The 115,343-nt window shown below is 50.2% G+C and carries 104 protein-coding genes, 1 tRNA gene, 4 pseudogenes and 2 riboswitches (2 of these 111 running past the window's edge); of the genes and pseudogenes, 67 read left to right on the top strand and 42 right to left on the bottom strand.

Going from position 1 to position 115,343, the window contains the following annotated elements:
• On the top strand, positions 1 to 652 hold the end of the coding sequence (locus FN037_RS02585; protein WP_138360216.1) for an MFS transporter. It extends 722 nt beyond the left edge of the window; the window shows 652 of its 1,374 coding nt (coding positions 723–1,374); the start codon falls outside the window, past its left edge; the stop codon is at positions 650 to 652.
• 649 nt (positions 653 to 1,301) lie between these two features.
• Here the strand turns inward: FN037_RS02585 and htpX are convergent.
• The 4 genes from htpX to FN037_RS02605 form a co-directional block, all read right to left on the bottom strand.
• Entirely contained in the window at positions 1,302 to 2,183 is an 882-nt protein-coding gene (gene htpX / locus FN037_RS02590) for a protease HtpX (protein WP_138361461.1), read from the bottom strand.
• Positions 2,184 to 2,596: 413 nt separating this feature from the next.
• Complete coding sequence (gene prc, locus FN037_RS02595; RefSeq protein ID WP_138361462.1) at positions 2,597 to 4,630, bottom strand: carboxy terminal-processing peptidase; 2,034 nt, start codon at positions 4,628 to 4,630, stop codon at positions 2,597 to 2,599.
• Between the two features lie 19 nt (positions 4,631 to 4,649).
• Positions 4,650 to 5,327: an RNA chaperone ProQ gene (proQ, locus tag FN037_RS02600; protein ID WP_142501482.1), complete on the bottom strand. Its 678-nt coding sequence runs from the start codon at positions 5,325 to 5,327 to the stop codon at positions 4,650 to 4,652.
• Between the two features lie 97 nt (positions 5,328 to 5,424).
• Positions 5,425 to 5,922 carry a GAF domain-containing protein gene (locus tag FN037_RS02605; RefSeq protein WP_142501483.1) on the bottom strand — a complete coding sequence of 166 codons (498 nt, stop codon included), beginning with the start codon at positions 5,920 to 5,922 and terminating at the stop codon, positions 5,425 to 5,427.
• A gap of 132 nt (positions 5,923 to 6,054) precedes the next feature.
• On the opposite strand from FN037_RS02605, the gene yebS reads away from it, so the two are divergent.
• The 5 genes from yebS (at position 6,055) to FN037_RS02630 (ending at position 12,094) form a co-directional block, all read left to right on the top strand.
• Positions 6,055 to 7,338, top strand: coding sequence for a membrane integrity lipid transport subunit YebS (gene yebS / locus FN037_RS02610; RefSeq protein ID WP_138361465.1), 1,284 nt, complete (start codon positions 6,055 to 6,057; stop codon positions 7,336 to 7,338).
• Complete coding sequence (locus FN037_RS02615) at positions 7,307 to 9,940, top strand: PqiB family protein (protein ID WP_142501484.1); 2,634 nt, start codon at positions 7,307 to 7,309, stop codon at positions 9,938 to 9,940. Before yebS ends, FN037_RS02615 begins: the two co-directional genes overlap by 32 nt.
• Positions 9,941 to 10,017: 77 nt before the next feature.
• Positions 10,018 to 11,451 (top strand): 16S rRNA (cytosine(1407)-C(5))-methyltransferase RsmF, encoded by a 1,434-nt coding sequence (gene rsmF / locus FN037_RS02620; RefSeq protein ID WP_138361467.1) that lies wholly within the window; start codon positions 10,018 to 10,020, stop codon positions 11,449 to 11,451.
• Between the two features lie 116 nt (positions 11,452 to 11,567).
• Complete coding sequence (locus FN037_RS02625; protein WP_138361468.1) at positions 11,568 to 11,807, top strand: YebV family protein; 240 nt, start codon at positions 11,568 to 11,570, stop codon at positions 11,805 to 11,807.
• A gap of 95 nt (positions 11,808 to 11,902) precedes the next feature.
• Positions 11,903 to 12,094 (top strand): YebW family protein, encoded by a 192-nt coding sequence (locus FN037_RS02630; RefSeq protein ID WP_142501485.1) that lies wholly within the window; start codon positions 11,903 to 11,905, stop codon positions 12,092 to 12,094.
• Here FN037_RS02630 and pphA read toward each other — a convergent pair.
• A complete protein-coding gene (gene pphA / locus FN037_RS02635; protein WP_142501486.1) occupies positions 12,091 to 12,744 on the bottom strand; it encodes a protein-serine/threonine phosphatase in 654 nt (217 codons plus the stop codon). The genes FN037_RS02630 and pphA overlap by 4 nt on opposite strands.
• A gap of 164 nt (positions 12,745 to 12,908) precedes the next feature.
• On the opposite strand from pphA, the gene FN037_RS02640 reads away from it, so the two are divergent.
• Positions 12,909 to 13,853: a VirK/YbjX family protein gene (locus FN037_RS02640; RefSeq protein WP_142501487.1), complete on the top strand. Its 945-nt coding sequence runs from the start codon at positions 12,909 to 12,911 to the stop codon at positions 13,851 to 13,853.
• Positions 13,854 to 14,000: 147 nt separating this feature from the next.
• The gene (locus FN037_RS02645; protein WP_142501488.1) at positions 14,001 to 14,144 is read left to right on the top strand and encodes an Ecr family regulatory small membrane protein; all 144 of its coding nucleotides are present in this window, start codon (positions 14,001 to 14,003) and stop codon (positions 14,142 to 14,144) included.
• 791 nt (positions 14,145 to 14,935) lie between these two features.
• On the opposite strand, the gene FN037_RS02650 is transcribed toward FN037_RS02645, so the two are convergent.
• The 3 genes from FN037_RS02650 to yobA are packed head-to-tail and all read right to left on the bottom strand — an operon-like array spanning position 14,936 to position 16,539.
• A complete protein-coding gene (locus FN037_RS02650) occupies positions 14,936 to 15,274 on the bottom strand; it encodes a YebY family protein (RefSeq protein WP_171034889.1) in 339 nt (112 codons plus the stop codon).
• Between the two features lie 16 nt (positions 15,275 to 15,290).
• A complete protein-coding gene (gene copD / locus FN037_RS02655; protein ID WP_142501489.1) occupies positions 15,291 to 16,160 on the bottom strand; it encodes a copper homeostasis membrane protein CopD in 870 nt (289 codons plus the stop codon).
• A 4-nt stretch (positions 16,161 to 16,164) separates the two neighbouring features.
• Positions 16,165 to 16,539 carry a CopC domain-containing protein YobA gene (gene yobA / locus FN037_RS02660; RefSeq protein ID WP_138361474.1) on the bottom strand — a complete coding sequence of 125 codons (375 nt, stop codon included), beginning with the start codon at positions 16,537 to 16,539 and terminating at the stop codon, positions 16,165 to 16,167.
• A gap of 135 nt (positions 16,540 to 16,674) precedes the next feature.
• Between yobA and FN037_RS02665 the strand changes: the two genes are divergently transcribed.
• Both FN037_RS02665 and exoX read left to right on the top strand, forming a co-directional pair.
• Positions 16,675 to 16,905 (top strand): DNA polymerase III subunit theta, encoded by a 231-nt coding sequence (locus tag FN037_RS02665; RefSeq protein WP_138361475.1) that lies wholly within the window; start codon positions 16,675 to 16,677, stop codon positions 16,903 to 16,905.
• A gap of 78 nt (positions 16,906 to 16,983) precedes the next feature.
• Positions 16,984 to 17,643 (top strand): exodeoxyribonuclease X, encoded by a 660-nt coding sequence (gene exoX / locus FN037_RS02670; RefSeq protein WP_138361476.1) that lies wholly within the window; start codon positions 16,984 to 16,986, stop codon positions 17,641 to 17,643.
• A 6-nt stretch (positions 17,644 to 17,649) separates the two neighbouring features.
• Here the strand turns inward: exoX and ptrB are convergent, their stop codons facing one another.
• From ptrB to FN037_RS02685, 3 genes are all read right to left on the bottom strand, one after another.
• Complete coding sequence (ptrB, locus tag FN037_RS02675; protein ID WP_138361477.1) at positions 17,650 to 19,710, bottom strand: oligopeptidase B; 2,061 nt, start codon at positions 19,708 to 19,710, stop codon at positions 17,650 to 17,652.
• Between the two features lie 117 nt (positions 19,711 to 19,827).
• Positions 19,828 to 20,514, bottom strand: a complete 687-nt coding sequence (locus FN037_RS02680) for a tellurite resistance TerB family protein (RefSeq protein ID WP_138361478.1) — start codon at positions 20,512 to 20,514, stop codon at positions 19,828 to 19,830.
• 146 nt (positions 20,515 to 20,660) lie between these two features.
• A complete protein-coding gene (locus FN037_RS02685; RefSeq protein WP_138361479.1) occupies positions 20,661 to 21,008 on the bottom strand; it encodes a YebG family protein in 348 nt (115 codons plus the stop codon).
• Positions 21,009 to 21,144: 136 nt separating this feature from the next.
• Between FN037_RS02685 and purT the strand changes: the two genes are divergently transcribed.
• On the top strand, positions 21,145 to 22,323 hold the full coding sequence (purT, locus tag FN037_RS02690) for a formate-dependent phosphoribosylglycinamide formyltransferase (RefSeq protein WP_138361480.1): 1,179 nt from the start codon (positions 21,145 to 21,147) through the stop codon (positions 22,321 to 22,323).
• A gap of 120 nt (positions 22,324 to 22,443) precedes the next feature.
• Here the strand turns inward: purT and FN037_RS02695 are convergent, their stop codons facing one another.
• The 3 genes from FN037_RS02695 to zwf all read right to left on the bottom strand — a co-directional run bounded on the left by FN037_RS02695 (position 22,444) and on the right by zwf (position 26,631).
• Complete coding sequence (locus tag FN037_RS02695; RefSeq protein WP_138361481.1) at positions 22,444 to 23,085, bottom strand: bifunctional 4-hydroxy-2-oxoglutarate aldolase/2-dehydro-3-deoxy-phosphogluconate aldolase; 642 nt, start codon at positions 23,083 to 23,085, stop codon at positions 22,444 to 22,446.
• A 37-nt stretch (positions 23,086 to 23,122) separates the two neighbouring features.
• Complete coding sequence (gene edd / locus FN037_RS02700; RefSeq protein ID WP_142501490.1) at positions 23,123 to 24,934, bottom strand: phosphogluconate dehydratase; 1,812 nt, start codon at positions 24,932 to 24,934, stop codon at positions 23,123 to 23,125.
• 221 nt (positions 24,935 to 25,155) lie between these two features.
• Positions 25,156 to 26,631, bottom strand: coding sequence for a glucose-6-phosphate dehydrogenase (gene zwf / locus FN037_RS02705; RefSeq protein WP_138361483.1), 1,476 nt, complete (start codon positions 26,629 to 26,631; stop codon positions 25,156 to 25,158).
• A 319-nt stretch (positions 26,632 to 26,950) separates the two neighbouring features.
• Between zwf and FN037_RS02710 the strand changes: the two genes are divergently transcribed.
• Positions 26,951 to 27,856, top strand: a complete 906-nt coding sequence (locus FN037_RS02710) for a MurR/RpiR family transcriptional regulator (protein WP_171034890.1) — start codon at positions 26,951 to 26,953, stop codon at positions 27,854 to 27,856.
• A 125-nt stretch (positions 27,857 to 27,981) separates the two neighbouring features.
• Entirely contained in the window at positions 27,982 to 29,424 is a 1,443-nt protein-coding gene (pyk, locus tag FN037_RS02715; RefSeq protein ID WP_138361484.1) for a pyruvate kinase, read from the top strand.
• 73 nt (positions 29,425 to 29,497) lie between these two features.
• On the opposite strand, the gene FN037_RS02720 is transcribed toward pyk, so the two are convergent.
• Positions 29,498 to 30,832 carry a 2-hydroxycarboxylate transporter family protein gene (locus tag FN037_RS02720; RefSeq protein ID WP_138361485.1) on the bottom strand — a complete coding sequence of 445 codons (1,335 nt, stop codon included), beginning with the start codon at positions 30,830 to 30,832 and terminating at the stop codon, positions 29,498 to 29,500.
• Positions 30,833 to 31,256: 424 nt separating this feature from the next.
• On the opposite strand from FN037_RS02720, the gene FN037_RS02725 reads away from it, so the two are divergent.
• The 3 genes from FN037_RS02725 (at position 31,257) to dcuR (ending at position 34,734) form a co-directional block, all read left to right on the top strand.
• The gene (locus tag FN037_RS02725) at positions 31,257 to 32,204 is read left to right on the top strand and encodes an AEC family transporter (protein ID WP_142501491.1); all 948 of its coding nucleotides are present in this window, start codon (positions 31,257 to 31,259) and stop codon (positions 32,202 to 32,204) included.
• A 66-nt stretch (positions 32,205 to 32,270) separates the two neighbouring features.
• A complete protein-coding gene (locus tag FN037_RS02730) occupies positions 32,271 to 33,956 on the top strand; it encodes an NAD-dependent malic enzyme (protein ID WP_138361487.1) in 1,686 nt (561 codons plus the stop codon).
• Between the two features lie 61 nt (positions 33,957 to 34,017).
• Positions 34,018 to 34,734, top strand: coding sequence for a two-component system response regulator DcuR (gene dcuR / locus FN037_RS02735; RefSeq protein WP_138361488.1), 717 nt, complete (start codon positions 34,018 to 34,020; stop codon positions 34,732 to 34,734).
• Positions 34,735 to 34,783: 49 nt separating this feature from the next.
• On the opposite strand, the gene lpxM is transcribed toward dcuR, so the two are convergent.
• The 3 genes from lpxM to znuA all read right to left on the bottom strand — a co-directional run bounded on the left by lpxM (position 34,784) and on the right by znuA (position 38,159).
• On the bottom strand, positions 34,784 to 35,758 hold the full coding sequence (gene lpxM, locus FN037_RS02740; protein ID WP_142501492.1) for a lauroyl-Kdo(2)-lipid IV(A) myristoyltransferase: 975 nt from the start codon (positions 35,756 to 35,758) through the stop codon (positions 34,784 to 34,786).
• Between the two features lie 118 nt (positions 35,759 to 35,876).
• Complete coding sequence (gene mepM / locus FN037_RS02745) at positions 35,877 to 37,199, bottom strand: murein DD-endopeptidase MepM (protein ID WP_142501493.1); 1,323 nt, start codon at positions 37,197 to 37,199, stop codon at positions 35,877 to 35,879.
• 15 nt (positions 37,200 to 37,214) lie between these two features.
• On the bottom strand, positions 37,215 to 38,159 hold the full coding sequence (znuA, locus tag FN037_RS02750; protein WP_142501494.1) for a zinc ABC transporter substrate-binding protein ZnuA: 945 nt from the start codon (positions 38,157 to 38,159) through the stop codon (positions 37,215 to 37,217).
• Positions 38,160 to 38,237: 78 nt separating this feature from the next.
• Here znuA and znuC point away from each other — a divergent pair, with 78 nt between their 5' ends.
• Both znuC and znuB read left to right on the top strand, forming a co-directional pair.
• Positions 38,238 to 38,990: a zinc ABC transporter ATP-binding protein ZnuC gene (gene znuC, locus FN037_RS02755; protein WP_138361492.1), complete on the top strand. Its 753-nt coding sequence runs from the start codon at positions 38,238 to 38,240 to the stop codon at positions 38,988 to 38,990.
• A complete protein-coding gene (gene znuB / locus FN037_RS02760; protein ID WP_142501495.1) occupies positions 38,990 to 39,775 on the top strand; it encodes a zinc ABC transporter permease subunit ZnuB in 786 nt (261 codons plus the stop codon). The genes znuC and znuB overlap by 1 nt, the downstream gene beginning before the upstream one ends.
• A 47-nt stretch (positions 39,776 to 39,822) precedes the next feature.
• Here znuB and ruvB read toward each other — a convergent pair whose 3' ends face one another.
• From ruvB to aspS, 6 genes are all read right to left on the bottom strand, one after another.
• Complete coding sequence (gene ruvB / locus FN037_RS02765; protein WP_138361494.1) at positions 39,823 to 40,833, bottom strand: Holliday junction branch migration DNA helicase RuvB; 1,011 nt, start codon at positions 40,831 to 40,833, stop codon at positions 39,823 to 39,825.
• A gap of 8 nt (positions 40,834 to 40,841) precedes the next feature.
• A complete protein-coding gene (gene ruvA / locus FN037_RS02770) occupies positions 40,842 to 41,453 on the bottom strand; it encodes a Holliday junction branch migration protein RuvA (protein ID WP_142501496.1) in 612 nt (203 codons plus the stop codon).
• Positions 41,454 to 41,534: 81 nt separating this feature from the next.
• Positions 41,535 to 42,056 carry a crossover junction endodeoxyribonuclease RuvC gene (gene ruvC, locus FN037_RS02775; RefSeq protein ID WP_138361496.1) on the bottom strand — a complete coding sequence of 174 codons (522 nt, stop codon included), beginning with the start codon at positions 42,054 to 42,056 and terminating at the stop codon, positions 41,535 to 41,537.
• A gap of 154 nt (positions 42,057 to 42,210) precedes the next feature.
• Complete coding sequence (locus tag FN037_RS02780; RefSeq protein ID WP_138361497.1) at positions 42,211 to 42,951, bottom strand: YebC/PmpR family DNA-binding transcriptional regulator; 741 nt, start codon at positions 42,949 to 42,951, stop codon at positions 42,211 to 42,213.
• Between the two features lie 28 nt (positions 42,952 to 42,979).
• On the bottom strand, positions 42,980 to 43,423 hold the full coding sequence (gene nudB, locus FN037_RS02785; RefSeq protein WP_138361498.1) for a dihydroneopterin triphosphate diphosphatase: 444 nt from the start codon (positions 43,421 to 43,423) through the stop codon (positions 42,980 to 42,982).
• 1 nt (position 43,424) lies between these two features.
• Entirely contained in the window at positions 43,425 to 45,212 is a 1,788-nt protein-coding gene (aspS, locus tag FN037_RS02790) for an aspartate--tRNA ligase (protein WP_138361499.1), read from the bottom strand.
• A 267-nt stretch (positions 45,213 to 45,479) separates the two neighbouring features.
• Here aspS and FN037_RS02795 point away from each other — a divergent pair, with 267 nt between their 5' ends.
• The 9 genes from FN037_RS02795 to crcB all read left to right on the top strand — a co-directional run bounded on the left by FN037_RS02795 (position 45,480) and on the right by crcB (position 54,658).
• Positions 45,480 to 46,046 (top strand): hydrolase, encoded by a 567-nt coding sequence (locus FN037_RS02795; RefSeq protein ID WP_138361500.1) that lies wholly within the window; start codon positions 45,480 to 45,482, stop codon positions 46,044 to 46,046.
• Positions 46,047 to 46,504: 458 nt separating this feature from the next.
• Complete coding sequence (locus tag FN037_RS02800; protein WP_142501497.1) at positions 46,505 to 47,665, top strand: MalY/PatB family protein; 1,161 nt, start codon at positions 46,505 to 46,507, stop codon at positions 47,663 to 47,665.
• A gap of 11 nt (positions 47,666 to 47,676) precedes the next feature.
• A complete protein-coding gene (locus FN037_RS02805) occupies positions 47,677 to 48,864 on the top strand; it encodes a M20 family metallopeptidase (protein ID WP_138361502.1) in 1,188 nt (395 codons plus the stop codon).
• A 13-nt stretch (positions 48,865 to 48,877) separates the two neighbouring features.
• Positions 48,878 to 50,236: an MFS transporter gene (locus FN037_RS02810; RefSeq protein ID WP_138361503.1), complete on the top strand. Its 1,359-nt coding sequence runs from the start codon at positions 48,878 to 48,880 to the stop codon at positions 50,234 to 50,236.
• Positions 50,237 to 50,444: 208 nt separating this feature from the next.
• Positions 50,445 to 50,519: riboswitch (Fluoride riboswitch) on the top strand.
• Positions 50,520 to 50,561: 42 nt separating this feature from the next.
• On the top strand, positions 50,562 to 51,524 hold the full coding sequence (locus tag FN037_RS02815; protein WP_142501498.1) for a manganese-dependent inorganic pyrophosphatase: 963 nt from the start codon (positions 50,562 to 50,564) through the stop codon (positions 51,522 to 51,524).
• Positions 51,525 to 51,527: 3 nt separating this feature from the next.
• Positions 51,528 to 51,956: a universal stress protein gene (locus FN037_RS02820; protein ID WP_138361505.1), complete on the top strand. Its 429-nt coding sequence runs from the start codon at positions 51,528 to 51,530 to the stop codon at positions 51,954 to 51,956.
• A 15-nt stretch (positions 51,957 to 51,971) separates the two neighbouring features.
• Positions 51,972 to 53,258 carry a phosphopyruvate hydratase gene (eno, locus tag FN037_RS02825; RefSeq protein WP_142501499.1) on the top strand — a complete coding sequence of 429 codons (1,287 nt, stop codon included), beginning with the start codon at positions 51,972 to 51,974 and terminating at the stop codon, positions 53,256 to 53,258.
• A 314-nt stretch (positions 53,259 to 53,572) separates the two neighbouring features.
• Positions 53,573 to 54,259, top strand: coding sequence for a 2,3-bisphosphoglycerate-dependent phosphoglycerate mutase (locus tag FN037_RS02830; protein ID WP_138361507.1), 687 nt, complete (start codon positions 53,573 to 53,575; stop codon positions 54,257 to 54,259).
• A 24-nt stretch (positions 54,260 to 54,283) separates the two neighbouring features.
• Positions 54,284 to 54,658, top strand: coding sequence for a fluoride efflux transporter CrcB (gene crcB, locus FN037_RS02835; protein ID WP_142501500.1), 375 nt, complete (start codon positions 54,284 to 54,286; stop codon positions 54,656 to 54,658).
• Positions 54,659 to 54,706: 48 nt separating this feature from the next.
• Here crcB and FN037_RS02840 read toward each other — a convergent pair whose 3' ends face one another.
• The 6 genes from FN037_RS02840 to nac all read right to left on the bottom strand — a co-directional run bounded on the left by FN037_RS02840 (position 54,707) and on the right by nac (position 61,781).
• Complete coding sequence (locus FN037_RS02840; RefSeq protein WP_142501501.1) at positions 54,707 to 56,221, bottom strand: MutS-related protein; 1,515 nt, start codon at positions 56,219 to 56,221, stop codon at positions 54,707 to 54,709.
• On the bottom strand, positions 56,218 to 57,756 hold the full coding sequence (locus tag FN037_RS02845; protein ID WP_142501502.1) for a MutS-related protein: 1,539 nt from the start codon (positions 57,754 to 57,756) through the stop codon (positions 56,218 to 56,220). The genes FN037_RS02840 and FN037_RS02845 overlap by 4 nt, the downstream gene beginning before the upstream one ends.
• A gap of 262 nt (positions 57,757 to 58,018) precedes the next feature.
• The gene (locus FN037_RS02850) at positions 58,019 to 58,438 is read right to left on the bottom strand and encodes a universal stress protein (protein WP_138361511.1); all 420 of its coding nucleotides are present in this window, start codon (positions 58,436 to 58,438) and stop codon (positions 58,019 to 58,021) included.
• Positions 58,439 to 58,512: 74 nt separating this feature from the next.
• Positions 58,513 to 58,947, bottom strand: coding sequence for a hypothetical protein (locus FN037_RS02855; protein WP_138361512.1), 435 nt, complete (start codon positions 58,945 to 58,947; stop codon positions 58,513 to 58,515).
• Between the two features lie 122 nt (positions 58,948 to 59,069).
• A riboswitch (Fluoride riboswitch) is annotated at positions 59,070 to 59,132 on the bottom strand.
• A 235-nt stretch (positions 59,133 to 59,367) separates the two neighbouring features.
• Complete coding sequence (ldtA, locus tag FN037_RS02860) at positions 59,368 to 60,309, bottom strand: L,D-transpeptidase (RefSeq protein ID WP_138361513.1); 942 nt, start codon at positions 60,307 to 60,309, stop codon at positions 59,368 to 59,370.
• Between the two features lie 554 nt (positions 60,310 to 60,863).
• Positions 60,864 to 61,781: a nitrogen assimilation transcriptional regulator NAC gene (gene nac / locus FN037_RS02865; protein ID WP_138361514.1), complete on the bottom strand. Its 918-nt coding sequence runs from the start codon at positions 61,779 to 61,781 to the stop codon at positions 60,864 to 60,866.
• 330 nt (positions 61,782 to 62,111) lie between these two features.
• Here nac and FN037_RS02870 point away from each other — a divergent pair.
• The 4 genes from FN037_RS02870 (at position 62,112) to FN037_RS02885 (ending at position 68,592) form a co-directional block, all read left to right on the top strand.
• Positions 62,112 to 62,187: transfer RNA gene (locus FN037_RS02870), tRNA-Asn, on the top strand.
• Between the two features lie 161 nt (positions 62,188 to 62,348).
• Entirely contained in the window at positions 62,349 to 63,599 is a 1,251-nt protein-coding gene (locus FN037_RS02875; protein ID WP_022065172.1) for a tyrosine-type recombinase/integrase, read from the top strand.
• A 635-nt stretch (positions 63,600 to 64,234) separates the two neighbouring features.
• Positions 64,235 to 65,404, top strand: coding sequence for an efflux RND transporter periplasmic adaptor subunit (locus FN037_RS02880; RefSeq protein ID WP_058679874.1), 1,170 nt, complete (start codon positions 64,235 to 64,237; stop codon positions 65,402 to 65,404).
• Positions 65,401 to 68,592, top strand: coding sequence for an efflux RND transporter permease subunit (locus FN037_RS02885; protein ID WP_142501503.1), 3,192 nt, complete (start codon positions 65,401 to 65,403; stop codon positions 68,590 to 68,592). Before FN037_RS02880 ends, FN037_RS02885 begins: the two co-directional genes overlap by 4 nt.
• Before the next feature lie 54 nt (positions 68,593 to 68,646).
• Here FN037_RS02885 and FN037_RS02890 read toward each other — a convergent pair whose 3' ends face one another.
• Positions 68,647 to 69,066, bottom strand: a complete 420-nt coding sequence (locus tag FN037_RS02890; RefSeq protein WP_142501504.1) for an Rrf2 family transcriptional regulator — start codon at positions 69,064 to 69,066, stop codon at positions 68,647 to 68,649.
• Positions 69,067 to 69,177: 111 nt separating this feature from the next.
• Here FN037_RS02890 and FN037_RS02895 point away from each other — a divergent pair, with 111 nt between their 5' ends.
• Positions 69,178 to 69,552, top strand: coding sequence for a hypothetical protein (locus FN037_RS02895; protein WP_044173415.1), 375 nt, complete (start codon positions 69,178 to 69,180; stop codon positions 69,550 to 69,552).
• A gap of 325 nt (positions 69,553 to 69,877) precedes the next feature.
• Here the strand turns inward: FN037_RS02895 and FN037_RS02900 are convergent, their stop codons facing one another.
• Positions 69,878 to 70,783, bottom strand: coding sequence for an AraC family transcriptional regulator (locus FN037_RS02900; RefSeq protein WP_038807512.1), 906 nt, complete (start codon positions 70,781 to 70,783; stop codon positions 69,878 to 69,880).
• A 236-nt stretch (positions 70,784 to 71,019) separates the two neighbouring features.
• Here FN037_RS02900 and FN037_RS02905 point away from each other — a divergent pair, with 236 nt between their 5' ends.
• The 4 genes from FN037_RS02905 to FN037_RS02920 all read left to right on the top strand — a co-directional run bounded on the left by FN037_RS02905 (position 71,020) and on the right by FN037_RS02920 (position 74,079).
• On the top strand, positions 71,020 to 71,763 hold the full coding sequence (locus tag FN037_RS02905; RefSeq protein WP_064184566.1) for an SDR family oxidoreductase: 744 nt from the start codon (positions 71,020 to 71,022) through the stop codon (positions 71,761 to 71,763).
• Positions 71,764 to 71,797: 34 nt separating this feature from the next.
• The gene (locus FN037_RS02910) at positions 71,798 to 72,565 is read left to right on the top strand and encodes an SDR family NAD(P)-dependent oxidoreductase (RefSeq protein WP_054176400.1); all 768 of its coding nucleotides are present in this window, start codon (positions 71,798 to 71,800) and stop codon (positions 72,563 to 72,565) included.
• Positions 72,566 to 72,600: 35 nt separating this feature from the next.
• Complete coding sequence (locus FN037_RS02915; protein ID WP_075324494.1) at positions 72,601 to 73,458, top strand: SDR family oxidoreductase; 858 nt, start codon at positions 72,601 to 72,603, stop codon at positions 73,456 to 73,458.
• 63 nt (positions 73,459 to 73,521) lie between these two features.
• Positions 73,522 to 74,079 carry a flavin reductase family protein gene (locus FN037_RS02920; protein ID WP_075324493.1) on the top strand — a complete coding sequence of 186 codons (558 nt, stop codon included), beginning with the start codon at positions 73,522 to 73,524 and terminating at the stop codon, positions 74,077 to 74,079.
• 154 nt (positions 74,080 to 74,233) lie between these two features.
• On the opposite strand, the gene FN037_RS02925 is transcribed toward FN037_RS02920, so the two are convergent.
• The gene (locus tag FN037_RS02925) at positions 74,234 to 75,139 is read right to left on the bottom strand and encodes a LysR family transcriptional regulator (protein WP_075324492.1); all 906 of its coding nucleotides are present in this window, start codon (positions 75,137 to 75,139) and stop codon (positions 74,234 to 74,236) included.
• Between the two features lie 143 nt (positions 75,140 to 75,282).
• Between FN037_RS02925 and FN037_RS02930 the strand changes: the two genes are divergently transcribed.
• A complete protein-coding gene (locus FN037_RS02930; protein WP_075324491.1) occupies positions 75,283 to 76,212 on the top strand; it encodes an aromatic alcohol reductase in 930 nt (309 codons plus the stop codon).
• A 21-nt stretch (positions 76,213 to 76,233) separates the two neighbouring features.
• Positions 76,234 to 76,432, top strand: a pseudogene (locus FN037_RS24500) (DUF1471 domain-containing protein).
• Positions 76,433 to 77,011: 579 nt separating this feature from the next.
• Here the strand turns inward: FN037_RS24500 and FN037_RS02940 are convergent.
• Positions 77,012 to 77,341: a YciI family protein gene (locus FN037_RS02940; protein WP_075324490.1), complete on the bottom strand. Its 330-nt coding sequence runs from the start codon at positions 77,339 to 77,341 to the stop codon at positions 77,012 to 77,014.
• A 102-nt stretch (positions 77,342 to 77,443) separates the two neighbouring features.
• Between FN037_RS02940 and FN037_RS02945 the strand changes: the two genes are divergently transcribed.
• From FN037_RS02945 to mobC, 21 genes and pseudogenes are all read left to right on the top strand, one after another.
• Positions 77,444 to 78,337, top strand: coding sequence for a LysR family transcriptional regulator (locus tag FN037_RS02945; protein ID WP_022065310.1), 894 nt, complete (start codon positions 77,444 to 77,446; stop codon positions 78,335 to 78,337).
• 569 nt (positions 78,338 to 78,906) lie between these two features.
• Complete coding sequence (locus FN037_RS02950) at positions 78,907 to 79,350, top strand: hypothetical protein (RefSeq protein ID WP_135681391.1); 444 nt, start codon at positions 78,907 to 78,909, stop codon at positions 79,348 to 79,350.
• 485 nt (positions 79,351 to 79,835) lie between these two features.
• Positions 79,836 to 80,755 (top strand): annotated as a pseudogene (locus FN037_RS02955) (hypothetical protein).
• 141 nt (positions 80,756 to 80,896) lie between these two features.
• The gene (locus FN037_RS02960; protein WP_020078417.1) at positions 80,897 to 81,091 is read left to right on the top strand and encodes an AlpA family transcriptional regulator; all 195 of its coding nucleotides are present in this window, start codon (positions 80,897 to 80,899) and stop codon (positions 81,089 to 81,091) included.
• A gap of 52 nt (positions 81,092 to 81,143) precedes the next feature.
• A complete protein-coding gene (locus FN037_RS02965) occupies positions 81,144 to 81,731 on the top strand; it encodes a DUF2857 domain-containing protein (protein ID WP_038807495.1) in 588 nt (195 codons plus the stop codon).
• Positions 81,721 to 81,930 carry a TraR/DksA family transcriptional regulator gene (locus FN037_RS02970; RefSeq protein ID WP_142501505.1) on the top strand — a complete coding sequence of 70 codons (210 nt, stop codon included), beginning with the start codon at positions 81,721 to 81,723 and terminating at the stop codon, positions 81,928 to 81,930. The genes FN037_RS02965 and FN037_RS02970 overlap by 11 nt, the downstream gene beginning before the upstream one ends.
• Before the next feature lie 393 nt (positions 81,931 to 82,323).
• A complete protein-coding gene (locus tag FN037_RS02975; protein WP_142501506.1) occupies positions 82,324 to 82,545 on the top strand; it encodes a hypothetical protein in 222 nt (73 codons plus the stop codon).
• Positions 82,546 to 82,617: 72 nt separating this feature from the next.
• Positions 82,618 to 83,271, top strand: a complete 654-nt coding sequence (locus FN037_RS02980; RefSeq protein WP_142501507.1) for a lytic transglycosylase domain-containing protein — start codon at positions 82,618 to 82,620, stop codon at positions 83,269 to 83,271.
• Positions 83,268 to 83,546: a TrbC/VirB2 family protein gene (locus FN037_RS02985; RefSeq protein ID WP_075324485.1), complete on the top strand. Its 279-nt coding sequence runs from the start codon at positions 83,268 to 83,270 to the stop codon at positions 83,544 to 83,546. Before FN037_RS02980 ends, FN037_RS02985 begins: the two co-directional genes overlap by 4 nt.
• Positions 83,547 to 83,557: 11 nt before the next feature.
• On the top strand, positions 83,558 to 86,305 hold the full coding sequence (locus FN037_RS02990) for a VirB3 family type IV secretion system protein (protein WP_142501508.1): 2,748 nt from the start codon (positions 83,558 to 83,560) through the stop codon (positions 86,303 to 86,305).
• Between the two features lie 22 nt (positions 86,306 to 86,327).
• Complete coding sequence (locus FN037_RS02995; protein ID WP_025760055.1) at positions 86,328 to 87,056, top strand: type IV secretion system protein; 729 nt, start codon at positions 86,328 to 86,330, stop codon at positions 87,054 to 87,056.
• 11 nt (positions 87,057 to 87,067) lie between these two features.
• Positions 87,068 to 87,343: an EexN family lipoprotein gene (locus FN037_RS03000; protein ID WP_142501509.1), complete on the top strand. Its 276-nt coding sequence runs from the start codon at positions 87,068 to 87,070 to the stop codon at positions 87,341 to 87,343.
• Between the two features lie 71 nt (positions 87,344 to 87,414).
• Positions 87,415 to 88,446: a type IV secretion system protein gene (locus tag FN037_RS03005; RefSeq protein ID WP_142501510.1), complete on the top strand. Its 1,032-nt coding sequence runs from the start codon at positions 87,415 to 87,417 to the stop codon at positions 88,444 to 88,446.
• A gap of 89 nt (positions 88,447 to 88,535) precedes the next feature.
• The gene (locus FN037_RS24325) at positions 88,536 to 88,676 is read left to right on the top strand and encodes a hypothetical protein (RefSeq protein ID WP_025760051.1); all 141 of its coding nucleotides are present in this window, start codon (positions 88,536 to 88,538) and stop codon (positions 88,674 to 88,676) included.
• Positions 88,669 to 89,352: a virB8 family protein gene (locus FN037_RS03010; protein ID WP_085661451.1), complete on the top strand. Its 684-nt coding sequence runs from the start codon at positions 88,669 to 88,671 to the stop codon at positions 89,350 to 89,352. Before FN037_RS24325 ends, FN037_RS03010 begins: the two co-directional genes overlap by 8 nt.
• Entirely contained in the window at positions 89,352 to 90,239 is an 888-nt protein-coding gene (gene virB9, locus FN037_RS03015; RefSeq protein ID WP_142501867.1) for a P-type conjugative transfer protein VirB9, read from the top strand. Before FN037_RS03010 ends, virB9 begins: the two co-directional genes overlap by 1 nt.
• Positions 90,236 to 91,552, top strand: a complete 1,317-nt coding sequence (gene virB10, locus FN037_RS03020) for a VirB10/TraB/TrbI family type IV secretion system protein (RefSeq protein ID WP_126125811.1) — start codon at positions 90,236 to 90,238, stop codon at positions 91,550 to 91,552. The genes virB9 and virB10 overlap by 4 nt, the downstream gene beginning before the upstream one ends.
• Positions 91,542 to 92,561, top strand: coding sequence for a P-type DNA transfer ATPase VirB11 (gene virB11, locus FN037_RS03025; RefSeq protein WP_126125810.1), 1,020 nt, complete (start codon positions 91,542 to 91,544; stop codon positions 92,559 to 92,561). Before virB10 ends, virB11 begins: the two co-directional genes overlap by 11 nt.
• Positions 92,562 to 92,621: 60 nt before the next feature.
• Positions 92,622 to 92,924, top strand: coding sequence for a TrbM/KikA/MpfK family conjugal transfer protein (locus FN037_RS03030; RefSeq protein WP_142501511.1), 303 nt, complete (start codon positions 92,622 to 92,624; stop codon positions 92,922 to 92,924).
• Positions 92,925 to 93,622: 698 nt separating this feature from the next.
• Entirely contained in the window at positions 93,623 to 95,482 is a 1,860-nt protein-coding gene (locus tag FN037_RS03040) for a type IV secretory system conjugative DNA transfer family protein (protein WP_142501513.1), read from the top strand.
• Positions 95,483 to 95,491: 9 nt separating this feature from the next.
• Positions 95,492 to 96,238 (top strand): MobC family replication-relaxation protein, encoded by a 747-nt coding sequence (gene mobC / locus FN037_RS03045; protein WP_142501514.1) that lies wholly within the window; start codon positions 95,492 to 95,494, stop codon positions 96,236 to 96,238.
• A 194-nt stretch (positions 96,239 to 96,432) separates the two neighbouring features.
• Here mobC and FN037_RS03050 read toward each other — a convergent pair whose 3' ends face one another.
• Positions 96,433 to 97,380, bottom strand: coding sequence for an ArdC family protein (locus FN037_RS03050; protein WP_015875004.1), 948 nt, complete (start codon positions 97,378 to 97,380; stop codon positions 96,433 to 96,435).
• Positions 97,381 to 97,761: 381 nt separating this feature from the next.
• On the opposite strand from FN037_RS03050, the gene FN037_RS03055 reads away from it, so the two are divergent.
• From FN037_RS03055 to FN037_RS03065, 4 genes are read left to right on the top strand one after another with little or no spacing between them, the layout of a single operon-like run.
• Complete coding sequence (locus FN037_RS03055; RefSeq protein ID WP_221887616.1) at positions 97,762 to 98,703, top strand: hypothetical protein; 942 nt, start codon at positions 97,762 to 97,764, stop codon at positions 98,701 to 98,703.
• Complete coding sequence (locus FN037_RS24425; RefSeq protein WP_221887617.1) at positions 98,684 to 98,890, top strand: hypothetical protein; 207 nt, start codon at positions 98,684 to 98,686, stop codon at positions 98,888 to 98,890. The genes FN037_RS03055 and FN037_RS24425 overlap by 20 nt, the downstream gene beginning before the upstream one ends.
• Positions 98,887 to 99,351, top strand: coding sequence for a three component ABC system middle component (locus tag FN037_RS03060; RefSeq protein WP_142501515.1), 465 nt, complete (start codon positions 98,887 to 98,889; stop codon positions 99,349 to 99,351). The genes FN037_RS24425 and FN037_RS03060 overlap by 4 nt, the downstream gene beginning before the upstream one ends.
• Entirely contained in the window at positions 99,348 to 101,381 is a 2,034-nt protein-coding gene (locus FN037_RS03065; RefSeq protein ID WP_142501516.1) for a DUF3732 domain-containing protein, read from the top strand. The genes FN037_RS03060 and FN037_RS03065 overlap by 4 nt, the downstream gene beginning before the upstream one ends.
• 94 nt (positions 101,382 to 101,475) lie before the next feature.
• Here the strand turns inward: FN037_RS03065 and FN037_RS03070 are convergent.
• Positions 101,476 to 101,619, bottom strand: a pseudogene (locus FN037_RS03070) (IS3 family transposase); the annotation flags it as partial.
• 120 nt (positions 101,620 to 101,739) lie between these two features.
• Here FN037_RS03070 and FN037_RS03075 point away from each other — a divergent pair.
• The 4 genes from FN037_RS03075 to FN037_RS03090 all read left to right on the top strand — a co-directional run bounded on the left by FN037_RS03075 (position 101,740) and on the right by FN037_RS03090 (position 106,452).
• The gene (locus tag FN037_RS03075; protein ID WP_409513726.1) at positions 101,740 to 101,829 is read left to right on the top strand and encodes a DinI-like family protein; all 90 of its coding nucleotides are present in this window, start codon (positions 101,740 to 101,742) and stop codon (positions 101,827 to 101,829) included.
• Between the two features lie 60 nt (positions 101,830 to 101,889).
• Positions 101,890 to 102,666, top strand: a complete 777-nt coding sequence (locus FN037_RS03080) for a Hachiman antiphage defense system protein HamA (protein WP_142501517.1) — start codon at positions 101,890 to 101,892, stop codon at positions 102,664 to 102,666.
• Positions 102,653 to 106,153 carry a DEAD/DEAH box helicase gene (locus FN037_RS03085; protein WP_142501518.1) on the top strand — a complete coding sequence of 1,167 codons (3,501 nt, stop codon included), beginning with the start codon at positions 102,653 to 102,655 and terminating at the stop codon, positions 106,151 to 106,153. Before FN037_RS03080 ends, FN037_RS03085 begins: the two co-directional genes overlap by 14 nt.
• A gap of 71 nt (positions 106,154 to 106,224) precedes the next feature.
• Positions 106,225 to 106,452: a helix-turn-helix transcriptional regulator gene (locus FN037_RS03090; protein WP_260607793.1), complete on the top strand. Its 228-nt coding sequence runs from the start codon at positions 106,225 to 106,227 to the stop codon at positions 106,450 to 106,452.
• Here FN037_RS03090 and FN037_RS03095 read toward each other — a convergent pair.
• From FN037_RS03095 to FN037_RS24330, 6 genes and pseudogenes are all read right to left on the bottom strand, one after another.
• Complete coding sequence (locus tag FN037_RS03095) at positions 106,449 to 109,688, bottom strand: tetratricopeptide repeat protein (protein ID WP_142501519.1); 3,240 nt, start codon at positions 109,686 to 109,688, stop codon at positions 106,449 to 106,451. The genes FN037_RS03090 and FN037_RS03095 overlap by 4 nt on opposite strands.
• Before the next feature lie 100 nt (positions 109,689 to 109,788).
• Entirely contained in the window at positions 109,789 to 110,103 is a 315-nt protein-coding gene (locus FN037_RS03100) for a DNA-binding protein (RefSeq protein WP_142501520.1), read from the bottom strand.
• Positions 110,058 to 111,211 (bottom strand): annotated as a pseudogene (locus FN037_RS03105) (IS3 family transposase). The gene FN037_RS03100 and the pseudogene FN037_RS03105 overlap by 46 nt, the downstream one beginning before the upstream one ends.
• 585 nt (positions 111,212 to 111,796) lie before the next feature.
• Positions 111,797 to 113,839 (bottom strand): antiviral reverse transcriptase Drt3b, encoded by a 2,043-nt coding sequence (gene drt3b, locus FN037_RS03110; RefSeq protein WP_142501521.1) that lies wholly within the window; start codon positions 113,837 to 113,839, stop codon positions 111,797 to 111,799.
• Positions 113,832 to 115,181: an antiviral reverse transcriptase Drt3a gene (drt3a, locus tag FN037_RS03115; protein ID WP_142501522.1), complete on the bottom strand. Its 1,350-nt coding sequence runs from the start codon at positions 115,179 to 115,181 to the stop codon at positions 113,832 to 113,834. The genes drt3b and drt3a overlap by 8 nt, the downstream gene beginning before the upstream one ends.
• 51 nt (positions 115,182 to 115,232) lie before the next feature.
• On the bottom strand, positions 115,233 to 115,343 hold the 3' portion of the coding sequence (locus FN037_RS24330; RefSeq protein ID WP_185929216.1) for a hypothetical protein. It continues 309 nt past the right edge of the window; only the last 111 of its 420 coding nucleotides appear in the window; its start codon lies beyond the right edge, outside the window; its stop codon occupies positions 115,233 to 115,235.

Consider the following 115,343-nt stretch of genomic DNA (forward strand, 5'->3'; position numbering starts at 1 on the left):
GCTGGTCGTTGGCGTCTTTTTTGTCCGCCGTCAGCTACAGATGCCGGTTCCTCTGTTGCCCGTGGATCTGCTGCGGATCCCGCTATTCTCTCTCTCGATTTGTACCTCAATCTGCTCTTTCTGCGCGCAGATGCTGGCACTGGTTTCGCTGCCGTTCTTCTTACAATCAACGATGGGCCGCAGCGAAGTGGAGACGGGCCTGCTCCTGACACCGTGGCCACTGGCTACCATGGTCATGGCGCCGCTGGCGGGATATTTGATTGAAAAAGTTCATGCGGGTCTGCTGGGCGCGATCGGACTCCTCGTGATGTCCGGAGGTCTGTTCGGTCTTGCGTTACTGCCCTCTGCGCCTGCCGATCTGGATATCATCTGGCGAATGGCGCTCTGCGGCGCTGGCTTTGGTCTGTTTCAATCTCCCAATAATCACACCATCGTCTCATCAGCGCCCGCGCATCGTAGCGGTGGCGCAAGCGGCATGCTGGGTACCGCGCGTCTGCTTGGGCAAAGCATCGGCGCGGCGCTGGTGGCGCTTCTGTTTAATCTGCTGGACACAGACGGAACCCACACCGCGCTTGTGCTGGCTGGTTCACTTGCGGTTGTTGCCGCCGCCGTCAGCGGACTTCGCGTCACGCAGCCACGCACCGGACTGTAGAAAAGGGATAGCCCGAAGGTTGTAATGCTGGTCAGTTAAGGGCTGTCAGTTGCGTTTATGGCTGGCTGAGCGGTTCTGTCAATCGGTGGTTATGGCGAGCATGATGCATTTTTCATTTTCACCCATTCAGATTCCGTGGTCTGTTCCGTTCACGATAAATACGCGGATAGTCGTTATATCCACAGCGTGTGAACGGGCAGGGGGACGTTTCGCCCGTCCCCCTGCACCCCCGGCATGGCGCTGAAAACCTGCCGCTGCGCGGTCCGCTCCACTCCGGCTTCATCTGGCGGACCGGACGGGACTCGACGTCCCTGTCTCGACCCGCCCTCTGGCCGCCGTCCTGGCGGCCAGTCCTGGATGCGCGCCTGCGTTCTCGCCAGGTTTCCTTGATGCGCCCAACCCCCATGCGGTGAGTCCGTTATTCGTCAGTGGCTTTTCAGAGGCTGAAAGTCATAAAAAATTATATCCTTTATATTTCAGCCCGTATCAGCTCAGTTAGTGAATCAACCGAATCAGATTTTCGTTTAAACCACCGATAATGCGTTTGCCACAGGCAAATAAAACAAAAGATAACACCGATGATTTGCTTAAGTGAACGGCATTAGGCCCGAAAGTTGCGGATTTTAGTGCCTGTTCCCGACGCGAAGCGTTATTTCAGATATTCTCCGCTACGCAGCGCTTCGATACGTTTATCCAGCGGCGGGTGCGTCATAAACAGCTCGCTCATAGATTTCGCTTTACCATTGATGCAAAACGCCATCATACTGCTGGCTTCCTGCGGCTCGTAGCTGGTTTTCAGTCGCTGCAACGCGGCGATCATCTTCTCACGCCCCACCAGTTTTGCTGAACCGGCATCCGCGTGGAACTCACGGTAGCGGGAGAACCACATAGTGATAATGCTGGCCAGAATACCAAATACCAGCTCCAGTACCGTGGCAACCGCGAAGTAGATCAGCGGGTTACCGTTGCTGCTTTCCCCTTCATCACGGTTGCCGCCGAGGAAACCGGCCGCAATCTGCGCGATAACACGCGAGATAAAGATAACGAAGGTGTTTACGATCCCCTGAATCAACGTCATGGTGACCATATCACCATTTGCTACGTGGCTGATTTCGTGGGCAATAACCGCTTCTGCTTCATCACGACTCATATTCTGCAACAGCCCGGTGCTCACGGCGACCAGAGACGCATCGCGACGTGCGCCAGTTGCAAAAGCGTTAATATCTGGCGCATGGTAGATAGCCACCTGCGGCATAGCGATTCCCACCTGCTGTGCCTGCTGTGCGACAGTATTCATTAACCAGCGTTCGGTTTCGTTACGCGGTTGCTCAATAACTTCTCCACCCACCGATTTTAGCGCCATCCATTTCGACATCAGCAGCGAAACAACAGAACCGCCAAAACCAAACAACAGCGCCATGATCAGCAGCCCGGTCATGCTGCTTGACTGAATTCCCGTCAGACTTAGCACCAGCCCGAATACCACCATCACTGCCAGGTTGGTCAGCAGGAAAAGCGCGATTCGCATCATAATTTTCTTTTAACCTCAATTTAACAAAACGCACTATGCGATTACCCACATGGTATGGGTAGAACACCAATTTTCAACTATCAGGGGCGGCTAAGTCACCAGAAAGACACAACTTTACATTTTGTAGCATCTTGCTGACGCCCGGAAGAGAGGTTGACATTTTGTTGAGATTAAGCAAAAAACATCCGGATCATGGTGCGAGCGAAACGCGCGATGCCGTTCACAGGCCACAGATCTACATGGGGAAAAATGCGCTATTTCGCCAAAGCACGGCAAGAAAAAGGATAATTACCCAGGCGAATAAACCGGCGTAAAATCCCGGAGAGCGACTGAACTGACCGACATTGTGCCCACAGGACGCGCAGCAGTGAGTGAAATGAAAACGGGCACAATCACTTGTGCCCGTTGTATGCTTATTTACCGGCTGGCGGTTCCTTTTCCAGATGAGCCAGGTCAAGCGCAATATCAACCGTTTCATCGAGATACGGATCCGGCTCCTGGTAATCCTTCGGTAAATCTTCCAGTTTCTTCAGTAACGGTTTGCCTTCCCGTTTCAAGCGATCGTTAATGCGCGCCAGACGAATCGCATCATCTTCCTCATTCTCCTTTTCACGCTTCGCGTAGTTCAGAGAAACGATGTTGCGGTTGTCTTTCATCGCGTTATAGCGCGCAATATCCTTGATGATGTACTGGAACTCTGGATCTTTCGCGATACGCTGATCGTGGAGCCTCCGCAGTTCCGGCTCAAACGGCGTCAGATCGCCATATTTCACATAGCTTGCGGCGTTGACGCTATCCCACGGCAGCGCGTTATCTTCATACTTCTCGCCGGTTTCGCGTTCTTCGGTACCGGTCGGCATCATAATATCCGGCGTGACGCCCTTACGCTGCGTACTGCCGCCATTGATACGATAGAATTTCTGAATGGTGTACTGTACAGAGCCCAGAGCCGGCCAGTCCGGACGCAGCATCTGATCGTAAATTCGGTTCAGAGAACGATACTGCTGGACGGTCCCCTTGCCGAAGGTCGGCTCACCGACGATCAGCGCGCGACCGTAGTCCTGCATCGCTGCGGCGAAAATTTCAGACGCCGAGGCGCTGAAGCGGTCAACCAGCACAACCAGCGGACCTTTGTAATACACCACACCGTCTGTATCGCTGTCTTCGCGTACCTTACCGTTGTTATCGCGTACCTGAACAATCGGACCGGATGGAATAAACAGGCCGGAAAGCGAAACCGCTTCGGTCAGCGCGCCACCGCCGTTACTGCGCAGGTCGATAACAATGCTGCTGACGTTCTGTTTCTCCAGCTTCTGCAGTTGCACCTTCACGTCATCCGTCAGGCCGACATAGAACCCCGGGATATCCAGCACGCCAACTTTTTCCTTGCCGACGGTTTTGACTGACATTTTCACCGCACGGTCTTCAAGGCGAATACGTTCGCGCGTCAAAGTGATAATACGCGTTTTCGCGCCTTTACCGGCAGGCAGAATTTCCAGACGGACCTTGCTTCCCTTCGGCCCCTTAATCAACGCGACGACATCATCAAGACGCCAGCCAATCACGTCAACGATGCTTTTACCCGGCTGTCCAACGCCAACAATGCGGTCCCCCACACTGAGCGCTTTGCTTTTCGCCGCAGGACCTCCAGCAACCAGAGAGTTGATCACCGTGTAGTCATCATCCATCTGCAACACTGCGCCGATACCTTCCAGAGACAGGCTCATTTCCGTGTTGAACTGCTCGGTATTACGCGGTGAAAGGTAGTTAGTGTGCGGATCGATCTCGCGGGCAAAAGCGGTCATTGCCAGCGAAAAAACGTCTTCGCTGTTGGTTTGCGCCAGACGACGAATGGCAAATTTGTAGCGACGGGTTAAGGTTTCACGAATCTCTTTATCGTTTTTGCCCGCCAGCTTCAGGCTAAGCTGGTCAAACTTCACTTTCGCATCCCACAGCGCGTTCAACTCAGCCTCGTTTTTCGGCCAGGGCGCCTTGCTGCGATCAAGATTGAAGGTGTCATTGCCGGTGAAGTCCATCGGACGCTCCAGCACCTTCAGCGCATACTGATAGCGCTCGAAACGCCGCTTCTGCGCCAGGTTATACAGATCGTAAAAGACATCCAGCTTGCCGCTGCGCAGTTCATCACCGATTTGGTCCTTCCTGGTGGCGAACTGCGCGACATCGCTGGCTAACAGCACATTGTGACTGTAATCAAGCAGATTCAGATAACGATCGAAAATTTTCGCCGAAAAGGCATTATCGAGATCAAACTGGCGGTAGTGAGAACGGGTAAAGCGCGATGTCACGCGCTCGCTCACCGTCGCATGCTGCGGCTCTTCTTTCAGCAAGGGGATTTGATCAATCCGGGTGATATCATCTATGGCGAACGCATGGCCTGCTATAACCAGCAGGCCCGCCAACGCGGTGAGCTTAAAGAATTTGTTCATGCCTGCCCCGGCCTCCGTTTCAGAACACCAGGTGTTCTGCGCGTACAATCATTGACATACCAGAAGTCAGCTGTACACGAACGCCATCTTTGGTGATTTCCAGGACGGTGGCGTCCATTGCATTATTACCGGCTTTCACCTTCAGCGCCTGACCTACGGTCAATACTGACACATCTGATACAGGGGTATGACGCTCTTCACGGGGTGCCCTGGCCACCGCCGGGCGCGGTTTACGCGATTGTTCAGCGCCTTCTTTGCGACGCATCTGAGGACGCGGTTTGCGTTGACGGCGAGCGCCCTCTTCCGACTGACCTGCGGCGGCGGCGGCTTCACGTTTTTTCGCCTGCTGGGCCTCACGCTGCGCCTGAACGCGGGCTTTTGCTTCTTCCAGTTGCTGGCGGGCATGAGCGACATGCTGCTCTTCCAGTTCGCCGCAAGGATTGCCGTCGAGATCGACGCGGACAGCGCCGGGTTTAACGCCGTAGAGATAACGCCAGCTCGAAGTATAGAGACGCAAAGCAGCGCGAAGTTGGGTTTTACTGAGATTCATCTCTCCGCCAACACGTTCGACGAGATCCTGAAAAATACCGACTTTCAGGGGGCGCGCTTCCCCTTCAGCGCTAAAACACTGAGGAAAACGTTCGGCCAGAAACGCAATGACTTCTTTACTGCTATTCAACTTAGGTTGATTTTCCATGAAATTTCCTGATTACAACGGACGTCGCCAACAAGCCGCAGGCATGAACAGGCGTCATTATAATGACGCCATCGCTAAATGCTACGTTATCCGTTGATTATCCTGCGGCGTGGGTAAATATTTTTTGATAATCAGTCGCAGAAATGCATTTTTCAAGCTGCGCAACCAGTTCGGTAAGCCCCTGTTCATCTTCAGCGGTGAAACGAGAGTAGTCCGTACTATCAATGTCCAGGACGCCGATCACCTGATTATGCACCCGCAGCGGAAAGACGATCTCAGAATTACTGGCGGCATCACAGGCAATGTGTCCGTCAAACGCGTGCACGTCCGCTACGCGCTGCACGCGATTCTGTGCAACCGCAGTACCGCAGACACCGCGGCCAACCGGAATACGCACGCAGGCCAGCTTGCCCTGGAACGGGCCAAGAACCAGCGTATTGCCTTCCAGCAGATAGAAACCCGCCCAGTTCACATTAGCCAGCCGCTCAAACAGCAGCGCGCTGGTATTGGCCATCATCGCCAAAAAACTGCTTTCACCTGCCATTAACGCCTGAAAATCGCGGTTCAGATCCGCGTAAAATTCTGATTTGTTCATTATTTATTCGCTTAGTTGCCTTACTACCTGACACGTACACTCTAATAAAATAAGCTTTAAATGCGTTCATGCTCAAGATGAATTCATTCCTGGGTTAAGATAGAGAGATACACTCATTCACGCACGTTATAAATGCCACTAAAAATATCCCGGATTACGCCAGCGAAAAAGATCGTCGTCCACGCGGTAAGCGAGCCCATTCTGCACGCCCATTACCAGCGCTGCGCGCAGTGCGATCTGCTCTTCCACTTACCGGTCCTTAAAAGGAATCAAAGCGCATGGTGCCCTCGCTGCAACGCTAAAATCCGTGATGGTCGTGACTGGTCGCTCTCTCGGCTGGGTAGCATGGCTATCACCATGCTACTGCTAATGCCTTTTGCCTGGACCGAGCCGCTTCTCCATTTGCACCTGCTTGGTGTCCGTATTGACGCTAACGTACTTCAGGGGATCTGGCAAATGACCAGCCAGGGCGATCCGCTGACGGCGGCGATGGTGCTGTTTTGCGCTATCGTCGCGCCGGTTCTGCTGGTCGTCTCCATCGCTTATCTGTGGCTAGGTAACGTGCTGGGAATGAATCTGCGCCCGGTTTTGCTGATGCTGGAGCGGCTCAAAGAGTGGGTCATGTTAGACATTTATCTGGTCGGCATCGGCGTCGCCGCCATCAAGGTGCAGGATTATGCGTTCCTGCAACCGGGAATCGGGCTTATCGCGTTTATCTCCCTGACGTTGCTCAGTATCCTGACGCTCATTCATCTGAATGTCGAGGAGCTATGGACGCGTTTTTACCCCACTCGCCCGGCGCAGCAGCCGGATAGTCGCTTACAAGTTTGCCCTGGCTGCCATTATACCGGCCATCGCGATAACCGTGGCCGCTGCCGCCGCTGCCATACGCCTCTGCACCACAGGAAACCACAGAGCCTGCAAAAGAGTTGGGCGGCGCTGCTTGCCTCGATGGTTTTTTTGATTCCGGCGAACCTGCTGCCGATATCGATTATCTACATCAACGGTACCCGCCAGGATGACACTATCATTTCCGGCATTATGTCGCTGGCGAACAACAACATCGCCATCGCTGGCGTGGTTTTTATTGCCAGTATTCTGGTGCCGTTCACTAAAGTTATTGTGTTATTTACGCTACTGCTCAGCATACAATTTAAATGCGAACAGGGGCTACGTACCCGCATCCGGCTATTGCGGCTGATTACCTGGATTGGTCGCTGGTCAATGCTGGATCTTTTTGTCATTGCATTAACCATGTCGCTAATCAATCGCGATCAGCTCCTCGCGTTTACGATGGGGCCCGCCGCGGTCTATTTTGGCGCCGCAGTGATATTAACTATCCTCGCTGTAGAATGGCTGGACAGCCGCTTACTTTGGGACGCACATGAGTCAGGAAACGCCCGCTTCGACGACTGAAGCCAAAATCAAAACTAAACGCCGCATCTCGCCATTCTGGTTACTGCCGGTCATTGCGCTCCTGATTGCCGGTTGGCTCATCTGGACCAGCTACCAAAATCACGGCACGACGATCACCATCGACTTCCAGTCAGCTAATGGTATCGTGCCGGGGCGCACGCCCATCCGCTACCAGGGGGTGGAAGTCGGCACGGTAGAGAATATCTCTCTGAGCAGAGATCTGAGCAAGATCGAAGTTTCAGCCAGCATCAAAGGGGATATGAAAGATGCATTGCGCAAGGATACACAATTCTGGCTGGTGACGCCGAAAGCCTCTCTTGCCGGCGTCTCAGGCCTTGATGCGCTGGTCGGCGGGAACTATATCGGCATGATGCCCGGCCAGGGCGATCCGGAAGATCACTTTGTCGCCCTCGATACTCAGCCGCAATACCACATTAATAACGGCGAGCTGATGATTCACCTCAAGTCGGCGGATTTAGGCGCGTTAACCAGCGGCTCACTGGTCTATTTCCGCAAGATTCCCGTCGGCCGGGTTTATGACTTCGCCATTAATCCCAACAATCAGGGCGTGACGATTGATGTTCTGATTGAACGTCGGTTCACCAATCTGGTGAAAAAAGACAGCCGTTTCTGGAACGTTTCCGGGGTTAAGGCAGACATCAGCTTAAGCGGCGCGAAAGTCCAGTTGGAAAGTCTTTCCGCGCTGGTTAACGGCGCTATTGCCTTTGATTCACCGAATAATTCGCCACAGGCCCAACAAAATAGCGACTACCGGCTATATGACGATCTGGCCCACAGCCAGCGCGGCGTCGTAATTAAACTGGAACTTACCGATGGCGCGGGACTCAAAGCGGGCTCCACGCCGCTGATGTATCAGGGCCTGGAGGTTGGTCTGCTTAGCAAGCTGAATCTGAATGCCGACGGGAAAGTGACCGGTGAAATGACTGTCGACCCGAGCGTCGTCGGACTGCTGCGTGAGAAGACATTGATTCAGATGAAAAAACCGAAAATTTCTCTGGAGAATCCTGATATCAGCGCGCTGTTGACCGGAGCGACCTTCGAACTGATTCCCGGTGAAGGCGAGCCGCGCGACCACTTTGTGGTTCTGCCGGCCGATAAATCGCTGCTCGAAGAGCCGAATGTCGCGACGGTGACGCTGAACGCGTCGGAAAGCTATGGTATCAATGTCGGACAGCCGTTGATCCTGCACGGCGTGCAAATCGGTCAGGTGCTGGAACGCGAACTGCACGCCGATGGCGTAACCTTCCAGGTGGCCGTGATGCCGGAATATCGTTCTCTGATTCATGGCGACAGCAAATTCGTGGTCAACAGCCGTATTGATGTCAAAGTTGGCCTCGACGGCGTACAGCTCCTTGGCGCCAGCGCCAGCGAGTGGCTCAACGGCGGCATTCGCATTATTCCGGGCAGTAAAGGGGAGATGCAACGCCACTATCCGCTGTACGCTAATCAGGAAAAAGCGCAGGAAAACAGCCTGAGCGACGTGCCCACCACCACCCTCAGCCTCTCCGCAGAGACGCTGCCGGACATACAGGCAGGCTCCGTGGTGCTGTATCGTAAATTTGCGGTAGGCGAAATCATCAGCGTCCGTCCACGGAAAAACGCCTTTGAGATCGATATCCATATCCAGCCGGAATACCGTCATTTGCTGACCAGCAACAGCGTATTCTGGGCCGAAGGCGGCGCCAAAGTTCAGCTTAACGGCAGCGGTCTGACGGTCCAGGCCTCCCCGCTTTCCCGCGCGCTGAAAGGGGCAATCAGTTTTGATAACCTCAGCGGCGCCAGTTCCGGCGCGCGTATCGATAATAAACGCATTCTGTATGCATCGGAAACCGCCGCCCGTGCGGTCGGCGGACAAATCACCCTGCATGCGTTCGACGCCGGAAAAATGAAGGAAGGTATGCCGATTCGCTATCTGGGGATTGATATCGGCCAGATCCAATCATTGAATTTAATTACCGCCAAAAACGAAGTACAGGCGAAGGCCGTTCTGTACCCGGAATACGTTAATACGTTTGCCCGCGCAGGGACCCGTTTCTCCGTGATTACGCCGCAAATTTCCGCAGCCGGTGTCGAGAATCTCGATACCCTGTTCCAGGCCTATATCAACGTCGAACCCGGCCGTGGCGCACCGAGTCGTGATTTCGAAATTCAGGAAACCACGATTAGCGATTCACGTTATATCGACGGTCTGAGCATTATCGTGGAAGCCCCGGAAGCGGGTTCACTGGGTATCGGTACGCCGGTGCTATTCCGTGGGCTTGAAGTCGGGACGGTGACCGGTCTGACGCTTGGCTCAATGTCGGATCGGGTGATGGTGAAACTGCGCATCAGTAAACGTTATCAGTATCTGGTACGCAACAACTCCGTATTCTGGCTGGCTTCCGGCTATAGCCTCGATTTTGGCCTGATTGGCGGAGTGGTAAAAACCGGAACCTTTAATCAGTTTATTCGCGGCGGTATCGCTTTTGCGACGCCGCCGGGTACGCCGCTGGCGCCGAAAGCACAGGATGGCAAACATTTCCTGCTGCTGGAGAGTGAACCAAAAGAGTGGCGCGAATGGGGTACCGCTCTGCCACGTTAACACCAAAGGCTCCGGTGTCCGATGCCGGAGCCTTTATGGTAAACTGCGTCCCCTTATTTTGTTGTGGTGCGCACCTCGTGGCTCAAAACCCTGTCTATCTCCCTGAAGAATTCCTCGCTCAAATGCGTGCGGCGATGCCAGCGCATCTCTCTTTCGCTGACTTTATCGACGCCTGCCAGCGTCCGCTGCGCCGAAGCATTCGTGTCAATACGCTGAAAATCACCGTCGCTGACTTTTTGCAACGGGTTGCCCCCTACGGCTGGCAACTGACGCCAGTGCCCTGGTGCGAAGAAGGTTTCTGGATCGAACGCGAAGACACTGACGCCGTGCCGCTTGGCAGTACGGCGGAACATCTCAGCGGGCTGTTTTATATTCAGGAAGCCAGCTCCATGCTGCCGGTCGCCGCGCTGTTTGCGGACAATGAAATGCCGCAGCGAGTAATGGACGTCGCCGCCGCGCCGGGGTCCAAAACGACGCAAATTGCCGCACGGATGAACAATGAAGGCGGGATTCTGGCGAATGAATATTCCGCCAGTCGGGTCAAAGTGCTGCATGCCAATATCAGCCGCTGCGGTATCGGCAACGTGGCGCTAACGCATTTTGATGGCCGGGTATTCGGCGCCGCGCTGCCGGAGTGTTTTGACGCTATTCTGCTCGATGCGCCCTGCTCCGGCGAAGGCGTGGTGCGTAAAGATCCCGATGCGCTGAAAAACTGGTCGCCGGAAAGCAACGAGGAAATCGCGCGGACCCAGCGTGAGCTGATCGATAGCGCATTCCACGCGCTTCGCCCGGGCGGCACGCTGGTCTACTCCACCTGTACCCTGAACCGGCAGGAAAACGAAGATGTGGTCAACGGACTATTAGCCCGCTTCCCGCAGGCCGCGGAAGTGTTGCCGCTCGGTTCGCTGTTCCCGCAGGCTAACGAGGCGCTGACCGAAGAGGGATTCCTGCACGTCTTCCCGCAGATTTTTGACTGCGAAGGCTTCTTTGTCGCCCGACTGCGTAAAACCGCCGCCATCGAACCACTCCCCACGCCCGGCTATAAGGTTGGCAAATTTCCGTTCACCCCGCTGAAAAATCGTGAATCTGCCGCCGTTACCGCCGCTGCCGCCGCTATTGGCCTGCGGTGGGACGCCAGCCATACACTCTGGCAGCGTGATAAAGAAATCTGGCTGTTTCCCCGGGCGCTCGACGCATTATTTGGTAAAGTTCGTTTCTCCCGTATCGGGATTCGTCTTGCCGAAACGCACAATAAAGGCTACCGCTGGCAACATGAAGCGATTATTGCCTTTGCCGCGCCAGCTGCGCCTTTTGAACTGACCCAGGCCGAGGCGGAAGAGTGGTATCGCGGTCGCGACATCTACCCTGAAACGCTCCCGCTGCAGGACGATGTCATTGTCACTTTTCAGGGCGCGCCGCTGGGACTGGCGAAAAAAGTGGGATCGCGTTTAAAAAATAGCTATCCCCGCGAACTGGTCCGCGACGGGAAGCTGTTTAGCGGCAAGTCGTGATGCGGCGCATAAAAACCGCATTTTTTCACTGGCGGTTTTCGCACGTTTGTCTACGCTGAAAAGTGTCGGCCCTTGACTGGTCGTACCACAATTCAGCAGATAAACGGGGTTAATTTATGACTAAAACCAGCGTACGTATCGGCGCGTTTGAAATCGATGACGCCGAACTGCATGGCGAACAGCAGGGAGAGCGAACGTTAAGCATTCCCTGTAAATCCGATCCGGATTTATGCATGCAGCTTGATGCATGGGACGCAGACACCAGCATACCCGCCATACTTGATGGCGAACATTCCGTCCTCTACCGTAAGCACTATGACCGCCAGTCCGACGCCTGGGTCATGCGCCTTGCCTGACCCAATGAACCCGTCGCTTCAGACGGGTTATTTGTTCCCCCTTAACCTGACATCTCCTACACTTATTCATATGTTTTCTCAGAGATGAGGGCAGAATGTTTGCCTTAGTGCTGTTTATTTGCTACCTGGATGGCGGCTGCGAAGACATCGTCGTGGATGTTTACGATAACGAACGGCAGTGTATCAACGCGATGAACGATCAGCGGATACGCCACGGCGGCTGCTTTCCTGTAGAAGATTTTATTGATCGTTTCTGGCTTCCCGCCCGCGAATACAGCGACTTTTAACCTGCCTGCTGTAGCGCCACCAGGGTTAGCGCCCCGCCAAACACCACCCCGGTGTCAATATAGTGCTGGTTATCATAGTCATAGCGCCGTTTAAGCGGCGTATGACCGAACCAGAAATGGTCCGCGCCGGTCATCGCGTGGTGACGCCCGGCCAGATGGTTGTTAAGGCGTTGCCGATTCCACAATACCTGCAGCTCATCCACCGGCTGCTGCCAGCAATACACCGCTGCCGGATAATCAGCATGGGCAATCACATGCACCTGCTCGCCGCTGTGAAGTTCAATAATCAGCGGCAGACGGCGGCAACGGCCAATCATCTCCGCGAGCCGCCGCCGCTGGTTCGGCGAACTTTGCCTGTACCAGTTTCCGCCGTTCATCTCCCAGAGCATCATGTCGCTGCTCGCCAGCGCCTCCAGCGCCATCTGCTCATGGTTTCCGCGCACCGCGTAAAACCAGCGGCAGCCCAGTAAATTCAGACACTGCGCACTTTGCGGCCCGCGATCGATCAGATCGCCTACCGAGAGAAGCAGATCCTGGTAAGGGTTAAACTTTCGCTCACGCAGCGCAGCAACAAGCGGCGTAAAGCAGCCATGCAGATCGCCGACCAGCCAGATATTACGCCACGCGGAACCGTCAATGCGCTGATACATATTTCATCCTCCTGGCATAATGACGGGGAAATTACTCCACTTCCCGCCGATAATCTTTACACCTCAATCAATTTTAAACGAAAACAAAATATAGTTCGCCAGGACATTAAGCTCATCACGCTATATCCATAGAATACAGGCCAGATAACAACGAGGTATTCACCGTGACGGATAACAGCCTGCATTCAGCTAATGTCGTTGAACGACATCAAAATCTTATTGCCGACCTGGTAATGGGCCGACTGACTCCCGCGCCGATCTGGCTCAAACGTCATTACCGGCTTAAGTTTTTGCTGCGCACGGCTTTATTTTATGCGCCAACGCGCGATATGCTGGATAATTTGTCAGCGCGCGCGGACTTCAACCAGCTCCTCTCCGCCCAGGGAACCTTGCCGGGAAAAGTCCATCGCCAGTATTTGATTCGCGGATTCAGCGCTCGCCAGCGTGCGCAGGCAATTATTAGCCACTATCAGTTTATCGATTCACTCCCCGGTTCACGTCTTGCCTGCGCGATGACCGCGGCAAAAGAGATGCCGCTGCTTATACTCACAGGCAAAGATGATCACCGGTTTACCCTCTCCGCCTCCTCGGCGGGAAAAGCGGAGCGCGAGGGAGAGACGACCCTGTGGCTGCACGATAGCGATCAAACCCTGCTCGCCAGCGCCACCTTCAGCGTTATCCGCCAGCAGGCGCAATGGCAATTGATCATCGGCGGTCTACAGGGCCCGCGCAGTCATATCCCCCATGAGGTCATTAAACGGGCGACTCGCGCCTGCTATGGTCTGTTTCCGAAACGTTTACTGCTGGAATTCATCTGGCTGCTGGCCGCGCATTGCAACATTCAGCGCATTTACGGGGTGAGCGATAACGGTCACGTTTTCCGTGCGCTACGCTACAGGCTGAGCAAAGGACGCCACTTTCACGCCAGCTACGATGAGTTCTGGCAATCTATTGAGGGTATTGCGGATGGGGATCTGTGCTGGCGTTTACCGCTCCGGCTGGAAAGAAAGAAACTGGAAAATATTGCCAGTAAAAAACGCGCCGAATATCGCCGTCGCTTCCAGTTGCTGGACGATATGGCTTCCCGGATGACGAGGCTCATGGATTAACATGACACGCCAGCGCGCCCCCGCCATCCTTAACAGTGCCTGTTCCACAGGATAAATGCCGTTTGGTGTCGCGGCGTTTGCATCCGTTACGAGGTTTTCGTTACTATCATGACTTCATTGCACGCTTCCCGAGCACCTATTGCCGTTATGAGCAAAACAGAAATCCTCCTTCTGGCTATCCTGTTGACTATTTTAGCCTCTGCGCTCTGGTTTATTCTTAGCAATGAAATCTGGATCCTGGTGAGTTATCTCGAAAGCTGGCTATATCCGACTTTTGTGGTGCCAGAATAAAGGCCCTGTGGCAATTTGTATGCCCGCCGTATCCTGCCGTACCGTTCGGGTAATAAACACCCTGATGAAATAACCGCATGAAGTGTTAACGCATTTTCCTGTCCGCTGTTTTATTTGTCATACAAATGTGTATACTGAGCGACTTCCGATGTTGGCCCATAAACTTCACCTGCACTATGGGCCTGATTACGTGCAGGTGTTTTCTTTTCTTCTTAACTCTTTTTAGTCAGTTTTTTGTTGCAATGCTGTCCAGGGTCCACTTACAAATTCTCACCTTGCCTCTCCCCGCCGGTAAAACAAAAACCAACATGAGAAATCACGCCTTTTCGCAGCAAAACTGCGCGTTAATCCGCCAAATCGAAGACCATTAACAAACCACCGAAGGATGGTCTGCTCTCAAGAATTCCCCATGCTCACAGAATATCCGCACTCTCACGGCGCGGAGCAGAGTATGGTCAGACCGAATACGGATATTCGGGTAATATTGCTCAGTTCCAGAAAAGCATTAAAAACATACAGATAAAAAGAGACCGAACACGATTCCTGTATTCGGTCCAGGGAAATGGCTCTTGGGAGAGAGCCGTGCGCTAAAAGTTGGCATTAATGCAGGCTAAGTCGCCTTGCCTTATAAGCGTAGTTTACCGCGTCAGGTTTTCCAGTCCGCGACAAAAGTGGACGAATAATTCCTGACATATGCGCCAGGAGCAACAAAAAAACCGCCCCTCCCGAACAGGGATAATGGCGGTTTTTTGACTGCGAAGACTGCGAATATAGCCAGATGCAAATATCGATCAACAGAGTTTCTGCGCACGCGCAATAAATGGCGTGAGAGGCATTTTGTGTCCTGGTCGCTGCGGATCGTCAATCTGGATCACCGAAATCGGCTGCGCGTTGATCGTGCCCGCTTTCATCTGCTGCTCGGCCACTTCATTCAGCGGATACTGCACCAAAGTGCTGGGGTTAATCGCGAATAGCGCATTGCCCGGACGGCAGGTCAGCATCACCTCTTCCCGATTAAACGCCCAGTTCTCCTTACCCACTTCAAAGCGGCTCACGGTAATCACCTGCGGCGCGGCCAGCGCGGCGCCAGAACTTGCCAGTAACAACATTGTCAGAACGATTTTTTTCATGATTTAACCCGTTAATTCAGTAAGGCTCCCAGGTGGCAAACAGGCTGACGGCAAACAGCGCCAGCGCGCCCAGCGCGATTTCTATCTGCGTTGTACGCACAATGAGCCGCTGCGCCCGCGTTCCGTTTACCGACAAGCGGGGCACCAGAACATACCGGTTCACCAGCGCAATTGCCACCATTGCCGCCACCAGAACACATTTGAACAACAGCATTCGTCCCCAGGGCGACGCGCTGATAAGCCCGCCCTGAATAAACAACGCATTCACCATCCCGCTGACGATGGTACCGGCGACCGCCAGATGCCCATAGCGAGAAAAGCGCATCATGGTCGAAATGGCTAACTGCCGCCAGCGGCCATGTGCCAGGCGCAGACAGTAGAGAAACGGCAGTAAACCGCCAAACCAACTGGCGACAAAAAACAGATGCGCCGCGTGGTTTGTCCGCTGGGCGACTCCCCGGAGCCCCTCATTCATCGCCGCATGGCCGACAGCCGCCAACAACAGCAATTGCGCAGCAAGAAGTATCAGCAGCAAACGGGCCGGACGCCGGGGCTTCAGCCACACCACAACCAGCGCCACGAAAGCCAGCAAAATTTGCCACACCCACACGCCGCCGAACTGCGTCCCGGCAACCGCCTGCCAGATAGCAGGCTGCCAGACATCCTGCCAGCCATTGCCCATCAAACCGCCCTGCGCCATCAACATCAGCAACGCCGACAGAGCGTTGATCAGTAACAGATGGCGCATCAGCGGATAGAAACGCCGCATCAGCAAACGGCGAAGTGCCGAAGGCGCCCACCACGCACCATAAAGCACACAGCCAAAAGTGACCATCAGCGAGAGGAAATGGATAAAGCGCAGGCAGACATAAATGCCGCTAAGCATGAGGCTATTTCACGCGAAAGGTATAGTGTCCTTTCGTTTTGTGGCCATCCACGGAGACCACGTGCCACTCAACGGTATACTCGCCCGAGGTTAATGTCTGTTCGACAGGCACCGTCAGTTGGGCTTTATTACTGTCGCTGCGGCGCAGTTTGCCAAGGGCGATGGACTTATGCTGCGGCCCGCTAAGGGTAACTCCGCTAAACTGTGTTTCGATCCCTTCTGAAAAGTTCAGCGTCAGCGCCTGCGGTGACGCCTCCACAACGGCCCCGGCCGCCGGAAGCGGTTGTTGCAGATGGGCATGAGCCAGTGCGCCAGCAGCGGTCAGGCCGCCGGCGAGAAATACGGACAGACGCAGCATGCGTCCAGCGATGGTTGGCATAGTCAACATTCCTTTTTGTTATGTATGTAGCACAGAGAATAACCCTGTATAATGATGCAGTCGAGCTAAGCGTATGAGACTTGCCTTTTTGCCGCGTGCTGAGTACTTTTTGCGGCATTATCAGAGGAGAAACCAATGGAAAAGAATCTGGCGAAGATTTCCCAGCATGAGATGGACAAAGTCAATGTCGATCTCGCCGCGGCAGGCGTCGCGTTTAAAGAACGCTACAATATGCCGGTGGTCGCCGATCTCGTCGAAAGAGAGCAGCCCGAAAATCTGCGCGACTGGTTTCGCGAACGTCTGACCGCTCATCGTCTGGCTTCGGTTTCGCTCTCTCGCCTGCCCTATGAACCGAAACAGAAATAATTCCCGTCACTTGCTGGTATCCCGGTTGGCAAGCCCCGCACATTCCATTACGCTGGTTCCTTTGGCCTGGAGCGAGCCATGCTACGCGTAATTGATACAGAAACCTGCGGATTGCAGGGAGGCATCGTTGAAATCGCCTCGGTAGATATTGTCGACGGGCAAATCACCAACCCCATGAGCCACCTGGTTCGCCCCGACCGCCCCATCACCCCGCAGGCAATGGCAATCCATCGTATAACTGAAGAGATGGTCGCGGATAAGCCGTGGATCGAAGAGATTGTGCCGTTATACAGGGGGAGTCAGTGGTATGTCGCGCATAACGCCAGCTTTGACCGCCGGGTATTACCGGAAATGCAGGGCGAGTGGATTTGCACGATGAAGCTGGCCCGCCGCCTGTGGCCAGGAATTAAGTACAGCAACATGGGGTTGTATAAATCGCGCAAGCTCAGCGTCGCCACCCCGCCAGGTCTGCACCACCACCGGGCGCTGTATGACTGCTATATTACCGCCGCTCTGCTGCTTGATATTATCAAAACGTCCGGCTGGTCACCGGACGAGATGGCGGCCATAACCGGCCGCCCGACGCTGCTCTCTACCTTTACCTTCGGTAAGTATCGCGGTAAGCCTGTCTCAGAAGTGGCGGAAAACGATCCCGGCTATTTACGCTGGTTATTCAATAACCTGGATCGAATGAGCCCCGAACTGCGCCTGACGCTTAAGCACTACCTCGGTGAGTAACCCGCCTTATACTTCCGCCATGCCTGGCAGTGTTCCCTGCGCCAGGCCAATGAGAAACGCAAACTCCAGCGCCACGCCTTCGTAACTTTTGAAACGCCCGGATTTACCGCCGTGTCCGGAATCCATATCCGTACACAGCAGCAGCAGATTGTCATCGGTTTTCAGCTCGCGCAATTTTGCCACCCATTTTGCCGGCTCCCAGTATTGAACCTGCGAGTCATGCAAGCCCGTGGTAACCAGCAGATGCGGATACGCCTGCGCCAGGATGCCGTCATAAGGGCTGTAGCTTTTTATATAGCGGTAATACACTTGATCCTGCGGATTACCCCACTCTTCAAACTCACCGGTCGTCAGTGGGATCGACTCATCAAGCATCGTTGTCAACACATCCACAAAGGGAACCTGAGCTACCACGCCATGAAACAGTTCCGGTCGCTGGTTAATCGCCACGCCCATCAACATGCCCCCCGCGCTGCCTCCCATCCCATAGCACAGACGCGGGTCGCCGTAGCCCTGCGCCAGCAGCGCATCGCAGACATCAAGGTAATCGTTGAAGGTATTTTTCTTACACAGAAATTTGCCGTCTTCATACCACTGCTGGCCCAGTTCGCCGCCGCCGCGAATATGGGCGATAGCAAACACAAAACCGCGATCGAGCAAACTTAGCCGACTGGTGCTGAAATCCGCATCCATACTGGCGCCGTAGGAACCATAGCCGTACACCAGCAGCGGACTGCCGCCTTTTCGGAAATGATCATGGCGATAAACCAACGATACCGGAACTTCAACGCCATCGCGGGCAGTGATCCACAGATGCTCGCTGCGATAATGGCTGGCCTCAAACCCTTTCACTTCCTGTTGTTTCAGCACTCGCCGCTCGCCGGTGTTCATATCCAGTTCAAACAGCGTATCCGGCGTCGTCATCGAAGAATATCCGTAGCGCAAACGGGAGGTTTCCGGCTCAGGGTTATAGGCAAGCCAGGTCACATAGGCCGGATCATCAAAAGCAATGCCCTGAGACGCGCTCGTTTTGCGGTTAATCTGTCGCAAGCTGGTAAGTCCACGCTGGCGCTCCTCAACGACCAGCCAGTCGGTAAACAGGGTAAAACCTTCAAGCATCACCTCAGGACGGGGAGGAATTAACGTCTCCCACTGTTGTTCATCGCGCAGCGTACTACGATAAAGGCCGAAGTTTTTACCTTCGCGATTCGATCGCAGATAAAAGGTATGCTGATAGTGATCGAGACTATATTCATGATCTTTACGTCGCGGCAGAAAGCAGATCGGCTCGGCGTCGGCCATTTCAGCATTCAGCAGCAGCACTTCGCTGGTCGTCGCGCTGGCCAGATAAATCACCACAAACTGCTGAGAGGTGGTTTTGTGAACGCTGACATAAAACGTATCGTCCTGTTCTTCATATACCAGAACATCTGAACTGGCAGCCGTTCCGAGGCGATGACGCCAGACCTGATACGGCAGCAGCGTGGTCGGGTGTTTGCGCACATACCACAACGTTTGCGAATCATTACTCCACGCAAAATCAGGGGAGACGTTTTCCAGCACCTCCTGATATTCATCACCGTTGTATAAAGGGTAAAAACGCAGACTATATTGCCGCCGGGAGAGATAATCTTCCGCCACGGCCATGATATTATTGTCGGGTGAAACCCCCAGACCACCCAGTGTGTAAAATTCGCTGCCCGCCGCACGCTGATTGCCGTCCAGCAACACATCCCATTGATCCCACTCTTCTTTCAGCACCGACTGGCGTTGATAAATCGCATACTCGCATCCTGGTTCATACACCTGACGGTAACGATAGCCATTTTTGCTGTAGGGCGCCGACACTTCGCGCTGCGGTATTCGGTCAATAATCTCCTTAAGTACCCTGTTCTGCAGGCTACTTTGCGAGGACATCACTTTTTTACCGTATTCATTTTCCTGCTTCAGATAATCAAGCACATCCGGCTGCGAGCGTTGATCATCACGCAGCCAGTAATAATTATCGATTCGGGTATCGCCATGTAAGGTCATGGCATGGGGGATCCGTTTGGCTTTTGGCGGCATCTACTTAGTCTTCTGCGGCTTATATTAGTTGCCCTTCAGCACGCAGCAAAACACGCTGAAGGATGACAGGTATAAGAGTGGCAAATGTCACCCGCGATGCAAGCAAAACCTGAGGATTTAGTCCTCTATAGCCTGTTTTTGCGCCTGAATGTCCTGCTCAATATCCTTACGGACATCCAGTGGCAGTTTAAGGGCTTCGCCGAGAGCATTCAGATAGCTGCGCTCCATAAAATGGTCAATATCAATGACCGCACAGCTGATGTAGTAAACCTCCAGCGCCTCTTGCTCGCTGTTAATGCTCTCTGCCAGCCGCCGGGGATCAAGTGGCTGAGCCAGCGCCTGGTCGATTAACACCCGTCCCTGAACATCAATATTTGCCGCGCGCAATTGCTCTTCGATACTTGCCCGCTCACGCTCGTCAATGTGTCCATCGCTTTTGGCCGCAAAGATCAGCGCCATAATCAGCCGTTCACTGCGGGCATCGAGTTCAACGGAGTCTGCTGAGTGCGTCAGCCCGGCGGGCAAAGCGGAATCATCAGGTTCCTGCGGCGAACTGGCGCGCATTTTCTGTTGGTACTTGTTCCACAGCACGGTTCCCGCTACTGCGCCACCGCCAACCAGCAGTGCGCCGGTGCCATATTTCGCCAACAGCTTGCGCGATGATTTACTGGCGACCAGCAAGCCTGCCAGCCCGCCAAGCGCCCCCGGCAGCAGCACATTTTTTCCGCTTGATTGCTCGTCAGATAAAGAAGATCGTCCCTGCTGCCCCAGCAGAGACTGCAGTTGATTTAGCCAGTTCGACATATTTTTCCTCGTTGCGCGATAAGCGATACCATCAGCCTAAACGAGGAGGTGTCAGGAAATGTATGACCAGCTAAAGATGCGCAAATCTGATACTGAAAAGCGCATAATCCTCATTATACCGCCAGAACTCCCTGTGCAAAGGGAACTCAGGCGGCTTTCACTTTACGCGGCTTCACCGGAGCTTCAGATTCAGCGACGGCTTCGCTGTTGTCGCCCTCTTCCGGTCCGGCGTGTTGCCGATCGCTGTGGTCATGGACCTCAGGCAATTTCCCCGAACGCAGAATATGATTCAGAGTCTCTTTACGCTCGGCCAGCCACATCGCCATGCTATCGCGCTGCTCTTCATCAAGGGTAAGCGGACACGCGACCAGCCAGTCGTTAAGGACTTCCGCCAGATCGAGCATTTTGTCATAAGCATCGGCCTCTTTTTTGCTGGCAAAAGACATTTTTTCCTCACCTTCGCGAATTACCACATATTTAATTTCAACCGCCATAATGCAGCCCCTTGTACACTGTATTTTTATACAGTGTAACAAATTTTGCCCCTAATCTCAATCGACGCGCATAAAGACACGCGCAAACGTTTTCGTTTATAATGCGGCGCATGTTTTTTCACTGTGGAAGAGAGTTATGACTGTATTAGGCACGGCGCTGCGCCCTGCGGCAACAAAAGTCATGTTGTTAGGTTCCGGCGAACTGGGTAAAGAAGTGGCCATCGAGTGTCAGCGTCTGGGAATTGAGACCATCGCCGTCGATCGTTACCCTGATGCCCCGGCAATGCAGGTCGCACACCGTTCACATGTCATCAATATGCTGCATGGCGAAACGTTACAGGCGCTGATCGAACAGGAAAAACCCGATTTCATCGTGCCGGAAATCGAGGCCATCGCCACCGATACGCTGGTCATCCTGGAGCAAGCAGGGCAAAAAGTCGTTCCTACCGCGCGCGCGGCGAAACTCACCATGAACCGTGAAGGGATCCGTCGCCTGGCTGCCGAAGAACTCAAGCTGCCCACTTCCGCCTACCGTTTTGCCGACAGTGAGACCGCATTTCGGGAAGCCGTTGCCGGGATCGGTTTGCCGTGCATCGTTAAGCCTGTGATGAGTTCATCAGGCAAAGGCCAAAGCTTTATTCGTTCCGAAGAGCAGTTAACCGAAGCATGGCACTACGCGCAGCAAGGTGGTCGCGCCGGCGCCGGGCGCGTGATTGTCGAAGGCGTAGTCAACTTTGATTTTGAAATCACCCTGCTGACCGTCAGCGCCGTCGATGGCGTGCATTTCTGTGCGCCAGTTGGCCACCGTCAGGAAGATGGCGATTACCGCGAATCCTGGCAGCCGCAGCAGATGAGTGCGCTGGCCTTAGAGCGCGCCCAGGAGATAGCCCGCAAAGTCGTGTTGGCGCTGGGCGGTTATGGTCTGTTTGGCGTTGAGCTGTTTGTTTGCGGCGATGAGGTCATTTTTAGCGAAGTGTCGCCGCGCCCGCACGATACCGGCATGGTCACGTTGATTTCCCAGGATCTGTCTGAGTTCGCCCTCCACGTCCGCGCCTTCCTTGGCCTGCCCGTTGGCGCCATTCGCCAGTACGGCCCGGCGGCCTCGGCGGTGATCCTGCCGCAACTGACCAGCCAGAACGTCACCTTTAGCCATATCCAGGCAGCAGTCGGTGCGGGTCTGCAACTGCGCCTGTTCGGCAAGCCGGAAATTGATGGCTCGCGTCGTTTAGGCGTGACCCTGGCGGTAGCGGACAACGTCGATGAAGCGGTTGCTCGCGCCAAAGCGGCTGCGTCTGCGGTAGTGGTCACGGGATAAATCTCCGCCGCGACAGGCCGGTAATACAGGTCAGTTGCGCAAAGGTTTTGCGGCGCAAACTGATAAAAAAAACCCGGTCACGTTAGCGCAGACCGGGCTTTGCGAGTTAACGCGCGAAGATTACTTCGCGCCTTCTACCGCTTCACGCGCCAGTTTGGTGATACGGTCGAAATCCCCCGCTTCCAGCGCGTCCGCAGGCACCAGCCAGGAGCCGCCGATGCACAGCACGCTGTTCAGCGCCAGATAATCACGGTAGTTTGCCGGAGAGATGCCGCCCGTCGGGCAGAAACGGATGTTGGCGAACGGACCGCCAATCGCCTGCAGCGCTTTCACGCCGCCGTTCGCTTCCGCCGGGAAGAATTTGAACTCTTTCAGACCATACTGCATACCCAGCATCAGTTCGGATACGGTGCTAATCCCTGGGATCAGCGGGATGGTGCCTTCGCCGGTCGCCGCTTTCAGCAGGGATTCGGTGAGCCCCGGGCTGATAGCGAACTGCGCCCCCGCCTCAGTCACCTCTTTCAGTTGTTCAACGTTGGTGACGGTACCGGCGCCAACAATCGCTTCCGGAACGTCTTTGGCAATCGCGCGGATTGCATCTATCGCACAGTCGGTACGCAGGGTCACTTCAAGAACGCGTACGCCGCCCGCAACCAGCGCTTTCGCCATCGGCACAGCGTGTTCCAGTTTTTTCACCACGATGACCGGGACAACCGGGCCGGAGGTGAGGATTGCTTCTGCAGTTGTTTTCCAGTTTTTCATCAGATTTTCTCTCGCCAGATCTACAAATCGAATCATCTTAAAAATTGATGCAGGTTGCGCCCTGTTCTGCTCCGGAGAGTTTCTCACGCAGCGCACCGAACATTTCCCGGCCGGCTCCTACACGCGAACCGCTCAGGTCAGGAATATGCGGCTGGCGCACAGCCAGCTCCGCGTCATCCACCAGCAACGTCAGTTCGCCCGTCTGGCCGTTAACGCGAATGATATCGCCATCGCGCACCTTCGCCAGCAGACCACCATCATACGCTTCAGGCGTCACATGGATTGCTGATGGAACTTTGCCTGATGCGCCGGAGAGTCGACCATCGGTCACCAGCGCAATTTTGAAACGGCGGTCCAATAATACACCAAGTGGCGGCATAAGTTTATGTAATTCTGGCATGCCATTCGCTTTTGGTCCCTGATGACGGACCACCACCACGCAATCTTTGTCCAGTAGCCCGGCTTCAAAGGCCGGCAATACATCATGCTGGCTCTCGAAAACTACCGCAGGCGCTTCAATCACCTGGTTTTCAACCGGCACGGCTGAGGTTTTCATCACCGCTCGACCAAGATTACCGCTCAGCACCTTCGTGCCGCCATGGCGAGAAAATGGTTTTTCAAAGGTGGCGATAACCTGATCGTCCAGCGGCGCTGTCGCTCCTTCGCGCCAGTCAAGCTCGCCGTTATTCAGCCACGGCTCCATGGTGTAGCGCGAAAGGCCAAAACCGGCAACGGTATTGACGTCTTCATGCAACAGGCCGCCTTTCAGCAGCTCGCGTACCAATACTGGCACGCCGCCCGCCGCCTGGAAGTGATTGATATCCGCCGGGCCATTCGGGTAGAGACGCGCCAGTAGCGGCACCACGTCAGAGAGGTCAGAGAAATCATCCCAGTTGATAATGATCCCCGCGGCCCGCGCCATGGCGACAAGGTGCATAGTATGATTGGTGGATCCGCCAGTCGCCAGCAACGCGACAATCCCGTTAACGACCACTTTTTCGTCAAACATTTTACCCAGCGGCATCCATTCGTTACCGTTGCCGGTCATGCGGGTCACCTGTCGGGCGGCGGCGGCGGTCAGCGCGTGGCGCAGCGGGGCATCGGGATGCACAAATGATGATCCTGGTAACTGCATCCCCATAAATTCAACCACCATCTGATTGGTATTGGCCGTACCATAAAAGGTACAGGTACCCGGCGCATGGTATGAGGCGGCTTCGGACTCCAGCAGCGCCATGCGATCCACCTTCCCTTCGGCGTAAAGCTGACGAATTCGCACTTTTTCTTTGTTCGCCAGACCGCTGGCCATTGGACCGGATGGAATGAAAATGGATGGCAGATGGCCAAACGACAGCGCCGCCATCGCCAGACCAGGGACAATTTTATCGCAGACCCCAAGATAGAGCGCCCCGTCAAACATATTATGCGACAGGCCAATCGCGGCGGACATGGCAATGACTTCCCGGCTCAGCAGCGACAGTTCCATGCCATCCTGCCCCTGGGTCACGCCATCGCACATCGCCGGGACGCCACCGGCTACCTGGCCGACCGCGTTCGCGGAATGCAGAGCCTGGCGAATAATTTCCGGGTAGTGCTCGTAGGGTTGATGCGCGGACAGCATATCGTTGTAAGAGGTGATAATGGCGATGTTATTGCGCAGCATGCTTTTCAACGAGGCTTTATCATCCGCCTGACAGGCGGCGAAACCGTGGGCCAGGTTGCCGCACGCCAGTTGGGCGCGATGGACGGTATCGGTTTTGGCCTGATTAATCCTGTCGAGGTAGGCCCCGCGGGTCGCGCGCGAGCGTTCAACAACACGATTTGTTACCCGTAACATTTCAGAATTCATAACGGCTCCTCAAATTTTATCTGTCCGATCACAGCGCGTTGGGAAGCTTTTTCGCTAATTAAGGCAACAGTGCTGCGGCTCAGAGGCAAAATATCTGTGAGCAGTGTAATAAAAAAAGCCCCGAGGGTGAATCCTGCGGGGCTTAAAAGATTAAAAATCATGCGACTTAGTGCGGTAGATCATGTTACCGGTAAAATAACCCCACCAGCGTCGCTTTCCGGTTATTCAAACTCATTCCACGAGCGACCGTCGCGGGTGATCATCGCCACGGAGGCGACAGGTCCCCAGGTGCCAGCCTGGTAAGGCTTCGGCGCATCGCGATCGGCCGCCCAGGCTTCAGTAATGGAGTCAACCCACTTCCACGCCTCTTCCACTTCATCACGACGGACAAACAGCGCCTGAATACCGCGCATGGTCTCCAGCAACAAACGCTCATAGGCATCCGCCAGATGCGTTTGGTTAAAGGTTTCCGAGTAGCTCAGATCCAGCTTGGTGATTTGCAGATTATGCTTGTGATCGAGGCCTGGCACCTTGTTAAGCACCTGAATATCAACCCCTTCATCCGGTTGCAGGCGAATGGTCAGCTTGTTCTGCGGCAGCTCTTGCCAGGTCTCTTTGAACAGGTTCAGTTCCGGCGTTTTGAAGTAAACCACGACTTCAGAACATTTGGTCGGCAGGCGTTTGCCGGTACGCAGGTAGAACGGCACGCCCGCCCAGCGCCAGTTATCAATATCGACGCGAATGGCCACAAACGTCTCGGTATGACTGGATTTGTTCGCCCCCTCCTCTTCGAGGTAACCCGGCACTTTTTTCCCTTGCGCAAACCCGGCGGTATACTGACCGCGCACCGTTTTCTCACGCACGTTAGCGCGATCAATACGGCGAAGGGATTTCAGCACCTTCACTTTTTCATCGCGAATGCTGTCGGCGGATAAGTCTGACGGCGGGGACATCGCAATCATGCACAGAATTTGCAGCAGGTGGTTCTGAATCATGTCACGCATCTGCCCGGCCTGATCGAAGTAGCCCCAGCGTCCTTCAATGCCAACTTCTTCCGCCACCGTAATCTCAACGTGATCGATGGTGCGACAATCCCAGTTATTGATGAACAATGAGTTGGCAAAGCGCAGCGCCAGCAGGTTCAGTACCGTCTCTTTCCCCAGGTAGTGGTCAATACGATAGACCTGGCACTCTTCAAAAAACTCTCCCACCTGATCGTTGATCTCACGAGAGCTTTCCAGCGAGGTCCCCAGCGGTTTTTCCATGACCACACGCGCCGGTTTCGCGTTCAACTTTGCTTCCCCCAGCCCTTTGCAAATCGCGCCAAAAGTACCTGGAGGCATGGCGAAATAGTTAACCGTAACGCGATTTTGCTGATCGAGCATTTTTCCCAGACGACTAAACCCTTTGGTGTCATTCACATCAAGGTTACAAAAATCCAGACGTCCACTCAGGGTCGCCCACAAACCTTCATCAATTTTTTCCTTCATGAAGGTTTCCATCGCTTCACGCACCACGCTGGTATAAGCGTCTTTGTCCCAGTCAGCACGCCCAACCCCGATAATGCGGGTGTCAGGGTGAAGCTGGCCTGCTTTTTCAAGCTGATACAGGGAAGGCAGCAATTTACGACGCGCCAGGTCACCCTTCGCGCCAAAAATGACCAGATCGCATGCCTGGGCCGTTTGCGTTACCGCCATGTCATTCTCCTTAGTTGATAGCCTGATGCTTATGCCGGGCTATATTTGTAATTTTCTTTCACTGCATCGTACTGTGTTTACGAAATTCCCGAAACCCTCAGCGCCGCTTCCCGCGGCAAAATCGCACAAGGGGGAAACTACGGCGCAGGACTTCAGGCATATGGCTAATTTTGTTTGTTGTTTCGGCTGATTCTCAGTGAGTAAAATACGACTCTGATCATGTAATGAAAAAAAACAACATATTTTAAGGTCATTCCTCACTGTTTCCGCCGACGGTGGCGTATATTCTTGCTAAAACGCCTGATGATTTCACCCATTAATGAAATCGTTTCCATTAATGAGCACCCAATTAACAATGAATATGCTGGAAAAAATCCAGTCCCGACTGGAAAACCTTAGCAAATCTGAGCGCAAAGTGGCGGAAGTCATTCTTGCGAACCCCACGCAGGCCATTCATTCAAGTATCGCGGCCCTGGCACTGGAGGCCAGCGTCAGCGAACCGACCGTCAACCGGTTTTGTCGCAGTCTGGATACCCGCGGCTTCCCCGATTTCAAACTGCACCTGGCGCAGAGCCTGGCGCACGGCACGCTCTATGTGAATCGCAATGTCGATGAAGACGACAGCGTCGAATCCTATACCGGGAAGATATTTGAGTCCGCTATGGCCAGTTTAGATCAGGTTCACCATTCTCTCGACATGACGGCGATTAATCGCGCCGTTGACCTGCTCACCCAGGCCAAGAAGATCGCTTTTTTTGGTCTGGGGTCTTCCGCCGCCGTCGCACATGATGCGATGAACAAATTTTTCCGCTTTAATGTGCCGGTCATTTACTCCGACGATATTGTCCTGCAGCGCATGAGCTGTATGAATTGTAGTGATAACGATGTGGTGGTGATTATCTCGCACACGGGCAGAACCAAAAGTCTGGTGGAGCTGGCGCAATTGGCCCGCGAAAACGATGCCATGGTCATCGCCCTTACCTCCCCCAATACGCCGCTTTGCCGTGAATCAACCCTGGCGATTACGCTGGATGTTCCGGAGGATACCGACATCTACATGCCAATGGTTTCCCGGCTGGCGCAGTTGACGGTGATCGACGTGCTGGCGACGGGCTTTACCCTGCGCCGGGGCGCAAAATTCAGAGATAACTTGAAGAGGGTCAAGGAAGCGCTTAAGGAATCGCGCTTTGATAAAGAACTCAGTGTACACAGCAATGACCAATAAAAGCAGAAACAACGCAGTATCCTATTACACCGTCGGTAATGTTCAGGTATAGCGGCTTTGCTCGCTGGCGTTACCGAATCCATGTTCACGCAACACCAAAGTTGTTTTAGTCAACGGAGTATTACATGTCCAGAAGGCTTCGCAGAACCAAAATCGTCACCACTTTAGGTCCGGCTACCGATCGCGATAACAACCTGGAAAAGGTTATCGCCGCTGGCGCTAACGTGGTACGTATGAACTTCTCTCACGGAACCGCGGAAGATCACCAGATCCGTGCGGATAAGGTCCGTGAGATTGCGGCAAAACTGGGTCGTCATGTTGCGATTCTCGGTGACCTGCAGGGACCGAAAATTCGCGTATCCACCTTCAAAGAAGGCAAAATTTTCCTCAACGTCGGCGACAAATTCCTGCTCGATGCTAACCTGGGTAAGGGTGAAGGCGATAAAGAGAGAGTGGGCATCGATTATAAAGGACTGCCGGGTGACGTGGTGCCAGGCGATATTCTGCTGCTTGACGACGGTCGCGTACAGTTGAAAGTGCTGGAAGTCCAGGGCATGAAAGTGTTCACCGAAGTTACCGTTGGCGGGCCCTTGTCCAACAATAAGGGGATCAACAAACTGGGCGGCGGTCTCTCCGCCGAAGCGCTGACGGAAAAAGATAAAGCCGACATCATCACGGCCGCAAAAATCGGCGTCGATTACCTGGCTGTTTCCTTCCCACGCTGCGGTGAAGACCTGAATTATGCCCGTCGTCTGGCCCGCGATGCAGGCTGTGATGCAAAAATTGTCGCGAAAGTCGAACGCGCGGAGGCCGTGTGCGATCAGGATGCGATGGATGATGTGATTCTGGCATCCGACGTCGTCATGGTAGCCCGGGGCGACCTCGGCGTAGAAATTGGCGACCCGGAACTGGTCGGTATTCAGAAAACGTTAATCCGCCGCGCTCGTCAACTGAACCGTTCAGTCATTACCGCGACGCAAATGATGGAATCCATGATCACCAACCCGATGCCAACCCGCGCGGAAGTTATGGACGTGGCAAACGCCGTGCTGGATGGCACAGACGCGGTGATGCTTTCCGCGGAAACCGCCGCGGGGCAATATCCATCAGAAACCGTTGCGGCAATGGCCCGTGTCTGCCTTGGGGCAGAAAAAATCCCCAGCCTTAACGTTTCCAAACACCGCCTGGACATTCAGTTCGACAATGTCGAAGAAGCGATTGCCATGTCAGCGATGTACGCGGCTAACCATCTGAAAGGCGTCACCGCTATCATCACTATGACCGAATCAGGCCGTACCGCGCTGATGACATCACGCATCAGTTCCGGTCTGCCAATTTTCGCGCTGTCTCGCCATGAGCGCACGCTGAACCTGACGGCGCTCTACCGCGGCGTGACGCCGGTTTATTTCGATAGCGCAAATGACGGCGTAGCCGCAGCCCATGATGCGGTAAACCTGCTGCGTGATAAAGGCTATCTGGTTACTGGCGATCTGGTCATCGTGACCCAGGGCGATGTCATGAGCACTATCGGCAGCACCAACACCACGCGTATTCTGACCGTCGAGTAAACGTTGCGGTTATCACGTTCCTCACCTGCCCGCGTCACCGCTGGCAGGTGTTTTTTTGCCTGTCCGCATTAATCTATACAAGCCAGCTCAACAAAATCGTCGCGGTAATGACCGTTGACGCACCGCCGATACGGGTTGCAATCTGAGCAAAAGGCATCAACCCCATCCTGTTTGATGCCGACAGGATAGCCACATCACCGGTTCCGCCCAGCCCGCTATGGCAACAGGTCACAATGGCGGCTTCAACCGGATACATATTCAGCCAGGAAGCGATAAAAAAGCCGCTTAACGCCATCGCCATCACGACAGAACCGCAAACCACGACATAACCAACGGAGAAAACGGCCACCACGCTTTCCAGCGGAACATACAGCATCCCGAGACCTATCATTAGCGGCCAGACCAGCGCGGCAGAGACAAATTTGTAGCAGCTGTGTGCCCCCGACTCCATCGACGCCGGGATAACTTTGGTGTATTTACAGAATACCGCAGCCAGAATCATCAGCACCGGTCCGGGTATATGCACCACTTTCTCCAACAGGCCGCCAACGATGAAAAACGCGCAAATCATTAACAGCCCGGCGCCCATCCGCTGGAAGTCGGTAGGCTGCGTACTCTGGTTCTGCGCAAAGACGCTGTTGTCTTCGGGGCTACGAATCAGCATGCCGTTTCCGGAAAGCGAAGGACGACGAATGCCCATACGCGCCAGAAACCCTGCGCAGATAATAGCAAAGATATTGCCCACCACGGCCGCCGGAGCCAGTTGCGCGACATAAACATCTGGCGTTTGTCCAAGAATCGCTGAATAGGCCAGCGACAGCGGCAAGATCCCCTCACCGATACCGCCGCCGATGATCGGCACGATGATAAAGAAGAAAGAGTGGTAGATGCTGTAGCCGAACAAGCGCCCCACCAGCAGTCCGGTTAGAATAGCCGCTCCGGTCCCCACCATCAGCGGCACGAACATGCGTACCATCCCCTGAATCAAAATGGTTCTGTTCATACCCAGAATACTGCCGACCACCAGACAGGCGATGACGAAATAGAGCAGGTTGGCTTCTTTCATCAGCAAATGCACGGTCTCAAGGGTATGCGCCTCAAACATACCGAAATAGACTAATACGGAGGGTGTCATCAGGCACAAAATAGCCGGGCCGCCAACATCTTTGAGCACCGGTACCATCCGGCCCAGGGTAGCCAGTGCGAACCCTAACGTCATAATCACCGCCAGGCCACCGATCATGTTCTTCGGCAGCAAGCCTGCGGTTGCGGAGAGCGTGACAATGGCCGCGATACCGATAAATAGTGTTAACGGAACGGTGCCGACTTCAATATTTGATAAAAAGCGTACTGCTTTCTGCTTCGGCTGTGTTTTATCCATTGGTTGGTTGAATGTATTATTTTCCATATTGTCACCTGAATTATAATGAAGTCACATAAGCGTAAGATACCGACGCAATATTAAAACTGCGCAATAATTAAAGAAAAGAATAAGAAACACAATGTAAATCAAACACGCAAAAACGTTAGCACAATCATTTCAAATTAAACACAGCTCATTGTATTTTTAATACCCACTTTGTGACCTGGTTATAAAACTCACATTAAGTAATTTAATTTATTTTTACGTAGCTAAAGTCACTGTTCAGGAAATATATTAATATCATAAATATAACCTGGCGATTTGATCAAGCCTACTCTATTTGTAATTAAAGTATTTAATGTGAAATTATTTAAACCATGATAATTGTGATGATAATCACCTTTTACATATTATCGCCCCGTTAGATTAAAAAACACAACGAACCCGATAATATACGTCAGGACATTCTATGCCTTCATTGCTATTGCAATCCCTTTTTCCATTGGTATTTATCATGCTACTCGGATGGCTGAGTGGCAAACTTGGCTATACCCGTCGCGAGGATGCATCGGTTCTGGCCACCGTGGTAATTCGCTTTGCTCTCCCCTTTCATCTTTTTATTGGCGCATTAAATACTCATCCCGATAAAATTAAAAACTTCACTTTTATGGCGGTATTAGTCATTGGCCTTATGGGGTCATATTTCCTCACGCTACTGATCTCCCGCTATGTTTTCCGTCATGATATTAAAACCAGCGCAATTCAATCCCTGGTATGCGCTTTCCCCGATATGGCCTATTTTGGCGCCCCTGTTCTCGCTGTACTGGTTGGCCCTGAGGGGTTTCTCGGGGTGCTTATCGGTAACCTGGTCACCAGCATATTTATGATCCCCCTGACCATCATTCTGATTCGGATGGGAGACAAACACAGCCTCGCTGATGAGGAACAGCTCAATGCCGGGCAGCTTATTCTACAAAATCTGTTCAACGCTATCCGTAACCCTATTGTCTGGATCCCAATTACCGGGGTACTGCTCAGTCTTGCGGGCGTACAGTTGCCGCATATGCTTAGTATGCCCATTGAGATGGTGGGAAAAATCGCCGGCGGGCTCTCACTGTTCGCTCTTGGACTGTTATTTTACGGTGAGCGTCCTGCAGTCAATATTCAAACCTGTACCAATATCAGTATTAAAAATCTGATTCAACCGGCGATGATGGCTATAGCCGGCCTGGCTTTCGGTCTAAGCCATAGTCTGATGCAGCAGGTCATTATCATCGGCGCGACGCCTTCCGCCATTGCCGCAGGCATGTTCGCACTCCGCAGCGACACGTATATTGACCCCGCCTCATCCTCCATTTTGCTGGGCACTGCGATCGGCGTCGTCACCGAAGGAATCATGATTTATTTAATTTCCTAATCACTGAAACAAAAATATTCCCCAGAAGCTAAATAATCATTTGAAATGATATTCAGGAGTCGTGAAATGCTAGTCAAAGAAACCTTATATACGCCCTATAACGGTGCTGTTCTGCTGGAAAATCCGTTATTGAATAAAGGTCTCGCTTTTACCGAAGGTGAACGAACAGCGTTCAACCTTCAGGGATTACTCCCCCATAACGTTGAAACCATTGAAGAACAAACAGAACGCGCATGGAAACAATTTTGCCAGTTTAAGCACGATATTGCTCGCCATATCTATCTCAGAAACATCCAGGATACTAACGAAACACTATTCTATAATTTGTTACGTACCCATATGAAAGAAACGCTACCGATCATTTATACCCCGACGGTCGGTGAAGCATGCGAACATTTTTCGGAAATTTATCGCCGGGGTCGCGGTTTGTTTATTTCATGGCCGAACCGTCACAATATTGACGAAATGCTTCAGGGGTTCTCCCGCAATGATATTAACGTCATCGTTGTGACCGACGGCGAACGAATCCTTGGTCTTGGCGACCAGGGTATCGGCGGAATGGGGATCCCGATTGGCAAACTCTCTTTGTATACGGCTTGCGGTGGTATTCATCCGGCCTCAACGCTCCCTATCATGCTTGATGTAGGAACCAACAATACCCAGCATCTCGAAGATCCGCTGTATATGGGCTGGCGTCATCCGCGCATTAGTGACGAACAGTATCTTGAATTTATGGATATGTTTATTTACGCCATTAAGCAACGCTGGCCAAATGTCTTGTTACAGTTCGAAGATTTCGCGCAAAAAAATGCGACCCGCTTACTTAATCGCTATCGTAACCAGCTTTGCTGTTTCAACGATGACATTCAGGGTACCGCTGCCGTCACGTCAGGTACGCTGATCGCTGCGGCCACGGCGGCCGGTACACGCATTCGCGACCAGAGAGTGGTTTTTCTCGGCAGTGGCTCCGCCGGATGCGGCATCGCCGAAAAAATCATTGCGCTGATGGTTGATGACGGGCTGTCAGAACCTGAAGCGCGCAACCGCATTTTCATGGTCGATCGTTTTGGTCTGCTCACTGATGAGATGCCCAATTTACTGGATTTTCAGCAAGATCATGTCACGTCACGGGAAAATATCAGCCACTGGGATAGCGATGCCGCTCATCTCTCGTTGATGGACGTGGTACGTAACGCCCACCCAACGGTACTGATTGGCGTATCAGGCCAGCCGGGACTGTTTAGTGAAGAGATTATTAAAGAGATGTATCGGCACTGCCCGCGCCCCATTATTATGCCGCTCTCTAACCCGACCTCCCGCGCCGAAGCCCAGCCTAAGGATTTACTGGAATGGACCGAGGGGAGCGCGCTAATCGCCACCGGTAGCCCATTTGAGCCGGTTTTTTATGACGGCAAGAGTTATGAAATTGCCCAGTGTAACAATGCTTATATTTTCCCCGGTCTGGGATTAGGTATTCTGGCCAGTAAAGCGGAACGTGTTAGCAATGCCATGCTGAGCGCCTGCAGTAAAACTCTGGCCGCCTGTTCACCTTTAGCCACCGGAGAAACAGGCAGCTTACTGCCTCCGGTAGAGGAGATTGAGATGATTTCCCGGGCCATTGCCACCGCGGTTGCGCACATCGCGATGCAGGAAGGCCTCGCCCCCATGCTAAGCGAGGAGCAACTTGCTGAGAATATCGATAAAACCTTCTGGCACGCCCGTTATACCTCATATAAACGATCGCCATTCTGACAGGCGTTCCAGCGTCAATAGTGCGGGAAGTCCGGCTTCCCGCCAGGTCGAGAAACGTTGCATGATCAATGTATTGATTGTCGATGATGATTCAATGGTGGCTGAACTGAACCGCCTGTTTATCAGTCGCGTCACCGATTTTCACTGCTGCGGCATTGCCCGGTCGGTTCACGAAGCGCAAGCGCTACTCCGCCATTTATCGCAGATCGATCTGGTATTGCTGGATGTCTATATGCAGCACGAGAACGGGCTGGACTTATTGCCCGTTCTGCGCCAGAACTCGCTAAACATTGATGTCATCATGATTACCTCCGCTGCCGATGCATTAACGGTGAATACCGCCCTGCGTTACGGAGTGGTCGATTATCTGATTAAACCATTCCAGTTTCCACGTCTGGAAGAAGCGCTGTTATCATGGCGCAAAAAACGCGACTTAAAGCGTGGAAAACCCTGCTACGTTCAAGCGGATATTGATCGCCTGCTGCGCGGTGGGGTCCGGTATCAGGACAGCGCCCGCCGTTTACCGAAAGGGCTCACGCCGCAAACGCTTCGTCTGGTGTGTCAATGGATTGATGCCCATCAGGAGAGTAATTTTTCAACCAACGAACTGGCTGCGGCGTTACAAATATCGCGGGTTTCGTGCCGAAAATATCTCATTTGGCTGGAGCAGATAAACATTCTCTACGTCAGCAATCACTACGGCCTGACCGGCCGCCCGGAGTATCGCTACCAACTGGTCGCCGAACATCTGACGTTGCTCAAACACTATAGCCAATGAACCGGATGACCCATTGGCCAGCGTATGCAATCCTGACCGTCTGCCCGAACTACTTCTTTTTCGGATACAGTTCCTTACGCTTGTACGGCTCCATTTCTCCGGGCTTACGGGTTTTCAACAACTTGAGGATCCAGGTGTACTGCTCGGTATGCGGCTTAACAAAAATCTCCACCTCTTCATTCATTCGCCGGGCGATGGTGTTATCGTCAGCGTCCAGCAAATCATCCATCGGCGGACGCACCAGCACCGCCAGACGATGCGTTTTGCCATCATAGACCGGAAACAATGGCACAACACGGGCGCGACACACTTTCATTAAACGACCAATCGCTGGTAACGTCGCTTTATAGGTAGCAAAAAAATCAACAAATTCGCTGTGCTCTGCGCCATGATCCTGATCCGGCAGATAGTAGCCCCAGTACCCCTGACGCACCGACTGAATAAACGGTTTAATGCCATCGTTACGCGCATGCATTCGCCCGCCAAAACGACGCCGCACGGTATTCCAGACATAATCAAATACCGGATTGCCCTGATTATGGAACATCGCCGCCATTTTTTGCCCGCCGGCAGCCATTAGCATCGCCGGAATATCCACGCCCCAGGCATGGGGAACCAGAAAGATCACCTTCTCGTTATTCCGCTGCATTTCATCAATGATCTCTTTACCCTGCCAGTCGACGCGGGAAAGAATGCGCTGCGGATCGCGCAGGCCAAGTTCCGCCATCATTACCATTGCCTGCGGCGCGGAAGCATACATTTCATCAATAATTTGTTCACGCTCCTGCTCGCTCTTTTCCGGGAAACAGTACAGCAGGTTAATCTGCGCACGACGGCGCGAACTCTTTGCTAACCTGCCAACAAAACGCCCCAGTTTGCCGAGGATCGGATCGCGGAAAGAGGCGGGCGTCAGAGCAATACCGGCAAACGCCAAAACGCCTGACCATGCTCCCCAGTAACGCGGCAGTAAAAAGGATTTTTCAAATTTTGGAATAAACTCACTATTATTTTTTTTCGTTTCCATGCCCAATCCGCGAAAGTTTCGCTCAGTATAAATAATGGGGTTAGTTTAACGATACGTTGGATAACGCACAAAAGAAAAAGCCGGTGCGCTCATGGCACCGGCCTTAACTGGCGGGAGATTAGTCAAAACGCAGTTGCGGCATCACTTGTTTTACCTGCGCCAGGTAATCGGTCCGCTCAGCGCCGCTAAGCCCTTCGGTACGCGGCAGCTTCACCGTCAGCGGATTCACCGCCTGCTGGTTAACCCAGACCTCATAATGCAGATGCGGGCCCGTAGAACGCCCCGTGTTGCCCGACAGCGCGATGCGATCGCCGCGTTTCACCTTCTGCCCCGGCTTCACCAGCAGTTTACGCAGGTGCATATAGCGGGTGGTATAGGTGCGCCCATGACGGATGGCAATGTAATAACCTGCCGCACCGCTACGTTTAGCCACCACCACTTCGCCATCCCCCACCGACAGCACCGGCGTCCCCTGCGGCATCGCAAAATCGACGCCACGATGCGGGGCAATGCGCCCGGTGACCGGATTCAGCCGACGCGGGTTAAAGTTGGACGACACGCGGAACTGGCGCGCGGTGGGGAAGCGCAGAAAACCCTTCGCCAGGCCGTTACCGTTGCGGTCATAGAATTTGCCATCCTCAGCGCGGATCGCATAGTAGTCTTTCCCGCCTGAGCGCAGGCGCACGCCAAGCAACTGGCTTTGCTCGCGTTTACCGTCCAGCATCTCACGCGATAACAGTGCGGAAAACTCATCGCCTTTTTTCAGCTTACGGAAGTCCATTTGCCACTGCATAGCTTTGATCACCGCGCTGATTTCAGTGCTGGTCAGGCCCGCATCGCGCGCGCTGGCGATAAAGCTGCCGCCAACGGTCCCTTTCAGCACGCTGTTGACCCAATCGCCTTTTTGCAGCTCGCTGCTCATTTTGAAACCATTGGCAACCCGGTTATAAGTCCGGGTTTCACGGCGCGACATCTCCCAGGTCAGACTTTGCAAATCGCCATCCGCCGTCAGAGTCCATGAAAGCTGTTGACCTATTTTCAGGTTACGCAGATCTTTATCCACCGAGGAGAGTTGCGCAATATCCCCCATATCAATACCGTATTGATTAAGGATGCTGCTGAGCGTATCCCCGGCCGACACGACATACTCATGACCGCCGGAATCGGTATCCGCTTTATCATCCAGCTCATCCTGCGGGATGCTTTCCTCTTCCTGAAGCGCCTGATCGATAGGCTCAGAGGCTTCCGGCAGCAGAGAACGAATGTCGCTTTGCTCCAGTTCAATTGTTTTGCTGATGGGGGCCGAATCGGGATGGTGGTAGATGTAGGGTCGCCAGACAGCGACCGCTAAAGTTAGAACGCTAAGCGACCCCAGCATAACGCGGTGAGGTCGTGGCAGATTATTAAATGCCTGAGTGACAGCGCGGGCTATCTGTTGCACGTATTCACTTCCTCGTTAATCTCCTTTCAGGCAACTTGAATACTGATTCGCCATCTGGCTCAGAAACTGCGGATAACTCTCTTTACCCAGCTTAATTCCGATACCCAGTGGATCCAGGGTTCCCATGCGCACGGATGTCCCCCTGGCAACAGCTTCTATAACCGCTGGCCTGAACTGTGGCTCAGCAAAAACGCAAGTTGCTTTTTGCTCAACCAGCTGTGTTCTGATTTCGTGTAAACGCTGTGCACCAGGCTGGATTTCAGGGTTGACAGTAAAGTGACCCAATGAGGTCAAACCGTAATGCTTTTCAAAGTAGCCGTAGGCGTCATGAAAAACGAAATATCCCTTCCCTTTCAGTGGTGCCAGCCCGGTAGTAACCTGTTTGTCGGTAGCGGCTAATTTTGCCTCAAAATCCTTCAGGTTGGCGTTAAGTTTGTCTCGACTCTGCGGCATAAGTTCCAATAATTTATCGTGGATTGCAACCGCGGTAAGCCGCGCTATCTCTGGGGAAAGCCATAAATGCATGTTATAGATACCATGATGGTGATCATCGTCACTGTTTTCCCCCGCGCCATGATCGTGACCATGATGATCGTCGTCGTCATCGTCCCCTTTCATGAGTAACGGTTTCACGCTCCCCAGCTCGGCAATCGTCACTTTTTTATTGGGTGCAATGCCTTGCGTTGACTTGTCCATAAAGGCTTCCATCTCTGGGCCGATCCAGACCACTAAGTCTGCGTTCTGTAAGCGTTTTGCATCTGATGGACGCAGTGAATAATCATGTGCTGATGCCCCATCAGGCAGCAAAACCTGGGTATCCGTTACCCCATCTGTAATAGCTGAAGCGATAAACCCCAGAGGTTTGAGCGAGGCGACCACCGCGGCGTTTGCCGACGGCATTGTTGCGAATACAAAAGCGGCGCTAAATCCAGCGCAAAGAAGCGTATTTTTATGTAACATAATGCGTCTAATCATCGTAATGAATATGAAAGATGTGATATTATAACATTCACTAGCTTGTGCAACCCCTAATTTGATATGACAAATCTTGTAACACTGGAAAACGTCGCGGTGGTCTATGGCCAAAGGCGCGTGCTGTCTGACATTTCGCTCACACTAAAGCCAGGCAAAATTTTAACCCTGCTGGGCCCGAATGGCGCCGGTAAATCGACCCTTGTACGGGTCGTGCTTGGGCTGGTAGCACCAACCGAAGGTATTATCAAACGCGAGGGGCGCCTGCGTATCGGCTATGTCCCGCAAAAACTGCATCTTGACGCCACGATGCCGCTGACCGTCAGCCGCTTTATGCGCCTGCGTCCCGGTACTCACAAACGGGATATTCTGCCCGCGCTGAAACGCGTACAGGCAGGACACCTGATTGACGCCCCCATGCAAAAGCTTTCCGGTGGAGAAACCCAGCGCGTATTGCTGGCGCGCGCTTTGCTCAATCAACCACAGTTACTGGTGCTCGATGAGCCGACCCAGGGTGTTGATGTTAACGGCCAGGTGGCGCTGTACGGCCTCATTAATCAGCTACGCCAGGAACTGGATTGCGCGGTGCTGATGGTTTCCCATGACCTGCACCTGGTCATGGCGAAAACGGATGAAGTGCTGTGTCTGAACCAACATATCTGCTGTTCCGGCACGCCGGAAGTGGTCTCCATGCATCCGGAATTTATCTCTATGTTCGGCCAGCGCGGCGCGGAACAACTGGGGATTTATCGCCATCATCATAATCACCGCCACGACCTGCAGGGGCGGATTGTATTGCGTCGGGGAAATGACCGTTAATGATTGAATTACTCCTTCCAGGCTGGTTAGCCGGGATGATGCTCGCCTGCGCGGCTGGCCCGCTGGGTTCGTTTGTCGTCTGGCGTCGCATGTCCTATTTCGGCGATACCCTGGCTCACGCCTCGCTGCTCGGCGTCGCTTTTGGTTTGCTGCTGAACGTCAATCCTTTTTATGCTGTTATCGTCGTAACTCTGCTGCTGGCCGGCGGGCTGGTATGGCTGGAAAAGCGTCCCCATCTGGCGGTCGATACATTGCTCGGCATCATGGCACATAGCGCCCTGTCCCTGGGTCTGGTGGTGGTCAGCCTGATGTCAAACGTGCGCGTCGATCTGATGGCCTATCTGTTCGGCGACCTGCTGGCCGTCACGCCGGCAGATTTGGTTTCAATCACTATTGGCGTGGTGACGGTGCTGGCAATTCTGTTCTGGCAATGGCGCAATTTGCTGTCAATGACTATCAGCCCGGATCTGGCCTTTGTTGATGGCGTGAAGCTACAACGGGTGAAACTGCTATTGATGCTGGTCACTGCGCTGACAATCGGCGTCGCGATGAAATTTGTCGGGGCGCTGATTATCACGTCACTGCTAATTATTCCCGCCGCGACGGCTCGCCGTTTCGCCCGCACGCCGGAGCAAATGGCGGGTGTGGCGGGTGGCGTGGGGATGATTGCGGTAACCGGCGGCCTGACCTTCTCGGCGTTCTACGACACGCCAGCGGGCCCTTCGGTGGTACTGTGCGCCGCGCTGCTGTTTATACTCAGTATGAGCAAGAAAGCGGCAGCCTGACTGGCTGCCATGACGACGCCCTGTCCGGGCCATCGCCCGGCAGGCAATTACGGCATTTCCGGTGGCGAGATGCCGAAATGAGTCCAGGCTCTCGCCGTCGCCATCCGCCCGCGCGGCGTGCGCTGCAAAAAACCCTGCTGGATGAGATACGGCTCCAGCACATCTTCAATGGTTTCCCGCTCTTCGCCGATTGCTGCCGCGAGGTTATCCAGCCCTACCGGCCCGCCGAAGAATTTATCGATGACGGCCAACAGCAGTTTACGATCCATATAATCGAAACCTTCCGCATCCACGTTGAGCATATCCAGCGCCTGAGCGGCAATATCTTCCGAGATACGCCCATCATAGCGAACTTCGGCAAAATCCCGCACCCTACGTAGCAGACGGTTTGCGATTCGCGGCGTCCCTCGCGAGCGGCGCGCAACTTCCAGCGCCCCCGCTTCGCTCATCTCCAGCCCCATATAACGGGCGCTGCGGCTGACAATATGCTGCAGATCAGGGATCTGGTAAAATTCAAGGCGCTGCACAATGCCGAAGCGATCGCGCAGCGGCGATGTCAGCGAGCCTGCGCGGGTGGTGGCGCCAATCAGGGTAAACGGCGGCAGGTCGATTTTTATCGAACGCGCCGCCGGCCCTTCGCCGATCATAATATCCAGTTGGTAATCTTCCATTGCCGGATACAGCACTTCTTCGACTACCGGTGAAAGGCGGTGGATCTCATCGATAAACAGCACATCGTGCGGTTCAAGGTTGGTTAACATCGCGGCCAGATCGCCCGCCTTTTCCAGCACCGGGCCAGAGGTGGTACGCAGGTTGACGCCCATTTCATTGGCGACAATGTTCGCCAGCGTCGTTTTCCCCAGCCCCGGAGGACCAAAAATCAGCAAATGATCAAGCGCATCGCCACGCAGCTTCGCCGCCTGGATAAAGATCTCCATTTGCGAACGAACGTGTGGCTGGCCCACGTACTCTTCCAGCAATTTGGGACGGATGGCGCGGTCAGCCGCCTCTTCATACCCGGTGCTGTCCGCCGATACCAGCCTGTCTGCTTCAATCATCCCTTACCTCACAACGCGGCGCGGAGCGCTTCGCGAATTAGCGTTTCACTGTTGGCATCCGGGCGCGCAATTTTACTGACCATCCGGCTGGCCTCCTGTGGTTTATAGCCCAGCGCCACCAGCGCCGCAACCGCTTCCTGTTCCGCATCATCATCTGTCGGCCCGGCAGGCGATGTCAGTACCAGATCAACGGCCGAGGTGAACAGATCGCCGTGTAACCCTTTAAAACGATCCTTCATTTCGACAATCAAGCGTTCTGCGGTTTTCTTACCGATCCCCGGTAATTTTACCAGCGCCGCCAGTTCTTCCCGTTCAACGGCGTTGACGAATTGTTGCGCTGACATCCCCGAGAGGATCGCCAGCGCCAGTTTCGGACCAACGCCGTTGGTCTTAATCAGCTCTTTAAACAGCGTCCTCTCCTGTTTGTTATTGAAACCGAACAGCTGTTGAGCATCTTCACGAACGATAAAGTGGGTAAAAATTATCGCTTCTTTGCCCACATCCGGCAGCTCATAGAAGCAAGTCATCGGCATATGAACTTCATAGCCTACACCGCCGGTTTCAAGTAAAACCAGCGGGGGTTGTTTTTCGAGAATAATGCCTCTGAGTCTGCCTATCACATGGAGCTCCTGAATGAAGAACTGAAAGTCTAATGCGGTATCATAAAAAAAGGCTGGATAGATATCCAGCCTGATTTGACGTTATCGTAGCCGCCCGCGAGCAAGGATCAAGCTGCTTTCGCTGACCTGCGTCGCATTCTGGCTAACGTGGCAGTGGGTGATGGCAATCGCCAACGCGTCTGCCGCATCCGCCTGCGGGTTTGCCGGCAGCTTAAGCAATCTCCGCACCATATGCTGCACCTGGCTTTTTTCCGCGCTGCCAATGCCGACAACGGTCTGCTTCACCTGCCTGGCCGCGTATTCAAACACCGGCAGCCCCTGATTGGTCGCGGCGACAATCGCCACGCCGCGAGCCTGCCCGAGCTTCAGTGCAGAATCGGCGTTCTTCGCCATAAACACTTGTTCGATGGCGAAATAGTCAGGCCGGAACTGAGTGATAATTTCCGTCACACCCGCGTAGATAAGCTTCAGGCGCGACGGTAAATCATCGACTTTCGTGCGAATACAGCCGCTGCCCAGATAGCTTAACTGCCGTCCCACCTGGCGGATAACGCCGTAGCCCGTGACGCGCGACCCCGGGTCAATACCGAGAATAATGGTCATCACGCGCCTCCGGTCATAACTAACCCGTGAGACCCTAAAGATTTCAGTTCACAGCCAGGCGGCCACGCAGCGCATCCCCGGGAGCGTAGATTCACTACGTGACCGGGGTAAGCGAGGAGAGCCAACACCGCAGTGGGCTGAAAGATTACGGGTATCACAGGGTTGCGGCGACCTCATCAGAGATCTCACCGTTGTGATAAACTTCCTGCACGTCGTCACAATCTTCCAGCATATCGATCAGGCGCAGCAGTTTCGGCGCTGTCTCTGCATCCATATCCGCTTTTGTCGACGGGATCATCGACACTTCCGCCGCGTCCGCTTTCAGGCCTGCGGCCTCCAGTGCGTCGCGGACGGCGCCCATCTCTTCCCATGCGGTGTATACATCAATTGCACCGTCGTCATAGGTCACGATATCTTCTGCACCCGCTTCCAGCGCCGCTTCCATAATGACATCTTCATCGCCAGCTTCGAAGGAGATAACTCCTTTTTTGCTGAACAGATAGGCAACGGAACCATCAGTCCCCAGATTGCCGCCGGTTTTGCTGAACGCGTGACGCACTTCGGCAACGGTACGGTTACGGTTGTCAGACAGGCATTCAACCATCACCGCCGTACCGCCTGGACCGTAACCTTCATAAATGATGGTTTCCATGTTGGCGTCATCATCACCGCCAACGCCACGGGCGATAGCGCGGTTCAGCGTATCGCGCGTCATGTTGTTGGACAGCGCTTTATCAATCGCCGCGCGCAGACGCGGGTTGGAACCCGCGTCGCCGCCGCCCAGACGCGCAGCAGTGACCAGCTCACGAATAATTTTAGTGAAAATCTTACCGCGCTTGGCATCCTGTGCCGCTTTGCGATGTTTGGTATTGGCCCATTTACTATGACCTGCCATAAAAAACTCTCCAAAAAAGCGCGCCTTTTCAGGCGGCGTTAATTACAAATTCTTCAATCGCCTGCCGGTTGCTCCAGGACTTGGTCAACATGGCGGCTTCCGGGGCATCAACCCAGCGATAGTCCAGATGTTCCGTAAAGACAATCTGGCGTTCATGGGGAAGCGCAAGGCGGAACCAGAATTCCGTATTGCGCTCAACGCCCGGCGCATAGCGATGACGTAAATGAGAAAATATCTCGAATTCTACCGTACGCTGACAGTCGATCAGAGACAGTCGCTCGCAGGCAACGTCAATGGCAACCTCTTCCTTTACTTCACGTGCGGCAGCCTGCGATGCGGTTTCACCCGCTTCCAGACTGCCGGTTACCGACTGCCAGAAAGCGGGATCATCGCGACGCTGCAACATCAGCACCCGCTTCGTATCCTCGGCATAAATCACCACCAGCACGGAAACGGGAAGCTTGAATGACATCTTACTTATTCTCCGGAGACGCTTTTGCCTCTTTCGCCACAACCTGAATACCCAGCTCGCCCAGCGACGCCGGGTTAGCGAAGCTTGGCGCTTCAGTCATCAGACAGGCCGCGGCGGTGGTTTTCGGGAACGCGATGACATCACGAATATTATCGGTGCCGGTCAGCAGCATGGTCAAACGGTCAAGACCAAATGCCAGACCCGCATGCGGCGGCGTACCGTATTTCAGCGCATCCAACAGGAAACCAAATTTCTCACGCTGCTCTTGCTCATTAATACCCAGAATGCCAAATACGGCCTGCTGCATCTCGCTATTGTGAATACGCACGGAACCACCGCCGACTTCATAACCGTTGATAACCATATCGTAAGCATTAGCCACCGCCTCTTCTGGTGAGGCTTTCAGCTCTGCGGCGGTTAGATCTTTCGGCGAAGTGAAGGGATGGTGCATCGCCGTCAGGCCACCTTCGCCATCATCTTCAAACATCGGGAAGTCGATAACCCACAGCGGCGCCCATTTTGCTTCATCGGTCAGTTTCAGATCATTGCCCAGCTTCAGACGCAGCGCGCCCAGCGCATCAGCAACGATTTTTTTATTATCCGCGCCGAAGAAAATCATATCGCCATCTTGTGCGCCGGTGCGCTCAAGGATCGCGGCAACGATTTCAGCGTTAAGGAATTTCGCCACCGGACTATTGATACCTTCGAGGCCTTTCGCACGCTCAACCACTTTAATATAGGCTAGCCCTTTCGCACCGTAGATCTGCACGAACTTGCCATACTCATCAATTTGTTTACGGGTCAGAGCGGCGCCACCGGGAACGCGCAGCGCAGCAACGCGGCCTTTGACGTCGTTAGCAGGACCAGCGAAGACGGCGAATTCCACCGCTTTCACCAGATCGGCTACGTCCACCAGCTCCATCGGGTTACGCAGGTCTGGTTTGTCGGAACCATAGCGACGCTCGGCCTCGGCAAAAGTCATGATCGGGAAATTTCCCAGATCCACGCCTTTCACTTCCAGCCACAAATTACGCACCAGATCTTCCATCACTTCACGCACCTGAGGGGCGGTCATAAAGGAGGTTTCAACATCAATCTGGGTGAATTCCGGCTGACGGTCCGCACGCAAGTCTTCATCGCGGAAGCATTTTACAATCTGATAGTAACGGTCAAAACCAGACATCATCAGCAGTTGTTTAAACAACTGAGGAGACTGCGGCAGCGCGTAGAATTTACCCTTATGAACGCGTGATGGCACCAGATAGTCGCGCGCGCCTTCCGGCGTGGCTTTCGTCAGCATCGGCGTTTCGATGTCGAGGAAGCCGTGGTCGTCCATAAAGCGGCGCACAAAGCTGGTGATTCTGGCGCGCGTCTTCAGGCGCTGAGCCATCTCCGGACGACGCAGATCCAGGTAGCGATATTTCAGACGCGCTTCTTCAGTATTGACGTGATTAGGATCCAGCGGCAGCGCTTCGGCACGGTTAATAATCGTCAGGTCTGAGGCCAATACTTCAATAGCGCCGGTGGCCATATCGCTATTGACGTTTTTTTCGTCACGCGCACGCACGGTGCCGGTGACCTGGATGCAGAACTCATTACGCAGTTCGGAGGCCAGCTTTAATGCATCCGCACGATCCGGATCGAAAAACACCTGCACGATGCCTTCGCGGTCACGCATATCGATAAAGATAAGGCTACCAAGATCACGACGACGGTTGACCCAACCACACAGAGTCACTTGCTGCCCTACGTGGGACAGACTGAGCTGTCCGCAATATTCTGTACGCATGAGATATCCCTTAACTTAGCCGCAGGCGGATTGTTGCCTGCCTTGCAGGCGACGAGGTCGCAGCTTTAGCTGATGTCACAACTGAATGAAAAAAGGCGGCTATTATACTGGAAATAATGCCGCACGATAAGCCCGGCACAGCCTGTACGTTGCTTTGCTGTACGCTTATTGCCCACACACATAAACGTTAACAAAATTTGTTACCCGCCGACAGGAGGAACAACGGTATGGTAACGGCCTGACAGCAAGCGAACATAGGGGGATTTCATGTTAGAACTTAATGCAAAAAACACCGCGCTGGTCGTTATCGATCTGCAGGAAGGTATTTTACCTTTCGCCGGCGGCCCACATCATGCCGATGAGGTGGTTGCCCGGGCAGCAGCACTGGCGAAAAAATGCCGCCAGCGAGATACCCCTGTGATAATGGTTCGCGTCGGCTGGTCGGCTGATTTCGCCGAAGCGCTAAAACAACCGGTTGATGCGCAGAGCGGCGCCCACGCCCTGCCGGATAACTGGTGGACCTACCCGCGCGCGCTGGAAAAAGAGGCAAGCGATATTGAAGTGACAAAACGCCAGTGGGGGGCCTTCTATGGCACCGATCTTGAGCTACAGCTTCGTCGCCGCGGTATCGACACCATTATTCTGTGCGGTATCTCCACCAATATCGGCGTCGAGTCTACGGCGCGCAATGCCTGGGAGCTGGGCTTCAATCTGATCATTGTTGAAGACGCCTGCAGCGCGGCCACTGCCGAGCAGCACCAGAGCAGCATGACATATATTTTCCCGCGTATCGCCCGCGTGCGCAGCACCGAGGACGTTCTCGCCGCGTTATAATATCTTCACCAATAATTCGAGACATATCCCAAAACGGTTAATCATACTGAACAGCGCACGCGCTGTTCAGGGAACAGCAGCGATCTTTTCCTGTCCCGCAACATGCAATTATTCATGTCATATATTCAACTCTAATAAATTAGTCGTTATATACCCGTCATACTTCAAGTTGCATGTGCGTTGGCTTTCCTCGTTCACCCCAGTCACGTACTGGGGTACGCTCCCGGGGATTCACTGCGTCGCCGCCTTCCTGCAACTCGAATAATTTAGGGTATAAATATTTTAATCGTTAATATTTAAAAAATATTTTTAAATAAATATTTTTTAAATACCCTTCATTGTGATTAATATCACATAAACCAATTTTCATAATAACGTTAAAAGAAACCAGAATAACGACCAATTCTGCGACATAGTATCCTGGCCAGATTACATATCAGATAATCTGGAGTTATATAATGCATGAATATAATTTTAGCGAAATCATTCATCGTTATGATACTTATAGTGCAAAATGGCATAACTATGATAGAGATGTCATCTCTTTATCGATTGCTGATATGGATTTTGCCACTCCAGCATTTATCACTGCAGCACTTATACAATTTGCGCAAAAGAAAATTTATGGTTATACGTTATTGAGTGATGACTGGAATAAAATCACCTCAGACTGGTTTAAACGGCATTATAACTGGCATGTTAACCCCGATCATATTTTATTTTGCCCCCGAATCATTCAGGCCATATCGCTTTACATACAAAACTATACGCATGCCGGAGACAAAATAACCCTATTATCGCCAGCCTATGACCCCATTCGCCATTCAGTTTCGGCAAATCAAAGAACATTGTTAGAAAGCCCTCTAATTTACTCAAACAATCGCTATCTAATTGACTTTGACGATCTTGAAAATAAATTCAGCGTATCAGTGTGTTTTATTCTGCTATCACCACACAATCCAACAGGCACCGTCTGGTCAACACAAGATCTGAGAAAAATAGCGAAACTTGCCGAACAATACCAGGTTTTCGTTATTTCGGATGATGTACATGCCGATTTTAACTTTACTGAACAAAAACATCAAACCATATCATCAGTGAGTGAGTTCGTTGAACACAACTCATTTATTTGCACGTCGCCATCAAAAACATTCAATATGGCAGGATTAGAAGTCGCCAATATTGTTATTGCTAATGAAAAGCATCGCAATAAATTTAAAAACTGCTTAATTGCTTCTGGCATTCACAATCCAAATTATTTTTCCGTGCCTGCTTTTATCGCTGCCTATACTCAAGGCGACTTCTGGTTAACAGAAGTAAAGAAACAGCTGCAGCATAATAAAAGCTGGATGATAAGCGCGTGTAAAAAATATTTTCCAGAATGGCATATCACCGACAGTCAAGGAACCTATATGTTATGGGTAAACTATCAAAAAATGAATATTACTGAATCACAGTTAAAATACTGGTTTATCAATTTAGCCAAAGTTGAGATGAGTTTTGGCCGTGACTTTGGCTACACCGGGAATGGGTTCTTTAGAATCAATATCGCGACCCCGCTCTCCCTGCTCAAAGAAGCATTTGAGCGACTTATTCAAACTAATCCTTATCACCATTAAAGGAGTGCGCCATGCCTGCTTTTATATCGATAATCAATGATTCTGTTACTGAAATCTATCCTGAAGTGGTTCAGTGGCGAAGACATTTCCACCAGTATCCGGAGCTCTCATTTAAAGAATATAAGACGGCTGAATTTATTTACCAAAAACTATTGGCATTAAACTGTTTTGAGATTGAGAGGCCGCTTGAAACGGCTGTTGTTGCTACACTAAAAGGTTCCGCTCCGGGTAAAGCGATTGCTTTACGTGCTGATATTGATGCTCTTCCCGTTAACGAAGAAAATGATGTTGATTACTGTTCGGTCAACAAAGGGATAATGCACGCCTGTGCTCATGATGGCCATGCCGCAGCATTACTCGGTGTGGCATATATTTTAGCCAGGTATAAACACCTGATTCAGGGTTCGATAAAACTGATATTTCAACCTGCTGAAGAAATTGGTTCCGGTGCAATCAGATTAATTGATAAAGGTATTTTAAATGGGCTGGACTATCTATTTGGCATACATATATGGTCACCGCTTGAGTTGGGGAAAATAGGTATTTGCTATGGGCCAATGATGGCCGCTGGCGACTTTTTTAAAATTGAAATAAAAGGTAAAGGGGGTCATGGCGCGATACCACAAGAAGCCATTGACCCGGTGGTCATTGGTTCTGAAATAGTTTTAGCATTACAATCCATTGTTTCCCGTAAAATTAATCCGATTAGAACCGGTCTAATCTCAGTGACTAAATTTGACGCCAGTTCATCATATAACACTATCCCCGAAACAGTTAATTTAGGCGGTACATTGCGTTCATTAGATATGGAGACAATGGAGCAACTCTATCGAGGAATTGAAAAACTTAGTCAACAAATTGCCCAGGCACATGGCGCTACCGTTTCTGTCAGCTTTGATAGTCGTCCAAATGCAGCTCCGCTGGTTAATAATATTGCAGTAACCCAAATGGTTGAAGAAGCGTTAATCGAAGGTATTGGACAAAACCATTGCCAACGTACCGATCCAACCTTAGCCGGCGAAGATTTTTCCCAATATACCAAACATGGTATTCCCGCTTGTTTTTTATTTATTGGCACTCGGGCTGAAAACTCTGACTACCCTCATCACCACCCCCGATTTAATATTCAAGAAGAATCAATGCTATTTTCAATGAAAGCTTTCCTTAACATTATTCGCAAAATAGCGATGACACAATAAGAGGCTTAGCAACATGCATAATAATCAAAAAATACCTTTATATGAAAAAATCAGTTATGGGTTAGGCGATACTGCATGTAACCTAATTTATATGGTGGTAACCACTTATCTTACTTTCTATTTCACTGATGTTTATGGAATTAGCGTAACAGTTGTTGGGGTATTAATGCTGGCGGTACGCTTTCTCGATATGATAGATAGTCCAGTATTAGGCATTTTAATTGATAAAACCAATACCCGCTGGGGAAAATCCAGGCCCTGGATTTTATGGTTTTGCATACCCTTTGCCGCATCCTGTATCATGCTCTTTTGGGGGCCAGACTTAAGCGCAACCGGAAAAATGATTTACGCATTCGCTGCTTATGTCATGGTTAGCGTATTTTATTCATGCGTAAATAATCCACTATCGACCATGTTACCAAGCTTAACGAGCGATCAGCAAGAAAGAACAGTGGCTAATACTTTCCGTATGCTGGGCGGACAATTTGGTGGCCTTATCGTTAATATGACACTCCTGCCTTTAGTTGCATTTTTGGGTGCCGGGGATATGCAAAAAGGATTTTTTGCCACTCTCTGCCTTTATGCAGTAGTGGGTGTGGCTTTGTTACTAATTACATTCTTTAACACTCGCGAAAGAGTAGAAACATCATCGAGTAAACAATCCTTACCTTTTAAGGAGGGTATTAAATCTATCAAAGGGAATACACCCTGGCTGATGGCTCTATTATTAACAATTTTCTGTTATATCTGTTATACACAGCGTTCGACTGCTGCCATCTATTATTTGACTTATTATATTGGGCAACCAGATGTTGTGCCAATTGTAAACTCATTAGCGATGTGTAGTATTTTAGGTTTATTCATGGTGCCATTTTTAACCCGCCATTTCGATAAGCGCTGGGTAATCCTGGTAGGTTATGCTGTATTTGCATTGGGGCAGTTTATTATATTCTTAGGTGATAAAAACCTTTGGATTATCTATTTTGGAACTGTTTTTGGTGCTATAGGCAAAGGATTTACTTCAGGTTTATTATTTGTCATGATTGCCGATACTGTTGATTTTGGCGAGTGGAAATCAGGGATTCGGGCGCAAGGATTATTAGTCTCAACCGCTGCCGGCATTGGTATCAAACTAGGCGCCGGGCTTGGCGGAGCCATTCCGATGTGGATTTTAGCTTCCGGTGGTTATGTTGCCAATCAACCACAAAGCCAGGAGTCAATGAATGCAATTGTCGCAAGTTATATTTGGGTACCTATTGCTTTTGCACTTATATGCGTGCTGATCTTATTATTCTTTAAATATGAAAAACCCTTTAATGAAATCATCGCGGATCTCAATGAACGAAATAAAAACAAACAACCCGCACAGTGATAGCTGTGTGCATTAACACATATTCGATCTGACAGTTACCGGTTAGTATACTGGTGTCTGTCAGATTATCTCTGGCTTATGTTTTGCACAGAGCAATAGCGGTAAACGCATCACGTGAGACGCAAATCATTCTTCCGCCTTTCGCTACCATGCTTTTACTGGCCTGACGCAATAAATATTGCGTTCAGGAGCAACCTCAGATATGCTCGATCCATAAGGTGATGGTGTTCCACCTTTCCCAACCGCCGGTTCATTCGAACCGGATGATGACGCCTGATATACAACTGTTGCTGTTTTTCTATACGCAGGTATGTCAGGTGTTCATATGCAAAACTTAACCACTATTTCCGTACTTCCGGCTACACCCACCGTTGAAAGCGATTCTTTCATTCGCGTTTTTGGTCATCGCAATCCTGACAGCGACACGATCTGCAGCGCACTGGTTGTTGCCGACTGGCTCAACTACCGCGGTCAACTCTCGCGGCCTTATCGCCTCGGTGAAATCACACCGGAAACCCAATACATACTGCAAGCGGCAGGCGTCACGCAGCCCGAATTGCTCACTGAAAATTTGACGGATAAAACGGTCTGGCTGGTCGATTTCACCGATGTTGAACAAGGACCGCCCACACTGACGGACAGCAACGTTATCGGCATCATTGACCACCATCGGCTCGGAACTATTATTACCAGAAATCCGCCAGATGTGTGGATCCGCGCGGTCGGCTGCTGTGGGACGGTAATTCTACATATCCTGAGCATAGAGAGCCCAATGCCGCTTACTGCGGCGCAGGCTATACTGCTTATGGGCGCAATTCTCAGCGACACTGTCGCACTTAGCGGTCCAACCACCACCGCCGAAGATCGAAAAGCCGTTGCCATGTTACGGGAAATCGCAGGTGTGGATTATGACAAATTCGTTGCCGGGCTACTTACCGCCAAAACAGATTTAACCGGTCAATCGGCTTTCGTACTGCTTCATCGCGATGCCAAGAATTATCAAATCCACGGTATCTCTTTGCTGTTATCGCAGATCGAGGTTCACGACATGGCCGATATTACTCCCCACCTTGCTGCCCTGCAGCAGGAGATTGACCACAGTTGTCAACATAGCGATCTGGATATGGTTGTGCTGATGGTAACGGACATTACGCACCATAATTCCATGCTGTATTTTTCAGATAACAGTCTGACAGGCGCACGTCAGGTCTTTTTGCCCGGCATGACAAGCAGAAAAAAAGAGATTCTGCCCTGGCTTACGCAACGTTTTGTATCAACTAAGAGGTGAGGTATGCAAATCTACCGGCACGCATTGGTACTTGTTCAGAATGAAACCGATGGTCAGCTACTGCTCCAGCATGCCGAATGTCTGGCAAAAGAAACGGGAACCCTTATTACGGTCGGTCATATCAGTACTGATTATCGGGAAATGGATTTCACGAGTGATTCACTCACCAGGGACCTTCAGGCGCGCGAGATTATCGACGCAAAAGCCATGCTGAGTCGCCTGGTGGAATCCTGCAGTATTGATATTGAAGTCAGATCCATTGTCACTATCCATCGTTTCAAAGATGTTGAGGCTATTATCCAGCGAGAGAACATCGATCTGGTTATGCTGGGGCATAAAAATCGTCTATTTGGTGAATACTCATCGTTCTCTTTTGAATTTATCAATCATCTTTCTATTGATGTACTGATTAAACATATATCCACTCCTTAAAATAAGGTCATTTATATGAGCTATGAAATCGAACGTGTGCTCGCAAGAGAAATTCTGGACTCCCGGGGAAATCCGACCGTAGAAGTGGAAGTGATCTCGGTTGATGGTCATGTTGCTCGGGCGTCAGTTCCTTCCGGTGCCAGTACCGGTTCACGCGAAGCTATTGAACTTCGTGACGGCGATAAACAACGTTTTGGCGGCAAAGGAGTACTTGATGCCGTCCGCAGCATCAATACTGAGATTCATGATGCTCTGCAGGGCTATGACGTACGCCGCCAGAAGGATATTGATAACGCGCTGATTGCCCTCGATGGAACGGAAAATAAAGGCCGGATTGGCGCCAATGCCATTCTTGGCGTATCGCTGGCGGTAGCACGTCTGGCTGCTCAACTGTCCGGCATTCCGCTTTACCGCTATCTGGGTGGCGTTGGCGCTAACCTTCTGCCTGTCCCCTGCATGAATATCATTAATGGCGGTGTCCATGCTCGCTGGCAAGGCGCCGATTTCCAGGAGTTTATGATCGCACCATGGGGAGCCAGCTCCGTACGCGAAGCTATCCGTTGGGGAAGCGAGGTATACCAGAATCTGCGTCAGGTTTTACTCGAAAAAGGCCTGTCTACGGGTGTCGGTGATGAAGGCGGGTTCGCGCCAACGGTCAGTTCCAACCGACAGCCGCTGGAATTGATTGTCGAAGCCATTAAGAAGGCAGGTTACAGGCCCGGTGAAGATATTGTGATTTGTGTCGATCCGGCATCCAGTGAGTTTTACAAAGATGGTAAATACATACTTCGTACCGAAAAAACACAGCTGAGTGCGGAAGAAATGACCCGTTACTATGAGCAATTAGTGAGTGAATTCCCGATTGCCCTGATTGAAGACGGTCTGGCGGAGGATGACTGGGCTGGCTGGAAAGTCCTGCACAGTGTACTCGGTGATAAAGTCGAATTGGTTGGTGATGATATCTTTGTCACCAATGTGAAATATATTCAGCGTGGTATTGATGAAAACCTGGCGAATGCCGCGTTGATTAAACTCAATCAAATCGGCACGCTGAGTGAAACCATTGAAGCAGTCCAGTTGTGCAAAGATAACAACTGGGGAACCTTTATCTCGCACCGCAGCGGGGAAACCATTGACAGCTTTATTGCCGATATGACAGTTGGTCTACGCGCCGGACATCTGAAAACCGGTGCCCCCAGTCGTGGAGAGCGCATAGAGAAATATAACCAGCTAATGCGTATTGAAGATGAACTGGGCAATGCTGCCATCTTTGCCGGTAAATCCGCCTTTAAAAAACGCTAATCCTGTACATGCCTTCCGTACCGATGGTACGGAAGGTGATGGAGGACATCGTCTGTGAATCTCAGAATACTTTTTATATCGACAGTCGTCGGTATCCTGGTTACGTACCTGGTTTTTCTGATATCAGATCTCGTTTTTGGTGTGGTTACGGATGATACCGAAACCATCGTTATTGCTTTATTTATCGGTAGCTGCGCGCATTTTCTGGTCCGTTATTTCCTGAATAAGACGGAAAATAAGCCGAAATACTGAATATAGCGATAACAAATTTCAGTTAAATAACTGACGGTTGCCAATTACCACAGGTTTCTGATATGGGAAAAATTGTCTTACTCCGGCATGGAGAAAGTATCTGGAACCAGCAAAACCTTTTTACAGGCTGGACAGATGTTCCATTATCCCTGAAGGGAATGGAGGAAGCACGGCATGCTGCCAGGCTGATAAAACAGACGGGCATTGAAATAGATGCCGCCTTTACATCTGTTCTTAGCCGCGCTGTCTATTCCCTGTGGCTGGTGATGGAAACACTGGATCGACTTTGGCTACCGGTGAACAAATCATGGCGCCTGAATGAACGCCATTATGGCGCTCTCCAGGGAATGAACAAAGATGAAGCCGCACATCGATTTGGCGAAAAGCTGGTTTATCATTGGCGCCGAAGTTACCACGGGATCCCGCCGCCATTGACTGGCGATCCGCGTCGCCTTCATCAGGAACCACGTTATCGCCATATCGCGTTGTCAGACCTTCCCGGTGGAGAAAGTCTGGAAATGACCCAGCGCAGAGTGCTGCCCTACTGGCAACACGCCATCGCGCCGCGGGTGATCAGCGGTGAGAGCATATTACTGGTCGGCCACGCTAATATGCTCAGAGCATTGACCATGTTTCTCGAAAAAACGGATGAGAATGAGATTGTCGACCTGACTATCCCGACGGGGATCCCGGTCTTATATGAAATGAACGGAAGTAACATTATTGGTGGACGTAGCGCCCTGATCTGAGGCTCTTTTTGCTCGTGAGGTTGTATGTACAAATCGTTATTTGCAGTTATTATTGGCGGTTCCATCGGTTGCGTAATCCGCTGGATTTTGTCAATGCGTCTTAATAGCACATTTCCGAATCTCCCGCCGGGAACGTTGCTGGTTAATCTGATCGGTGGCTTTATTATTGGACTGGCACTGGCCTTTTTTATCAGACAACCGCAGCTTGACCCTTCATGGAAGTTTTTTATCACCACCGGATTGTGTGGCGGAATGACAACGTTTTCCACGTTTTCTGCTGAAGTCGTGGTGCTATTGCAGAATGGTAATTATTCGTGGGCTGTCATTTCGGTATTGACGCATGTTATCGGCTCATTACTGATGACCGCTGCCGGCTTTTTTGTTATGACCCTGATCTAACTACGGCACCTCCGTACGACAATTTCGCTGCGGAGGCTCCAGACGGGATTAACTCACTGACGGCATATCCCGGGTAAATACTTCCTCGAACAGATCTTCACCATAGCTGGTATCCAGTGGTACCCCCTCTGTGAGCCTGAAGGTTCGTTCACCACCGTCTCGTCTTTCGGCACACAAATAAATGGCATCCTGATGATGCTCCTGGTAGTAGGTACAAGCAAATTCTGAACTGTGGGTGACCAAAAATAGTTTCACTTTACATTCTGCCAGCGCGGCCACAATCCCTCTGATAATATCAGCCCCTTCCCGGCTATTGGTTGCTGAAAAAGACTCATTGAACAGGACCAAATCATCCTTTTCGAGCAGATCGATAATATCGCGCATACGTCTGAGCTCTTCATCAAGTTTTCCGCTGATCATATGACTGTCTTCTTCACATTTATAATGAGTAAAAATATGACGGCAAATATCGGTACAAAAAGATTCAGACGTAACAAACATGCCACTTTGCATCATCACCTGAGCCAGGCCAAGACTCCGTAAGAAAGTCGATTTTCCGCCTTGATTAGCGCCGGTAATAATAAACGTATTTTTATTATCAGCCTTTAAAGTATTCGCAATAACTGTTTTATCAGCGGTCAACACCAGACAGATGTCATACAAGGAATCAAAAGACAGATAACGTTCACATTTATAAGCAGGAACCGGGAAACACTGCGGAATATGACGCATATTTAATGTTTCCGACAAATTAATACAGGCTATATAGAATCCAAGTTCCGTGCGCAATGATTTAAAAAAGTTGAGCAAATGAGCTGTGGATTGCGCCATTGCTCTGGCAACCAGAACCAGTCCCTCATCCTGTAAATTACTCAGCGCCCTGAAACCATTTTCATCCCGTGGTGCTATCTGCACCGTATAATGCTCAGGTTTTCTGACAAAAAGCCGCCTGAACCATCCTTTTTCTTGGCGATTAGGTTGCCTGAGCACATAGTCCTCTCCCCGATTGCCCTCACCTGGACGTGCACTGATCAATATTCCTTTTTTGAAACTCATTTTTTTGAGATGTTCTTCTATCATTGCCAGATATTCTTCATTTAACTCCTGAATAATCATCGCAAATAATCTGGCCATGCCAGTAGATGCGAAATGGGAAAGATTTGCTTCTGCTATGCACCTGACTTTTCGCAAACTGACCAGTAAATATCTGGTAAAGGAAATAGACTGATGAAGTACCGCCGAAGGATAATGCCCAAAAACGCCATAATGAAGATTATCTTTTTCCTTTGACAGACATTCAACCACCACGCTGTAAAAATCACGGATAATATCAGGATGACTCAGACAATCCTTCAGAATAGCCTGTCGGTATTCAATGTCTGGAACTTCGCATAACAATTGTGAGATAGCTTTTTTAACTACTGAATATAAAAAATCATCTCCCGCAGACAGTGACTGTAATAGAACATTAAGTTCAAGATCTTTCATCATGATATTGAAATGTTCAGGAAAACTATCATCGACAATAAAATCCTTATTTTTATACATCAGATACGTTTTCATGCATTTAACCTCGCTTTTATTTTTTCATATGTCAGCCCGTATTTCTGTACAAGCGTTACTGAACAGGCCTTACCATTGGCGGGTTGCTTAATAATTTTATAGGTACGCGTAGCTTTATCTTCATCCTCAACCGTACTCATCATGCTGACAATGGCGCGATCGATAAGGGTGAGTTCATCGATAAATGTCACACAGACACAAAGCGCGTCCAGTCGCAAGATTTTTTCGATAATCTGGGTGCCTAAATATATTGCATCGTGCGAGGTAGTCGATGTAAAAATCTCATTCATAATAATGAGACTTTTTGCTGTAGCCTGGTCAAGGATGGCCTTTATACGAACCAAATCATCATATAATTTACCTCTAAGATTATGGATATCTTCACTTTTCTCAAAATGCGTAAAGATATGATCGATAAGATTTAAATGTGCTTCTTCTGCCGGCACATATAAACCCAGTAACGCCAGATAATGAAGTTGACCGATCATTCTGGCGAATGTTGTTTTACCGCCCTGGTTGGGGCCAGAAACGACAATAATGCGTTCACGTCCCTGTAACCTAAAGCTATTACAGACCATACTGACCTTTTTCTCTATAAGAGTATTAGCAAGGGCCAGATCAAATGCCGTGTTAGCAAAAACATCCTGATTATGTTGATTAATCTGTGGAATGCAAAATGACAATCCTGCGGCCTGAAACTTACGAATATATTCCACACTCGAAAGGTAAAACTGTATTTCACGTTCGAAAACCTTTAGCACCACAGATTGGTAATTTTCATTATATTTAATAAAGGTATCAAGTTCTTCAAATATAGTCGGAAAGAGTCTGGTGACACAATCCAGAATCCTCGCTTCAACATCATTCATGATGCCATCGTGACTTTTAAAGTCCACGTCTACGTTGACATTGCGCTGTTTGAATTTTGAGAAAACATTGAGAACTTGATCACTGTAATTTGTTTCATTCGTATAATGCTCAACCGATATCGTGTCACCTTTAATATTCAGATTGTACTGAATACCACTAAGCGAATGACTAATTTTTCGCGCCGTCGCGTATAACTCGATGAAACTATTGCTAGTAGTGTATTGTTTAAGATAGTTTTTAAAATTTGTCATTCCACAAGAGTTCAACGAGGCTGTAGTCAGTTGTTCATCCAGTACCGCCACCGCCTTACAATAAAGCAAAACACACTCAAGTTCCCAGCGCCTCTGTTGAAAATGATAGTATTTATATTCCTTTTTACCTGCTATTTCTCTGATTTTCCTCATCATTCCAGAAAAATCCATAAGGGTGTTATAAAGAGAGTTTTCGATCACATCCTGGATAATATCCTGACGGTAATAGATATCCTCCAGGTACCGTAGTGGGGTATAAAAATAGGGTGCTAAATCGTACTCATCTCGCCCATGAATAATAGCACTGACTATTTGATCAAGATTAAGATCAATAAAATACTCAGGTGTATCGTGAGCGAGTTGATGTTTTTGATTTCCACTAAGTGATGCATACAAAATGCTATAAAACTCCATAATTCTCTCTCCTGACAGATATCTGACGCATCTTAAGTAATTTACTACATACTATTGAAAAAATAATACTTGCCGTGTGCTATACTTCTTTTTTCATTATTAATGATGGAGACAAACATGGGTTATGTCATTATAACGTTAATTCTTTGTATCCTCGGTATTATTTGTGTGTTTGCGTTTTCATTATGGTCGCAACACCGGATATCACGCAGGAAACATGTAAAGAAATAACCATCGATAAAACCTGTTTTTTTTCTGGTTGTCATTTTCTGATTACCGTCACAGGGCAGCATGCGTGATCGACAACCTGTCGGGCCACCGATCCCAATACCCAGTGAGCAAAATGTGTGTTCCCCCTGTGCCCAACAACAATATGGTCAACGCCATGTCCGTCAGCGTAACGAAGTATCTGTTCAGCCGGATGTCCTACTGCCACATGGTATTTGACCTCTTTTTTTAGCTCTGGATATTGTTTTTTCTGACGTCTCATCAACTGATTAAAATAAGACTGAGTCCGATTGATAAAATCCTGCATTTCCAGCGCACCAGCAAATTCAGACATTTGACAAACCGCAATAATATGCAGTTCACAGTTAAAATGGTGTACCAGCTCAAAAGCAAAATTCATTGCCTCTTTCGCAGATTCTGAACCATCGTAGGCGATTAAAATTTTATTAATCATAATGCAGCCCTCATCAAGCACAATGTCAATGTCAGGCTTCTACTGAAATGTCTTCATTTTCATGCCTATTCCATTTATTGCGGTATTGCCCACATTTTTTCTGTAAACAGACAACATGGCCCCAAAAATTGACAAGCACTCAACATTGGCATGACCGAGCGACCACTGCGCATGGCGACTTGTGTAAAATATTGCATTTTATCTATCCGTGGATACGCGCGCCACACAGGTACAGCAGCAGCCAGACTCTGTTTCATCAGTGTGCGAATCGCTAGTACATCGCAGAAAAAGCTTGCCAATAAAACGAGACCAGCGCCGAACAAACATTTGTCCTGAGAGACATTCTTCTTCAGCATAGCCTCTCCTGTTCGAGGACCGACAGATTGCCGGTCAACACAGAAAACCATTGTTTCGAAGGGTCTGGTGGTTATAGATATACGCATAAACAACAGGGAAACGATAAACGCCGACTCCAGCCACCACGCTGGTTGAAACCAGATGTCGATCATATGCCTCCTGCTTACAGCGCCACAGGAAATGCGGATAACTTGATCAAAAACAGATACGGAAGAATATTGCAGCATAGTGACCTCCTACACAGATTCACGTTTTTCCCAATGAGGAAAAACCTGGATGTGTAGGCATCATCAGCCTGGAAGGCGGTTAACGGAGGAATGCCATCTCCTGATGAAAAATTTAGCAGTGAAAACGATAATTCACCAGTCAATATTAAACTTTCTATCTACTAATTATTTCAAAAACGACCTCCCAGGCTTACGAAAGCAATAAATTTGCACATCAGATACGGAGAGGCTGTGTAACAGTAAAGCCCGCCACACGAATCACCTCTCCGGCAGGGGAATCTGTTTGACTGGCGGCCATGGCCCTGTGACGACGACACAAAACGGCTCGGCTATACCAGACTAAAGCTAAAATCCGCTACCAGCAGGCAGGGGCAACGATGCGATCTCCACCGGCATACCAGAGCGGCGCTCAAGCGCCTGGCTGACGCGATCGATATCGACCCCTTCCCCTTTTATAAATGCCTGAATGGCTGGTGTTATGGGGAGCGGAACCTTCCTGCCGGACTCATACTCCGCACGATTACGCGACAATGGCTCGTGGACCTCAACCCAGCGGCTACCGTCCGGTTCAACCGTGTATTTCACCGGTTGATCGATGATTTGTACGCGCGTGCCCACCGGAACAGTATCAAATAGATATTTGATATCATCATTACGTAAGCGAATACAGCCCTGACTGACACGCAGGCCAATGCCGAAACTGGCGTTAGTACCATGGATAGCGTAGAGCCTGCCGATATAAATTGCATATAGCCCCATCGGATTATCTGGCCCGGCTGGAACAAAAGCGGGCAGACTTTCACCTCGTCTGGCATATTCACGGCGAGTATTGGCCGTCGGAGTCCAGGTCGGCGCTTCCTGCTTGCGCTCCACCGCGGTAACCCAGTTACGCGGCGTTTCACGCCCCGCCTGACCAATACCAATCGGCAGAACCTCTACCGTTGCGCCATCAGGTGGATAATAGTAGAGGCGCATTTCCGCAACGTTAATCACAATGCCGCTGCGTACCGTGGCGGGCAGAATAAGCTGTCGGGGCACCACCAGCGTGGAGCCCGGTTTCGGCAAAAAGACATCGACCCCAGGGTTGGCCTCCAGCATATTACTCAGTCCCTGGCCATACTGAGCAGAAAATGTTTCCAGGGGCTGAGTGTTGCTTTGCGGAATAGTGATGATCAAGGGAGTGCCAACCAGGCGACTTCCTTCCGGAGGTAACGGGTAGCTCACCGCCAGAACGCTCGGGCAGGTAAAGATCATAATAAGCACGTAAAACCGTTTCACTCGTCGCACTCTTTCCCTTCCTCTGTGGCGACAACCGTGAATAAATTATAGCTGCGTTTATTATTTCATTTCTGATTTAGCCCCTGATAACGCATTCCCGTCGCCAGATAAAACGGTTAATGATGTTGAATAGCACGGACACTGGACGCGAAAGGATGAGGACAAAGACCGGTTCATGCGACAGGCGGGCACCCAATTGGTCAACAACGAATTTGCTCAACCAGAGGCTGAGCCATGGTGAGAAACAGAAATTCGCTTATATACCTTCAATGAGCAGAGAAAAAAGATAACGGAAATCAACGACAAATCCGCCAAAAGCGGATTTGTACGCCTCTCGCAGCCGCGAAAACCGGAATAAGACCCGATATTATTACCAACGCATTGGCAACCAGCGGGCTGACGACTTCCGTCAGGCAATAATCCTGACGGGCCGCGGTACGAATAATATTGAATTTACCAGAAATAACCCTTTCACCTGCGCCACCAGGCCGCCTGTATCTTCTATTGTTGACAGTCTGTTATTCCTGCTGATCAACAATAAAAATTCCATCCCGAAATATGGCTTAGCTCACTAACAATAATTCACGATTTTCCAGCGATGGTCGGCTCACCAGCGACATCAAAATCTCTTTCACCGCCTGCGCCTGCGGCGACAAACTACCGCGAGCCGACATATTGAGGGACAGCGACAGACTCATGGAAGGCGTGCTGATTCGCGCCATCCAGCCATTAGCTGCACCGCACAGCGAACGGGCGGCAGACTCCGGCAGAACAGTGACCCCCATACCGCTGGCAATTGCCGCGGTTAAAGTGGTGATCGATTCAATTTCACCAATAATTTTTGCCGACAGCCGCCGTAGGGTGAAAGCTTCGGTAACCCGTGCGCGAACGGCACTATAATCGCGCGGCAGGAACAGATTCATCTCCGCCACCGCTGTCAGATCCACACTTTGCCCCGGGCAATTCCGCGTACCAACCAGGTAGAGGTCCTCTTTCAGCAATGGCTGACTGATGATCCCGGCGACAGGCGAACGTTCATAGAGCACCGCCATATCCAGCTGGCCGTCAATCAGCTTATCGTTGAGGATCGTGCCGCTGCTTTCCTGCAAATACACCATGACTTCAGGAAGTTCATTACGCACGGTTTGCAATAATGGCATAGTAATTGCTGACGCAGCCGTCCCCGGGGCCAGGCCAATAGACACCTGGCCGCTTAGTGTCTGACCAACGTTATTAACCGCCAGTTGCGCCTGCTCACACTGCCGCAGAATAGTGCGTGCGTGAGTATAGAGGATTTTACCTGCCTCGGTTGGCGTGACACCGCGTTTAGTTCGGATCAACAGTTGCTGGTCCAACTCACCTTCCAGGGTCGCAACCTGCTGGCTTAATGCCGGTTGTGCGATGTGCAAGACTTCAGCGGCCTGGGTCAGACTGCCGATATCGACGATTTTTACAAAATACTTCAGTCGTCTTAAGTTCATTTTGCCTCCTGTAAGGAACACCAGTACCATCACCAGTCGTTTAGATGCAGAAGGTTTTGCAATTTACTTGCCAGCTTTTAACTTATGATGCAAATACCTCTGCAAGCCGCATAATAAGGGATACTGATAGCAAACCGTGATTTTGTTGCCCGGTAAGCGGATTGTGGTATGCCCCATTAGAGGTATAAATGCACCATAGCGGTGCACAAAACCGCGCAATGATGAAAAAATAAACGCCCTGCTGAAATAGTCAGCAAACGAACCAGGTTCGCTTATTCAGCCTTTGACAAGGTTAGGCGCCATCGTTAATATGCGCCTCGTTCACACGATTCCTCTGTAGTTCAGTCGGTAGAACGGCGGACTGTTAATCCGTATGTCACTGGTTCGAGTCCAGTCAGAGGAGCCAATTTCCTGTTTTCATGCATCCTTGCGAATCATTATATGATGTTGGTTCAACAGGTTAGCGTGAAAATTCTTCCCGGTGCATTTTGATTTTACCCTCCGCATCGGGAAAAATTGGTGGTCAAATCTGGGGTCAGGTTAGTTCGATAATGGAGTGACCCCCATATGTCCCTTACCGACGCGAAAATCCGCACTCTCAAGCCTTCTGACAAACCCTTTAAAGTCTCCGATTCCCACGGTCTGTATCTGCTGGTCAAGCCGGGTGGCTCACGTCACTGGTATCTCAAGTACCGTATTAACGGTAAAGAATCCCGCATTGCGCTGGGTGCCTATCCTGCCGTCTCCCTCTCTGATGCGCGACAGCAGCGTGAAGGTGTCCGTAAAATGCTGGCGCTGAATATCAACCCGGTACAGCAGCGGGCTGCTGAACGTGGCTCACGAACACCGGATAAAGCTTTTAAAAACGTGGCGCTGGCGTGGCATAAAAGTAACCGGAAATGGTCGCAGAACACCGCTGACCGTCTGCTTGCCAGCCTGAACAATCACATCTTTCCGGTTATCGGGAACCTGCCTGTATCAGAACTTAAACCCCGTCATTTCATTGACCTGCTGAAAGGGATCGAGGAAAAAGGTCTGCTGGAAGTTGCGTCCCGCACGCGGCAGCACTTGAGTAACATAATGCGCCATGCGGTCCATCAGGGGTTAATCGATACTAACCCGGCAGCAAACCTTGGCGGCGTGACCACACCTCCTGTCAGACGGCACTATCCTGCCCTGCCACTGGAGCGGCTGCCTGAACTGCTTGAACGTATTGAGGCATATCATCAGGGCCGCGAACTTACCCGGCTTGCCGTCCTGCTGATGCTGCATGTGTTCATTCGCTCCAGTGAACTGCGTTTCGCCCGCTGGTCAGAGATTGATTTCACAAACCGGGTCTGGACGATACCCGCGACGCGAGAACCCATTATTGGCGTGCGTTATTCCGAGCGCGGGGCCAAAATGCGAATGCCGCATATCGTCCCCCTCTCAGAACATGTCATCGCCATTCTGAAACAGATTAAAGATATCACCGGTAATAATGAACTGGTCTTCCCCGGCGACCATAACCCGTATAAGCCAATGTGTGAAAACACGGTCAACAAGGCATTGCGGGTGATGGGCTACGACACAAAAAAGGATATCTGTGGCCACGGCTTTCGGGCGATGGCATGCAGTGCGCTGATGGAATCGGGTTTATGGTCAAAGGACGCAGTAGAACGCCAGATGAGTCATCAGGAGCGCAATACCGTGCGCATGGCTTATATTCACAAGGCAGAACATCTGGAAGCCCGCAAGGCGATGATGCAGTGGTGGTCCGATTATCTGGATATATGCCGTGAAGCCTACGTTCCACCATATTTCCTTATCAGAAAATAAAGCATTACGCCAGATAGTTCATGAACTATCTGGCGTAACAAATCAACCCCATATCGGCGTCAATTGATATGGTTTTTTTTAGTTTAAATCCCATGACTGCGAAGGAGTAATGACTCCTGTAAGCTATTTGCCTTTGAAAAAGGCTATTGCGGATGTTCTCTACAGAACATTCCATAGTCTTAAAACGGCCGACAAAGGAAAACTCTAAGAAATGCAGATCAGGCTCCTGACGTATCGAACACGCTGCTGGTTTAGGGCGAGAAGGTACTCGGTTATTAACTTGACGTGAACATTACTGTGTTTGCTTCCCAGCCCCACTCATTCTCCCGGTAAAACCGGAATGTTATCAAGACTGATTAAATAGCAAATAAAAACAACTTTCTCGTGAAAGATTGCATTCACTTTAACGGAATTGAAAACATCACACGCAAAATATCATGTAACTTTCATGGTTTCATGTGATAAGCTGACTCATGTCCCTTGTAAAGTTACATGAGTTTATCTTTCCGATGCGAGTTTGCAACGTCTTATGGTTCGCACACATCACAAAGTAACGCAGGTAAACGCTGTGACATGTAGGGGCCAACAAACAACTTAACTTTACCTTTATAACCACATGATTTTTGGAATGATTTATGACTGTATCGTTCAAACTTCGCATGTTGTGCTTAACCGGTACACTGGCTGTCATCGGGCTGTTCCTTTCAAAACAGAGCGTCATACCCGGCGCGTATGCACTTGAGACATCAAACTTTAAAACGGTGCGAACTACGTCCGCAGTTGTTCATACGGTAAACGACTGGGTCGAATTCTCGGGAAAACTGGAAGCCACCGATGAGGTCACTGTACGTTCAAAAGTTACAGGCTCGATTGTGGATGTTAAGTTCAGGGATGGTCAGTTGGTCAGGAAAGGCGATATTTTATTTATTATCGATCCAGCCCCTTATAAGACTGAACTGGCCCGGGCTCGTGCAGCATACGCGCAGGCAAAAGCGAAGCAGGACTTGGCATTGCTGGATCTGTCCCGGGGGAAAAAACTTATCGGGACCCATGCTATCTCACAGCGCGATTATGACGTTCTGAACAATGCCGCCCGGGAATCGAAAGCAGCCAGGGAGATTGCCGAAGCTGAGGTCGAGAGCGCCAGGCTCAGCGAAAGCTATACCCGGATCACCGCACCGGTAACTGGCCGTATTTCCAGAGCAGAACTGACAGTCGGTAATCTGGTCGCAGCCGGTATTGACAGTCCAGTTCTTGCATCCATTGTTGCTCTTGATCCCTTGTATGTCGCTTTTAATGCGGATGAACGAACCTATCTTAATTATATCGACAAGCTTTCAAATAAAGACAAACCTGAAGTGCTGGTAGGACTGGCCGATGAAAAAGATTATCCACATAAAGCCATTCTTCATTCTGTGGATAATCATCTCAGTACTGAAACCGGCACTATCAGGATGCGCGCACTTCTTGATAATCCATCATCAAGGTTGCTTCCCGGTTTACAGGCCCGGGTCAGACTCCAGGCAAGCAAATCTTATACAGCAGTATTGATTGACCAGACACTGATCCGCACCGACCAGGACAGACGCTATGTTCTGGTAGTCGGAAACAATGACAAAGTTGAATATCGCCCCCTCGAACTGGGAAACAGACAGGGGGAACTGATTGTTGTGAAAAAAGGCCTAAATAAGGGTGACAGAGTTATTTCCGGTGGGGCGCAGTTGGTCAGTCCCGGTGAAACAGTCGTTGTCAGCAAAGACGAATCCCCTTCTTCAAAATCCCGGGAAGGAAATAAGTCATCATGAAAGTATCAAAATTCTTTATCGACAGGCCGGTTTTTGCTGGAGTACTGTCTGCGTTGTTCATTCTGGCAGGGATTATCGCCATATTTCGTCTACCGGTATCGGAATACCCACCGGTTGTCCCCCCATCCGTTATCGTTCATGCCCAGTATCCCGGAGCTAATGCCACCACGATTGCACAGACGGTTGCAGCTCCAATAGAGGAAACTGTGAACGGCGTAGAGAATATGCTGTATATGCAGTCACTTTCAAATGAGGATGGCAATCTCTATCTGACAGTGACCTTCAAACTGGGCACAGATCCCGATCAGGCTCAGCAATGGGTGCAGAACCGGGTGTCGCAGGCTCTGCCCCGGTTACCTGAAGATGTCCAGCGACTGGGTGTCACAACGAATAAAAGCTCGCCGAATATCACACTTGCCGTTCATATGATATCGCCTGATGGCAGATATAACGATAATTACATCAGTAATTACGCCATACGTAACATCAAAGACCAGCTCTCGCGTATTGAGGGAGTTGGCCAGGTATCAGTATGGGGCCCCGGTGGTTACGCGATGCGAATCTGGCTTAATCCTGATGCTATGGCTGCTCGCGGACTGACGACATCAGATGTCGCCTCTGCTATCCGTGAACAAAACGCCCAGTCACCAGTGGGAAGCGTTGGCGCAGCCCCTATGGCAGAAGAAACACCGTTACAGTTGTCAGTTAATGCCAGCGGTCGGCTTAAAACGGCTGAAGAATTTGGCAACATTGTGCTCCATGCCCGACAGGATACCAGAACGACATTATTGAAGGATGTCGCCCGTATTGAACTGGCCGCTGAAAATTATGCCATGCGTACTTACCTGGATAAAAAGCCTGCGGTAGCGCTGGCCATACAGGAGTCTCCGGGCGCAAATGCTCTGGAAATTGCCTCACAAGTAAGTCGCACAATGAAAGATCTGAAAAAACAGTTCCCTGAAGGACTGGATTACCAGATAGTTTATAATCCAACCAAATCAGTCAGGGCGGGTATAGAAGCTGTGCTTCATACTCTTTTTGAGGCCATACTCCTCGTGGTACTGGTTGTTTTTCTTTTCCTCCAGACCTGGCGAGCATCAATCATTCCTCTGCTGGCTGTTCCCGTTTCGATAACCGGCACAATGGCATTTCTGTACCTTTTTGGGTTTTCAATCAATGCCCTGAGCCTTTTTGGCCTCGTCCTGGCTATTGGCATTGTCGTTGATGATGCCATTGTTGTTGTTGAAAATGTAGAAAGAAACATAGAAAGAGGCATGACGCCATATCATGCCGCCTGCAAGGCTATGCAGGAAGTCAGTAGTCCCATTATTGCGATCGCGCTGACGCTGAGTGCCGTATTTGTTCCGCTGGCTTTTATGAGTGGCCTGACCGGGAGGTTTTATCAGCAGTTTGCAGTGACAATAGCAGTTTCAACGATTATCTCCGCTATTAACTCCCTTACGCTCTCACCGGCTCTCTCTGCCATGCTGCTGAAGTCACGTGATTCAGACAGCGACTGGCTTACGCGCATTATGTATCGTAGTTGTGGACGGTTCTTTACTGTTTTCAACCGCCTGTTCAACAGTAGTGCCAGGCGATATGAAAAAGGTGTTGGCGCGCTTGGCCAGCGCAAGATTCTGATTATGGTGATTTATGGCATTCTGCTGGCAATTACGCTGTTACTGGGCAGGTCTGTACCTGGGGGGTTTATCCCTGCTCAGGATAAAGAATACCTTATCAGTTTTGTGCAGCTTCCTGCTGGCACATCATTGTCCAGAACAGACCGGGTACTGGAAAAAATGAATGAAATAGCACGAAGTGAGCCAGGAGTATCTTCCACATCTTCTTATGCTGGATTGTCTGTAAACGGAACCACCACAAGCCCTGGTTCCGGTCTGACATTTGTCCTCCTCAAGCCTTTTGAGCAACGGCCTGGCATTAGCGCAGATGATGTTGCCGCCTCTCTGAATGCCAGATATCAGTCACTTCCTGGCACAGATTTTGCGGCCGTTTTCCCGGCACCACCCGTTATGGGTCTGGGTTCCCTGGGGGGATTCAAATTGCAGCTTGAAGACAGAGGAAATATCGGTTACGACGGAATGGCCGAAGTACTTCGACGCTTTCAGGCAGAAGCAGCTAAATCACCTGTGCTGACGCCACTTTTTTCAACATACCAGAATAATTTTCCACAAATTAATGTCGATATTGACCGTAATCGCGCCAAACAACTTGGGGTGAACATCAGTGATATCACCGAGACATTACAATCCTATCTTGGCTCATATTATATAAATGATTTCAATATAATAGGTCGTGTATATCAGGTAAGAATGCAGGCCGACGCAGAGTTCAGGGCGACCCCGGAGGATATACTGAAACTACAGACCCGAAATGCCGATGGCAATATGGTACCGCTGTCTGCCATAGCCCGTATTGAGCCGACACACGGTCCTGAGCTGGTTACCCGTTATAACGGTTTTACAGCGGTCGATCTTAGTGGCACTCCTGCTCCAGGCTATTCTTCAAGTCAGGCGATGGAAGAGATTGAACGTATAGCGATGAAAACACTTCCACCCGGCGTAGAGTATGAGTGGACAGACCTGACCTACCAGCAAATTCTTGCAGGCAACAGTGCCGTCTGGATTTTTCCACTCTGTGTATTATTGGTATTCCTGGTGCTGGCTGCCCAGTATGAAAGCCTTACGCTCCCTTTGGCTGTCATTATGATTGTCCCAATGAGTATCCTTTCTGCACTTACCGGGGTGTGGCTGACTCATGGGGACAATAATATCTTTACGCAAATTGGATTTATCATCCTGGTCGGGCTCGCATCTAAAAATGCCATTCTTATCGTTGAATTTTCCCGTGAACTTGAGTTTTCAGGTAAGTCTGCCTTTAACGCGGTGAAAGAGGCATGCCGTCTCAGGCTGCGTCCAATTCTGATGACCTCACTGGCTTTCATCATGGGTGTAATCCCCCTGATGGTATCGCATGGAGCAGGCGCTGAGATGCGTCAGGCAATTGGGATATCAGTATTCTTTGGCATGCTCGGCGTCACCCTTTTTGGCTTGTTTATGACCCCCGTGTTCTACCTGTTAGCCCGACAAATATCAGGGAAACCACTGCACTCGGCCACTTTACCGGATGCGCCTGAGGAACGGCCGATAACAGAACAGGCTTCAGACTAAAATTTATGGTGACCTTTCAACAGCCGGACATTATATGATGCCCGGCTGTTGAATTTATTTATGTTTAAGAACTTCCGGCACAAGCTTATCAAGGGTAAGTTCAGCAAAGCGGTTCGTAATCAGACGTCTCGCCTCTTCAAGCGTATCACTTATTTCATTGTTAACTGCATCCTCTATCTGGCATTTGTCATGCTCAGTCGCCCAGCCTATTGAAAAAAGTTCAGTGCTGCCAATAGCGTGGAAAACCTGAAGGAGAGTGATGTCTCCGAGAGATTTCTGGAGTGTCCAGCCACCTCCATGCCCTTTTTCAGAATGAATGATACCCGCCTGTTTGAGCCCCTGGAAAAGGCGTCTGACCACGACCGGATTCGTATTGATCATCAATGCTATATCTTCCGAGGTAACGGGATCGCGTATTTTATCCATATGTATCAGCACGTGTAATGCACGGGACAGCCGGTGGTCTTTTCTCATTTTTTATCCTGTTTACTGCGAAGCTTCTTATGAAACTTTCGTTGTTGCATAAGCGGTGCGATATCATGTATCTTATACTATTACATGAAATCCATACAGAGAGTATTTTTTATGTCATTCGATAATGTGTCAGAACAGTTATGGGTCTGCCTCGTCATTGCACTGATGTCCAGTTGCATTTCAATCACCGTCACACAGCAGGAAATGTTTCGCCCGTTGCGTGAATGGATGGTCAAAAAAAATGCCATGGCAGGTTACCTGTTCAGTTGTTTTTATTGTTTCAGTCACTGGGTGGTTTTTGCCGGTGTTGCAATTTACAGGCCCGTTCTTGTTCATTCAGGATTCTGGTTAATTGACCTTGCGGTTACGGCATTCTTTACCATCGGTTTAACGGCCATGTTCAGCGGGATCATTCTGAAAGTGATGAGAAACGCTATTGCCAAGGCGATTGAAGAAAAAGAAATGAAAGACAAGCTGGGTTTGTAACTCGAACGGGCCTGAAAACCTGGTGATGAAAGCAGGACGGTTAGCCCGGCAATCTGCGCATAAAAATGGCACGACTGCTTTACGCTTTCGCACCAGGTTTTGCGATGTTTTACGTTCGTCTTCCACGCAGTTCACAGAGGTACAGGTACATACTGGTTCTGGCTGCCGGTGTTGATGTGCCGGCAGGTGTAGCTGACATTTTTGTTACGAACGAAAATCCTACAGGTTATTCAGATAACCTTCATATCAGCATGAACTGTTAGCGTCCTGGCGTCTCAGTCCGGTTTACAGTGAACATTTGCGCATGAATATCGACAGTTGCAGATTAGTGTGTCGACGTCGCTGCTTCGAGTTGCGCAGGTTCCATCAGTGCGAATGCTGTGCGCATTTTACGTGTCTCCTCTCCGGGGCTGCGACCAAACAGTCTTTTGAACTCCCGATTGAACTGCGACGCACTTTCGTAGCCGACCCGCGCTGCTGCCCCTGCTGCAGTAACGTTATCCCGTATCATCATCAGTCGCGCCTGATGAAGACGCACTGACTTGATGTACTGAATGGGAGAAGTCGCCGCCACGGCTTTGAAATGCGCATGAAAAGCCGGAACGCTCAGGCCAGCTTCGTGCGCAAGTGAAGCCACATCCAGTGGACGGGCGTAATCGAGGTGGATACGCCGTAACGTACGTGCAATACGTCCAAAGTTGCCATGACAGGCCAGCGCAGCACGAATGGCTCCGCCCTGTTCACCCAGCAGCACACGAAAAATCAGCTCCCGCACAATCCCCGGGCCCAGAACCCGCGCTTCAAGTGGTGAAAATAATACCTTCAGAAGACGAACTGTCGTATCTGCCAGCGTGTCGTCAAGTGGTGTGGAGACAATGCCAACGGGTGAACCTGATGCAGTGGCATGGTGATCGACAGCCATAACCAGGTCTGCCACAGCTGTCATATCCAGACGAATGGACACAGCAAGCAAAGGCTCTGCCGGACTGGCATCTGTCTCGCTTGAAAATGGCAGAGGTACTGACAGCACCAGGTAGTGCAATGGGTCGTAGTGGTAAACCCTGTCGGCCAGGTAACCTCTTTTGTGCCCCTGACAGACAATAACAATGCCTGGTTCGTACAACACGGGGGTACGCCCCAGCGCGCCGTCAGCACGCATCAGACGCACGCCATCCAGCAACGTACGGGTGTGACCTTCATGAGGGGCGAGCTGGCAAATCATAGCCGCCATTTCGGACTGTTGAGATATGGAGGGCAATCTTTCTGGCATACAGCAGACCTGCTAATTGAATTTAATGATTATATTTTCACTCCCTGCATGCTTAAAAATCAATAAAGAAAATAGGATTAGGCAATGATGCAAGAGTGTCAGGCCTGTCGTCGTATGTGCCCTCTCTTTATGATACCTGCCTGTTTGATATTCCAATGACATTCCCTGTCCCGCCCGGTGACAGGCAAGGAGGAGTGATGAAAACAGTGGTATCAGAAACGTCTAAAGTGGTCATTCTTACCGGTGCCAGTAGTGGTATAGGTGAGGCCACAGCCCGTCATCTTTCCCGGAAGGGGCATCATTTGTTTATCGGTGCCAGACGTATTGAAAAACTGACCGCACTGGCGACAGAGTTGCGGGCAACGGGGGGTAGTGTTGATGCCATGGCAATTGACGTCACGCGACAAGAAGATTTGCAACGCATCGCAGCCAGGGCGCTGGAGAAGCACGGACGTATTGACGCGCTCATAAATAACGCTGGCGTTATGCCACTCTCACCGCTGGCAGCGTTGAAGGTCGAAGAGTGGAACCGCATGCTGGATGTCAATGTTCGGGGCGTTCTGCACGGGATAGCCGCCGTCCTGCCGATCATGCAGGAGCAGGGTTATGGTCACATCATTAATATTGCCTCCACAGGCGCGTATACGGTCTCGCCCACAGCCGCTGTCTATTGCGCCAGCAAGTTTGCCGTGCGCGCTATTTCTGACGGGCTTCGGCAGGAGACCGATGCGATCCGGGTGACGCTGGTCAGCCCGGGAGTGGTCGAGTCAGAACTTGCCGATCATATTACGGACGAAACAGCCCGGACTGCCATGCGCGAATTCCGGCGCATCGCCTTACCTCCGGAGCCCGTGGCGCAGGCAATCGCCTATGCCATCGAACAACCCGCTGGCGTTGATATCAGCGAACTCATCGTCCGTCCTGTGGCCAGTCCTCATTAACCGTAAACATGTTTTCATTTATTCAGGAGTGTTCATGTCAGAGTCAGGCTCTTTTTCCAGGGCTATGCCCTTTGCAGGCCGTGTTGCGATCGTCACCGGTGCCGCCAGCGGTATCGGCCTGGCGACCGTCGAACTGTTGCACCGCCAGGGCGCACGTATCGTCGCCGTTGGCCGGGGGGATAATGTCAATGCGCTTGCACGTGAAGGTATTGTCCCCGTTGTCGCCGACGTGACTCAGGAAGCCAGTGCGGAACTGGCCGTGCGGACTGCAACAGAACAGTTCGGTCGCCTCGACGTCTTAATCAACAACGCTGGCATCATCATCAACCAGCCGGTGGCAGAAATGACGCTCAGGGAATGGAACCAGGTCATGGCTGTTAATGCCACGGGCGCATTTCTTTTCTCAAGGGAAGCCATGCGCCCAATGATGGCGGCAAAATCGGGTGCAATCGTTAATATTGGTTCTTACGCCTGTTATCAGTCTTTTCCCGGTATCGCCGCCTATGCAGCTTCCAAGGGGGCGCTGGCACAGTTAACCCGTACACTCGCGCTGGAAGCTATCACTCACGGTATTCGTGTTAATGCAGTCGGCTCCGGAGATGCGGTGACAAACATCACGAATACAATCCAGCCCGACGGGCAGGCATATCTGGCAGAGCATGGTCGTAAAGCGCCGGTTGGCCGTGCAGCCCACCCCGATGAAATCGCAGAAGTCGCCGCCTTTCTGGCTTCAGACAGGGCCAGTTACATTGTCGGCGCAGTAGTTATGGCCGACGGTGGCATGAGTGTCGCCATTCAGTGATGCAATTCATTTTTCAACAACAGGAGTCTTCATCAATGCAACAACAAACCTCCCCTGCAAAAGTCTGGTTTATCACCGGCGCTGCTCGTGGTATTGGCCTTTCGCTGGCACGCCAGTTACTGGCGCGAGGCGATGCCGTAGCCGCAACCTCCCGCACCCTGACCAGTCTGCGTCAGGCATTCGGCGACGATAACGCGCGACTGCTGGCGCTGGAGGTGGACCTGGTGAACGAAGCCAGCGTTCAAAAAGCCATCGACAGCACCATTGCCGCCTTCGGGCGCATTGACTGTGTGGTCAACAACGCAGGCTACGGCCAGCAGGGCACCATTGAAGCATTAACTGACAGCGAATTGCGTCGCAATTTCGATGTTAATGTGTTTGCTCCCCTGCATGTACTGCGCCATGCCCTGCCGCATATGCGTACGCGGCGCAGCGGCCATATCTTCAACGTGGCGTCGATCGTGGGCTTTCAGGGCGGTTACGCGGGCTGGGGCAGCTATGTCGCCAGCAAATTCGCACTGGCCGGTCTGACCGAAACCCTGGCGGCCGAACTGGCCGAGCTGAACATCAGAGCCACAGTGGTCTATCCTGGACCGGTGCGCACCGGGTTCCTGTCGAAGGAGACGCTGGTCGTGGCCCAGCGCACAATCGCTGATTATACCGAAGCTCAGGCCTCGCTGGACCTCCATCTGAACGGTCTGGACGGCAAACAGGCGGGCAATCCTGATAAAGTCGCTTCTCTGATACTGCAGGCGGCCAGTGCTGACGCCCCACCCGTGCATCTTTTTGCAGGTAAGATTGCTAACACCCTTGCTGAACAAAAAATGCATGCAGTGAGTCAGGACCTTGATGTCTGGCGAAGAGCGTCAGACGCCACGGATTTTGAAGAGTAATAACCCATTCTCCGGGGACATGTGAACCACACGGTCCCTGATTTTCTTTCTGGAGGATATCTCATGCATGACAGCCTGCCTGCGGAAAAAGCGTACCGTATTCTTGAAGCTGGTCCCGTTATTCTGGTGTCCACGAGGGGGACAGATGGCCGAACGAATCTGATGACCGCAGGTTTCCACATGATGATGCAGCATGCCCCACCGCTGGTCGGTGTTATTATCGGCCCCTGGGATTACAGCTATCAGGCGCTGTCAGATACCGGGGAATGTGTTCTGGCTGTACCGCCAGCCGGGATGGCAAAGGCCGTTGTGGACATCGGTAATTGCTCGGGAGAAACAGACGACAAATTTGCGCGTTTCGGCCTGACCCCCGTTGCCGCGCAATCGGTCAGTGCGCCTCTGGTAGATGAATGCGTGGCTAACCTGGAGTGCAGAGTGGTGGATGACCGACAGGTGCGTCGCTATAACCTGTGGGTGCTGGAAGTTCGGCGGATTTGGCTTGACAGCGCATGGCAGGAACTGCGCCTGCTCCACCATCAGGGTGATGGCCGTTTCAGTGTCGACGGAGAGACGCTTGACCTCAGTGACAGGATGGTAAAATGGCGCGACCTGATGAACTGAATTTTTACTAGTGCTTGTTGGTAATACATTACCGGCAAAAGCCGGTAATGTATTACCATGAAAAAGGACGCCGGTCTTGTGATCCATCCCGTAGCAGGATCTGACGGCCAACAGAATGAAAATGTACGCTAAAAAAGTTAACTCTCTTTTTACTTTACTGACGATTATCCAGGTGACTTAACATCGTTCTGCTCCAGTCATAAAAAGCGCGAACTGACGGTGGTATATATCGGCTATAGGGGTATACCAGGGATAGCGGTAATTCAGAGGTGCTGTTCTCCAGACAGGAGACCAGTTCCCCGCTTTGCAGGTATGGCGTAGCCAGATAACTGGCGACACGGATCAACCCAACCCCCTGTATCCCGGCCTGAATATATGCATCGGTATCGTCAACGATTAGCGCCTCTCTCATACGGATCGCCCGCTCCCCATCATCAAGGGTAAAAAACCATTCAGTTGTGCGTCCGGTGCGGTGATTCAGATAGCCAACCGCGTGATGCTTTTCCAGTTCATCCAGTTTTTGCGGCTTGCCGAAAGCATCAATATAAGACGGCGCGGCCAGAACGACCCAGGTAAAACCAGGCAGTGGGCGGGCAACCAGGGTTGTTGAATCTTCGATCCTGCCAGTACGGATCACGCAGTCATACCCTTCCCTGATGATATCCTCAACATTATCGCTTGAGCACAGCATCACTTCCAGCCCGGGGTACTGGCGGAGAAACGACGGGAGCCCGGGGATAATGCAATGTCGGGCGAGGGAATGGGGCATCCCCACTTTGAAACGGCCTCCTGGCTGCTCAGATCGTGCGGGAAAAGACGACTCCATGGCGGCAATATCCGTCAGGATCCTTTTGCATTCGTCGTAGTAGCGCTGGCCCTCCGCCGTGATGCTGAGTTTGCGGGTAGTACGCTGCAAAAGCTGGATACCAAGCCAGGACTCCAGCTCCCGGATAACCCTGGAAACCGTAGAGCGTGGCAGGCCAAGCACTTCTGCCGCTCTTGCAAAGCCATGCGAGTCCACCACGCTGACATAGACCTGCATTGCTCCCAGTTTATCCATCCCGTCCTCTCTTGCCTGTACACGTCTATTATCCCATAACAGCGAATAGTCTAACCCGGTTCCGTGATCTTATCGAAGGTCCATCGCTGCCTTACTCTTACTCCCACTCAATGAACAAGTCTAACAGCGTATAAGGAACCAATATGGCAGAGCATAAATTACACTCAGGTGAAAAAGTACTGGTCCTGGGTGCCGGACAACTCGGGGCGGCTGTACTGCAGCATCTGCTCCCGGCAGTCACTCAGCGCGAGGGCACTGTGTGCGTTATCGTTTCGCCTCGTGCCTGGGATGAACAAGGTCAACTGAGAGCTTCCACGCATCAAAAATATGTGGATGCCGGTGCAAAATTAATCCCTCTGGATATCGCCGCCTGCACAACGGACTCCCTGAAGGATCAATTTAAAGAGTTTGATACCGTTATCAATTGCATGGGGTTTGTTGCAGGCGCTGGTACTCAGATAAAAATCACCCGCGCAGTGCTGGAAGCCGGAGTTAACCGCTACTTTCCATGGCAGTTTGGTGTTAACTACGATGTCGTTGGCAAAGGAAGCGGCCAGCCGGTCTGGGACGAACAGTATGATGTAAGAACCCTACTGCGAGAACAACACAATACCGAATGGATCATTATCTCCACCGGTATGTTTACCAGCTTTCTCTTCGAGCCTGCATTCGATGTGGTGAATTTATCCGAACGGACTATCAATGCGCTGGGGGGATGGGACACACAGGTTACAGTAACTTCTCCGGAAGATATCGGCCGACTCACCACCGACATTTATCTACATCAACCGCGTATTGCCAACGAAGTAGTGTTTGTTGCAGGAGAAACGACTTCCTATGGTGAACTGGCAGAAACGGTCGAGCGAGTGACACAACAAACCTTTGCAAAAAAGGTTCTGACCCTGCCAACCTTGCTGGAGGAATTACAGGCCAACCCGGATGACCAGATGCTTCGCTATCGTGCGGCCTTCGCCCGAGGAGACGGTATGTGGTGGCCGATGAACGACACCTGGAACGTGCAGAACAATATTCCCACGCAGAATATCGCAGCCTGGCTTAAGTCATCCATTTAATTATTAATCAAGGGATTATCAATGAAAACTACCATGACGTTGTTATTCGTCTCTATAGTCCTGCCTTTTTCAGTCTGTGCTCAAACCGTGACGGCAACAGGCGATACGGAGCAGACGGAAGAAAAAAATTCGCCAGCAGGCTGACAGGGATTATAAAATCACCGAAGCCCGCATGGGAAATAAAGTATATATCACAGCAGAAAAAGTCCTGCCGGAATAAATAGTTCTGGGTGAAACAGCCCCTTGAATTTACCAGGTATGGCTGTCGACGCAGTCAAGGATATTTATATCGTATTACATACTGGAGGTTTTTATTTTGATTCGTCAATAAATTTATAAAGTATAACGGGTGGGTAACTGAGAGTTTTACCGTACGTGTCAGGTAAAACTCCCCCACCATCATGTACAGCAACTCCAGTCTCCCCCCCTGCAGCAGTACTTGCGGATACCTAGTTCAGAAAATTGCGAATGACTTACACACCCGGCATATCTGAATGACCTGTTCTGAATGCCTGGGGACTGCTTGCAGGCAGATATCATTGCGTAACTAAAAAAGTCACATAAGATTTTGTCCTAAATAAAATCAGGATGTAAGGTGCCTGTTAAACAAAATAATGATTTAATGGAAACCAAATAATGTTTAGTTCTGTAATCTGATAATTTATAATAATTTGTACGGTTGTGAAATTTAAAAATTACCGTCAGGTAGAGAGGCGAGTAACTGGCGTGGCTACTCACCTCACACCCGATATATGAATACTACAGGATACTGATAGTATTTTTCTCGTGGCTCAAATTTTCAGCCAATTAAGTCCTGCAACTCACTGACCGTATTGTGGCTTGAGTACCTGTCAAGCAGACCAAACAACGGGTCCCATTCATGGATTTCAAGTTTAGCGATGAGACCTTCACGAGCAAAAGGGTCCGCACTGATCATGGACTGGACTTCATCGCGCGTCTCAGCCCTGAAAATAAGAAATCCCGCCCGCAGCGGCGTGTTTTTGAGCGGACCGGACGCTAACAGTTTGCCCTGTTCTATCAGACCTTTCAGATAAATCACATGCTCGCGCACAAAGGTATTCCAGCCGGTGCCATCCGGATGGTCCATTCTGACAATATAAATGTGCATCGTTTTTGCTGTCCTGTTCATGAGACAAAAAATAAGCATAATAAGTATTAGCAGTTTTTAAAATTCGCCAATATTGAGTTCTGAAACAACCAGGAGTAGCGAATGCTGGATAAACTTACCGGAATGCGGGCCTTCGTTGTTGTGGTTCAGACAGGCTCTTTTGTTGCGGCCGCAGACCGGCTCGATATGTCGCCTCAGATGGTGGCCCGCCATATCGCCACACTTGAGAAGCAGCTTGAAACGCGCCTGCTTAACCGAACGACGCGCAGGCAAAGCCTGACGCCGGCAGGCTCGCTGTACTACAGGCGGTGTGAAACAATTTTACAAGCCATCAACAGTGCAGAACGGGAAGCAAGCAGTTCGAGTGCGATTCTTGCAGGTACGCTACGGCTGAATGCGCCGGTAACATTCGGCCGTTATGTCTTAGTGGATTTTTTGAGCATATTTCTTGAGCGTTATCCGCAAATGCGTATTGAACTTATTCTTTCTGATGACGTTATTAATCCTGCTTCAGAAGATTTTGACCTGGTGATACGCATCGGCGAGCTTGATAAGAAACTCAGACTTGCGGCAAAACCGTTGCCTGCGTACCGATTTATTGCATGCGCTGCTCCTCAATACCTGGCAAAGTACGGTCATCCAGAACAACCTTCTGATCTGAAACATCATGAGTGTCTGGTTTTTGCACCTTGGTCTGCGGGATTAAGCCATTACTGGCCTTTTTCCAGCAGTGAGGGATATGCGGAAGTGATGGTAAACTCTCGTCTGGCTATTAACGACTGGGGAGCAATCCTTGAGGCGGCATTAAGAGGTACTGGCTTGCTATTTGGTTATGAAAAGGGACTTGAACGATTTATTAAAATGGGAAAACTCGTTCCTGTTCTGGAAGATTTTAATATTCCTCCTCGGGAAATGCATTTATTGTATGACCCTTCTCGGGCTAACGAAAACCGGTATAAAGTTTTTATTGACGAATTGTATGAACATCTTAGCTAATTATTCCGCTAAGCCTTTTAATAACAGCAATCTCACTTAGGCATCACTGCTGTCAGTCAATTTCACTGCAGATGCGCAATAGCCTATCTCATTGGGTTATTTATTTTGCCATTAGGAACGAACATTCACCTAAAAGCTGAGATGAAATTTCTTTTTTATTTAAGACACCTGACTTGTCTTGAAGTAAGGCTATCTCCTCTGTTCAGGTGGTTAAATTCAATCTGCCATTACAAAACCAGCATAACGGTGTTAGAAGTGAGGGATTTTTGAAGTGCCCCCCTCCCTGGACATTCTCAGAATGGGCAGTACCTGCAATTTTATCCGTTGGAACAGACATCTGACTTAAACCGGATTCGTATTGATCATCAAGGATATATCTTCAGAGGTAACGGCACCTTGAATTGTATACATATGAATCATTACAAGTAATCCCAGAGTAGCCGGTTGACATTCCCGTTGTTAATACTCGATTGCTGCACTTTCACTTATGACACTTTTGTTGTTGCATAAGAATCTTGTTTTCATGTATCTTATATCATTACATGAAGGTCTTATGAGGGGTACATACTATGTCATTCGATAACGTTTTAGAGCAGTTCTGGGTTTGCATGGTACTAGCGCTGATGTCCAGTTGTACTTCAATCACCGTCACGCAACAGGAAATGTTCCGTCTTTTGCGAGAACGAATGGTCAAGATAAATGCCATGACAGGTTGTCTCCTCAGTTGCTTTTATTGTTTCAGTCACTGGGTGGTTTTAGTGGGTATGGCAATCTACAGGCCTGTTCTCCTTAATTCAGGATTTTGGTTAGTTGACCTCGCTGTTACTGTTTTCTTTACCATCGGTTTAACGTCCATATTCAGAGGTATTATTCTACTGATGATGAGAAATGCCATTGCCAAGGCGATTGAAGAAAAGGACATGAAAGACAACTTTGTTTATAGCATGTACAACACCATACGATATATTTTTCTTCGCAAGGATCGCCACCTCTGCGCCAGGTATGTTGAGTAATTAATAATAAATTGCTTTCACGCCAGTCTATAAACTCTTTTTTCCGCATCATCAGCGACGTCAGTATAGGCTAACTGCCGATGCTGAAATTCAATACCTGCGTGACGATTTGGGATAAATGAGATCTGATACGTTTGGCATATATAATAATCTCCAACCCAATTTCATCTTAGAATGCTCTGAGTCAGTTTACATTATCGCTATATTCGCATGGAGTATTTCTTTGATTCTGGCAAAAGTAAAAATCAAAGACTGGACATATATCATTCAAATTAATAACCAACATACAGTATGAATGTTGTCAGCTTTTTCCCGTGTTTCTAAGGCGCGACCAGTCCCTCTTAAATATCATCCAAACGAAGTTTATTACGTGGAAACTCTTATTAATTGAACTTGAACTAGCATGCCTGAAGTAAGAGCACTGAGTAATGTTAACAGCATTTAAACCAAGTACCATTACCTTGCAATACAAGTGGAGCTTCATTATGAAAAAAGAAAATAATCGCACTGACATTAAATACCCGATAACTGAGTGGTTAACTATACCTGAAGCCATACAACTGGCTCAACACAAATTGAAGTTTAGATTAACAAAAAGTGATATCTACAAGAATGCGCTGAGAGGAAACATCATCCTTTCCATTTATTTTCAGTCACCTATTACATTAAGAAAAATTCAAAAATTAAAAAATAAATTAAAATTTAGACCTATAGAAAACTCATTAACCTCCCGCCTTTGCGCCCTCGAAAAAAAAGCTTTATCGAAGAAAACAATCTGATACTCAGCACAGAAGGAAGATATTTACGCACTGCGCAAAGAATTATAGATACCAGCCTGGCTGGGTATGAATATGTTCTTGTACAACGTCTACTATCACAATCACTTAAAATCCCAGCGCCGATAACTGGAGCTAATGAATTCAATTATGGGCTGACGGTTACTATTTCAGGGGAAATATATCAAATATTTATAAATTCCACATGGAATGAAAGAATACGACAACAAACAGCGTTGCTCCCCGAAGATATCATTCTGGATATTTCCGAAAAAATATCCCATATTGAAGTAAACAACACGCTGAGAAAAGCGTACTTTCCACTCTATAATTTACCTACTGATGCATGTTTTGTTATACGCCATTCAGAACTTGGAAAGCTTATAAACATCCCAACCAAGTCGTTGGCCGTTAAACCCCGTATTTCAACGCCTCTATCACGTCTTTTCTGGCTTGCCTGTTATCATAATGAGGATATAAGGCCTTTACTTCGACAACCTTATAAACTCTTATCCATCTTCGAGCAATGGGCCTCAGACGATGGCATCACAGATCGACTCAGCGGAGACACACTAAAAACCGCGCTAGAACGAGGCTCCCCAGTTTCACCATCATCTAAGATAGCATGATATTTATCATGCTAAAGTTTAAATCCGTATTAAGGATAATAGCCTCCTTGATATGGATTTATTAACTTCCATCCTAATCTTTCCTGTGCTTCTTTTGAGAACGCCGGGCGTCCACCGGTTATTTAACCACAGGAGAAAACAATGACAGCACATCAGCTATTACGCCTGAAGCAAGTTGAAGAAAAAACTGGCCTGAAACGCTCTCAGATTTACCTGTATATGAAAAATGGAACCTTTCCACGTTCAATAAAAATTGGCCCGGCCAGTGTGGCCTGGCTCGAATCGGAAATTGATGAATGGATCAGCCTTAAATTGGCCGGACGTTCAATCAGTTAAAAATGTCCGTTTATTTGCTCAACTTTTCCATATAGATTGAGGAGATAACAGAATGATTCCATTAATTAATTACACCATCTTAACTGATGCGTTGCACGCTCTGAAAGTTGGGGATATTCGTCACTGCGAGTCCCTCGGATTCACTTTCGACGAAATGAATGCTCTTAATGAGTTATCACTCGATGAACTGTTTGCTGTCAGCCGGGCGGCGGCTCCCTTTGTTTCGGTCAGTGTCCGCCATGATGTTCTGCATCATTTACTGGCGCAGGCCCGACAGGAATACCGACAACAGCAGCAGATTAACCGGGCTATCCGGCTGGGCGGTTCTATCGCGTTGCTCAACCACTACTTTGGCCTGACGTCTAATGATGTCTGCCTTCGCCGACGGTTGCTGGGTGTCAGCGTGCCATATGGACGTACACCTGAGCCGGATGAAGAGACAGATGCCGAGATCTGGCGGCAATGGCAGAAGTGCCGGATGGAAAACCTTGAATCCCCCGACGCGCTGATGGCCATTATGCAGGTTACTGAACTCTTGCTACCAAGGTTCCTGGGACTGTCACTCACCATGGTATGGAGACGTATCACGCTTTGTGAAAAGGAAGTTGCCGCTAACAGGAGGGCACCAGATGCCGGATGAGATCGATCGCAATCAGGAATTTAATGAGCAGCGCCTGGAGGAGATGATTGAACATAGTCGTTTTAAGCCGGGGTCGACACCATCATTATTTCACTGTCGTGTATGTGGTAAACCCATTCCAGAAAAGCGACGGCAAGCACTGCCGGGTGTAACCACCTGTACGGAATGTCAGGAAAAACTTGAACGTAGTAGCCGCTGACAGGATAAAAAGGACGTGTGGAGATGTTATATCTCTGCACGTCTTTATTATTCACGGTGAATGTTAATACAACTCTCTCGTGTTTTTTAAATCCTCATTATTCTCACTGCATCTTAAATACTCCACTATTTTTCTCTCTTCTTTTTGTTTTGAGTTTCTCATTTATATCCCTCACCAGATATTCGAATCTGAGAACGCCATTACAGCATAGTCGCCCCTATGGATATTAATTCGTCCTGACAGGGTATTGCTCTTTAACAAAATGGATCGGGCTGTCACGTAACCACAATTCAGGGTGCCGCTGAATGTTCTCGCTGACCCGTTAAAACCGGAATGCAGAACCGGGATGTGACTGGTTTATTTCATTTACTGTTTTTGATCAAAGGAAATTCCATGAGAAAACCCACTTATCACGTTTTTGTTACCCAGGAAAGTCAGCCCGATTCTCAGGGCGAAAAAAACACGTACTGGACAAAAGTTGGGGTGGCCTTCGCACATAACGGCAAGCCCGGTCTTAATATCGTGCTGATACCTGGTATTGCGGTTTCCGGCAGGCTGGTACTGCTCGAACCGAGAGAAGAAAGCGACATTTCACAGGATGCCACTGCCGTTTAATCCATTTTCTCTTCTTCTCCCCCGGCGGCGTACTTTTCTGTAAGCCACCGGTCTCTCTGTTACGAGGCCATCATGCTTTCCACCACTGCCTTTATGGCACTGGCGGTGCAGTGCGCCGCCAGTATTCACCCTTCCACGTCGCTTGATGTCGCACGGGTCGAATCCGGTTTCCACCCTTACGCCATTGCTGAAATCCTGCCAGACAGCCGGGGCGTGATTTCACATTTCCCCACGAGCCTGCCGGAGGCGATCCGCCTCACCAGACAGCTGGCGACACAGGAGCGACGCTATTCGGTCGGCCTGATGCAAATAACCAGTACTAATTTCCGCCATTGCGGCGTCACGGCCAGCGACCTGCTTAACCCCTGTATCAATTTGTCGGTATTTGAGCGCATTCTCGCCGACTGTTACCGGCGCGGCGGCACCCTGAAACGGGCGCTCAGTTGTTACTACTCCGGCAACTTTGAAACCGGCCAGCGACCGGAATCCGCCTTTAACCGGACCAGCTACGTGCAGCGCATTGGCTATGTCGTCCCGTCCACCCGGGAAGACCGGCAGCGTGACCCTGACCGGAACGCGCAACCGCCTGTCCGTTATCCCGCCGTTGTGCTGCGTGGCGAGCCTGCCGGTGCCACTGCGCCGGTCCTGACTTCCCTGCATTATCCCGGTTCCGTCATTCGCGGCGCTATCCCTGTTATCCCTGTTATCCCTGATGAGGAGAAATGATCATGCGTAAATGCCGTTACTCCGTTGTTGCTTCCGTGCTGCTGCCTGCCCCGCTGCTGGCGGCAGACAGCGGATTTAACAAGGCCAATGAGACACTGAGCAATACCTCGACCGGCCTGCTGGGACTGGCCGCTGTCACTATCACACTGGCGACCATGTGGGTGGGCTACAAGGTGCTGTTCGACGGCAAGAGCCTGCACGACATGCGTAACGTCATCATCGGCGCGATCCTGATTGTCGGCGCGTCCGGCTTCGGTGCCTACTGGGCGTCATAAGCGAGGTAACGATGGCTACGCTGAATAAAGCACTCACGCGGCCTGCCGCCATTATGGGTATTCCTCTTGTGCCGTTCGTTCTCGTCAGCGGGGCCATCGTCCTGCTGGCGGTCTATGTCAGCTATTACCTGGCACTGTTGCTGATCCCGGCCTGGGCGGAAATGAAAAATAAAGCCCGAAAGGACATTCATTATTTCAGTCTGCTCTGGCTTGCGTTTAAAACCCGTGGACGACTTTTCACCAATACCCATTTTGGCGCGAATGCCCTTCTGGCGAATCAGTACGATAATGTTGATGTCTCGGAGTTTATTCAGAAAATGAAATTAAACGAGCGTATTACGCTGGATAAATATATTCCGTATTCCTCCCATATTCACCCTCACATCATCAGAAACCGTCACCGTGATTTTATTGCCACCTGGGAGCTGGGCGGCACAGTCTTTGAATGTGAAGACGAACATCACCTGACCCTGATGGCCACACATCTGAACAATATTATCCGCTCGTATGAAGGTCTGCCGGTAACATTTTATATTCACCGGCTCCGTGAAAAATACCATGATGCTTTTGAAGCCTGTTCGGGTATTCCCTTTTCCGATGACGTGACCCGGCGGTATTACCAGCCGGTAAAAGAAAAACCGTTCTGGCGGCACCGGCTGTTTTTCACCGTCTGCTACGCACCGTTCTCTCAGATCGAGAAGAAAACAATGAAAGCGCAGTCGCACGGTAAACGCCAGTCAGTTCTGGATGACGCGCTCAAAATCATGCTGGAATACCGTGAAGCACTGGGATCCTCATTATCCCGCTACATGGCAACGCCGCTGGGGATATATGAAGAAAACGGGCGGGTGTATTCCTCGCAACTGGCGTTCTTCCACCGCCTGATCACCGGACAGTGGCAGAAGGTGGCCGTAACGCGCTCGCCGTTTTATGAAACATTAAGCACGCCGGACGTGTTTTTCACCACCGACACCGGCGAATGCCAGACGGTCAGCGGTTCCCGCTTCTTCCGCAGCCTGGAGATTAAGGATTATTCCCCGGAAACCCATACCGGTATGCTGGATGCGCTGCTGTACGCCGAAAGCGAGTATGTTCTGACGCAGTCCTTTACCTGTATGGCACGGGATGAGGCGCAGAATCATATCCGGCTGGCGGAAAAACGGCTTAACTCCACGGACGACGACGCGATTTCCCAGCGCGAAGAGTTGATTGTCCTGCGCGACCTGCTTCAGTCCGGACATGTGTCGTGCGGTAAATTCCACTTTTCCCTGCTGATCTCCTCAGACAATGCCGGACAGGTGGTGAAGGACACTAACGTTCTGGCCCAACCCTTCGCCGATCTTGGTATTATGACGACGCTCTCCACCCTGTCACTGCCCGCCGCATATCTGGCGCAACTGCCGGGAGTCTATACGCTGCGTCCCCGACTGGTGGCCGTCAGCAGCCAGAATTTTGCCGATATGGCCTGCCTGCATAACTTCCATCCCCACAAACGCAGCGGTAATCCGTGGGGGGAAGCCATCGCCATCCTCACATCTCCCGGCGGTGGCGGGTATTACCTCAACCTGCATGACAGCCAGGCCGGGCGGGATGACACCGGTGAGAAAACGCCGGGGAATACGGCGATTATCGGGAAAACCGGCTCCGGCAAAACCCTGCTGATGACCGTCATGCAACAACTGATGCAGAAATACCGTAACCCGGCGTCGTTTGCACCTTCTGCCACCCTCAAACGGCTGACCACGGTGTATTTCGATAAGGACCGGGCGGCGGAGATGGCGATCCGCCAGGCGGGCGGGCGTTATTTCCGTATCCGTACCGGCGAGCCCACCGGCTTCAACCCGTTTGCGCTGGAGCCAACCCGCCGGAACATCAGTTTTATCAAACGGCTTGTACGGATGCTGTGCCGCCGCAACGGTAAGCCGCTCGATCCGCGCGATGAGGAGCGGATCAGTGCCGCCGTTGACACCATCATGCTGGACTATCCGCCGGAGTACCGCCGGTTCGGGATCACCCGGCTGCTGGAAGTGCTGCCGGAGCCGCCGACCACAGACGCCCGCACCAACGGGCTGCGTATTCGCCTGAAACAGTGGGCGCAGGGGGGCGAGTTCGGCTGGGTGTTTGATAACGAGGCCGATACATTCACCATCAGCGATGTCGATAACGTTGGTATCGACGGCACCGAATTTCTGGATGATGACGATATTCGCGGCCCCGTGACCTTTTACCTGCTGTATCGCGTGACCAGCCTGCTGGACGGTCGCCGCCTGGTGATGTTTATGGATGAGTTCTGGCGCTGGCTGGCCGATGTCGAATTTTCCCGCTTCTCGCTCAATATGCTGAAAGTCATCCGCAAGCTGAACGGTATCTTCGTTCCGGCAACACAGTCACCGGATGAAATCGTCAGACACCCCATCGCCCCGGCGATTATTGAGCAGTGCGGTACCCAGATTTTCCTCGCCAATCCGAAAGCCAGCTATACAGATTACGTGGAGAAAATGAAAGTACCGGAAAGTGTTTATGACACGGTCAGGAACCTGGATCCGGGCGAGCATTATATGGTCATCCTGAAAACACCATTACAGGCCGGAGAAACCCGCCGGTTTGTGGCAATGGCGAAAATGGATCTGTCCGGGCTGGGTAAACTCACCCGGCTTCTCAGCGGCAGTGAGGACAACCTGAAAATATTCGATGCCATTTATCAGGACGGTTTGCGACCTGATGAATGGAAAGACGCTTTCCTTGAGCGGGCAATCTGAAAGCCAACCGGAGGTAATATCAATGCGTACCCGGGATCATCTTCTGGCATTATCGTTATTTTTCTCGACGCAGGCGTTCAGCGCCGGAATACCGGTTTTCGACGCCGTGCAGAATACCGAATCCATTAACCAGTGGATGCAGAAACTACAGCAATGGGAGGATACCGTTACCCATTATAAAAGTGAACTTGATGCATATAAGAAGCAACTGGCTACCGCAACCGGCGTGCGGGATATTCAGGGTTTTCTCAGTGATGCCAGGAGCCTGAAAACCGATATTGATAATCTCCGTAAGAGCGGTATTTCACTGGATGATCTGCTGACCACGCAGAACAGTTCATATTCTTCTGAACTGCAACACCTTTATAGTAAATACAAATCGTTCAGCGTATGCAGCGAGGAACAGGAAGGAATAAAATCTCAGGCCCTGACCGACAGTTGCAAACAGATAATCCTCAATCAGGCAATGGCGATTGAGAATACCACTGACGTTGAAAACAGGATCAACAGCACACTCAGCGATATATCAGACTTATCTGACCGTATATCGAATGCGCAGGACTCGAAAGAGTCTCAGGATCTGGCTAACGCCATCGCGGCGAAAAGCGTACAGTTAAATGCGCTGACGAATCAGTGGGAGATGTCTGTCAGACAGGCTGAACAGCGAACGACATTGCTGGAACAGCAAAGACAGAAAGCCTTTGAACAGCAGCAGCTAACGGCACCTGTTGCTGACCTTAATAATTTATAAGGAGGTTATCCGTGCTCAGATCCTTATTCACCTTATACACACTCTCAGGCGTGATATTACTGTCCGGCTGCAAGGAAACCAAATCCGAGGCCTGGTATAAGCAGCATCCTGACGAAACTTATGCGGTTTATACACAATGTCTGAAGGATGGCGAGGCAAGCGATAACTGTGATTTTGCTCAACGGGCTGCCATTATGTTTGCTCAAATTGGCAAGCCCGGAATAAAAGAAAAATTTGAGACACTCTTTCAGCAGGAAGCCGAAAAGAGAAAATCCGTCACCCGGTAATATCTCCTTCAGCAAAACAGGGAATTCTCCCTGTTTTTTATTTCCTTTCTTTATATATCAGGTGAGGCACCATGTCCGGTGGTATTTTTGTTGGTATGGACAAAAACATCATGGATGGACTGAATGCCGTACTGGAAGGTCAGTCTTCCACTTACGGCACGATGATCAGCGTCATCATCACCAGCTCTTTTACCCTGTTTATACTGTTTCGCGGTTACCAGACGCTGGCTGGCAAACTCCGGACCCCGGTTGAAGATGTCGTCTGGGATGTGGGGCGAATGTTGCTGATCACCACCTTTGCGTTAAACCGGGATGGCTGGCTGGATATGGCGGTAGCGGCTATCCAGGGACTCAAAGAGGGTGTCAGCGGCGATGATAACGTCTGGGCGCTGCTTGATACCGTCTGGGAAAAGGCGCAGACACTGGGGCAGACGCTGTTCAGTATGGACACCTCGACTTACGTCAAACTGAATGGCGGCCTTGCCGAAGTCCTGGTATGGGGCGGCTCTATTGCCCTGCTGATGGCAGCCACCTTTGTGAACCTGCTCGCCGAAATCACCCTCCTGTTAATGACGACCACCGCGCCGCTCTTTATTTTCTGCCTGCTGTACGGTTTTCTTAAACCGATGTTTGATAACTGGCTGAAAACGATTTTCGCGGCAATATTAACGATCATGTTTTCCGCCTTATCAATCCGTATCGCCATCAATTACCTGAATAAAATCCTTGATGCAGCGACCCGTACATCCAATGTCAGCAACATGGTTACGCTGGCAGCACAGTGCCTGCTGGCCGGGATAGCGGCGGGTGTGGTGGTCTGGTTCTCCGCGAAGCTCGCCAGCGCACTCAGCGGTGCCGCCGTACAGGCGGTGCTGCAGGGTGCAGCCATGAGTGGCCTGAGCGGACTGGCAAAGAAATCCGCCGACCTCGCCGGGCCGGGTGTAAAGGGTGGTGCCCGCCTGGCTGCGAAAAGCGGCATGGCCGTCGCCGCGGTGACCGGCAGGCTCACCGGCGCAGGCGCGGGTAAAACCGTGAGCGCCTGGCAGAAACGCGCCGCCGCCATCGAAAGTATGAAACGCCTGAACCGGCAGCGTCACCGTTAATCCTCCCGACCCTAAATTTCCTTTCCCCGTCACGCCGTGGCCTGCGCCACCGGTGCGGCATTCCTGCATCCATACGATAAGGGGCTTCCATGAAATTCAGCATCTTCCTTCTGATGCTGTGCGTGCTCACGGGCTGCGCACGGCATCAGGGCGACCTCCCGCCGGTATCCGGCGAACCCGAGCCGGTGAATTCCCCCGCCATCATTCAGGAGCTGACTCACCATGTCTGATATTCAGAACATTGTTAATGTTTCCCGCTCTTTTGAATCCATCCTGCTGGAAAAGGAGGAGCGTTCCCGAAAAACCGCCTGGCGGGTGGCTGCTGTCGGGCTGATGCTGGCCGCAATGGCGATTGCGGCCATTATTATTCTGCTGCCGCTGAAAACCACCGACATTGAGTTATGGTCGGTGGATAAACAGACCGGCCGTTATGAATATATGACCCGCGTGAAGGAGCGGGATATTTCTTCTGAAAAGGCACTGGCGCACTCACTGGCAGCACACTATGTCAGACTCCGCGAGGGATACAATTATTTCTCCCTTCAGCGTGATTATGACGACGTACAGTTATTTAACAGCGACAGCGTGAACCGGGACTATCTGGACGGGTTTAACGGCGACCAGGCACCGGACGTGATTTTTAACAAGGCGGAATATGTCGTTTATATCGATATTATTTCCAATGTGCATGCGCCCGCCACCGGGCCGGATAATCTGGCGACCCTGAGAATTAAACGCACGATCCGCCGCATTGCCGATAATTCCGTGAAAACGGATGTCTGGAATATCCGTCTCACTTACCGCTATGTGCCACACCAGCAACTGACCGACAGCCAGCGTGAAGTGAATCCGCTGGGCTTCATCGTCACCAGCTACCAGCGCGATAAAGAGCTGAGGGGGGAATGATGCTGAAACACATTCTGCTCCTCACGGGGTTACTGGCGTCATGCGTGGCATGGAGCGCGGCGACACCACGCGGCAGCACGTATGACAGCCGGATGCAGAACGTCACGTACAACAGCCAGAATGCCACGGTCGTCCGTACCCGCCCCGGCTACGTCACCATGCTGGTGTTTGACGATGATGAAACCGTTATCGATGCGCAGGCGGGATTTCCCAAAGGCTGGCCCGTGACGAAAAGCGACAACCGGGTGGGCGTCAGCCCGAACCCGATTACCCAGCCGGTCACGGACGCCAGCGGCAACAACATCAGTCAGGTGTTTCTGCCGACAGAGAAAGACTGGAAAACCAACCTGTTCGTGGTGACCTCGAAGCGCGATTACAGCCTGGAGCTGAACGTGCTGGACCGCGACTCGCCCGCTCAGGCCTTTGTTATCCGCTACCACTATCCTGATGAGCAGCGGAAAAAATCAGCTGTCGCCAGCGCCACCCGCCAGCAACGACAGCAGGGAGCACTGGACCGGCAGCGGATAGCGGCAGCATTCCGGCAACCGGCCTCGCCGCGGAACTGGCGTTACAGCAAACGAGTGGCCGCCGGTTCCGCCGCCATCGCCCCGGACTTTACCTGGGATGACGGTCGTTTTGCGTATATCGGTTTTTCCCCCACGAAAACCCTGCCTTCCGTTTTCCGGGTGGTTAATGGTCAGGAGCAGGCGGTCACGCCGCAGACAGTTCAACAGGGCAATTACACCGTGATGGTGGTTCCGGCATCGCCGCAACTGGTACTGCGTTACGGCACCTCGGTGGTGGGCGTGGAAAACGCCGGATCCGGGCGTATCCCGGTAACCCGCAGTGACACCGTTTCACCGTCCGTTACGCTGGAGGCAAAATGACTGACAGAGCTTTCCCGGACGAACCGGAAAAAACCACCGCAGAGCGGGAAGCGGAAGCCCGTGAACGCGCCCGTGCGGCAATGGCGACGCAGACGCCGGAGCAAAAAACACCGCCCGGCCAGCCGGAAGTGACCCGTTTCCGTAAGGCGTCCGGTCACCGCACGCTGATCGTCAGCCTGCTGAGTCTGGCGCTGGTGATCGCCCTCGCATCCGGCGGCGATCGTCTTCTCAGCGCCCTGAAAAGGGGCGATGAGAAGGAAGCCGACACCGCGCCGCCGCTCTCCACCGGGGCGGCGCAGCATGAGCGTAAAAATCTGGGCATGGACAGTAACCCGTTTGGCCTGTTCGGACAGCGCAAACAGCAAGGCGCAGACCCGGCCAGTCAGACCGTCACCAGCGCACCCGCCCTGCCAGCAGAGCCGCCCGCCCTGAACAAAGCGGCAGCACTGGCAGACGGGCTGAACAGCGGCAGTACAACGGCTGGCGGCAATGCCCGCACGTCCCGTAGCGAACCGCGCAACCGCGCGGGAATGTCGGAGAGCCCGCCAGTCTCCACGGCGTACACGTCCTGTCGGTCGGTACTGGTCAGAGGGGCGGATGGCCGCCTGCGTTGCCCGGATCCCGCCGCACCGGAAACCGCGCCGGATACGGCTGACAGCGACAATCCGGGCGTCGCCCGTGTCACCGGCGTCAGACGGCTGGGCCTCGATCCTGATCTCTATATCCCGGTGGATCGTTATATTCCCTGTTCGATGATGCGGCGCTTTGTGTCCGATGTCGGCGGCCATATCTCCTGCCTGATTGGGGAGGATGTCTGGAGCGCCAGCAACCATGTGAAGCTGATCCCGGCGGGAACGGTCGCCCGTGGCGTCTACCGCACCGGGGCACTGCAACACGGGCGCAGCCGAATGTTTGTGCTGTGGACGGAGCTGCGCACGCCGGAGCCCGGCAGTCTGCAAATCCCGCTCACCGATACGCAGGCCACCGGCCCGCTCGGCGAGGCGGGGATTGCGGGCTGGATCGACAGCCATTTCTGGGAGCGTTTCGGCAACGCCCTGATGCTGAGTACCGTGCAGGACGTGGCGGCAGCGGCGTCAGAGGCCGCACCGGGGAAAGACCGCAATACCGACTACACCGAAAACACCCGCGCCGCCACGGCGGAAATGGCGAAAACGACGCTGGAAAACAGCATCAGTATCCCGCCCACGATGTACCTGAACCAGGGTGATGTGATCGGCATCATGACCGGCTCGGATATTGATTTTTCCTCTGTTTATCAACTGCGACTGAAAAAGAAATGGTATGAACACTGAAAACCTGTCACTGGAGTTTATGAAAAACCGGTTGTTTGGTGATTTCCTCGCGCAGGAGGGCCTGACGGAAATTGCCATTAACCGGCCGGGTGAACTGCATACGAAAATCCGGGGGAAATGGCAAAAACAGGCATCTCCCATCACGTTGCGTCAGTGTCATGCTTTTGCCAGAGCGCTGGCGTCCTGGCATGACGATAATATCGACGATACGTCACCCATCCTTTCTGCAACATCAGGATCCGGCGAGCGTATTCAGGTGATTATTCCCCCGGCTAGCGAACGTCATACGGTGTCCGTTACGCTGCGCAAACCCTCGTTTGAGCAGAAAACGCATCAGTCATGGATTGATGCGGGATTTTACCAGCGGGTGAGCGGTCAGGAGAAAACGGAAAGTCAGGATGAGGCACTGATACGGTTATACCACAGCGGGGACATTCCCCGCTTTATGGAAAAGGCGGTGGAATACGGCAAAACGATTTTTATTGTGGGTGAAACCGGCTCCGGCAAAACCACCTATATGAAAACGCTGCTGCATTATATTCCGCTGCATCTCCGGCTGGTAACGATTGAGGATAATCCCGAAATCCGTTTTTATCACCATACCAATTATGTGCATCTTTTTTATCCGGCGGATGCCGGGGATAATGCTATTGTCACACCTGGCAGACTGATCCGGGCTAATTATCGTATGAACCCTGACCGGATATTACTGGCGGAAATTCGTGGGCAGGAAGCGTGGGACGCGCTGAAAATTGTCGGATCAGGACATGAAGGATTAATTACCTCCCTGCATGCGGGCAACCCGGAAGAATGTATAGAAGGGATCATTGACCGCTGTTATGAAAACCCGGACTGCCGGAACGTTCCTTTTGATGTGCTGTTACGCAAGGTACTTAAAAGCATTGATGTCATCGTCAGCATTGATATACACGGCGATGTGCGCCGGATGCGCGACATTTACTTCAAGCCAGTTCATTTAAATGGCATGAAAGAGGCATTCAGAAAATAGCTCCGGCAAATAACATTATCCAAAATACGTAACCTTTCATTAATCATAACGGTGACTGAAATGAAAAAAGCAATATCCTCCGTATTATTGCTCTGCATTATGGCGTTATGTTCAACATCTGTACTGGCTGCTGATGCCTGCGAAGTGGTGTTATGTATGTACGGTAAAGCAACCGGAAATGGCGGCGGCAGTGAATGTCATTCCGCTGAACGGGCATTCTTTAATATCGTAAAAAAGAACAGGCATGGTTTTCTGCCTGACCATACGGCCGATGCCAGAAAATCGTTTTTAAGAGAATGTGATTCGGCAGACCCGGCGGCTATCGGTCAGATCATCAGTAAATATGGCCGCGTTCGTGGTTAATACTGGCGAGACGGGCACAGAGCGTGACGGTTTTCAGGTTTTTACGGCTTCTGTTTTTCGCGGATTAAGGAGCGAAGAAACAGGGGCCGCAAAAATGAGGCAGCGGACAGAAATATTTTCGCGGGTTAAGGAGCGAAAATAATTCAGGCACCGCGCCTCACCTGCAAACAGCCGCGCCCACGCGGATTTTGCAGGCCGGGGGAGCCGGATAAATTTCGCCGCCCCGGCGAGCGAAAAGCTGTCGCCCACGACAGCGGTTTACCCGGGGGGCACAGCCCCGCACACCGTCGCGGCTAAGTCTCCGGCCCAAAGCCGGTAGCGTGGCGCGACCACCCTCTTTAAAGGTCAGCTTCCCTTTTATTCCCGCTGCGAGGAACGAGCAAAGGGAAGAAAAAGGCGAAAGCGACCGTCTTAAAGGGGGTGGTCGCGCGTAGCGGACGACGGTGTGCCGCCTTTGACCCTGGGGGTTTTGGCGTGGCGTCCAGCCGCGACATTACCCCAATGCACCGGGCAATAAGGGCGTCCAGCCCGCATGTACCGGCGCACGCCGTTTCGTGCAGGGAAGCATGCTTTCCTGCACATGGCCGCACAGCGGCCACCTTCTTTACCCCATACGCTCGCCCCGTCTTCTCGCCCGACATCGTGGGGCGAACTGATGGGGCGATGTCATGGGGCGAATCGCTGACGAAGGAGGCATCATGATTTTAAATAAGCTTACCGCTTCACTGTCCCCGATAGTGAACGGGATGCTGGCGGTGCTGGCTTTTGTGCAACAGAAACAACTGGTGCTGGCATTATTAGCGGGGCTGACGATGCCGTTTTTTGCATCAATGAAAAGCGATGAACGGCAGAAAGCCCCGTTATGGAAAAGGTTGATTATCGCTTTTTCCCTGCTGTGTTTTCTCTCTGGCACACTGGCCCCGATAGTTATCGGATCCTTCCAGTGGCTGTATAAGACCAGACTCACCAGTGATAATACGGTACTGGCCTGGTCAGTACGTATTGCTTTCACTGTAACCGGAATTATTTTTCATATTATGCTTCGCCGGGTATTCACGCCGGAACTGGACAAAATAAAGAAACATCTTGTTAAAAAAACCACCCTTGAACGCGAATTGCGCACCGATGTCCGCACCGTAAAGTCCCTGCTGCCGGAAACACTGCATTATGATCCGCTGGATTATATTGACCTGAATAAAGGCATTTTTACTGGCATGGACAGGGAGAACGAACCAATGTATCTCCCGTTAAAAGACTGGCAGAAACAACACGCGGATATTATTGGCACCACTGGAGCTGGGAAAGGGGTTGCCACCGGCATATTGCTTTATCAAAGTATTCTGGCCGGTGAAGGTGTGTTTGTTATGGACCCCAAGGATGATGAATGGGCTCCACACCTTTACCGGAAAGCCTGCGAGGATGCAGGAAAACCCTTTGCCTTAATTGACCTGCGAAAACAGCAATACCAGCTAAACCTGATTGAAGATATTACGCCAGATGAACTGGAAGAATTGTTCGTTGCAGGTTTCAGTCTGGCGGAAAAAGGTCAGGAATCTGACTTTTATCGGATCGACGACCGGAAAGCCGCCCGTATGGCCGCACAATTTGTCAGCGATAATCCATCGACAACAATCCGGGATGTTTATAACGGTGATTACGTTCAGGGTATTGCCGAAAAAATCAAAGCATTTTTTGGCAAGATTGAGGAGCTGGCATTACTCAATGCCATTAATTCACCGGAGGGTTTTTCACTCAAAAAAATATTTGATGAAGGTGGCTGCTGTTATGTTATCGGCTCCATGCGAAACAGCAAAATCATTACCGCTCAGCGTATGCTGCTGGTTCGCCTTTACCAGTTAGCAGAAAGGCGCGAACGTGTAACAGACGTACCCCGCCCCATTGCTATTTATCTTTCCGAACTGAAATACCATTTATCCAGGCCAGCGCTGGAAGGTTTAGGCGCGGCTCGGGATAAAGGCGTGCATATTATTATGGATCACCAGTCCATTGCCGATTTAAAAGACTGCCCGGCAGATTTGAAAGGCGACGCCGTTGTCGGTGCGGTCGTTGAAAATGCCAAATTCAAACTGGTTTATCGGGTTATGGACCCGGATACGGCGGACTGGGTGGCCAGAATGTCAGGCACGATTCTGGTGGATGATGAACTTCGTAAGGCTAAAACGGATAATATGCTGACGGAGACCATCGACAGTGAGCGCACAATCCGCCAGGCCGAACGTTTCTTTATTGACAGCAATATGATCCTGAACCTGCCCGATTTTGTCAGCTTTATCTTTACGACAAAAACTCTACCTTCTGCTTCACTGATTTCACCGATAAAGGTCAGAAAGCGTCAGCTAAAAATCTTCTCGGTTTCCCCTGATATTGCCGCAACGGCGGCACCGGTGAAAATCACACTGGACTTTAGCGAGGATGATAAACGAGCCATACCGGATGTAATGACAACGCACCCGGATCTTTTCTTCGACGAAAGCGAAGTAAAACCGGGAAAGCCGAAATCTGATGATAAAGAACACCTGTCCCCGCTGGATTTTTAAGGAGCGGTTATGCTGATTTCGACATATCACGAGCGCCAGACACGCAACAGAGAAAAAATAAAACAGCTGCTGAATTTCCTGAAAGAAGAAATCTACAGCGATTTTAAGACGCTGATGCTGCTATTTGGTTTCCAGGATCATAAATCGCTTTATTCGCTGCTGGCAAAAACGGAGCAAATGGGGTTAATCCAGAAGCATGTACTTAAATCACGAACAATGAAGATTTCATTATGGGGGATCACCAGCGACGGGCTGGCGGTGGTGTTAACCCCAAATGATAAAATCTTTCCCGCGCGATTTGAACCGTCCAGAATTACCGGCTGGACGCTGGAGCACCATCTTGATAATCAGGCCGCCAGGCTTATTCTGGAGAAGAAAGGCGCTTCGGGATGGATTAACGGCGACCGGGCCACCTTTATCAGCCAGTATCAGGTGAAACATCGCCCGGACGGGTTACTAACCCTGCCTGATGGTAACGTTATTGCCATTGAAACCGAGCGCCGCCTGAAAACCCGAGTCCGCTACCAGTCGATAATTGCCAGCCACCTGCTGGCCCGTACTCACAAAAAGTGGATTTATGTTTTTTATGTTGTGCCAGACCCACAGAAAAAACGTGCGCTTGCACTGCTGTTTGACAGCATCAGGCATGTCATCATTAACCATCAGCACGTCCCGCTGGAAGAACGCCACCGTCGGGTGTTTCGCATTTATACCGTTGATGAACTGAAACAACTGTCATTAGGTAGCTATACGTAAGCTTTTACTCAGGCCATCGTGATGGCCTCACCGGCCTGGCGGCGATACTGCCAGGCCGGACGATTTTTTATTCCACTGCAAGTCGGAGACTGTTCGGTACTCGCTATGCTGCGTTCCGCCTCAGTCTGCGCCTTGCAGCGTTGCTGGTTAAAAACCATGTAACCGCATTCCCTTGCGGTTATCCGGCTCCGGCCTCAGAGTTTATTCATCAAATAACAATGCGCTTTAGAGGCTGCGCTGGCCGCTTTGAAAATATAGCGCTTGTCGTTTTTCAGCGCTTTCAGCCAGGAAGCGATGTAGCTTTCATGTTGTACTTCGCCATCGATCCCCAAATCCGCCATCAGAAAGGCACTTCCCAGCTCCGCGACAAGTTCTTCCTCTGCATAATCCGCACTGCCAAACTTCCCTTTCATTTCACGGTTCAGGCGTTTTTTACCACCACTCCAGTGAACCAGCTCATGCAGACCGGTAGCGTAGAAGTTAGCCGCATCCGAAAACAGATGGCGCTCCGGTAACCAGACTTCATCAGTTGATGGGCTGAAAAAAGCGTTTTGTCCTTTCTCGATGATGTTTGCCCCACTCTTCCGTAACAGGTTTTCAGCCTGCGGCAACGGGTCAAAGGTTGCTTGCGGGCTGACTGTTTCAGTTGTCAGGGCCAAGCCGTCGATTTGCTGAACGTTAAACACGGTGAAGGTTTTCAGCATCGGGATATGTTCAACGTCTCCGGTGTCGTTTTCCTTTTCGAGTGTGGTGTAGAAAATGGCTGTTGTGCCACGTTCACCCTTACGAACCTGTCCACCTGCTGCCTGTGCCTGTTTGTAGGTCATCCAGCGGTAATCGCTGAAACCTTGTTTAGATGCGCTGCACCACAGCAACATGATATTCATGCCACTATAAGCCGCACCAGTGGCGTAATTGGAAGGCAGACCAGACATGCCATCTACACGCTGCCACGGGCAGGACCACGGTTTTACACCAGCTTCCAGCGCTGCAATGATGTTGTCAGTAACAGTCTGGTAAATGTCGGTTCTGGTTTTAGAAAATTTCGTTTTTGTGGAGCCTGACGGGTCCAGCGGGGATACGCTGGTCGCCGCTGCGGTGTTAGGGGCGCTTGTCCGGGTGGTATGCAGGGATATCGTCATGGTTTTTCTCCGTCAGTGTGTGATTTTCGTCTTCGTATCGCCTGACGGTTCGCTTTCCCGACATCGTTCTGTCCTGCAAGGGCGCAGCATGCGTGCCATTTACCCTTGCGGGACTGGTTGTGTTGGGAAACGATTAGCCGGAAGCCGATATGGAGAACGGAAAGCGCACGGGATAAAAAACTTGTCCATGCATAGCCGGACGTAGCGCCCCTTACTCCGCAGAGGTGAAATGGCTTTTGCATCATTTTGTCAATGTAATGCCCATTATTTTCATCTAAATCTTATGGCTTTTTGTTAAGACACAATAGAACACACTCGTAACTTCAAGACATTTTTGGCAAAATATGCTTATCTTTGAAAGAGCTCTAGGGAGAGTTGTGTATGAATGGTAGCCAAACCAAAAACGCAGCGCTTACAACCGCTTTAGCATTTCATTACCAGGTCTTGATAGGACTTGATAAGTGTTTTTCACTACAAGATGAGCAATCCATTTGGTTTGAAAAAGATGGCGATATCAGTCTTGTTAGCAATAAGATTGATGAATCTACACAGACAGAGGCGAAGAACTATGCGGCACCTCTGACAGATCATCATGAAAATTTGTGGAATACATTGAAGAACTGGCTCGATGCCCACTTCAAGCATGAAAATTATGGTTTTTTGATCCTACATACTACTCAAGCTTTTGGCTCTACAACCCGGCTAGCAAAATGGAATTATTGTTCTCCAGAAGATCGACTTCAAATTCTTAAAGATATATTTTCAGAGCGTTCTAAAGAAGAGTTAGAATCAGACAAGCCCAAAAACATTGTCAAATTGCAGAAAGCAGTGATGGAATCTCCATCCAAAAAATTGATGGACATAATTAAGAAGATGTCAATTTTCACTGAAGCTGATGACCTCAAAGCTTTGAAGAATAAAATTCTAAAGCGCCCAATTGGCATACCAAAATATAATTTAGAACGCTATTTAGAGTGTCTTGTTGGATTTGTTTATGAACAGGCCAATAACTCCTCATGGGAAATCAGCAGTAAATTATTCAATGCAAAATGTGAAGAACTCACTTCACTACTTCATAAAAAAGAGTTTACTTTCCCACCATTCAATGGTTATGAACCAACCGACCTTGAGATAGAAAAATATCAGGACAAACTTTTTGTTAAGAAAATCATAGACATCGAACATCATGCTATGATCCCTGATGCTATAGGTAACTGGGTTGAATTACAAAACTCATTGATTGAAGAACTTGATGAATATCCATTATATGCAAAAAAAAACCAAGGCATATCAAAAACAGATTGTGAAACGTTTTATTATTAATTATTCTTCGGCACAGCTAAATATAAAAGACCAACTGAAAGATTCAAAAATATTATATAATAATACAATTAATGAAATTCCATTTAACATGGGAAATGAAACCCCACCAATTGAATATAAAAACGGACTCATCCATGATGCAATGGACGATGATGATAAAAATATTAAATGGAAGATTGAGCTATGAGTAGCATTATCGATTCATTATATCTATTGAAGTACAACCCTTTTAGATTTAGCGAGTATTTAATCTCATTTTATTCCTCAATAAATCAAGTGGAACATAATTTAATACTCGCGCCAATTGTCATTCCGCTATGTACTCATTCAATATTTGAAAGTAGGCTTCAAGGCGCTATTTTTGGGGAAAACAAAAAAAGCACTATGTGGTCAATATTTAATGATAAAGCCAAGTTTTATGATCTACAAGAACGAATTGAAGAATTTAGATATATCACAGCGCAAAGCATTCAGTATTGTCTAATTAACGACTGGCTAATAATAGACACCGAGAACCTTACATTATATAGTGAAAAAAATCAGAATAAATCAATAACATCACAAAAAAGTGCCATAAATTTGGCAAAATTATTTAGCAGCCATTCAGTAATGGAAATATTCGACTTCTTGGGAGTACAACCACAATGAATACATTAATCCATGAAATGGGCGTCATTGACAAAATAGGAAATAAACATCCAGTTTATTTCAAAGAAGGACTTAATATTGTAACAGGTAAATCATCTACCGGGAAAAGTGCATTAATAGAGATATTTGATTATTGCTTTGGTAGTGATGAATATACTGTTCCTAAGGGAGTGATTACAGATAGCGCAGCCGTTTACTATATTTTCATAAAGATAGACAAACAAAATATAGTAATGGCGAGGTGTCCTGATATTAATAACAAGGCTTTTTTTAGAAGGGAGGAGCATTATTCTACGGAAATAATCAATGCTGATTACTTTGTTACGAATCTTTATATCGACATAGAAAGATATAAAAAATTCATTACTGGTTTTTTTCTGGACATAGACGATGTCGATATCTCATTAACGGCTAAGTCTAATCGGAAGTTTAATCGTAAGGCACCTACTCCATCTATTAGGAGTTTTACCTCCTTTATGCTGCAACATCAAAACCTTGTGGCTAACAAACATGCATTATTCTATCGATTTGATGAAAAAGAAAAAAGGGATCAAGTTATAGAACATACAAAGATTTTTCTCGGTTTAGTCGACCAAGAATTTTTTATTCAATCGCAAGAAAAGGAAAGACTAACCTTAGAGTTAAATAAACTACTTCGAGAAAAAGAAAATAATTCACGTGTCTCTACGAAGCAAAAACAACGCCTTTCCCCCGTGCTTAATCAATTGTATGCTTTAATGGGTTTTGAAAGCGAACCAATCTCATTAAATGTAATTCTGCTCAATCCACGTGATGCAAAAGAAAAATTAGACAAAATAATAATTCCTGAGAAAATAAATTATAACTCCAATGCAACCACTGAGCTTTATAACAACTTAAAAAAACAGCTTAACTTAAAAATTTCAGAATTAAGAAAACTCCAAAGGCAAGCATCTTCCATTGCTAAAAATATAGAAGAAGAAAAACGTTTATTTGTTAATGGTCGCAAATTGAAATGGGAAGATAAAATACAGGTAGCTTCTTCTGTTTGTCCATTCTGCCATACTCAAAACAATGAGTTATTACATAGTGCAAAAAAATTACAGGATGCAATTACTAAAGTAGTTCATAATCTTTCTCATATTAAACCTATAAAGGCAAAATTTGAATCATCGTTAGTTGAAGTAAAACGAAAAATTGAAGAATTAAAAAATGAGATAACACCGCTAAATGAACAAATCTTAGTTATAGAAACATCAGAGAAACAAATATCTGCGCAAAAAAGTCTATATGAGAACATCCTTATAATAAAGGCAAGATTATTTATGTTATTGGAAGGAATAAGTTTAGGGGATGATATTGAACTAGACAGGAACATTAAAAATGTTAAAAATGATATTTATAAAATAGATGAAAAATTAAAAGGTTATGATATAAAAAAAGGAATTGAAAATGCAAATACAGAAGTAAATAACTACATGAATACAATAGGCAAAAACTTTGAGTTTGAAGAAAGTTACAAGCCAATTAACTTGCACTTTTCCTTTGAGACTTTCGACCTTTATCATTTAACTGAGAAAAATGAAAAAATTTATTTAAGATCTATGGGAAGTGGTGCCAATTGGTTATATAGTCACATTAGTTTATTTTTAGCTCTACATCGTTTTTTCGCTGAGCTGGGAAATCAATGTTCGATCCCATCAATATTATTCTTAGATCAACCAACTCAAGTCTATTTCCCAAATTTTAGACGAGACGAATCGGTAACATTTAATGAAACAAAAGCAGCAGAAAGGATTGACCGAGGAAAAAACGAACGAGACCTAGATGACGATATTAAGGCTGTGGAAAATTTATTCAGCCAGTTATCTTCTTATTGTAATGAAATTAAGATCGCTAATGGATTCTCACCTCAAATAATTGTTACGGACCATGCAGATGATCTAATCCTATCCAATGGAACTGAATTTGAATCATTAGTCAATGGAAATCGATGGCGCAGTAGAGGTTTAATTGACCCAGTACCAAACGTAGATGTGTCTACAGAGTAGCTATGTCAATAACTGACATTGAATCGCCACGGATAATCTAGACACTTCCGAGTCGTTGATGGACTGACCCCACGGCCGTAGACAAATTCTGTCCTCACGACGAGGCCTGTTCAAAGGCCTCCGGACTGACACCGCCGAGATGATTGTGGCGCTGGGCCCGGTTGTAGAACACTTCAATGTAATCGAAGATATCCGTCCGGGCCAGATCCAGGGTTTTATAGATGTGTTTCCCGATCCTGGAGCAAAGTCTGCTCGGCATCGTGTGAATTAATCTCTGACATTGCATCTCCCCTCCAATGGGGTACATTATCAGAAATCTTTGCCTGTTGGTGATTGAAAAAATCTGAGCTGCTTCCCATTGATTGGCGCGACTGAAACTGAACGGGAAGAGATTGACGCCATTTTGCAAGATACGTGGGAAAGCGCTGACGATGGATTCTTTCAATAAGCCGATTTCGAATCGGGAAAATCTTGACGTTATCATAACTGATTGATCGGGAGAAACACCGTGGGCCTATATGAGAAGTGGTGTGAGTCCATTAAAGAAAATGACGAACGCAAGTATTACTGGACGTATGTCGAGAAGGACGGCGGCCGCGATGATATCCGCGAGGACCTTGCTGAGACCATTCGCTCGCACTACGACCGACTTGAACGCATCGCCGATGACGTAGGGCGACTAGGATACAAGGTTGCTGCCAAGATCCTCAGCGAGGCAATGCCTAATACCCCCAAGGGCCGCTCTGGCGACCTCGGCGAAATCCTTGCGACTGAACTAGTGGAGGAAGAAATCGGTCTGCGGGTACCCGTGCGCCGGCTCCGATACAAGGACGGCCGTAACATGGCCATGCGCGGCGATGACTTCATCGCCGCGGGCTACCAAGGCAATAAGCTCTGGCTACTGAAAGGTGAAGCTAAAAGTAACCAGAAGCTTGGCAAAACCACGGTCATCGCCGCCCGCAAGGTCCTAGACCGCGACAATGGCCGCTGCACGCCTGACTCGCTGCTGTTCGTCGCCAATCGCCTGTTGGAGAGCAACGACGCTGGCGATAACTCACTAGGTCGCGACCTTCGCGACGAAGTGGGTCTTAAGTCCATGCAAGCCGATCGCATCGACCACATGCTCTTCACCGTGTCGGGTAACGGCCCTCACGCTTCCCTGAAAGAGAACCTTGAAGCCGCTGGAGTCAACAGGGACCACTACGTCGTGAACATTCACATCGAAGACCATCAGGATTTCATTGCGGCAATGTACTTAGAGGCGGAAGCTCTTGGAGACGACTGAAGAATTAAGCACCTTCCTGACGGCCGCTACAGTTGACGGTATTCTCGGGCGCCTCCTCTATCGCGGTGCAGCTTGGTCGTTGATGCGCAAGGATGGCGTATTGCCGCAAAACGCTCCGCCGCTTGGCGCAACCATCGAAACAGATCTTGCCGAGCACGGTTTTGCCCTGCTTCGAGGCGCAATGGCACTGCGGGCTCAGGCTGGTGCTTCGAAACTCACTGGCAAGGCCTTTGAGCGCGCAGCCAACGCCTTCGAAGCCCTGGTGCGTAATGGTAATCCAGAGTCGCCTGATCGCGGATTCCGCCGCACCATTGCTGCTGCAGCCTACCATCTAGCCGGTTTCTCGGCCGTCGCCTTTTCAATCTTCAACGAGACAGAGGAAGACCTTAACGTCTCACCCGGCGAAATAGCGATCCGACACCTTATACTGCGCGATCTCGATCAACTTCGCCGCTTCGTCCGCAACTGGTTGGATGACGGGGCTCACGGCGATGAGCAGATCGCGGCGGCGCTGCAGGGCGAAGACACTGACGTCGACGAAGTGCTGTCGACAATTCTCAATACGACGATCTGCCGTGCCTTGGCATTTTTTGACTTCGCGCTTGAAACGGGTGAAGTCGAGCCGATCGAAGCCGCACGAGGGCTCCTTACCACCGCTGTCGGGCTTGCCGACAATGCTGAGAACGTCCCTCTGTGGTGGATCTCGAACCTCTGCCGTCACCTGATCGACGACCTGTGGCAACATTCACTACACCAGAATTTGCCGACTGAGCCACCTGAGGGTGCGGAGGAAAAATATCCCGACCTACGGCGGTTGTTTATATCTTCACTTTACGCCCGCAAGACCTCAGAGGTGGAGCTATGGCCATCGCAGCGCGAAGCCGCCCAGCGCTCCACAGACGTCACAGACGATCTGGTCGTCGCCCTGCCGACCAGCGCGGGCAAAACACGAGTAGCAGAGATTGCCGTGTTAATGACCCTATCCTCCGCACGCCGGGTGCTAATCGTCACACCGCTGCGCGCTCTTTCGGCCCAGACCGAACGATCTTTCAGGAAGACCTTCGCGCCACTAGGGTTTAGTGTCTCTTCTCTTTACGGCGCCAGCGGCCTTTCGGCCGGTGATGAAGACGCCCTCCGCACACGGGAGATCATCATTGCGACGCCCGAAAAACTCGACTTCGCTCTGAGAAGCGACCAGACGCTGATTGACGATGTCGGCCTGATCGTCCTCGACGAAGGCCACATGATCGGTCCTAGTGAGCGCGAAATCCGCTATGAGACGCTCGTGCAGCGCCTACTTCGGCGCACGGATGCGGCAGAGCGCCGAATAGTTTGCCTTTCCGCGATCCTGCCAAGCGGCGACGAACTCGACGACCTTACCGCATGGATTCGTTCCGACGAACCCGGGGAGCCTGTGCGTTCCGACTGGCGCCCAACGCGCCAGAGATTCGGCGCACTTACCTGGCGAGGTAAGGACGCGTTGCTACGGCTCGATCTAGACGACGATGGCCCCTTCCTTGACAAATTCGTCGCGGAAAAACCAGCGCTAGGGAAGGAGAAGAAGCCCTATCCACGCAAGAACTCGCACCTCGCTCTGTTCGCGGCATGGGAGTTCGCGAGCCAGGGCAAGCGCACCTTGATCTTCTCTACCCAAGCGAACTGGGTCGAGAGCTACGGCAAACAAGTCGTGGACCTCTGCAAGCGAGGCTATCTGGACTCGTTGCTGGAAGACGAGGCTCCGATCGCCCGCGCCCTGGAAGTCGGCAAGGAATGGTTGGGCGAGGATCACCCAGCCGTGGCCAGCCTGAAGGTGGGGGTTGCCATTCATCACGGCCGACTGCCGAGCCCGTTCCTACGCGAACTGGAACTGCTCCTATCCGAAGGAACGCTAAAGGTCATTGTCGCTTCGCCGACGCTCTCGCAGGGCCTCAATCTCAACGCTGCCGTGCTGCTCGTGCCCGCGCTATATCGCGCCTCAGAGAAGATCAAAGGTGAGGAGTTCGCGAACGTGGCTGGCCGCGCCGGACGTGCATTCGTCGATGTCGAGGGGCTGATCGTCCATGTCATGTTCGACAAAATCAAATGGCGAAAGAAAGAATGGAGGGAACTGGTCGCCTCTGCCAAGGCCAGGACGCTTAAAAGCGGCCTTATCCAGATCGTTGCCGAAATCCTTAAGCGTCTATCGCGCGAGGGGGTCCTGGATCGAGATGATGCCTGGGAATATCTCGCCAACGCCCGCGAGGCTTGGAGGTCACCTGACGAAGAAGCAGGGGTGGCAGAACGACTGGCCGCCGCAGTGGAATACGACGCTACCACCGACGATGAAGACGAGACGGACGACGAGGAGGAAACCATCGACGAGGAGCCCCTGTCTCAGCTCGTCGAACGCCTCGACGCCACCGTATTCGGTCTGATCGAAGCCCTAGACGTTGATCGCGCCGATCTACCTAAGCTTCTAGACGAGGCGCTCAGGGGGTCACTCTGGGCTCGCCAAATTGCTCGGGAGGACGAGGATGTCGCTTCCCTGCACCGGAAGGTATTCGAAGCACGCGCTGGTCTCATCTGGAAAGCCACCACCACCCCAACGCGACGCGGGCATTTCGCGATGGGAGTCGGGCTCGAAGCTGGCCTCCTCATCGACGCTATGGCGGACGAGCTGGCCGAACTCATCGACAGGGCAGACAGTGCAGCGTTGAGCGGCGACATCAACGAACTCGCCGATGCTCTCGGCGGACTCGGCGAACGCCTGCTGTTCATGCGGCCTTTCATCCCTGACAAGGCGAACGCGCTGCCGCCGAACTGGAAAGCTATCCTACGTAGTTGGGTGTCCGGGGAAGAAGTCTCCAAGATCGGACCACAGAACATGCGGGCGGTCGAAGATGCCTTCACCTATCGGCTAGTCTGGGCGCTAGAAGCCGTCCGCACCCGGCGCATGTCCTTCGGCTGGTCGCCGGATACGGTGGCGGGCGGTGCTGCGGCTGCGGTAGAAACCGGTGTCCCCCAATTAATGATGGCGATGCTGATCCGCGCAGGCCTGCCGTCACGGCGTGCGGCAATGGCGGCCATCGAAGATGCTGAGCCAGTCTTCGTCACGCCCGCAGAAATGCGGGCCTGGCTTGAATCCGACGAGATTACGGCCAAAACCGACGCAGGCAACTGGCCAACACCCGACACCTCCGCGTTATGGGCCCGCTTCCGAACCGAAGCTCTCAGCGGAGGCATCCAGAAATGGTCCGTCGAACGCTACAAGCGCCTACTCGATACCGAGCCCTCCCCGCCCGCTGGCCTCTATCGAATCGTCACCGACGAAGGGGACGCGCGGACTTGGCTGGCAACCCCCGACTATCAGCGGATCGCCGTCTTCAAGAAGCCAGTGGTTGATCCCAAGCCCAGCCTATTCTCGGGACGGTTGCCGGGCAAAACCCGGCTAGTGGATGCTCTACGCGTCGGCCGCGGAAAGTTGCGTTGGCCGGCTGCCGACGCCTAAAAGGGAACGGTCAAGATGCTGTCTGCGTGGATCTACGACCAGAAGCGCGTACCTGTCGCGACTGTGGCGACGTGCTAGCCGAAACGACGCTCTACGAGATGGAACGCCGCGGCGAGTTTCCGCGTCGCTTCAATCTGACGCGACGCTACGTAGTGTGGGTCTTAGCCGAAGTAGAAGCGTGGATCGAGGAACGCAAACAATCCTCGCGCTCCGGCAGCAGATCAACATGGCCAGACGTCACACTACGAAGGACTCGTCCCGTCAATGGGCTCATTGCAGTACCAGATAACAGCACCTAACTTCTGTTGCTGGGCCCAGACGTTCCGAACCGACGGCCATACTCTTTCGCCCCAAGTGCCATCACCTCAACGTCATGTTCGTTCACGTCGATAGCGTTCTTTACGCTAAGCTCCCGCTTTAGGATTGCAAGCTCTGGAATAAGCTTCGGCTCAGCCCCTCCATTAAATATCGCGGGAAGAAGCAAATACGCGCGTGACTGCCTGTAAATATCAAGAAAGCGGCTCAGGTTGACATCAGTTTCTGCATGCATGGTTTGCATACGTGATGCCATCATGAAGATCTTGCCTGACGTTTCGCCCTCATCATTAGAAAGCCTAGAAGTGATAAGAACACGGTAATGCGCCGGATGTTCAACGGAGATTCCACGCAGAATCGCCAAGTAAATTTCGTCCTGCTTATCGACCGTTCCTAGACGTTCACGCCAACGTGAAAAGATCTTCCTGGCGGCATCCTCGTGCTTAAACATGAGCGCAACCGCTGGAGGATACGAGGGCCCCCAATGAGTAAAAGCAGTTCCGTTCCAACCTGCTTGATCCCAAAGATGAACATCTATAACTGAGCGAACACCCAGATCGCGATGATCGCTTGTTAGGGACGGGGCACTTCGTTTTCCTACCATCGAGCAACTTTCTTGATCCTCAACCGTGTCTAATAAACGGCGGGTGATTACGGGACGCGACGGCTCAAGAGTGAACTCCGATATCGCCATCTGCGTCCAATCACTGAGCTTCGATAGCCCTTCCTTGAATACGCGTTGCCGACTATTGCCGACAATTACGACCATGCTGATGCGGTCAAGCACCGCCTCATTACCGAAGAGATGTTCGATCGTTTTTCGCATATCCTCTACGTAGCAAGTGGCAGCAAAAATTGCAGCGGCCAATCCGATCAGCATCTTCTGGACGTCGGCTTGTCGGGCAAATGTAGCGGGTTTCAGTCCAGTCGGCCAGCGAACTATCGCCGTCATTTCATCAGTATTGATCGTGTATTCAGGTGCCAGCACTTCAGAACTATCATGAAGTGAGATAGTGAAGTTCTCTGTATGCGCTGCGGCGCCGCTTTCGATTGCGGTTGCAAAAAATGCTTCAACTGAACCTATTACTGCTTCTGCGGCAAGAATTAAGACATCGGAGCACGGGTGAAAGACTGCCACACGAATGCCTTGCACTCTTGAGACAAGACACTGCGAGTCTGCCTCATTAAAGATGACAGGAGCATGCAGGTTGCTAGATGCTGGTTGGCTAGCAAGCAAAGTAAATAACTCGGCCACATTCTCTGGCGTCTCTTCTTGCGGTATTGATCCCTCCCGACGAAGTTCAGCTTCATGGCCGAGCGCGTAAATCAGCGAGTTTCGACTCTGTTGCAGACCGAGTCCACCAAGAACGTCAGGTAATCGTACAACGTGTTGAAGTTCTTCCGCTGTGAAATTTAGGATTTGGCTCGCCAGGATAAGGTCTAACTCCGTAAGTCGCTTCGCGACACGCTCTTTTGATGAGTCGTCGAGCGGAAGCATCGCCGTACAACTTCGAACTAACCGAACAGCTTCGAGAGCGTCTGGAAGATGCCGAAGTTCGACAGCAATCCAAGCGAGGGCCATGATCATGGGTACGATCGAAGCCGAAAGGTCACTGTCCTCCTCGGCTTCGATGAACATCGAAGCCATTGCAAAAATGCATGTAGCCCGCGCAGCCCAGAGCAATCCGGCACTACGATAAGCAAACGTAAGCAGTTGCAGCGCTTCGATCAGAGAGTCGGCATATTCTTTTTTTGTGAGTTGCCGCGCGGCTTTGCCCAGTAAACGAATCATTTCGAAGTTATCTTCGAAATCGAGTTGTTGCGCTCGTTTGAGAAGCACTAACGCACCCTGAGCCTCACCGGTACGCTCAGAAACAAACGCCGCCACCTCGTCAACCAGTTGGACATAACCACTGTCCTTACCAGCGACGAGCCCGAACACCTCAATCATTTTAGTCAAACGCTCAGCAGAAAACTCACCGAGACCTCTCGCACGCTTGACGACATCCGAAAACTGAGGCCATAGAGATCTCAGTTTTTCATTGTCTTTTTTGAGTATCGCCTGATTGACTTCTATGACGAGTAACGACGACAGGGCCTCCAATGCATTATTTGGACGTTCTTTATTCTCAGCAATTAGCTTTAACCTCTCGGTCAATCTAGATACTCGCTCTTCAAGCTTAGCCTCGTCGACCGTCAAATGCTGATGAATGACCGAGTTGAATAGCAATTGTACGAGATTACAAAGAAACTCAAGGTTTATGGCGTGATCCGTGTCAATCACCAGATTCGCGAACGCGTCGTACCTTCCATTCAAATACGCGATGTCATCGAACCACCAAAAGGCGGTCCAGATGGACTCGTAGTGCGCTTCCAACTTCTGGCGATAAGTTCCATCTTGTTCAGCGAGTCGAATTGCACGAGCAAACCGACCATCCGTCTCGATTCGTGAGAGCTCTAGATTGCGCGACAACTTAGCTGCCACCAGAGATTCCGTAACTCGTTGCATTTCCATCCCGGAAAATGCCTCCGGATTGCCGAGCGTTTTCTCGATGTCTTCAAGTTGCTGCAAGCGGGAGTAATCCGTGGGCCCCAGACGCCTTGAGCCTACAACCTCCTGCCCTACACCAAGGTAATTAAAGGCGAGGTCCTTACGATCATTACTGACGACCTGATCAACAATCCAACTCCGGTCAAGAATAGTGATGGCCACACCGTACTGTTTCGTAAGTTCATCCTCGACGCGAGCGCGATCCTTCGCACGAGCGAACTGCGCGGTTACACAATAAACTTTCTGATAGCCGCGATGCGTCGCCACAATACCTGCGACGTCATTGCGAACTTTCTCCGCCCACTTTCTCTTGGCACTGAAAGCGAATGCCCAACGTTCCTGGGCGGCATTTGCGTCACCCACATACGTGAGAGTAGCAATCTCGTCGGCAATCGGAATAGTTTCTGAATCGGCTTTGCTGTCTCCTCCTCCCTCCGGACCGGTAGCAGGCTTCAAGTTTGGGCAGATCGTGCGTTCGCACAACTTGCGACAAAATATTTCAAAGTCATGGGTCTGGTTGCGCGATGTAATACTATTGAGATGGTACTCAAGTACCGGGGCATCGAGTTGATATGCTGTGCGGTCGCTGGTGTCCGAGTAAAATTCAGGGCGCAGTTCGCGCATGAATTTTGATGGCATCACCCCTTTGTCTTGTTCTCTTTCAGCCATTCATTGCCTCTTAAATACGAGTTCCGCCATCGTATACATGCGAAGAAAATGTTCGAATGTCGCCATGCACTTCTACGTCAAGCGTGGACCTCTACCGCCCCTAAACTAATGCTTCCAACTCGCTGTAAGCCGAGCGCGACAAGCGCTGTCCTTCCTTTGCCAGATTCACCTGCAAGGCTATTTGCGCCACGCCTAACACGCCTTTGCCTAACGAATTGCGGCCCTTGGCCTGTAACCAGGTCAGCACGTCCGCTAGATGCCAGATCGACGCGCTTCCCTCATGTACGAGTGCAGGGAAACTGCCTGGATGCGCAAGCATCAGTTTGCGCATGTTCTGCCGTGACATGCCTATGATGTCGGCTACATCGGTCAAGCCGACCCAATCGGGCGCCACTTCGATTGTAAGCGCACCCATTTTAGTTCCACGCACTTTTGTTCCGGTTTTTCAGCCATCAGCCGGTACTCTTCCGGCGTCAAGTTATTCAGGGATTCATAAGGTCGCTCGCTGTTATATTCTGTCAGCCAGCGCTCTGTAATTTCCCGTGCTTCATTCAGGGTCCTGAACAGATAAAAATCCAGTATCTCTGTCCGGTAGGTCCGGTTAAAACGTTCGATAAAGGCATTCTGCGTTGGTTTACCCGGTTTAATAAACGCCATCATCACCCCATGCTCTTCAGCCCATTGCGCCAGAGCCAGTGAGACTAATTCCGGCCCGTTATCCATCCTAATCTTCAGCGGGTATCCGCGGTTTGCCACTATTCTGTCCAGAACCCGGACGACACGCTGAGCCGGGATATTTAGGTCGATTTCTATTGCGAGGGCCTCGCGGTTAAAATCATCCACCACGTTGAAGGTCCGGAAGCGTCTGCCGCACACCAGCGCATCGTGCATAAAATCGATGGACCAGTTCTGGTTCATCGCTTCCGGCGTCGCCAGCGGAGCCGGATTACGTACCGGCAGGCGCTGTTTTCCCTAACGGCGAAAATTCAGTTTCAGCAGGCAGAAAATACGGTGAACTCTTTTATGGTTCCAGCTATTGCCCTGACTGCGAATTACCTGAAACAGCTTTTTAAATCCGTATCGCGGATAGCGTTCAGCCGCCACGGTCAGCGCCATAATCACCGGCTCATCACGTCGCGTATCCGGCGGATAACGAAATACCGTCCTGCTCAGCGACAATTTCCTGCAGGCCTGGCGTAAGCTCATGGCAAACTGCTCAGTCAGATAGCTGACCAGCTCACGCTTTATCGCTGGTTTTAAAGTTTTTTTTCGATGACGTCTTTAAGTGCCCGGCATTCAAGGCTGAGATCAGCAAACATTTGTTTGAGGCGACGGTTTTCATCTTCCAGATCTTTCACCTTTTTGATATCAGAGGCTTCCATTCCGCAGAACTTCGCTTTCCAGTTGTAATACGAGGCCTCAGTGATCCCGGCTTCGCGGCAGACATCCTTGACGGTACGTCCGGCTTAGACGGACTTCAGAACGGCAATGATCTGGTGTCCGGTGAAACGGGTTTTACGCATGGCGATCTCCTCAGGGACATAGTCAGTATGCCGGAAGTTCTACAAAAGTGAATGGTTCGTTTTAGCGGGATACTTAATGACGCCGCGTTCGAAAATTGGAATGAATGGAAATAGTTAGGAATCGGGCCTGGCGTCGCCACCACATATCTCGGTTAAAATCCAAGAGAAAAACATATCGAACTGCGGTAGCTAAAACACCGAAAATTGTAGGTAAAATTTACCAAACACCTTGTTCAGGTTCTTGTTATATTTGAGGTAATCAACGAATCAACCATGGCGAAAACATGTAAGAACGCTGTGCAAAGTCACGGCACACTGATTAATTTAGATTAAGCATTTAAGAAGATTGTCAGGCTAGTTTTGACCCCAGCATATCTCCAAGCTGGAGAGAATGGCATCTAGGTATCTTTAGTCTTGACAACCCCCTACAACATAGGCCAAAAGCTGTGTAGTAGGGGGGTATCTCAACGGAAAGACTCAGACGAATCTCGCCAAGCATAACCCCCATGCATAGGGCAATCATACCTGTTAGCGCTGGTGTGTGCGGCTGCCAACAGCCATTAAGGGTGCCTGATGCGCTCTCTTTCAGTATACAGCATTGCTAAGTTTCGCGTCCAGTTCCTTTGCAAAATCAAAGTCATTCCATTTAGTAAACCAATATTCATTTAATGAGATAATTCTTTTCACATACGATTTATCAATACCATAACGAGAAAGCAAAGCTTTTTTAAAAGAAACAGGTATGTATGGACAAGCAATTAGATCCAACGTTAAGTGAACCAGTTCAGACTCATTTAGAAGAGTATCAATCTTCATGCTATAAATATTTTCAATATGAAGCAAAAGATGTTTCCTGACTCCATCATATCTCTTTTTGTCACTCATATAAAATAATAGAGAAGTAATAGAAAAGTAATTCAGGTTATCATCAAATGAGTAGATGCCGCCATCAAAACCGATATTAAAATACTTCATCAAGCTTTTTTCGCCTAGCCAATAATATTTACCAAGCTGCCTGATAAGCACCAACAAATACAAAGTTTCGATAGGTGTTGTTTTATCGACAGAATATTTATCTAAAATAGAACACGAGTTATCGAATATACACTTAAATATAATATGTTGATATTCCTCGCCTAGTTTTTGATCTTTAATAAACATAATTACTTGCTGAATTATTCTGCATAATTTTATGGTGCTATTCACTTTAGGGGCAACTGCGTATATAAAATATGTAAAATTCACCACAGATACAATAGCATTAATTAGTTGACGGTCACTACTTTCCTCTTTTGATAGTTCCTTATAATCTTTAAAAAGTGTCTTGATTTTCCTTTCAATTATAGACAATGAATAGTTTAAGATATCCGAATATGTTATGCCTGATACGGAAAGTATCGATTTAAAGTCGGTAGATAAACTGTTTTGATGTATATAGACATTACCTTTCTTTGAATCTTCGTCAAGAGAACCACTGTCAGTAATGACATAAGATATTCTTTCAGATATCAAGTTCGCTATTTTCTTCTTGGCAATAGTTATTGGCGTTATTATTGGACGGGAAAACTTCTCTTCTTTATATTTATTCAAACTCAGCTTGTAAGTTTTTAGGTTTGTTTGCGTACTTATTCTAATCTTATTAAACACATCATCGTCATTATAAAAAATGAAATAGTCATCAACATAGCGGTATATTTGGTAATCCCCCCCAAGAACTAAACCGTCTTTATTAAGATCACTGATGATATTGTTATCCACTGACTGCATTATTATCTCCGCAAAAATTCTAGATAATTCTGGACCAATTATTATGCCATTTGTTTCGTTGTAGTTCGACCTCTGCATTAATTGATCAAATTTAAAAGGGAATGTCGATTTTGTCTTATTTAACTGTTGTTTTGCATAATTTTTTTGCAAAACAGCCCATGAAATTGAATGGGTGTAAATTGAATCAAAACAGTTCGACACATCTAATTTGGACAGGAAATTAAAACGTTTTTCACACCAATGATGATCTTCAGACTCATAAAACTCAAAAATATTACGATATTTCTTATAAACAAAAAAAGATTTTAAATTTTCATAATCCTGGCCTTCAACCTCAATACTTAAATCTTCTTTCTCAAAACTTTCAATAAGAGACTTGGAATCGATGTAAGTACAACCAGCGACTCTTTTTGCTGATCTGAGGCTAAATGGGCTAACATTAGAATAATATGTTATTAAATCTTTATAATTTCTATAAAAATCAACACCTAATAACTGCCCCTTAGGATGCATTAGAGACAAGTACCTGTATTCTTTATGTTTATGCGAAATTGGAAAAGTAAAGGCAATACTAGGTAGTTTAGCATGCTCGATATTTGTTTTAGTATAACTAATTCCATCAATAACTGTTTCAATTGTTGCAGTGTCCTTTTCAAGACCCAATAAAAGTAGAATTAAACTATTTAAACAGTCATCTCTCTTTAACCATATAAAATTCAATCCATCGTGTTTTAATTGATACTTAACAATAAAGTTGTAGAAATGCCTATTTGAAAAAATAATAGGAACTTCATATGGTAAAAAATCGGAAAGAACTACTCGCTCTATAGGGAAATTTATAGATAATGCTTTTTTAGACATGTGACCATCCCTTAGATATATTGCTGAACTCGATGAAACTAAATTTCCTGAAAACTTTATTTTCGAACCCTTTATAAAAAGATAATCTATTAATTCTTTTTTTTAGTTTCCGATCTTGCAATCCATTTATTTTATTAGACAAATAAGCATCTAATCCACTTAAGTCAGATAAATCAGTTATGAATCGATTGCTAAAATATATGCCCACAAAAGCTTTTGACTTACTATTATAAAGCCGAGTATTTCCGGTAAGAAACTTCATTCTAAGCAAAATATTTTTTGCTGCTCTCTTCGGTGTTTTACTAACACTCTGATTATATTCATCAAATGCTTTATCAATTCGACCTCTAATTTTTTGAACTTTATTAGAACTCATTTTGATACTACAACCTCCACCTGTTAACTGAAATTTATAACCTAGATACTCAAAGTTTTTATTAGATTGTGTAAATAAGTCCAATTCTTTTGTTTTATTATTAAGACACAAGCCACGATCATTTATAATATTAGTGATTTTGGGAAGATAGTCATCTGTATTCCCAACTTTATTTGGCGAAAATATTACTATCAAATCATCTACAAATCGTTCATAATAGGTAAGATCAGGTAAGGTTCTTATTTTATCATCTACAACACTCATATATAACTCAGACAAATACGAACTTATGCCTACACCACGAGGCACCCCTTTATCTAATCCAGTTAAAGCCTGATATTTTCTAATTAACTGAGTAATCACCCGACGTGGAGGAACAGATAATTTAGGTGATGAATGTAATATATCTAATAAAGACTTGTGATTTATAGATTCATAAAAACTTTCAACATCGGCCCTAATAATATACTTTGGACTCATTTCCTTAGCCAAAGCGCTTAGGCGACTGATAATCAGATCCCTATTATTTGATTTTATTGTATATAACGTACTTAAAATATATTTTATTTGCCGAGACACAAATAGTGCTTCAACTGAATTTCCAATTGAATATACTCTTTTATTTTTCACTTGTTGTGGCAATAATGTCAAAGGTAAAGCGTATCCTTTTACACTGACATTGCTTGCAATAACCTTCAATTTTCCATTTACTTCATTATTATATTGCTCTTTCCTTAGTTTAATGTGCGCATTAATTATGCTTTTCTTTTCATCAAATTTCGCAACGCTAATCTGACCACTTTTAAGTTTTTTTGCGTGCCAATAAATAAAACCTTTTAACCTTGTAATTTTCTTCCTAATTTTATAAGCATCAGGAAAGTGTTCAACTTCTATAGCACCTTTATTTTTCCTATCTAGGTCGTATATTCTTCTAAAATTTTTTGTTGAAAAAGACTGGTCAATCATTTTCACTCTCCTTTATGACCAATATTATGAAAAATTTTTCTACCATGATTATCATCGTTTTTCACCGTCAGAACGTTCCCAGTCAATCTTTATCAACTGTGTATTAAGTTGATGTTCTGTAATTCCATGTTTGTGTGCATTGTATTGACAGATCACAAATTG

Source organism: Klebsiella sp. 2680 (assembly GCF_900198535.1).
GTDB classification, from domain to species: Bacteria; Pseudomonadota; Gammaproteobacteria; order Enterobacterales; family Enterobacteriaceae; genus Klebsiella; species Klebsiella indica.

Coding starts and splice junctions, on each gene's coding strand:
- htpX (WP_138361461.1), bottom strand. CDS start 2,183: ATGATGCGAATCGCGCTTTTCCTGCTGACCAACCTGGCAGTGATGGTG.
- prc (WP_138361462.1), bottom strand. CDS start 4,630: ATGAACAAATTCTTTAAGCTCACCGCGTTGGCGGGCCTGCTGGTTATA.
- proQ (WP_142501482.1), bottom strand. CDS start 5,327: ATGGAAAATCAACCTAAGTTGAATAGCAGTAAAGAAGTCATTGCGTTT.
- FN037_RS02605 (WP_142501483.1), bottom strand. CDS start 5,922: ATGAACAAATCAGAATTTTACGCGGATCTGAACCGCGATTTTCAGGCG.
- yebS (WP_138361465.1), top strand. CDS start 6,055: ATGCCACTAAAAATATCCCGGATTACGCCAGCGAAAAAGATCGTCGTC.
- FN037_RS02615 (WP_142501484.1), top strand. CDS start 7,307: ATGAGTCAGGAAACGCCCGCTTCGACGACTGAAGCCAAAATCAAAACT.
- FN037_RS02625 (WP_138361468.1), top strand. CDS start 11,568: ATGACTAAAACCAGCGTACGTATCGGCGCGTTTGAAATCGATGACGCC.
- FN037_RS02630 (WP_142501485.1), top strand. CDS start 11,903: ATGTTTGCCTTAGTGCTGTTTATTTGCTACCTGGATGGCGGCTGCGAA.
- pphA (WP_142501486.1), bottom strand. CDS start 12,744: ATGTATCAGCGCATTGACGGTTCCGCGTGGCGTAATATCTGGCTGGTC.
- FN037_RS02645 (WP_142501488.1), top strand. CDS start 14,001: ATGAGCAAAACAGAAATCCTCCTTCTGGCTATCCTGTTGACTATTTTA.
- FN037_RS02650 (WP_171034889.1), bottom strand. CDS start 15,274: ATGAAAAAAATCGTTCTGACAATGTTGTTACTGGCAAGTTCTGGCGCC.
- copD (WP_142501489.1), bottom strand. CDS start 16,160: ATGCTTAGCGGCATTTATGTCTGCCTGCGCTTTATCCATTTCCTCTCG.
- yobA (WP_138361474.1), bottom strand. CDS start 16,539: ATGCCAACCATCGCTGGACGCATGCTGCGTCTGTCCGTATTTCTCGCC.
- FN037_RS02665 (WP_138361475.1), top strand. CDS start 16,675: ATGGAAAAGAATCTGGCGAAGATTTCCCAGCATGAGATGGACAAAGTC.
- exoX (WP_138361476.1), top strand. CDS start 16,984: ATGCTACGCGTAATTGATACAGAAACCTGCGGATTGCAGGGAGGCATC.
- ptrB (WP_138361477.1), bottom strand. CDS start 19,710: ATGCCGCCAAAAGCCAAACGGATCCCCCATGCCATGACCTTACATGGC.
- FN037_RS02680 (WP_138361478.1), bottom strand. CDS start 20,514: ATGTCGAACTGGCTAAATCAACTGCAGTCTCTGCTGGGGCAGCAGGGA.
- FN037_RS02685 (WP_138361479.1), bottom strand. CDS start 21,008: ATGGCGGTTGAAATTAAATATGTGGTAATTCGCGAAGGTGAGGAAAAA.
- purT (WP_138361480.1), top strand. CDS start 21,145: ATGACTGTATTAGGCACGGCGCTGCGCCCTGCGGCAACAAAAGTCATG.
- FN037_RS02695 (WP_138361481.1), bottom strand. CDS start 23,085: ATGAAAAACTGGAAAACAACTGCAGAAGCAATCCTCACCTCCGGCCCG.
- edd (WP_142501490.1), bottom strand. CDS start 24,934: ATGAATTCTGAAATGTTACGGGTAACAAATCGTGTTGTTGAACGCTCG.
- zwf (WP_138361483.1), bottom strand. CDS start 26,631: ATGGCGGTAACGCAAACGGCCCAGGCATGCGATCTGGTCATTTTTGGC.
- FN037_RS02710 (WP_171034890.1), top strand. CDS start 26,951: ATGAAATCGTTTCCATTAATGAGCACCCAATTAACAATGAATATGCTG.
- pyk (WP_138361484.1), top strand. CDS start 27,982: ATGTCCAGAAGGCTTCGCAGAACCAAAATCGTCACCACTTTAGGTCCG.
- FN037_RS02720 (WP_138361485.1), bottom strand. CDS start 30,832: ATGGAAAATAATACATTCAACCAACCAATGGATAAAACACAGCCGAAG.
- FN037_RS02725 (WP_142501491.1), top strand. CDS start 31,257: ATGCCTTCATTGCTATTGCAATCCCTTTTTCCATTGGTATTTATCATG.
- FN037_RS02730 (WP_138361487.1), top strand. CDS start 32,271: ATGCTAGTCAAAGAAACCTTATATACGCCCTATAACGGTGCTGTTCTG.
- dcuR (WP_138361488.1), top strand. CDS start 34,018: ATGATCAATGTATTGATTGTCGATGATGATTCAATGGTGGCTGAACTG.
- lpxM (WP_142501492.1), bottom strand. CDS start 35,758: ATGGAAACGAAAAAAAATAATAGTGAGTTTATTCCAAAATTTGAAAAA.
- znuA (WP_142501494.1), bottom strand. CDS start 38,159: ATGTTACATAAAAATACGCTTCTTTGCGCTGGATTTAGCGCCGCTTTT.
- znuC (WP_138361492.1), top strand. CDS start 38,238: ATGACAAATCTTGTAACACTGGAAAACGTCGCGGTGGTCTATGGCCAA.
- znuB (WP_142501495.1), top strand. CDS start 38,990: ATGATTGAATTACTCCTTCCAGGCTGGTTAGCCGGGATGATGCTCGCC.
- ruvB (WP_138361494.1), bottom strand. CDS start 40,833: ATGATTGAAGCAGACAGGCTGGTATCGGCGGACAGCACCGGGTATGAA.
- ruvC (WP_138361496.1), bottom strand. CDS start 42,056: ATGACCATTATTCTCGGTATTGACCCGGGGTCGCGCGTCACGGGCTAC.
- FN037_RS02780 (WP_138361497.1), bottom strand. CDS start 42,951: ATGGCAGGTCATAGTAAATGGGCCAATACCAAACATCGCAAAGCGGCA.
- nudB (WP_138361498.1), bottom strand. CDS start 43,423: ATGTCATTCAAGCTTCCCGTTTCCGTGCTGGTGGTGATTTATGCCGAG.
- aspS (WP_138361499.1), bottom strand. CDS start 45,212: ATGCGTACAGAATATTGCGGACAGCTCAGTCTGTCCCACGTAGGGCAG.
- FN037_RS02795 (WP_138361500.1), top strand. CDS start 45,480: ATGTTAGAACTTAATGCAAAAAACACCGCGCTGGTCGTTATCGATCTG.
- FN037_RS02800 (WP_142501497.1), top strand. CDS start 46,505: ATGCATGAATATAATTTTAGCGAAATCATTCATCGTTATGATACTTAT.
- FN037_RS02805 (WP_138361502.1), top strand. CDS start 47,677: ATGCCTGCTTTTATATCGATAATCAATGATTCTGTTACTGAAATCTAT.
- FN037_RS02810 (WP_138361503.1), top strand. CDS start 48,878: ATGCATAATAATCAAAAAATACCTTTATATGAAAAAATCAGTTATGGG.
- FN037_RS02815 (WP_142501498.1), top strand. CDS start 50,562: ATGCAAAACTTAACCACTATTTCCGTACTTCCGGCTACACCCACCGTT.
- FN037_RS02820 (WP_138361505.1), top strand. CDS start 51,528: ATGCAAATCTACCGGCACGCATTGGTACTTGTTCAGAATGAAACCGAT.
- eno (WP_142501499.1), top strand. CDS start 51,972: ATGAGCTATGAAATCGAACGTGTGCTCGCAAGAGAAATTCTGGACTCC.
- FN037_RS02830 (WP_138361507.1), top strand. CDS start 53,573: ATGGGAAAAATTGTCTTACTCCGGCATGGAGAAAGTATCTGGAACCAG.
- crcB (WP_142501500.1), top strand. CDS start 54,284: ATGTACAAATCGTTATTTGCAGTTATTATTGGCGGTTCCATCGGTTGC.
- FN037_RS02840 (WP_142501501.1), bottom strand. CDS start 56,221: ATGAAAACGTATCTGATGTATAAAAATAAGGATTTTATTGTCGATGAT.
- FN037_RS02845 (WP_142501502.1), bottom strand. CDS start 57,756: ATGGAGTTTTATAGCATTTTGTATGCATCACTTAGTGGAAATCAAAAA.
- FN037_RS02850 (WP_138361511.1), bottom strand. CDS start 58,438: ATGATTAATAAAATTTTAATCGCCTACGATGGTTCAGAATCTGCGAAA.
- FN037_RS02855 (WP_138361512.1), bottom strand. CDS start 58,947: ATGATCGACATCTGGTTTCAACCAGCGTGGTGGCTGGAGTCGGCGTTT.
- nac (WP_138361514.1), bottom strand. CDS start 61,781: ATGAACTTAAGACGACTGAAGTATTTTGTAAAAATCGTCGATATCGGC.
- FN037_RS02875 (WP_022065172.1), top strand. CDS start 62,349: ATGTCCCTTACCGACGCGAAAATCCGCACTCTCAAGCCTTCTGACAAA.
- FN037_RS02880 (WP_058679874.1), top strand. CDS start 64,235: ATGACTGTATCGTTCAAACTTCGCATGTTGTGCTTAACCGGTACACTG.
- FN037_RS02885 (WP_142501503.1), top strand. CDS start 65,401: ATGAAAGTATCAAAATTCTTTATCGACAGGCCGGTTTTTGCTGGAGTA.
- FN037_RS02890 (WP_142501504.1), bottom strand. CDS start 69,066: ATGAGAAAAGACCACCGGCTGTCCCGTGCATTACACGTGCTGATACAT.
- FN037_RS02895 (WP_044173415.1), top strand. CDS start 69,178: ATGTCATTCGATAATGTGTCAGAACAGTTATGGGTCTGCCTCGTCATT.
- FN037_RS02900 (WP_038807512.1), bottom strand. CDS start 70,783: ATGGCGGCTATGATTTGCCAGCTCGCCCCTCATGAAGGTCACACCCGT.
- FN037_RS02905 (WP_064184566.1), top strand. CDS start 71,020: ATGAAAACAGTGGTATCAGAAACGTCTAAAGTGGTCATTCTTACCGGT.
- FN037_RS02910 (WP_054176400.1), top strand. CDS start 71,798: ATGTCAGAGTCAGGCTCTTTTTCCAGGGCTATGCCCTTTGCAGGCCGT.
- FN037_RS02915 (WP_075324494.1), top strand. CDS start 72,601: ATGCAACAACAAACCTCCCCTGCAAAAGTCTGGTTTATCACCGGCGCT.
- FN037_RS02920 (WP_075324493.1), top strand. CDS start 73,522: ATGCATGACAGCCTGCCTGCGGAAAAAGCGTACCGTATTCTTGAAGCT.
- FN037_RS02925 (WP_075324492.1), bottom strand. CDS start 75,139: ATGGATAAACTGGGAGCAATGCAGGTCTATGTCAGCGTGGTGGACTCG.
- FN037_RS02930 (WP_075324491.1), top strand. CDS start 75,283: ATGGCAGAGCATAAATTACACTCAGGTGAAAAAGTACTGGTCCTGGGT.
- FN037_RS02940 (WP_075324490.1), bottom strand. CDS start 77,341: ATGCACATTTATATTGTCAGAATGGACCATCCGGATGGCACCGGCTGG.
- FN037_RS02945 (WP_022065310.1), top strand. CDS start 77,444: ATGCTGGATAAACTTACCGGAATGCGGGCCTTCGTTGTTGTGGTTCAG.
- FN037_RS02950 (WP_135681391.1), top strand. CDS start 78,907: ATGTCATTCGATAACGTTTTAGAGCAGTTCTGGGTTTGCATGGTACTA.
- FN037_RS02960 (WP_020078417.1), top strand. CDS start 80,897: ATGACAGCACATCAGCTATTACGCCTGAAGCAAGTTGAAGAAAAAACT.
- FN037_RS02965 (WP_038807495.1), top strand. CDS start 81,144: ATGATTCCATTAATTAATTACACCATCTTAACTGATGCGTTGCACGCT.
- FN037_RS02970 (WP_142501505.1), top strand. CDS start 81,721: ATGCCGGATGAGATCGATCGCAATCAGGAATTTAATGAGCAGCGCCTG.
- FN037_RS02975 (WP_142501506.1), top strand. CDS start 82,324: ATGAGAAAACCCACTTATCACGTTTTTGTTACCCAGGAAAGTCAGCCC.
- FN037_RS02980 (WP_142501507.1), top strand. CDS start 82,618: ATGCTTTCCACCACTGCCTTTATGGCACTGGCGGTGCAGTGCGCCGCC.
- FN037_RS02985 (WP_075324485.1), top strand. CDS start 83,268: ATGATCATGCGTAAATGCCGTTACTCCGTTGTTGCTTCCGTGCTGCTG.
- FN037_RS02990 (WP_142501508.1), top strand. CDS start 83,558: ATGGCTACGCTGAATAAAGCACTCACGCGGCCTGCCGCCATTATGGGT.
- FN037_RS02995 (WP_025760055.1), top strand. CDS start 86,328: ATGCGTACCCGGGATCATCTTCTGGCATTATCGTTATTTTTCTCGACG.
- FN037_RS03005 (WP_142501510.1), top strand. CDS start 87,415: ATGTCCGGTGGTATTTTTGTTGGTATGGACAAAAACATCATGGATGGA.
- FN037_RS24325 (WP_025760051.1), top strand. CDS start 88,536: ATGAAATTCAGCATCTTCCTTCTGATGCTGTGCGTGCTCACGGGCTGC.
- FN037_RS03010 (WP_085661451.1), top strand. CDS start 88,669: ATGTCTGATATTCAGAACATTGTTAATGTTTCCCGCTCTTTTGAATCC.
- virB9 (WP_142501867.1), top strand. CDS start 89,352: ATGCTGAAACACATTCTGCTCCTCACGGGGTTACTGGCGTCATGCGTG.
- virB10 (WP_126125811.1), top strand. CDS start 90,236: ATGACTGACAGAGCTTTCCCGGACGAACCGGAAAAAACCACCGCAGAG.
- virB11 (WP_126125810.1), top strand. CDS start 91,542: ATGAACACTGAAAACCTGTCACTGGAGTTTATGAAAAACCGGTTGTTT.
- FN037_RS03030 (WP_142501511.1), top strand. CDS start 92,622: ATGAAAAAAGCAATATCCTCCGTATTATTGCTCTGCATTATGGCGTTA.
- FN037_RS03040 (WP_142501513.1), top strand. CDS start 93,623: ATGATTTTAAATAAGCTTACCGCTTCACTGTCCCCGATAGTGAACGGG.
- mobC (WP_142501514.1), top strand. CDS start 95,492: ATGCTGATTTCGACATATCACGAGCGCCAGACACGCAACAGAGAAAAA.
- FN037_RS03050 (WP_015875004.1), bottom strand. CDS start 97,380: ATGACGATATCCCTGCATACCACCCGGACAAGCGCCCCTAACACCGCA.
- FN037_RS03055 (WP_221887616.1), top strand. CDS start 97,762: ATGAATGGTAGCCAAACCAAAAACGCAGCGCTTACAACCGCTTTAGCA.
- FN037_RS03060 (WP_142501515.1), top strand. CDS start 98,887: ATGAGTAGCATTATCGATTCATTATATCTATTGAAGTACAACCCTTTT.
- FN037_RS03065 (WP_142501516.1), top strand. CDS start 99,348: ATGAATACATTAATCCATGAAATGGGCGTCATTGACAAAATAGGAAAT.
- FN037_RS03095 (WP_142501519.1), bottom strand. CDS start 109,688: ATGGCTGAAAGAGAACAAGACAAAGGGGTGATGCCATCAAAATTCATG.
- FN037_RS03100 (WP_142501520.1), bottom strand. CDS start 110,103: ATGGGTGCGCTTACAATCGAAGTGGCGCCCGATTGGGTCGGCTTGACC.
- drt3b (WP_142501521.1), bottom strand. CDS start 113,839: ATGTCTAAAAAAGCATTATCTATAAATTTCCCTATAGAGCGAGTAGTT.
- drt3a (WP_142501522.1), bottom strand. CDS start 115,181: ATGATTGACCAGTCTTTTTCAACAAAAAATTTTAGAAGAATATACGAC.